Annotated in this window: 111 protein-coding genes and 1 rRNA gene (2 of these 112 cut by a window edge); 74 read left to right on the top strand and 38 right to left on the bottom strand. The window is 41.7% G+C overall.

The genetic code is table 11. The features are described from left to right. On the bottom strand, nt 1–958 hold the 5' portion of the coding sequence (gene mnmH / locus QUF73_12075; GenBank protein ID MDM5226944.1) for a tRNA 2-selenouridine(34) synthase MnmH. Its footprint begins 101 nt before the window's first position; only the first 958 of its 1,059 coding nucleotides appear in the window; the start codon lies at nt 956–958; its stop codon lies beyond the left edge, outside the window. A 225-nt stretch (nt 959–1,183) separates the two neighbouring features. Between mnmH and QUF73_12070 the strand changes: the two genes are divergently transcribed. From QUF73_12070 to QUF73_12055, 4 genes are all read left to right on the top strand, one after another. Then, complete coding sequence (locus tag QUF73_12070; GenBank protein MDM5226943.1) at nt 1,184–2,485, top strand: NAD(P)/FAD-dependent oxidoreductase; 1,302 nt, start codon at nt 1,184–1,186, stop codon at nt 2,483–2,485. Next, nucleotides 2,482–3,471, top strand: a complete 990-nt coding sequence (locus QUF73_12065; protein ID MDM5226942.1) for a class I SAM-dependent methyltransferase — start codon at nt 2,482–2,484, stop codon at nt 3,469–3,471. The genes QUF73_12070 and QUF73_12065 overlap by 4 nt, the downstream gene beginning before the upstream one ends. Nucleotides 3,472–3,531: 60 nt before the next feature. Next, nucleotides 3,532–4,260, top strand: coding sequence for a trehalose operon repressor (gene treR, locus QUF73_12060; protein ID MDM5226941.1), 729 nt, complete (start codon nt 3,532–3,534; stop codon nt 4,258–4,260). Between the two features lie 83 nt (nt 4,261–4,343). After that, nucleotides 4,344–4,862 (top strand): type 1 glutamine amidotransferase domain-containing protein, encoded by a 519-nt coding sequence (locus tag QUF73_12055; GenBank protein ID MDM5226940.1) that lies wholly within the window; start codon nt 4,344–4,346, stop codon nt 4,860–4,862. An 80-nt stretch (nt 4,863–4,942) separates the two neighbouring features. On the opposite strand, the gene QUF73_12050 is transcribed toward QUF73_12055, so the two are convergent. After that, on the bottom strand, nt 4,943–5,173 hold the full coding sequence (locus QUF73_12050) for a DUF1128 domain-containing protein (GenBank protein MDM5226939.1): 231 nt from the start codon (nt 5,171–5,173) through the stop codon (nt 4,943–4,945). Between the two features lie 248 nt (nt 5,174–5,421). On the opposite strand from QUF73_12050, the gene QUF73_12045 reads away from it, so the two are divergent. Further along, nucleotides 5,422–5,802, top strand: coding sequence for a YtxH domain-containing protein (locus tag QUF73_12045; protein MDM5226938.1), 381 nt, complete (start codon nt 5,422–5,424; stop codon nt 5,800–5,802). Between the two features lie 19 nt (nt 5,803–5,821). After that, nucleotides 5,822–6,646: a YihY/virulence factor BrkB family protein gene (locus tag QUF73_12040; protein MDM5226937.1), complete on the top strand. Its 825-nt coding sequence runs from the start codon at nt 5,822–5,824 to the stop codon at nt 6,644–6,646. A 408-nt stretch (nt 6,647–7,054) separates the two neighbouring features. Here QUF73_12040 and QUF73_12035 read toward each other — a convergent pair whose 3' ends face one another. Together QUF73_12035 and QUF73_12030 are read right to left on the bottom strand one after the other, a co-directional pair. Further along, complete coding sequence (locus QUF73_12035) at nt 7,055–8,977, bottom strand: heavy metal translocating P-type ATPase (protein ID MDM5226936.1); 1,923 nt, start codon at nt 8,975–8,977, stop codon at nt 7,055–7,057. 227 nt (nt 8,978–9,204) lie between these two features. Beyond that, nucleotides 9,205–10,383, bottom strand: a complete 1,179-nt coding sequence (locus QUF73_12030; GenBank protein ID MDM5226935.1) for an MFS transporter — start codon at nt 10,381–10,383, stop codon at nt 9,205–9,207. A gap of 161 nt (nt 10,384–10,544) precedes the next feature. Here QUF73_12030 and QUF73_12025 point away from each other — a divergent pair, with 161 nt between their 5' ends. The 4 genes from QUF73_12025 (at nt 10,545) to QUF73_12010 (ending at nt 15,430) form a co-directional block, all read left to right on the top strand. After that, entirely contained in the window at nt 10,545–10,928 is a 384-nt protein-coding gene (locus QUF73_12025; protein MDM5226934.1) for an OsmC family protein, read from the top strand. 144 nt (nt 10,929–11,072) lie between these two features. Next, nucleotides 11,073–12,215, top strand: a complete 1,143-nt coding sequence (locus QUF73_12020; protein MDM5226933.1) for an acyl-CoA dehydrogenase family protein — start codon at nt 11,073–11,075, stop codon at nt 12,213–12,215. A gap of 893 nt (nt 12,216–13,108) precedes the next feature. Beyond that, nucleotides 13,109–14,170, top strand: coding sequence for a calcium/proton exchanger (gene cax / locus QUF73_12015; protein ID MDM5226932.1), 1,062 nt, complete (start codon nt 13,109–13,111; stop codon nt 14,168–14,170). A 438-nt stretch (nt 14,171–14,608) separates the two neighbouring features. Continuing rightward, a complete protein-coding gene (locus QUF73_12010; protein ID MDM5226931.1) occupies nt 14,609–15,430 on the top strand; it encodes a YfkD family protein in 822 nt (273 codons plus the stop codon). 38 nt (nt 15,431–15,468) lie between these two features. Here QUF73_12010 and yfkAB read toward each other — a convergent pair whose 3' ends face one another. Next, entirely contained in the window at nt 15,469–16,590 is a 1,122-nt protein-coding gene (yfkAB, locus tag QUF73_12005) for a radical SAM/CxCxxxxC motif protein YfkAB (protein MDM5226930.1), read from the bottom strand. 163 nt (nt 16,591–16,753) lie between these two features. On the opposite strand from yfkAB, the gene QUF73_12000 reads away from it, so the two are divergent. From QUF73_12000 to QUF73_11940, 13 genes are all read left to right on the top strand, one after another. Further along, nucleotides 16,754–17,383 carry a hypothetical protein gene (locus QUF73_12000; protein ID MDM5226929.1) on the top strand — a complete coding sequence of 210 codons (630 nt, stop codon included), beginning with the start codon at nt 16,754–16,756 and terminating at the stop codon, nt 17,381–17,383. Between the two features lie 141 nt (nt 17,384–17,524). Beyond that, entirely contained in the window at nt 17,525–19,231 is a 1,707-nt protein-coding gene (gene ggt / locus QUF73_11995) for a gamma-glutamyltransferase (protein ID MDM5226928.1), read from the top strand. 140 nt (nt 19,232–19,371) lie between these two features. Further along, nucleotides 19,372–19,554 carry an SE1561 family protein gene (locus QUF73_11990; protein ID MDM5226927.1) on the top strand — a complete coding sequence of 61 codons (183 nt, stop codon included), beginning with the start codon at nt 19,372–19,374 and terminating at the stop codon, nt 19,552–19,554. Nucleotides 19,555–19,755: 201 nt separating this feature from the next. Further along, nucleotides 19,756–21,309, top strand: coding sequence for a fumarate hydratase (locus QUF73_11985; GenBank protein ID MDM5226926.1), 1,554 nt, complete (start codon nt 19,756–19,758; stop codon nt 21,307–21,309). A 122-nt stretch (nt 21,310–21,431) separates the two neighbouring features. Continuing rightward, complete coding sequence (pdaA, locus tag QUF73_11980) at nt 21,432–22,223, top strand: delta-lactam-biosynthetic de-N-acetylase (GenBank protein MDM5226925.1); 792 nt, start codon at nt 21,432–21,434, stop codon at nt 22,221–22,223. A 233-nt stretch (nt 22,224–22,456) separates the two neighbouring features. Beyond that, nucleotides 22,457–23,338 carry a DNA-3-methyladenine glycosylase gene (locus QUF73_11975; GenBank protein ID MDM5226924.1) on the top strand — a complete coding sequence of 294 codons (882 nt, stop codon included), beginning with the start codon at nt 22,457–22,459 and terminating at the stop codon, nt 23,336–23,338. Nucleotides 23,339–23,357: 19 nt separating this feature from the next. Next, complete coding sequence (rlmD, locus tag QUF73_11970) at nt 23,358–24,737, top strand: 23S rRNA (uracil(1939)-C(5))-methyltransferase RlmD (protein MDM5226923.1); 1,380 nt, start codon at nt 23,358–23,360, stop codon at nt 24,735–24,737. A 331-nt stretch (nt 24,738–25,068) separates the two neighbouring features. Next, nucleotides 25,069–25,737 carry a Type 1 glutamine amidotransferase-like domain-containing protein gene (locus QUF73_11965; GenBank protein ID MDM5226922.1) on the top strand — a complete coding sequence of 223 codons (669 nt, stop codon included), beginning with the start codon at nt 25,069–25,071 and terminating at the stop codon, nt 25,735–25,737. A 759-nt stretch (nt 25,738–26,496) separates the two neighbouring features. Further along, nucleotides 26,497–27,183: a conserved phage C-terminal domain-containing protein gene (locus tag QUF73_11960; protein ID MDM5226921.1), complete on the top strand. Its 687-nt coding sequence runs from the start codon at nt 26,497–26,499 to the stop codon at nt 27,181–27,183. A gap of 374 nt (nt 27,184–27,557) precedes the next feature. Beyond that, a complete protein-coding gene (locus QUF73_11955) occupies nt 27,558–28,538 on the top strand; it encodes a tRNA-dihydrouridine synthase (protein MDM5226920.1) in 981 nt (326 codons plus the stop codon). A gap of 190 nt (nt 28,539–28,728) precedes the next feature. Then, nucleotides 28,729–28,884, top strand: a complete 156-nt coding sequence (locus QUF73_11950) for a DUF1540 domain-containing protein (GenBank protein ID MDM5226919.1) — start codon at nt 28,729–28,731, stop codon at nt 28,882–28,884. Nucleotides 28,885–29,041: 157 nt separating this feature from the next. Next, entirely contained in the window at nt 29,042–30,508 is a 1,467-nt protein-coding gene (locus QUF73_11945; GenBank protein ID MDM5226918.1) for a YdiU family protein, read from the top strand. A gap of 68 nt (nt 30,509–30,576) precedes the next feature. Next, entirely contained in the window at nt 30,577–31,329 is a 753-nt protein-coding gene (locus QUF73_11940; GenBank protein MDM5226917.1) for an AAA family ATPase, read from the top strand. A 41-nt stretch (nt 31,330–31,370) separates the two neighbouring features. On the opposite strand, the gene QUF73_11935 is transcribed toward QUF73_11940, so the two are convergent. From QUF73_11935 to QUF73_11920, 4 genes are all read right to left on the bottom strand, one after another. Then, a complete protein-coding gene (locus QUF73_11935; protein ID MDM5226916.1) occupies nt 31,371–31,787 on the bottom strand; it encodes a VOC family protein in 417 nt (138 codons plus the stop codon). A 94-nt stretch (nt 31,788–31,881) separates the two neighbouring features. Continuing rightward, nucleotides 31,882–32,184 carry a DUF5634 family protein gene (locus QUF73_11930; protein ID MDM5226915.1) on the bottom strand — a complete coding sequence of 101 codons (303 nt, stop codon included), beginning with the start codon at nt 32,182–32,184 and terminating at the stop codon, nt 31,882–31,884. A gap of 86 nt (nt 32,185–32,270) precedes the next feature. Next, nucleotides 32,271–32,711 carry a MarR family transcriptional regulator gene (locus QUF73_11925; GenBank protein MDM5226914.1) on the bottom strand — a complete coding sequence of 147 codons (441 nt, stop codon included), beginning with the start codon at nt 32,709–32,711 and terminating at the stop codon, nt 32,271–32,273. Nucleotides 32,712–32,736: 25 nt separating this feature from the next. Then, complete coding sequence (locus QUF73_11920; GenBank protein ID MDM5226913.1) at nt 32,737–33,213, bottom strand: glutathione peroxidase; 477 nt, start codon at nt 33,211–33,213, stop codon at nt 32,737–32,739. 147 nt (nt 33,214–33,360) lie between these two features. Here QUF73_11920 and QUF73_11915 point away from each other — a divergent pair, with 147 nt between their 5' ends. The 3 genes from QUF73_11915 (at nt 33,361) to hemG (ending at nt 37,043) form a co-directional block, all read left to right on the top strand. After that, nucleotides 33,361–34,374, top strand: coding sequence for a DUF1835 domain-containing protein (locus tag QUF73_11915; protein ID MDM5226912.1), 1,014 nt, complete (start codon nt 33,361–33,363; stop codon nt 34,372–34,374). An 81-nt stretch (nt 34,375–34,455) separates the two neighbouring features. Further along, nucleotides 34,456–35,520, top strand: coding sequence for a C45 family autoproteolytic acyltransferase/hydrolase (locus QUF73_11910; GenBank protein MDM5226911.1), 1,065 nt, complete (start codon nt 34,456–34,458; stop codon nt 35,518–35,520). A gap of 137 nt (nt 35,521–35,657) precedes the next feature. Next, on the top strand, nt 35,658–37,043 hold the full coding sequence (gene hemG / locus QUF73_11905; protein MDM5226910.1) for a protoporphyrinogen oxidase: 1,386 nt from the start codon (nt 35,658–35,660) through the stop codon (nt 37,041–37,043). Nucleotides 37,044–37,082: 39 nt separating this feature from the next. Here the strand turns inward: hemG and QUF73_11900 are convergent, their stop codons facing one another. Continuing rightward, entirely contained in the window at nt 37,083–37,307 is a 225-nt protein-coding gene (locus tag QUF73_11900) for a hypothetical protein (protein ID MDM5226909.1), read from the bottom strand. A 116-nt stretch (nt 37,308–37,423) separates the two neighbouring features. On the opposite strand from QUF73_11900, the gene QUF73_11895 reads away from it, so the two are divergent. The 9 genes from QUF73_11895 (at nt 37,424) to QUF73_11855 (ending at nt 48,003) form a co-directional block, all read left to right on the top strand. Continuing rightward, nucleotides 37,424–37,789, top strand: coding sequence for a DUF488 family protein (locus tag QUF73_11895; GenBank protein MDM5226908.1), 366 nt, complete (start codon nt 37,424–37,426; stop codon nt 37,787–37,789). A gap of 142 nt (nt 37,790–37,931) precedes the next feature. Then, nucleotides 37,932–39,440, top strand: coding sequence for an amidohydrolase family protein (locus tag QUF73_11890; GenBank protein ID MDM5226907.1), 1,509 nt, complete (start codon nt 37,932–37,934; stop codon nt 39,438–39,440). Next, complete coding sequence (locus QUF73_11885) at nt 39,437–40,909, top strand: amidohydrolase family protein (protein ID MDM5226906.1); 1,473 nt, start codon at nt 39,437–39,439, stop codon at nt 40,907–40,909. The genes QUF73_11890 and QUF73_11885 overlap by 4 nt, the downstream gene beginning before the upstream one ends. A gap of 149 nt (nt 40,910–41,058) precedes the next feature. Beyond that, nucleotides 41,059–42,606 carry a glutathione ABC transporter substrate-binding protein gene (locus QUF73_11880; protein ID MDM5226905.1) on the top strand — a complete coding sequence of 516 codons (1,548 nt, stop codon included), beginning with the start codon at nt 41,059–41,061 and terminating at the stop codon, nt 42,604–42,606. Nucleotides 42,607–42,685: 79 nt separating this feature from the next. Continuing rightward, nucleotides 42,686–43,921: an amidohydrolase gene (locus QUF73_11875; protein ID MDM5226904.1), complete on the top strand. Its 1,236-nt coding sequence runs from the start codon at nt 42,686–42,688 to the stop codon at nt 43,919–43,921. A gap of 182 nt (nt 43,922–44,103) precedes the next feature. Beyond that, nucleotides 44,104–45,495: an allantoinase AllB gene (gene allB / locus QUF73_11870; protein ID MDM5226903.1), complete on the top strand. Its 1,392-nt coding sequence runs from the start codon at nt 44,104–44,106 to the stop codon at nt 45,493–45,495. Between the two features lie 56 nt (nt 45,496–45,551). Continuing rightward, nucleotides 45,552–46,814 (top strand): allantoate deiminase, encoded by a 1,263-nt coding sequence (gene allC / locus QUF73_11865; protein ID MDM5226902.1) that lies wholly within the window; start codon nt 45,552–45,554, stop codon nt 46,812–46,814. Nucleotides 46,815–46,839: 25 nt separating this feature from the next. Next, entirely contained in the window at nt 46,840–47,604 is a 765-nt protein-coding gene (gene allE / locus QUF73_11860; protein MDM5226901.1) for a (S)-ureidoglycine aminohydrolase, read from the top strand. A gap of 24 nt (nt 47,605–47,628) precedes the next feature. Next, the gene (locus QUF73_11855) at nt 47,629–48,003 is read left to right on the top strand and encodes a cupin domain-containing protein (protein ID MDM5226900.1); all 375 of its coding nucleotides are present in this window, start codon (nt 47,629–47,631) and stop codon (nt 48,001–48,003) included. Nucleotides 48,004–48,078: 75 nt separating this feature from the next. Here the strand turns inward: QUF73_11855 and QUF73_11850 are convergent, their stop codons facing one another. From QUF73_11850 to QUF73_11820, 7 genes are all read right to left on the bottom strand, one after another. Further along, nucleotides 48,079–49,392 carry a hypothetical protein gene (locus QUF73_11850; protein MDM5226899.1) on the bottom strand — a complete coding sequence of 438 codons (1,314 nt, stop codon included), beginning with the start codon at nt 49,390–49,392 and terminating at the stop codon, nt 48,079–48,081. Then, entirely contained in the window at nt 49,389–50,081 is a 693-nt protein-coding gene (locus QUF73_11845; GenBank protein ID MDM5226898.1) for a helix-turn-helix domain-containing protein, read from the bottom strand. The genes QUF73_11850 and QUF73_11845 overlap by 4 nt, the downstream gene beginning before the upstream one ends. Then, nucleotides 50,078–50,845 (bottom strand): histidine kinase, encoded by a 768-nt coding sequence (locus QUF73_11840; GenBank protein MDM5226897.1) that lies wholly within the window; start codon nt 50,843–50,845, stop codon nt 50,078–50,080. Before QUF73_11840 ends, QUF73_11845 begins: the two co-directional genes overlap by 4 nt. 93 nt (nt 50,846–50,938) lie before the next feature. Next, nucleotides 50,939–51,934, bottom strand: a complete 996-nt coding sequence (locus tag QUF73_11835; protein ID MDM5226896.1) for a dipeptide ABC transporter ATP-binding protein — start codon at nt 51,932–51,934, stop codon at nt 50,939–50,941. A gap of 1 nt (nt 51,935) precedes the next feature. After that, the gene (locus tag QUF73_11830) at nt 51,936–52,952 is read right to left on the bottom strand and encodes an ABC transporter ATP-binding protein (protein ID MDM5226895.1); all 1,017 of its coding nucleotides are present in this window, start codon (nt 52,950–52,952) and stop codon (nt 51,936–51,938) included. A gap of 18 nt (nt 52,953–52,970) precedes the next feature. Then, nucleotides 52,971–53,891: an ABC transporter permease gene (locus QUF73_11825; protein MDM5226894.1), complete on the bottom strand. Its 921-nt coding sequence runs from the start codon at nt 53,889–53,891 to the stop codon at nt 52,971–52,973. Between the two features lie 22 nt (nt 53,892–53,913). Beyond that, nucleotides 53,914–54,783, bottom strand: a complete 870-nt coding sequence (locus QUF73_11820) for an ABC transporter permease (GenBank protein MDM5226893.1) — start codon at nt 54,781–54,783, stop codon at nt 53,914–53,916. Nucleotides 54,784–55,101: 318 nt separating this feature from the next. Between QUF73_11820 and QUF73_11815 the strand changes: the two genes are divergently transcribed. From QUF73_11815 to QUF73_11790, 6 genes are all read left to right on the top strand, one after another. Further along, nucleotides 55,102–56,679, top strand: coding sequence for a glutathione ABC transporter substrate-binding protein (locus tag QUF73_11815; protein MDM5226892.1), 1,578 nt, complete (start codon nt 55,102–55,104; stop codon nt 56,677–56,679). 93 nt (nt 56,680–56,772) lie between these two features. Further along, a complete protein-coding gene (locus tag QUF73_11810; protein ID MDM5226891.1) occupies nt 56,773–57,996 on the top strand; it encodes an amidohydrolase family protein in 1,224 nt (407 codons plus the stop codon). Nucleotides 57,997–58,033: 37 nt separating this feature from the next. Beyond that, on the top strand, nt 58,034–59,257 hold the full coding sequence (locus tag QUF73_11805; protein MDM5226890.1) for an amidohydrolase: 1,224 nt from the start codon (nt 58,034–58,036) through the stop codon (nt 59,255–59,257). A gap of 58 nt (nt 59,258–59,315) precedes the next feature. Continuing rightward, entirely contained in the window at nt 59,316–59,924 is a 609-nt protein-coding gene (locus QUF73_11800; protein MDM5226889.1) for an ankyrin repeat domain-containing protein, read from the top strand. Nucleotides 59,925–60,262: 338 nt separating this feature from the next. Continuing rightward, a complete protein-coding gene (locus QUF73_11795; protein MDM5226888.1) occupies nt 60,263–60,544 on the top strand; it encodes a GNAT family N-acetyltransferase in 282 nt (93 codons plus the stop codon). 15 nt (nt 60,545–60,559) lie between these two features. Then, nucleotides 60,560–61,342 carry an alpha/beta fold hydrolase gene (locus QUF73_11790; GenBank protein ID MDM5226887.1) on the top strand — a complete coding sequence of 261 codons (783 nt, stop codon included), beginning with the start codon at nt 60,560–60,562 and terminating at the stop codon, nt 61,340–61,342. Nucleotides 61,343–61,495: 153 nt separating this feature from the next. Here QUF73_11790 and QUF73_11785 read toward each other — a convergent pair whose 3' ends face one another. The 4 genes from QUF73_11785 to QUF73_11770 all read right to left on the bottom strand — a co-directional run bounded on the left by QUF73_11785 (nt 61,496) and on the right by QUF73_11770 (nt 64,849). Next, on the bottom strand, nt 61,496–61,999 hold the full coding sequence (locus QUF73_11785) for a hypothetical protein (GenBank protein ID MDM5226886.1): 504 nt from the start codon (nt 61,997–61,999) through the stop codon (nt 61,496–61,498). Beyond that, nucleotides 61,996–62,373, bottom strand: coding sequence for a hypothetical protein (locus QUF73_11780; GenBank protein MDM5226885.1), 378 nt, complete (start codon nt 62,371–62,373; stop codon nt 61,996–61,998). The genes QUF73_11785 and QUF73_11780 overlap by 4 nt, the downstream gene beginning before the upstream one ends. A gap of 223 nt (nt 62,374–62,596) precedes the next feature. After that, entirely contained in the window at nt 62,597–64,204 is a 1,608-nt protein-coding gene (locus QUF73_11775; protein MDM5226884.1) for an FMN-binding glutamate synthase family protein, read from the bottom strand. A 15-nt stretch (nt 64,205–64,219) separates the two neighbouring features. Beyond that, nucleotides 64,220–64,849, bottom strand: a complete 630-nt coding sequence (locus tag QUF73_11770) for an NAD(P)H-binding protein (protein ID MDM5226883.1) — start codon at nt 64,847–64,849, stop codon at nt 64,220–64,222. Between the two features lie 442 nt (nt 64,850–65,291). Between QUF73_11770 and QUF73_11765 the strand changes: the two genes are divergently transcribed. Continuing rightward, nucleotides 65,292–65,477: a histidine kinase gene (locus QUF73_11765; protein ID MDM5226882.1), complete on the top strand. Its 186-nt coding sequence runs from the start codon at nt 65,292–65,294 to the stop codon at nt 65,475–65,477. Nucleotides 65,478–66,138: 661 nt separating this feature from the next. Here QUF73_11765 and QUF73_11760 read toward each other — a convergent pair. The 3 genes from QUF73_11760 to QUF73_11750 form a co-directional block, all read right to left on the bottom strand. Next, complete coding sequence (locus QUF73_11760) at nt 66,139–67,368, bottom strand: helix-turn-helix domain-containing protein (protein ID MDM5226881.1); 1,230 nt, start codon at nt 67,366–67,368, stop codon at nt 66,139–66,141. Nucleotides 67,369–67,490: 122 nt separating this feature from the next. Beyond that, nucleotides 67,491–68,954, bottom strand: a complete 1,464-nt coding sequence (putP, locus tag QUF73_11755; protein MDM5226880.1) for a sodium/proline symporter PutP — start codon at nt 68,952–68,954, stop codon at nt 67,491–67,493. A gap of 165 nt (nt 68,955–69,119) precedes the next feature. Next, nucleotides 69,120–70,037: a proline dehydrogenase gene (locus QUF73_11750; GenBank protein ID MDM5226879.1), complete on the bottom strand. Its 918-nt coding sequence runs from the start codon at nt 70,035–70,037 to the stop codon at nt 69,120–69,122. Nucleotides 70,038–70,336: 299 nt separating this feature from the next. Between QUF73_11750 and QUF73_11745 the strand changes: the two genes are divergently transcribed. From QUF73_11745 to QUF73_11710, 8 genes are all read left to right on the top strand, one after another. Then, the gene (locus tag QUF73_11745; protein ID MDM5226878.1) at nt 70,337–71,491 is read left to right on the top strand and encodes an ABC transporter substrate-binding protein; all 1,155 of its coding nucleotides are present in this window, start codon (nt 70,337–70,339) and stop codon (nt 71,489–71,491) included. 92 nt (nt 71,492–71,583) lie between these two features. Then, a complete protein-coding gene (locus tag QUF73_11740) occupies nt 71,584–72,459 on the top strand; it encodes a branched-chain amino acid ABC transporter permease (GenBank protein MDM5226877.1) in 876 nt (291 codons plus the stop codon). A 12-nt stretch (nt 72,460–72,471) separates the two neighbouring features. After that, complete coding sequence (locus QUF73_11735; protein MDM5226876.1) at nt 72,472–73,449, top strand: branched-chain amino acid ABC transporter permease; 978 nt, start codon at nt 72,472–72,474, stop codon at nt 73,447–73,449. Next, nucleotides 73,421–74,194, top strand: coding sequence for an ABC transporter ATP-binding protein (locus tag QUF73_11730; GenBank protein ID MDM5226875.1), 774 nt, complete (start codon nt 73,421–73,423; stop codon nt 74,192–74,194). The genes QUF73_11735 and QUF73_11730 overlap by 29 nt, the downstream gene beginning before the upstream one ends. Next, nucleotides 74,187–74,897, top strand: coding sequence for an ABC transporter ATP-binding protein (locus tag QUF73_11725; GenBank protein ID MDM5226874.1), 711 nt, complete (start codon nt 74,187–74,189; stop codon nt 74,895–74,897). Before QUF73_11730 ends, QUF73_11725 begins: the two co-directional genes overlap by 8 nt. A 104-nt stretch (nt 74,898–75,001) precedes the next feature. Beyond that, nucleotides 75,002–75,982, top strand: a complete 981-nt coding sequence (locus QUF73_11720) for a glycerophosphodiester phosphodiesterase family protein (GenBank protein ID MDM5226873.1) — start codon at nt 75,002–75,004, stop codon at nt 75,980–75,982. Nucleotides 75,983–76,146: 164 nt separating this feature from the next. Next, a complete protein-coding gene (locus tag QUF73_11715) occupies nt 76,147–77,877 on the top strand; it encodes an ABC transporter ATP-binding protein (GenBank protein ID MDM5226872.1) in 1,731 nt (576 codons plus the stop codon). Continuing rightward, nucleotides 77,870–79,699 (top strand): ABC transporter ATP-binding protein, encoded by a 1,830-nt coding sequence (locus QUF73_11710; GenBank protein MDM5226871.1) that lies wholly within the window; start codon nt 77,870–77,872, stop codon nt 79,697–79,699. The genes QUF73_11715 and QUF73_11710 overlap by 8 nt, the downstream gene beginning before the upstream one ends. 106 nt (nt 79,700–79,805) lie before the next feature. On the opposite strand, the gene QUF73_11705 is transcribed toward QUF73_11710, so the two are convergent. Together QUF73_11705 and QUF73_11700 are read right to left on the bottom strand one after the other, a co-directional pair. Then, nucleotides 79,806–80,471 carry a VWA domain-containing protein gene (locus tag QUF73_11705; protein MDM5226870.1) on the bottom strand — a complete coding sequence of 222 codons (666 nt, stop codon included), beginning with the start codon at nt 80,469–80,471 and terminating at the stop codon, nt 79,806–79,808. Nucleotides 80,472–80,545: 74 nt separating this feature from the next. After that, nucleotides 80,546–81,607, bottom strand: coding sequence for a M20/M25/M40 family metallo-hydrolase (locus tag QUF73_11700; GenBank protein ID MDM5226869.1), 1,062 nt, complete (start codon nt 81,605–81,607; stop codon nt 80,546–80,548). A 309-nt stretch (nt 81,608–81,916) separates the two neighbouring features. Here QUF73_11700 and QUF73_11695 point away from each other — a divergent pair, with 309 nt between their 5' ends. Then, entirely contained in the window at nt 81,917–82,420 is a 504-nt protein-coding gene (locus QUF73_11695; GenBank protein ID MDM5226868.1) for a DoxX family protein, read from the top strand. Nucleotides 82,421–82,474: 54 nt separating this feature from the next. On the opposite strand, the gene QUF73_11690 is transcribed toward QUF73_11695, so the two are convergent. The 3 genes from QUF73_11690 to QUF73_11680 form a co-directional block, all read right to left on the bottom strand. Next, nucleotides 82,475–82,663 (bottom strand): YfhD family protein, encoded by a 189-nt coding sequence (locus tag QUF73_11690; protein ID MDM5226867.1) that lies wholly within the window; start codon nt 82,661–82,663, stop codon nt 82,475–82,477. Between the two features lie 92 nt (nt 82,664–82,755). Further along, nucleotides 82,756–82,881 carry a YfhE family protein gene (locus tag QUF73_11685; GenBank protein MDM5226866.1) on the bottom strand — a complete coding sequence of 42 codons (126 nt, stop codon included), beginning with the start codon at nt 82,879–82,881 and terminating at the stop codon, nt 82,756–82,758. 73 nt (nt 82,882–82,954) lie between these two features. Beyond that, nucleotides 82,955–83,860, bottom strand: a complete 906-nt coding sequence (locus tag QUF73_11680) for a TIGR01777 family oxidoreductase (GenBank protein ID MDM5226865.1) — start codon at nt 83,858–83,860, stop codon at nt 82,955–82,957. A gap of 105 nt (nt 83,861–83,965) precedes the next feature. Here QUF73_11680 and recX point away from each other — a divergent pair, with 105 nt between their 5' ends. After that, nucleotides 83,966–84,772 (top strand): recombination regulator RecX, encoded by an 807-nt coding sequence (gene recX / locus QUF73_11675; GenBank protein MDM5226864.1) that lies wholly within the window; start codon nt 83,966–83,968, stop codon nt 84,770–84,772. Nucleotides 84,773–84,790: 18 nt separating this feature from the next. Here the strand turns inward: recX and QUF73_11670 are convergent, their stop codons facing one another. After that, a complete protein-coding gene (locus tag QUF73_11670) occupies nt 84,791–85,462 on the bottom strand; it encodes an SDR family oxidoreductase (protein MDM5226863.1) in 672 nt (223 codons plus the stop codon). A gap of 199 nt (nt 85,463–85,661) precedes the next feature. On the opposite strand from QUF73_11670, the gene QUF73_11665 reads away from it, so the two are divergent. Then, complete coding sequence (locus QUF73_11665) at nt 85,662–85,991, top strand: YfhH family protein (protein MDM5226862.1); 330 nt, start codon at nt 85,662–85,664, stop codon at nt 85,989–85,991. A gap of 22 nt (nt 85,992–86,013) precedes the next feature. On the opposite strand, the gene QUF73_11660 is transcribed toward QUF73_11665, so the two are convergent. Continuing rightward, a complete protein-coding gene (locus tag QUF73_11660; protein MDM5226861.1) occupies nt 86,014–86,172 on the bottom strand; it encodes a YpzG family protein in 159 nt (52 codons plus the stop codon). Nucleotides 86,173–86,190: 18 nt separating this feature from the next. Further along, complete coding sequence (locus tag QUF73_11655; GenBank protein ID MDM5226860.1) at nt 86,191–86,361, bottom strand: small, acid-soluble spore protein K; 171 nt, start codon at nt 86,359–86,361, stop codon at nt 86,191–86,193. A 131-nt stretch (nt 86,362–86,492) separates the two neighbouring features. On the opposite strand from QUF73_11655, the gene QUF73_11650 reads away from it, so the two are divergent. Then, a complete protein-coding gene (locus QUF73_11650) occupies nt 86,493–86,753 on the top strand; it encodes a YfhJ family protein (GenBank protein ID MDM5226859.1) in 261 nt (86 codons plus the stop codon). Between the two features lie 42 nt (nt 86,754–86,795). On the opposite strand, the gene QUF73_11645 is transcribed toward QUF73_11650, so the two are convergent. Continuing rightward, nucleotides 86,796–87,776 carry a metal-dependent hydrolase gene (locus QUF73_11645; GenBank protein ID MDM5226858.1) on the bottom strand — a complete coding sequence of 327 codons (981 nt, stop codon included), beginning with the start codon at nt 87,774–87,776 and terminating at the stop codon, nt 86,796–86,798. 242 nt (nt 87,777–88,018) lie between these two features. Here QUF73_11645 and mutY point away from each other — a divergent pair, with 242 nt between their 5' ends. Continuing rightward, nucleotides 88,019–89,119: an A/G-specific adenine glycosylase gene (mutY, locus tag QUF73_11640; GenBank protein ID MDM5226857.1), complete on the top strand. Its 1,101-nt coding sequence runs from the start codon at nt 88,019–88,021 to the stop codon at nt 89,117–89,119. A 32-nt stretch (nt 89,120–89,151) separates the two neighbouring features. On the opposite strand, the gene QUF73_11635 is transcribed toward mutY, so the two are convergent. After that, entirely contained in the window at nt 89,152–89,376 is a 225-nt protein-coding gene (locus tag QUF73_11635; protein MDM5226856.1) for a hypothetical protein, read from the bottom strand. 170 nt (nt 89,377–89,546) lie between these two features. Between QUF73_11635 and fabL the strand changes: the two genes are divergently transcribed. The 10 genes from fabL (at nt 89,547) to QUF73_11585 (ending at nt 99,935) form a co-directional block, all read left to right on the top strand. Then, nucleotides 89,547–90,296 carry an enoyl-[acyl-carrier-protein] reductase FabL gene (gene fabL / locus QUF73_11630; protein MDM5226855.1) on the top strand — a complete coding sequence of 250 codons (750 nt, stop codon included), beginning with the start codon at nt 89,547–89,549 and terminating at the stop codon, nt 90,294–90,296. An 86-nt stretch (nt 90,297–90,382) separates the two neighbouring features. Then, nucleotides 90,383–90,574: a gamma-type small acid-soluble spore protein gene (locus QUF73_11625; GenBank protein MDM5226854.1), complete on the top strand. Its 192-nt coding sequence runs from the start codon at nt 90,383–90,385 to the stop codon at nt 90,572–90,574. A 205-nt stretch (nt 90,575–90,779) separates the two neighbouring features. After that, nucleotides 90,780–91,031: a YgaB family protein gene (locus QUF73_11620; protein ID MDM5226853.1), complete on the top strand. Its 252-nt coding sequence runs from the start codon at nt 90,780–90,782 to the stop codon at nt 91,029–91,031. Nucleotides 91,032–91,323: 292 nt separating this feature from the next. Beyond that, nucleotides 91,324–91,854 carry a DUF402 domain-containing protein gene (locus QUF73_11615; protein ID MDM5226852.1) on the top strand — a complete coding sequence of 177 codons (531 nt, stop codon included), beginning with the start codon at nt 91,324–91,326 and terminating at the stop codon, nt 91,852–91,854. Nucleotides 91,855–92,029: 175 nt separating this feature from the next. Continuing rightward, nucleotides 92,030–93,778 carry an ABC transporter ATP-binding protein gene (locus tag QUF73_11610; GenBank protein ID MDM5226851.1) on the top strand — a complete coding sequence of 583 codons (1,749 nt, stop codon included), beginning with the start codon at nt 92,030–92,032 and terminating at the stop codon, nt 93,776–93,778. A 320-nt stretch (nt 93,779–94,098) separates the two neighbouring features. Next, nucleotides 94,099–95,115: an ABC transporter ATP-binding protein gene (locus QUF73_11605; protein MDM5226850.1), complete on the top strand. Its 1,017-nt coding sequence runs from the start codon at nt 94,099–94,101 to the stop codon at nt 95,113–95,115. After that, complete coding sequence (locus QUF73_11600) at nt 95,090–96,058, top strand: dipeptide ABC transporter ATP-binding protein (GenBank protein MDM5226849.1); 969 nt, start codon at nt 95,090–95,092, stop codon at nt 96,056–96,058. The genes QUF73_11605 and QUF73_11600 overlap by 26 nt, the downstream gene beginning before the upstream one ends. Before the next feature lie 78 nt (nt 96,059–96,136). Next, entirely contained in the window at nt 96,137–97,747 is a 1,611-nt protein-coding gene (locus tag QUF73_11595) for an ABC transporter substrate-binding protein (GenBank protein ID MDM5226848.1), read from the top strand. A gap of 268 nt (nt 97,748–98,015) precedes the next feature. Further along, complete coding sequence (locus tag QUF73_11590; protein MDM5226847.1) at nt 98,016–99,020, top strand: ABC transporter permease; 1,005 nt, start codon at nt 98,016–98,018, stop codon at nt 99,018–99,020. Between the two features lie 54 nt (nt 99,021–99,074). After that, nucleotides 99,075–99,935, top strand: coding sequence for an ABC transporter permease (locus QUF73_11585; GenBank protein MDM5226846.1), 861 nt, complete (start codon nt 99,075–99,077; stop codon nt 99,933–99,935). A 60-nt stretch (nt 99,936–99,995) separates the two neighbouring features. Here QUF73_11585 and QUF73_11580 read toward each other — a convergent pair whose 3' ends face one another. From QUF73_11580 to QUF73_11570, 3 genes are all read right to left on the bottom strand, one after another. Beyond that, nucleotides 99,996–101,075 (bottom strand): aromatic acid exporter family protein, encoded by a 1,080-nt coding sequence (locus QUF73_11580; protein ID MDM5226845.1) that lies wholly within the window; start codon nt 101,073–101,075, stop codon nt 99,996–99,998. Nucleotides 101,076–101,502: 427 nt separating this feature from the next. Then, nucleotides 101,503–105,975 (bottom strand): glutamate synthase-related protein, encoded by a 4,473-nt coding sequence (locus tag QUF73_11575; GenBank protein ID MDM5226844.1) that lies wholly within the window; start codon nt 105,973–105,975, stop codon nt 101,503–101,505. A gap of 413 nt (nt 105,976–106,388) precedes the next feature. Then, complete coding sequence (locus tag QUF73_11570) at nt 106,389–107,684, bottom strand: glutamate-1-semialdehyde 2,1-aminomutase (GenBank protein ID MDM5226843.1); 1,296 nt, start codon at nt 107,682–107,684, stop codon at nt 106,389–106,391. A gap of 193 nt (nt 107,685–107,877) precedes the next feature. Here QUF73_11570 and QUF73_11565 point away from each other — a divergent pair, with 193 nt between their 5' ends. The 7 genes from QUF73_11565 to perR all read left to right on the top strand — a co-directional run bounded on the left by QUF73_11565 (nt 107,878) and on the right by perR (nt 112,979). Beyond that, complete coding sequence (locus QUF73_11565) at nt 107,878–108,885, top strand: ATP-binding cassette domain-containing protein (GenBank protein MDM5226842.1); 1,008 nt, start codon at nt 107,878–107,880, stop codon at nt 108,883–108,885. A 33-nt stretch (nt 108,886–108,918) separates the two neighbouring features. Next, complete coding sequence (locus QUF73_11560; GenBank protein ID MDM5226841.1) at nt 108,919–109,710, top strand: ABC-2 family transporter protein; 792 nt, start codon at nt 108,919–108,921, stop codon at nt 109,708–109,710. Nucleotides 109,711–109,713: 3 nt separating this feature from the next. Then, on the top strand, nt 109,714–110,499 hold the full coding sequence (locus QUF73_11555; GenBank protein ID MDM5226840.1) for an ABC-2 family transporter protein: 786 nt from the start codon (nt 109,714–109,716) through the stop codon (nt 110,497–110,499). 139 nt (nt 110,500–110,638) lie between these two features. Then, entirely contained in the window at nt 110,639–111,052 is a 414-nt protein-coding gene (locus QUF73_11550; protein ID MDM5226839.1) for a potassium channel family protein, read from the top strand. 74 nt (nt 111,053–111,126) lie between these two features. Continuing rightward, nucleotides 111,127–111,597, top strand: a complete 471-nt coding sequence (bcp, locus tag QUF73_11545; GenBank protein ID MDM5226838.1) for a thioredoxin-dependent thiol peroxidase — start codon at nt 111,127–111,129, stop codon at nt 111,595–111,597. Nucleotides 111,598–111,875: 278 nt separating this feature from the next. After that, nucleotides 111,876–112,433: a cob(I)yrinic acid a,c-diamide adenosyltransferase gene (locus QUF73_11540; protein ID MDM5226837.1), complete on the top strand. Its 558-nt coding sequence runs from the start codon at nt 111,876–111,878 to the stop codon at nt 112,431–112,433. A 108-nt stretch (nt 112,434–112,541) separates the two neighbouring features. After that, nucleotides 112,542–112,979 carry a peroxide-responsive transcriptional repressor PerR gene (perR, locus tag QUF73_11535; GenBank protein ID MDM5226836.1) on the top strand — a complete coding sequence of 146 codons (438 nt, stop codon included), beginning with the start codon at nt 112,542–112,544 and terminating at the stop codon, nt 112,977–112,979. 112 nt (nt 112,980–113,091) lie between these two features. Here perR and QUF73_11530 read toward each other — a convergent pair whose 3' ends face one another. Next, nucleotides 113,092–113,448, bottom strand: coding sequence for a YgzB family protein (locus tag QUF73_11530; GenBank protein MDM5226835.1), 357 nt, complete (start codon nt 113,446–113,448; stop codon nt 113,092–113,094). Nucleotides 113,449–113,598: 150 nt separating this feature from the next. On the opposite strand from QUF73_11530, the gene QUF73_11525 reads away from it, so the two are divergent. Further along, on the top strand, nt 113,599–114,474 hold the full coding sequence (locus tag QUF73_11525) for a nucleotidyltransferase-like protein (protein MDM5226834.1): 876 nt from the start codon (nt 113,599–113,601) through the stop codon (nt 114,472–114,474). Nucleotides 114,475–114,750: 276 nt separating this feature from the next. Then, nucleotides 114,751–115,343, top strand: a 16S ribosomal RNA gene (locus QUF73_11520); it runs 957 nt beyond the window's last position.

Below are 115,343 nucleotides of genomic sequence, written 5' to 3'. Positions count from 1 at the left end.
CATGCTGTTTAAAGGCATAGCGCGGATCGTAATAGTGTTCTAATAAAAGTTTGATAAATAGCTCGTAGTTTCCTGCTTCAGCTGATTCATCAAGCTGCTCACGGATTTCAGTATCTTTCAGACGTTTTTTAATAAACACAACACTTTCATCAACTTTGGGCTTGAACCATTCTTCTTTATGATAAGGTTCAACATAGTCACGGAGGATGCGCTGCACACGGGACTCAATGCTTGAAAACATATCAATATGAATTCCGGTTTTTTTGGTATCAAGCAGCTCGTCCGGCTGAACAACCTTGCCTATTCGTTTGCTTTCGGCTTCCATAATAACATAAGGGGAACCTTTAACCTCAGAAAGGGCTTGATACAATAGTGCATCAAACGTTTTCTGTGTGCTGCCGTTTCCCATGCCAAAGGAGCCGAAGATCGATCCGCGGTGTCCTGCCATTTCTTCAAGGTCAATAACAGGATATCCTTTTTCGCTTAACACTTTCAGCACATCCGTTTTCCCGACGCCGGTCATTCCGTGCAGAACAACTGCTTTTTCAGGAATCAAGTCTGCTGTGTTTTCAAGTATATATTGACGGTACGCTCTATAGCCCCCAATTAAACGGGGGATCGAAACACCGGCATATGTGATAAAAGTAGTAACCGCTTTACTGCGCATGCCGCCGCGCCAGCAGTAAATGACAGGCTGTAAGCCATCATCTTTCAGGTCTCTGATTTTCTGCATCATGGACGGAATTTTAGGTGAAACGATTTCCATCGCTCTCCACTTAGCCGCATCAGAACCTTCTTTTTTATATAGGGTTCCGATTTCCACACGTTCTTCATTAGTGAAAAGCGGCACATTGACAGCACCGGGAATGCTGCACTCCTCAAATTCAATTGGAGACCTGACATCGACCGGAACTGCGTTGTCCATTTGGATATATTGTTCGACTGCTATTTCTCTCATCTTAATGCCTCCAAAAATATTGCTATATATCGCCCTATAAGGGACGTTAATTGATTTTACACTCTCTATTATACAGGATTTTGAAAATATAGGTTTCTCCCACAATCATACTCCTATTTTCAAAAGTTTGTTCTTATAATTTTTTCCAGACATTGTAATATCAGCTTATCCATTGGTTTTGCTTTTTAAAAAGGAGGTTAAATAAAAGACAAAGGTGGTGGAAACATGTCCTTGAATACAGAGGTTGCAATTGCAGGCGGAGGGATTGGCGGTTTGACGCTGGGATTGAAGCTGGCTCAAGCCAATATTGATGTTCTCGTTCTGGAAAAGCTGGATGCCCCATCTTCCGTTTATAAGGGAGAACTCCTGCAGCCAAAGAGTTTGAAAATTTTTAAGCGGCTGGACGCTTTGGATGTGATCCGCGAGAATGGCTTTTCATTTTCCCGAATTGCGTTTGAGGAAGGGGAGAAAGAGTTTGCCATGGATTATAGCATCCTGCCGGGAGATTATGATTACTCCCTCATGATCGAGCATGAAAAGCTGAAAGGAATCCTTCTGAAACGGGCGCTTCAATATCCAAACTTTCATTATTTGTCAGGGACCTTGGCAAAAGGCTATGACAATGGCGAATTAATGGTTGAGCGGAAGGATGTAAAGGAGCAGCTGACAGTGAGGGCTGACTTTTTTATAGGTGCCGAGGGAAGGAATTCCATAACAAGAAAAGTAATGAACAGCAAGATTAGAAAGATTGAGTATAATCATCAATTTTTAACTGTCACGTTCCCCCGGCCTCAATCATTGGAAGAAGGGAAGATCATTTCTAAGGATGAACGGTTCCTTGGATTATTTCCGCTGCCGGACGCGAAAGTACGGTCTGTCTATTTAATTCCGGAGGGCACTTATAAGGAACATCTCCAAAAAGGAATTCACTATTTCCATAAAAACTATTTAGAGCTTTTTCCGGAATTGGAGGGGTATGTGACCAGGCTGAAGAATTGGGAGGATATTCAGCTGATGATTCCGACAGCCTATTATGCTGATAAATATGTGGATGGAAGACTCGCTATTTTGGGGGATGCGGCCCATACGGTCCACCCGATGGCAGGTGAAGGAATGAATATGGCGATTCAGGATGCGGATGTGCTTGGTGAATTGCTTGCAGAGATGTATGCGAGCGGAAGAATTTCGCCGGACAAGCTTAAATGGTATGAAAAAGTCCGGAAGCCCCGGGCTGAAAATATGATCAGCCTCAGCCATTTATCCGCCATAGCCTATTCCTATTCCAACCGGGTTATTACTGGAATACGCCGTAAGGGCCTGAAGCAGATTGAAAGGGATAAAACCCTGCAATATAAGCAAATGCTGAATGTTTCAGGCCTCGGATATTGGTCAGAGAGCCTATGGGATCGATTAATTCAGGCAGGAATGCTGCCGGCAAGAAGAACAGAATTATCAGCTGCAGCTAAAAGCCATTATTTTTATACAGATAAAGATGACTATCCGTGGAAGAAGGTTGAACAGCCATGATAAATGAATATGTGAGATTACTAAAAGCACGAAATTGGATGAAAAAGAACCAGCCGTTTTTGTACAGCTGGCATGCGTATGTAGGCTTCGAGCTTGATCTTTTTTCCCAGTTCCGCAGCTGGAGAACAGTAAAAGAGGTAGCAGCAAGCAAAAATCTTCAGGAGGAGCTGCTTTTAAGGTGGGTGGAGGTGGGGCTTTCGATCCGCCATTTGAAAAAGAAAGGAAAGGATAAAATTAAGACAGCATCTAAATTCAGTCTTCCGTCCACACCCAAAAACCCCCGATCCACAGGAATCATCCTGAAGGAAATGATGGAATTGCATATCCCGACTTTACTCTCTTATCCAGAACTGCTCCGTTCCAATAAGAAAAACACTTTTGACCATGAAGAGCATGGATCAACCGTAGCGAGAACCTCGTCACTGCTTGAACAGCTTGCACTTCCGCGCCTGATGAAAACCATTAAGAAAAACAAAATGGAAAGGATCATCGACATAGGCTGCGGGGAAGGCGGCTATTTAAGCAGAATCAGCCAAAAGTTCCCGCAAGCAAAACTGGCAGGCATTGAAATTAATGAAGAGGTAGCAGATTCTGCCCGGACCAATTGCAAAGATATTCCCAACATTAAAATTGTCACCACGGATGTTCATGAATACTCACCTGAGCATCAGGCTGATTTAATTATGGTCAATAACTTACTGCACTACATCCAGCCGGAGGATCGCAAGCAGCTGCTATCCCGCTTGAAAAGCTGGCTTAGCCGGAAAGGATCCATTACCATTATCACGCCCATTCTTCATTCGAAAAAGGGCGAGGAGTTTTCAAGTGTTTTTAACAGCTTCTTTTCTGCATTTGAAAACCTATACCCAACACCGACTGAGGAGCATATCCATCTAATCGCTAAAGAGCTGAAGCTGAAAGTAAAAACCTTCAAGCCGGTCGTAACCGAAGGCGGATGGTATTTTATCCAGCTGTCCAACAGGTAAATGAAAGCTACTCAGATAAATGGTAGAATGGGGAAAACAAGACTGAAATGGTGATTGAAAATGAGAAATAATAAATACTTAGTGATTTATGAAGAGATTGCCCAGCAAATACAAGAAGGCAAGTATCCAGCCCGATCCATTCTGCCATCTGAGAATGAATTAACAGAGATGTATTCCACTTCAAGGGAAACCATCCGCAAAGCTTTGAATTTGCTTGCACAAAACGGTTTTATCCAAAAGATCCGCGGAAAAGGCTCGATGGTCCTTGATTTAAAAAAGCTGCAGTTCCCCATATCGGGTCTGGTCAGCTTTAAAGAGCTGGCCGGGAAAATGGGTCAGCGTGCTGAAACGATTGTGGACGAATTTTCACTTATCCAGCCTGACGCAGAAAAGATGAAGCATCTCCATATTGATAAAAGTGAAAAGATATGGAAAGTGTATCGTGTCCGGAAAATTGAAGATGAGCGGATTATTCTGGACAAGGATTTTTTAATTGAGAAATTTGTTCCGGGCTTAACCAGAGAAATATGCCAGAGCTCTATTTTTGCCTACATTGAGGACGAACTCGGAAAAAAAATCAGCTTTGCCAAAAAGGAATTTACTGTGGAAGAACCAACTGCTGAAGACCGAAAGCTCCTTGATATGGAAGGATTCCATGCTATTGTTGTGGTGAAAAACTATATCTACTTTGACGATGCCACCCTTTTTCAATACACGGAATCAAGGCACAGACCCGACAAATTCAGGTTTGTTGATTTTGCCAGAAGAATGGACAGTCAGGTATTTTAAAGGTGAATATGCCTTTTTACGTTTAAGATTGTCCATTCAGGGAAATCTCCTTATGTGAAGATTTTTCAAAGGAGATGTTATAAATGAGTAAAAAAATCGCATGCTTAATTACCGAGATGTTCGAAGATAGTGAATACACGGAACCTGCTCAAGCATTCAAAGAAGCAGGACATGAAGTTGTGACAATTGAAAAGGAACAAGGCAAATCCGTTAAAGGAAAACAAGGTGAAGCCACTGTTCAAATAGATCAAAGCATTGATAACGTGAATCCGCAGGACTTTGATGCACTATTCCTGCCAGGCGGCTTCTCACCGGACCAGCTTCGTGCCGATGACCGATTTGTTCAATTTACAAAATCCTTCATGGACGAAAAGAAACCAGTATTCGCTATCTGCCACGGACCACAGCTATTGCTGACAGCTAAAACACTGGAAGGCCGCGACGCAACGGGCTACAAATCCATCCAAGTGGACATGGAATACGCAGGCGCCAAATTCCAGGACTCAGAAGTCGTTGTCTGCCAAAACCAGTTAGTCACAAGCCGCCAGCCAGAAGATATACCGGCATTTACACGTGAATCGCTTAAATTGTTGGGAGAATAAATGGACAGCCCTCTGCCTGACTTGGCAGGGGGTTTTTATGATCTAACAAAAAAGCAGCCATCAATAGGCTGCTCCAATAATTATTTATTCTTCCTCAAATTCCCCAGCTCTTCAACAAGCGCCTGCATTTCATTCGGACTAAAAGAATTCTTCTTCATAACAAGATCATAAATATCCTTCAATTCCTCATACATTTCCTCATCAAAGTGGGAAGGCTTAATAGCACCTAGGTTTAATACCTTCAGCTTCTCTTTAATACCCTCAATCATAAACTCCACATTCTCAACCGATTTCTCCGATAAATTGTTCATTCCCGACATCCTCTCATCTTATGTATTCACGAGTCTTCGTATTCTTTTCATCTTTCCACGATATCAACAAATTGTCAACATGAATTAGACTTGCATGTACCATAGAATTTAGTAGAAAATAAAGGAGATGTTTGTACAAATTACAAAAGATAAGACAAGAAAAGGACTAGTCAGGTTTCGTCAATCGGAAAATAGGGAAAAATTGAATCAAATTTTCATATAATAATTTTGTTAAAGGAGAATAAAATATGGGGAAATCATTGTTTTGGAAAGGTGTACTATATGGAGCACTTGCAGGCGGTGCGCTAAGCCTTCTTGACAAATCCACAAGGGAAACCGTTTTTAATAATTGCCGGAAAACGTCCAGCAATGTCGGCTATTACATAAAACACCCAAGTGAAGCAGTGAATCAGGTGAAAGATGTTTCCAATAAGGTCAAAACAGCTATTGACCAGGTTAGTGAAGACGTCGCTTTTATTACTGGGACCGTTGAAGAAATAAGAGAAATGGCACCGGAAGTAACACAGATTGTCCAGAATACAAAGCAGGCATTTTCAGATATTAAGCAGAAGGGATCAAGTGAACTGCCGGAAAAATCTTCTGACGATTCAGTTCAGATTCCGCATTAAAAACAAGTGAGGTGTTGGAATGGGACGAACTTTTTCGGCTCTGATTCCAAACTTATGGAAGAGAGTAGAAGAAGATGATGTGTTTGGACTTGCTGCCCAATTGGCGTATTTCTTTCTTCTCTCTCTTTTTCCGCTGCTGATTTTCCTGGTCACACTCGTTCCTTATTTGCCGATCACACAGCAGGATATCTTAAATGTTGTCCGTGATTTTGCACCAGGAGAGACCATGAAGCTTATTGAAACCAATATCTATGAAATTACGCAAAGAAATGGAAAGCTGCTTTCCTTTGGGATCATCGCAACGCTCTGGTCAGCTTCAAATGGAATCAACGCTGTGGTGAAGGCTTTTAATAAGGCGTATGACGTAAAGGAAACCCGTCATTTTATTATTGCACGCGGGATGGCGATATTAATGACATTTGCGATGATTTTTGTGTTTGTGCTGGCGTTGCTGCTTCCTGTTTTCGGAAGACAGATTGGTTTGTTTATATCTTCGGAATTTGGTTTGTCAGGCCAATTTTTGGCGATATGGAATATGGTCCGCTGGTTAGTGAGTCCATTCATCCTTTTTGTGGTGTTTACAGGGTTATACTGGATTGCCCCCAATAAAAAGTTAACATGTATAAGCGCTGTGCCTGGTGCCATTTTTGCAACAGTTGGCTGGGTGCTGTCATCCCTTGCCTTTTCATACTATGTCAGCAGCTTCGGCAATTTTTCCGCGACATATGGGAGCATTGGGGCCATTATCGTGCTTATGATCTGGTTTTACATATCGGGCATCATCATCATTATTGGCGGGGAAATCAATGCCATCAATTCTAAGATCAATAAAGAGGATTGCTGATGAAAAAGTTTCCTTCTTAAAAAGGCTCTCTCCGTAACACAATAGTAATGGGGGAAAATGAATCTTTAGGAGGGAATCGATATGACAAAACACACGAAAAAAGACGGCGGCACAAAGCAAAAAGGCAAAAATAAACCTAAACAAAAAACATCCGGATCTGCTAACGGGCAGAACGGCTACCATTAAAAACAAAGGCGGAAGCGCCTTGCCCATATAGGAACGCAGACTAAGAACGCCACGTCCTGTGGCAACGTCTGCATGACCCCCATCCTGGGGGCCCCAAGCACAAGACGAGCCTCACAGAAAGGCGTCCTTTGCCTTTGTGGGAGGATTGGTTTGTGACCTCGAGGGGGTAGGCGCTAGAGCCAGACAAATAAAAGCCTGGGAAACTGAGTTCCCAGGCTTTCCTTATGATCTCAATAACCTCAGGCTGTTTAAGATAACTAAGATGGTGGACCCTTCATGGCCGATTACCCCATAAGGAAGGTCAAGTATCTGCAGGAAGTTGGATGCAATTAGAAACATAATGACCGTTATAGAGAAGATGACATTTTGTTTGATAATGCGATTCATGCGGTTTGAAAGTTCAATGGCTTCTGCAATTTTCGGCAGGTCATTTTTCATTAAGACAACATCAGCTGTTTCAAGCGCTACATCCGTTCCTTCGCCCATGGCGATTCCCACGTTCGCAGTTGCAAGGGCAGGGGCATCGTTTATTCCGTCACCGACCATGGCGACATTGCTGTATGTTTCCTTCAGCTTTTTTAAATGCTCCACCTTGTTTTCAGGCAGGCATTCAGCTATATGCTCATTAACATGGCTTTCGCTGGCAATTGCGGCTGCCGTTGTCTGGCTGTCTCCAGTAAGCATGATGGTGTAAATTCCTTGCTGCTTCAAAAGGTCAATTGCCTGTTTGGTTTCTTTACGGACAACATCCTTCAAGGAAATAAGGCCAATTACTTCTTCATTTTTCTGTACAAAGACAACAGTTTTTCCTTCACTTGCCATGCGATCGGCAGCAGCTTCTGCGAATGCCTTGGCCTCTGTTTTACCGACAAAAGAGGCTTTGCCGATTTTCCATTCATCTTGATCAACTTTGGCTTTGACTCCAAATCCGGTAACATCTTCAATGCTTTCCGGACGAATAAGGGATTCTGATAGTGTTTCTTTGGCATATTTGACTATGGCATTTGCAAGCGGGTGGTTTGAATGACTCTCAATGGAAGCTACCTTTAGAAGCAGATCTTCCCTGGAAAGACCATCCTTGACTACTACATCGGTTACTTCCGGTTTTCCTTTTGTCAGTGTGCCGGTTTTATCAAAGGCGATTGCTTTAAGATGGCTTAAGTTTTCGAGGTGCACGCCGCCTTTAAACAGAATTCCGTGTTTCGCACCATTTGAAATGGCTGATAAAGTCGCGGGCATGATCGATGCAACCAGGGCACAAGGTGAAGCGACGACAAGCAGAATCATTGCCCGGTAAAAGGTTTCTGTCCAGCTCCATCCCAAAAGAAAATGAGGAGCAAACATCATTAAAACGACAACAGCCAATACCACTTTGACATAGGTTCCTTCAAACTTTTCAATGAAAAGCTGTGAAGGAGATTTCTCACTTTGGGCTGATTGAACAAGCTCAATGATTTTTTGAAAAAGGGTTTCGTTATTTGGTTTTGTTATTTCAACTGTAATCGATCCGTTTAAATTCACAGTACCGGCAAATACCTGGTCATCTGCCCCTTTGGAAACTGGCAGTGATTCACCCGTGATGGCTGCCTCATCCAATGATGAATGGCCTTTTACGATCATTCCATCCGATGGAACCCGCTCACCTGGTTTCACCAGGATTAAATCCCCGATCTCCAGTTCAGACACATGCACACGTTCCTCAGACCCGTCTATGATCCTCAGTGCTTCTTCTGGCTGCAGTTCCATAAGGGAAGAGATTTCTTTATGGCTTTTGTTCATGGTGTATGTTTCTAATGCGCCGCTGACCGCGAAGATAAATATCAGGATTGCGCCTTCTGTCCAATAGCCGATAATGGCTGATCCGATCGCAGCAAATATCATCAGCATTTCAACATTCAGTTCTTTATTCTCAATGGTCTCTTCGATGCCTTCTTTTGCTTTCGCAAAGCCGCCGATAATAAAAGCCAGCAGGTAAGCGGCAATTGATGCAGCTTCCATTTGGCTTCGGTCTAATAGCCAGCCTGCCATAATCAATACACCGCTTAAGAGTGCGGCAATCAGTTCAGCATGTGGTTTGATTTTTTCTAAAAGGTTTTCTTCAGATACATTGCTGCTTTTAAGCAGAGCCTTTGCCTCCATACTCATCGTTTGTCCTCCTAAAAATGAATTTAAAGTTTTGTCAGTTGTCTTATTGAGAAGAATAATCACATTCAATACCCCTAAAAAACGACGAAAGCTGCCACCAGTTAGGTGACAGCGTTAAAATCCAGTCATATCAGGTAATGCAGCTAGCATTATGCAAATATTGTATTCTATTACACTTATTTTACTATATAGCCTATGAAAAGAAAAGTTAAACAGTTACATGAAAATTAAAACGACTGGCTTTTCTCCAATACCTCCTGTTTACTCCCAAACAATGTGACTGCGCCAAAAATAATCAAAAGCATGACACTGATAATATTGAAGAAGCTTATGGATTTGAATAATTCAATGAAAAGGCCGCCGAAATAGGGGCCAATCAGGCTGCCGATGCTAAATGCTACACCGCATAGCAGGTTGCCGGTTGGGAGCAGGTTTTTTGGCATTAAGTCTGCCATATAGGTGATGCCAAGTGAAAAGGTTGATCCGACGGCCATGCCGGCAATGAATAAGCAAACTGTCAGAGCAAAAACCAGTTCTTCGAGCATACTTGCGGCGACGAAGCTGATAAACCCGATAAAAAGAATACTCATTAACACATTGCGTCTTCCGAATTTATCACTCATGATCCCTAATGGAAGCTGAAATATGATTCCGCCGATTGCAAATGAAGTCAGCAGCAGGGAAACACTTGAAACTTCCAGCCCGATGCGCAGGCCGTAGATAGGGAAGCTGCCGTTCAAGGAGGCTTCAAGAAATCCATAGCCCAGCGCAGGCAAGAAGGCAACCCATCCATATTTTGTGGCTTTTGAAAAACGCTTCATTGTCTCCCTGAATGAGTTGATTTCAATGGACTGTTCAGGGAAGTCATTTTTCAAAGTAAATAAGAACAGCCAGGCAATCAGACAAAGTATGGAAGAAATGATAAATGGCACGGTTTCATTAATTTTTACAAGCGGTGCCATTAATGGCCCTACTGCAAATCCTACACCGAAGAAAAGTCCATATAATGAGATATTCCGGCCGCGTTTGTTTTCAGGTGAAAAGGATGTGATCCATGTTTGGGTTCCGAAATGCAGGGCATGGTCGCCAATTCCAATTAACAGCCGGAGAATGAACCAAAACCAAAAGGATTTCCAGAGAGGAAACAGGATGAGAGATACCACCACTAATAAACCTCCAAGGATAATAACCGGTTTATAGCCGTATTTTCGCAATGGATATTCCATAAAAGGAGAGATGAGCAGGATTCCAATGTATAAACCTGTTGCATTCAAACCATTCAAACTGGAGGAAATGCCGTCATTTTCAAAAATAATCGCAATTAAAGGAAGGAGCATTCCCTGGCTAAAACCTGAGATGGCAACAATGCTGATGAGAATCCAAAAACGCATTGTTTCTTTATTCATAAAAAAACCTCATTTTCTGACGTGAAATATAAATGTCTCCTAAATGATGGTATCGGGAATAGGGAATCTTGGCAAGAGAAAGTTGCTGGTCATAATATTTTTGTTTGTAGATAAAATAGTGTAATCTCTAATAAATGAAGATAAAAAAAGGGGCGAATACCATGGAATTTAAAATGAAGGAAGAAGCAGGCTTCTATACCGATTTGCCATTTGGACGCCTGGATGTTGCCGGGGATGAAGAGTATGGCTTCAGACCGTACCAGCTGCTTGTCGCTTCGCTGGCTGTGTGCAGCGGGGGTGTTTTGAGAAAAATCATGAAAAAAATGCGCATGGAATTTGAAGACATCGAAATAAAAACCAGTGTGGAAAGAAATCCTGAAGCCGCTGACCGTGTGGAGAAGGTACATATTCATTTCATCATAAAAGGAACGGACTTAAATGAGGCCAAACTTCACAAAGCAATGGAATTGACTAGAAAAAATTGTTCAATGGTGCGCTCAGTGGAAGGAAGCATCGAAATAGAAGAGACATTTGAACTTATTTAAAACGCAAACAAGGAAGAGGATGCCTCTTCCTTGTTTTTATAATGCAAGCTTTTCATCAGTATCTTTGTGAAGGGTATATGAAAAATAGTATAATAATTCCTATAAAAATAATAAGATTTAAAAATAGAAGTGAGGTGCCCCACAATGAAATTCCAAGACTTACATACAGCTGAAGAAAGAATCCAGCTCATGGAAAAACTCTCGGAAACGTTTTTATCAAGAGCTGGAAAAAATGATGAAGAGGGTCTTTTCCCCTTTGAAAATATAAAAGAACTCAAAGAATCAGGCTATACATCATTAACAGTCCCCAAACGATACGGAGGAAAGAAAATCTCCCTTTCTGAATTTCTATGCCTCCAGGAAAAGATTGCTGAAGGAGATGGATCCACAGCCTTATCCATTGGCTGGCATATGGGCATTATCAAAAGCCTTGGCGAGAAAAATAACTGGGAAGAATCCGTATTTAAGGATTTATGTGAAGAAGTGAAAAAGGGAGCATTAATGAATAACTGTGCAACAGAACCGCAGACGGGCAGCCCGACAAGGGGAGGAAAGCCGGTTACCACTGCCAGAAAAGAAGAAGGTTTCTGGATCATTAATGGCCGGAAGAGCTTTACGACTATGGCCCCTGTGCTTGATTACTTCAATGTGAGCGCCACGATTGAAGAAAGCGGAGAAATAGGAAATTTCTTAATTCCGAGAAGTTCCGAAGGCTTGGAGATAGAGGAAACATGGGACAGCATTGCCATGAGGGGAACGGGAAGCCATGACCTTCTTTTAAAAAATGTAAGGGTGAAGGAGGAAGCGCTTGTTGAGCTGTTTCAGCCTGGCAAAAAAGGAGCAGCCGGCTGGCTTCTCCATATACCGGCCTGTTATTTAGGCATTGCACAGGCTGCTCAAGATTATGCCATTACATTTGCTAAAAATTATTCCCCGAACAGCATTAGCGGTGCCATCATTGATTTGCCCAATGTTCAGCAAAAAATTGGCGAGATGGAGCTTGAACTCATGAGAGCACGCCATTTTCTCTATTCCGTTGCAAAGAAATGGGATGAAGCAAACGATGAAACCAGAAGCAGGATGCAGCCTGAATTGGGAGCAGTTAAGCTGGCTGTGACAAACGCTGCCATTATAGTAGTCGATTTGGCTATGCGGGTTGCAGGTGCTCGCAGTTTATCAGCAAAGAATCCTCTGCAGCGCTATTACAGGGATGTGCGTGCCGGACTGCATAATCCGCCAATGGATGATATAACGATTCAAGCTTTAGCAAAAAACGCTATAAACTAACCTGGAACGATGCTGTCTTAGCAGCCGCAGTTATTTGTGTAAAAAACTTTTATCATTGTTGCCCCATCGCCTGGTGATTGGGGTATTTTGTTGTCTTCAAGTCTATATTAGCTTTAAGTTCGGACAGTAAAAGTCGTGGTTTGTGTCTAAAGTCGCCCTGAATTCGGACAAGAGAAGAGGAAAAACCGTTGACTGTGTCCGAAGTCTCCCTATGTTCGGACACAAGAAGAGGGAAAAGCATGAATTCTGTCCGAAGTCTCCCCGTGTTCGGACAGGAGAAGAAGAAAAACCGTGGTTTGTGTCTAAAGTTGCCCCGTGTTCGGACGGGAAAAGAAGAAAAACCGCGGATTGTGTCCGAAGTCGTCCCGAGTTCGGACAGGAGAAGAGGAAATACCGTGGTTTGTGTCTAAAGTCGCCCTGAGTTCGGACAAGAGAAGAGGAAAAACCGTTGACTGTGTCCGAAGTCTCCCTATGTTCGGACAGAAAAAGAGGGAAAAGCATGAATTCTGTCCGAAGTCGCCCCGTGTTCGGACAGGAGAAGAAGAAAAACCGTGGTTTGTGTCTAAAGTTGCCCCGTGTTCGGACAGGAAAAGAAGAAAAACCGCGGATTGTGTCCGAAGTCGTCCCGAGTTCGGACAGCAAAAGCTAAATTTCTGTTCATTCAGTCCCAATCATTACCATATACCTTAGGAATTACAATGATTTTACTAAACCAGAGTTCTGGAATGGGGTTCCCTGTTATTTAAAAATGCCTAAATCCTGCTTCAAGTTTGAATTTTTTTGAAATCGGCTAAAGAGAAAGAACGTTTTACATAAACTCACTGCATATAATCACATAGGCAGGAATGAGAAGGCAATACTAAAAAATATTAAAAACGTAAGGAGAAGAAGATATGACAAATAAAGTTTTCATGATATTGGCGTTTGTAGGTGTGCCGGTGTCTGTAATCGGAACATTGATGCATTGGTCCAATATTTTGCTGTTTGTGATCTATTGCATCACCATTATCGCATTAGCCAGCTATATGGGAAGGGCGACAGAAAGCCTTGCCATAGTAGCCGGCCCCCGAATTGGAGGGTTGCTGAATGCCACCTTTGGAAATGCGGTTGAACTGATCATTTCGATTTTTGCTTTAAAGGCCGGCCTGGTTGGTGTTGTTCTTGCATCACTGACAGGATCCGTATTGGGGAATTTACTGTTAGTTGCAGGACTTTCATTTTTCGTTGGCGGAGTTAAATACAAGACCCAGTCCTTTAATGTCTATGATGCCCGTCATAACTCAGGACTTCTGATGTTTGCCGTCATTGTGGCTTTTGTGATTCCTGAAGTTTTTTCAATGACAATGGATGAAGCTGAAACGATTACTTTCAGCATAGGCATCTCTGTCATTTTAATAGCTCTTTATTTAGCGGCCTTGTTCTTCAAACTGGTCACTCATCGGGGCGTCTATCAGTCTAACGGGGAAGACGGAGGCTCTCATGAGGAGGAAACTCCGGAGTGGAGCAAAGGAAAAGCCATTGCTGTACTTGCCATTTCGACCATTGCCGTTGCTTATGTGTCAGAGAATCTGGTTCACACCTTTGAAGAAGTTGGAGAAGCGTTTGGCTGGACAGAACTGTTTATTGGGGTAGTTATTGTGGCAATCGTGGGAAATGCAGCTGAGCATGCTTCAGCCATCATTATGGCTTATAAAAATAAAATGGATATAGCTGTTGAAATTGCTGTTGGTTCCACGCTGCAGATTGCAATGTTCGTAGCACCGATCCTTGTACTGCTTTCATTAATGTTCCCGGCTGCAATGCCCCTTGTCTTTACAATGCCTGAGTTAATTGCCATGGTGACAGCGGTGCTGCTGATGATTGTCATTGGCAATGATGGAGAAACCAACTGGTTTGAAGGCGCCACTCTGCTGGCAGCTTACGTTATAATGGGAATCGGATTTTATCTTTTATAGTTATGACCAAACAGAAAACCGGCTCTGAATAAATCTCAGGGCCGGTTATTTATATTGGCATTTAAGTACTTTTTTAAAGGATTATGTTTTTCAGAGAATGGTTCTGTTCGCTTTCGTCATTGATCACCAACCTTTACGCTGATTTTTGACCATTAACCTGACTTGCAGATGACTTAACAAAAAAACGATTCTCCTCCTTTTACATAGTAGTGGGGTTGATTTCCACTGCCCTCCTTTTGTTTAGTAAGCCTATTATAAAACATTATTAGATATTTGTAAATATTCAGATTTTTACAAAATCATTACAAATGAAATATTTTTGCTATTGATTCTTCCTTAAATCGCTCCCTTATTTTTCACGGGAGGGATAATATCCACTTTCTCCGAAAAAACTATTATCAACCTAAAAAGATTGTGACTTGAAAGGAGAAAGACACCATGAAAAAATACGTAAGCATTCTTTTTTTAGGTCTTATATTAATGCTGTCATTCCATCCGGCCGCAGAAGCGCAGAAAGGGACTGAGAAACCGGCAAAACAGCCGCCGAAGGCTATTGCTGTCCCTAATTCGGTGCTGAATGTTACTAAGGAAAATACGTATCCGAATCCGGCGCAGGATATGCCGACACTCCAGCCGAGTGAATTAACCCAGCAGCTCATTGATTCATCCAAGGTTAAAATCGAAAATCCGGATCTCATTCGGATGCTGAATGAAACTTCTGTGAGCAGCACTCCGTTCGCACTCGGATACAGAGCCATCGTATATCTCGGTCAGTGGCCGCTTAATTATGAGTCTGCTGAAACCTCCCCTAATTGGGAATATCAGAGGATTAACACGAATTATTTCGACAACCGCGGCGGCAAGGCTCTTTACCAGATTCATTATGTGCAGGAAGCCCAAAAGGTTGTCCGTGGAGGTCTGACTGCCAAGGTTCCCAATGCCGAGGATGTAAAAAAGATGATGCTTCTCAAAGCTATGGAGAAATCCGGTCTGCCTCTTGCTTTTGAAACGATTGTTGGCGCAGGCACCAAAAAAGATCATATCTATAATATTCCGCCCAAAAGATTGGGGTATCTATACGGCTATGCTCCTGCAATCAACGAAAAGGGGAAAGTAACGTATGGAGAAGTGTATTTAATGCTAAAAGGCAGCAAGAAAATGATTGTCATTAAAAATGTCACTTCACAGGGAATAGGTGCCTGGATTCCGATTCAGGATCATGTGACGTTTGGGTTTGTTGTTTCCGAAAGGCCTAGATAATAAAAAAGCCAGCCTTACATTTAGGCTGGCTTAATCTATTATATATTCGAGCGTCTTGTTTTAAAATCTGTATCTTTATAGTAGCTGTTCTTTACAAGAACGTTAGGGCCTAGGCATCTAACCCCCGCACAATGACAGTTCAGAGAATCAGCGAGTTCAGTTCTGCTCCACTTTTGATAAATATCCTCAAGCTGATCAGTTTGGATATTTCCAAGAGGCGGTGTATCGCCAAAGTCAGTGACAATGACATCGCCGGTGAAAATATTTATATTCAGCCGTGATCTTCCGTCAGGGTCATTCCGGACGGTTACATTATTTGATGAATGCAGTCTTCTTAAAAGCTCCAGGTCTTCTTTATTGCTGCTGCAGGCATAAAAGGGAAGGGTGCCAAACAGCATCCATGTATTCTCATCCCGGATATCCAGCAGATGATGGATGGCTGATCTCATTTCTTCAAGAGTTAAAGTTTCTAATGACGAGGCGAAGTCTGATGGATACATCGGATGGACCTCATGACGCTGACAGTGCATTTCTTCTGTAATCTGTTTATGGATTTTTTCCAGATAAGGCAATGTCCGTTTGTTGAGCATTGTTTCAGCAGAAACCATCACCCCCGCTTTCACGAGCTCCCTGCTGTTTTCAATCATCCTGTTAAAAAGCCGCTGACGCTGCTCGATTGTCGGCTTTCGCTCCATCATCGCAAAGCCGCCCTCGATAAAATCCTTCTCAGTTCCCCAATTATGAGAAATATGAAGGACGTCCAAATAAGGAATGATTTCTTCATACCGGGCTAACTCCAATGTCAGATTAGAATTAATCTGAGTTCTGACCCCTCTTTCGTGTGCATAGCGAAGCAGCGGCGCAACATAATTTGCAACCGATTTTTTTGAAAGCATAGGCTCCCCGCCGGTAATGCTCAGTGAGCTTAAAAGAGGAATTTCATCCAGCCTCTTAAGCATCAAATCAATGGGCAGGGCATCGGGGTCCCTGGGCTGAAGTGTATAGCCGACAGCGCAGTGTTCACAGCGCATATTACATAATACAGTTGTTGTGAATTCAATATTTGAAAGCACCAATTTTCCGTGCTGATCGATATCGGAATAAGCTTCCCATGGATCATTTTCCGGTGTGATAGGTGAAAGTTGTGTTTTCATATGTATCTCCTTTTAAATCTAAGTCCTTTGTCATTATTTAATCTTTCGTATTCCTTGTCAATCGATAGTTTGGACTAAAAATAATATAAAAACGTTTAATTTCTCCTCCTGCGGGAATTAACTCAATAACAAACGAGAAACACTTTTTAACTTAAGAGGAGGATTTAACATGGAACAGAATAACACTTATAATACAGCAAACACAACAACTGCTTTGAGATCAGATTATGGACAGGATATGAATTATGACCATGATAACGGACAAAACAGCAAGCTGATGAAAGGGATTGTGATTGGCGGCATTATTGGCGGAGCCTTAGCTATGCTTGATGCCTCAACAAGAACGAAAGTGAAAACGAAAGCAATGGATCTTAAAGATTCTTCTGCAAACCTCATTTCAGAAGTGAGGGAAAATCCTGGTGATGTAAAGGAAAATATGATTAACCAGTTTAAGAGTGCTTCTAATACACTGAAAGAAGCCATTAAAGATGCCCAAAGTTTATATCAGCGTGTCAATGAAGATGTTTTCGGAAACATGGATATGGTAAAAGAAGTATCTAATGAAGCCATGTCAACAGCAAAGGAAGCGAAAAGCGAGCTGGCTGATATCGGGTCAAAAGTAAAGGAAGCAGGTTCAGAATTAATGGAAAGTCCTGTTGAGAACGGCGGAGCTTCCTCTGGATCAAACTATCAGGCAGCAAGCTCAGTGAGCAGTTCAGAAACTGCATTCCCGGTAGAGCGTGGGGAAAGTGCAGTCACTTATAGTCCTGAGACTCAAAAGAACAGCAATAACCTTTAATTAATAATATAAAATTTCCTCTGCTCGTATGAGTGGAGGATTTTTTTATTGGTTCTTCTTCCTAATGATGGTTGTTTTATATATACACGGAGGGGGTAACCCTTAACTATAGGTATAGGACATTTTTTGGAGGTTACATTTATGGGTTATAGACGAGGGAAATCATTATCAAAGGATATGGAAAAACAGTCTTACGAAAGAGAAACAGCAGTTGGAACTGCAGGGATGGTAGTCAGCCCTCATTCAGTTGCCACGGATATAGGTGAAAAAATACTGCGGGAGGGCGGCAATGCAGTAGATGCTGCAGCAGCCATCCAATTTGCTTTAAATGTAGTAGAGCCAATGATGACAGGCATTGGAGGAAGCGGATTTTTAATGGTTTATGACAATAAAAAGAAAGATGTAAAAATATATGATGGCCACACAAGGGCGCCAAAAGGCGTGCATCCGGAAATGTTCCTGAATGGCGATGGGGAAGTAATCGATTTTCGCAAACGCTCTACGCATGGAACAGCGGTAGGGATTCCGGGTATCTTAAAAGCTTTTGATACAGCTATTAAGGAACACGGTTCAAAGTCATTAGCCGATCTGATCCAGCCGGCAATCAAAGCTGCTGAGAGCGGTGTGGAAGTGAACTGGGTGATGGAGGAAGCTCTTCAAAACTTTCATTACAGGCTGGGTGATGAAGCGAAAGCCTTTTATTTTCCGGAAGGCAAATCTCTAAAAGAAGGTGACAGGCTAGTCAAAGATCATTTAGCCAGGACATTCAGGATCCTGCAAAAAGAAGGAATAGCCTCCTTTTATGAAGGAGAGATAGCAGAAGCCATCGTAGAAACTTTAAAAGAAGAAGGCGGCTTTATGACGCTTGAGGACCTAAAGAATTACCGGCTTACCATTGATGAACCGATATGGGGCGAGTATAAAGGCTATAAGATTGCTTCGTCAGCTCCTCCAAGTGCAGGCGGAGTAACAGTCATCCAAATACTAAAAATGCTGGAGAAGTTTGATTTAAGCCAGTATGACGCAAAGTCCTGGGAAAAGTATTATCTGATTACCGAAGCCATGCGTTTGGCATTTGCGGACAAAGTTGCCTATTCAGGTGATCCGGAATTTTCAGATCTCCCTATTGAAGGCCTGCTTCATGATGATTATATTGCTGAAAGGGTTAAAGCCATTAATTTTAAAAGAAGAAATGATGCGATTGATTTTGGCAACCCTTGGAAATATCAAGAAGGCGAACCAAAGCCGATTATCCGCCAGCCTGATGATTTAGAGAAAAGTGAAACAACTCATTTCACGGTTGTCGACCAATGGGGCAATATTGCCGCATGTACATCAACCGTTGAGCATCCATTTGGGTCAGGGATTATGGTAAAGGGCTACGGATTCTTATTAAACAATGAGCTTACAGACTTTGATGCCAACCCTGGCGGAATCAATGAACCAAATCCGGACAAAAGACCAGTCAGCTGCAAAAGCCCGACGATCTTATTTAAGGATGACCAGCCCGTTCTAACTCTTGGTTCTCCAGGCGGGCCGACCATTATTGGCTCGGTTTTTCAGACGATCGTGAATATCATTGATCATAAGATGAATTTAAAGGAAGCCATTGAAGAGCCTAGAATCTTTGCCACCACAGGCCCGCTCATTGAATGGGAGCCGGGAATAAGCATGGAATCCAAAGGCGAAATGGAATCAAGTGGATTTGAATTTGGAGATAAACCAAGCCGAATCGGGAATGTTCAGGCCATTCAGATCGACCGGGAGAAAGGCCGTCTATATGGTGCTGCTGACTCCAGCCGTGAAGGTAAGGCAGCCGGAATTACAGAGGAGCAAATCAAAAGCTGATGCCAACTTTGGCGTCAGCTTCATTTTTAAAGATGAGTATATTGAGCTGTGAAATACAGGGGCATAATAAATACAAATGTGCATTTGCCGAAAAGCCGCTTTTCATGTAGGATGTAATCGAGACGAAAGGAGAGAACGTTTTGGGCAGTCCGATTCAAGATAAGAATTCACAGGTTACTTTTCTAAAACAGCGCTTAAATATGTTCCTGGACGTACTGGAAGCTATTGAGCCGGAAGACACCGAACTTGAAGACATCGACCGTCTGATTGAAATGATCGATGACCTCGAATCCAAGTGCCGTGAATTTAATAACCGCGATTAATTAAGTAAGGGCCTAAGGGCTCTTTTTTTATGGAAATTGCTTCTTTCGTTTCACGAAAATTTCCTCTTTCATCCTGTAAACGATTGCAACCTTTGTCTTTAAATACGAGTCAGATAGGAGTATAATGATAGACGATTAATAATTGTAATTTTCATAATAGATATAAGCTATATAGGGAGCAAAGGGAAGGGGACTAAAGCAATGAATATCGACAAATTTCAGGAAAGCATGTATCAGCTGATTGTTGAGACATCCACTAATCTTCCGCGTGATGTGCGCCGTGCAATCAAATCAGCGAAAGAAAGAGAAAATGCTGGCACTAGAGCAGCTATGAGCTTAGATACCATTACGAATAATATTAAAATGGCTGATGATAATGTGTCGCCAATTTGCCAGGATACCGGATTGCCGACGTTCAAAATCAAGACGCCAGTCGGTGCTAACCAGCTGGTCATGAAGGAAGCGATCAAAAACGCAATCGCACAGGCAACTAAGGACGGAAAGCTTCGCCCGAACTCTGTTGATTCCTTAACTGGCGCCAACAGCGGGGACAACCTTGGCTTTGGGACGCCTGTCATTAAATTTGAACAATGGGAAAAAGATTATATTGACGCCCGGCTGATTCTTAAAGGCGGCGGCTGTGAAAATAAAAATATCCAATATAGCCTTCCTTGCGAACTTGAAGGCCTTGGCCGAGCTGGACGGGACCTTGATGGAATCCGTAAATGCATCATGCACTCTGTATACCAGGCGCAGGGACAGGGATGCAGCGCCGGTTTCATCGGTGTCGGCATCGGGGGAGACCGCTCTTCAGGCTATGATCTGGCGAAAGAGCAGCTGTTCCGTTCTGTAGATGATGTAAATCCTAATGAAGACCTCCGCAAACTCGAGGATTACGTGATGGAGAATGCAAATGAGTTAGGAATCGGAACAATGGGCTTCGGCGGCGAAACAACACTTTTAGGCTGTAAAGTTGGTGTTATGAACCGTATTCCTGCAAGCTTCTTCGTTTCTGTTGCCTATAATTGCTGGGCATTCCGCCGCCTTGGCATGGCAATCAGCATGGAAACAGGCGAAATTAATGAATGGATGTACCAGGAAGGCGAACACATCGACTTCGGCGCATCTGAAGCCGAACTTGAGACAGCGGCAGCAGCAGAAACAGCTGAACAAACAAATATCGTTACATTACAGGCGCCGATCACTGAAGAACAAATTCGCAATCTTAAGGTTGGTGATGTGGTACAAATTAACGGCATGATGTACACGGGCCGTGACGCCATCCACCACCATTTGATGGACAATGATGCACCAGTCGATCTTATTGGCCAGGTTATTTACCACTGCGGCCCGGTCATGATGAAAGATGATGAAGGCCAGTGGCATGTAAAAGCTGCTGGACCGACAACAAGTATTCGTGAGGAGCCTTATCAGGGCGATATCATGAAAAAGTTCGGCATCCGTGCTGTTATCGGTAAAGGCGGGATGGGGCCGAAAACATTGGCAGCACTCCAGGAGCATGGCGGCGTTTACTTAAACGCAATCGGCGGAGCAGCACAATATTATGCTGACTGCATCAAGTCAGTTGAAGGCGTGGACCTCATGGAATTCGGTATTCCGGAAGCTATGTGGCATCTGAAGGTTGAAGGCTTTACTGCAGTTGTGACGATGGATTCCCATGGAAACAGTCTTCATAGGGATGTAGATAAATCTTCGCTTGAGAAATTGGCTCAATTCAAAGAGCGTGTATTCTAATAAATGAACGAGAGAGAGGCTGTAAGCAGCCTCTCTTTTTTTGTGCATTTATTGCCAATAAGCCCTGCGAATGATTTTATTTCATTCACAAACACTAAGAAAAAATCATTGGAGGAGCTCAGATGAAAAAAATAAGTATCTTCCTGAGTGTTTTTATCCTGTTTTTCTCCGGAACAGCTTATGCGAATTATGGCAACTCGCCGGTTCACTGGGGATTCAAAAAAGCAAAAAATGAGGTGCCGGCCGAAGCAGGAAAGCCGCTCGACTCTCTGCTTGAAAGACATGGTTCTTATTACAAAGGCGATACAAGCAAAAAGGACATTTATTTAACCTTTGATAATGGATACGAAAACGGCTATACAGGACAAATTTTGGATGTTCTGAAGAAAGAAAATGTCCCTGCTGCCTTTTTTGTAACAGGACATTATTTAAAAAGCGCACCCGATCTTGTAAAGAGGATGGCCGCTGAAGGGCATATCATAGGCAATCACTCCTGGCACCACCCTGATATGACAAGAGTGAGCGATGAGAAATTTATTAAAGAGCTTGAGATGGTTCGTGCAGAAAACGAAAAGCTTACAGGTGTTAAGCAGATGGCTTATTTGCGGCCGCCTCGAGGCATTTTCAGTGAGCGTACTTTGGCTTTGGCTAAAAAGGAAGGCTACACTCACGTTTTTTGGTCACTGGCCTTTGTCGACTGGAACACAGACCGGCAGAAGGGCTGGCAGTATTCTTACGACAATATTATGCGCCAGATCCATCCAGGCTGTATCCTGCTTTTGCACACTGTTTCAAAGGACAATGCCGATGCTCTCGAGAAAGCCATTCAGGATCTAAAAAAACGCGGGTACACCTTTAAGAGCCTTGATGACTTGACATGGGAGCAGGCTATTGGGGAGCGGATGCTGTACTGATTTGTGTTTGGCTGATAAAAAATTCGGATGGGCACACCCAAGTACTCTTGGCCGGTAAATTATGTTCTTTGGCCGGTATTTTCTCAAAAATGGCCGGTAAATACCCAATTTTGGCCGGTAATACAGCAGAAATTCAATAATTGCATGAGATAGACCCGACTTTTCAGGGTCTATTTTTGCATAGTCGAACAATTTTAGTAAAATAACAGCAAAAAATGCTATAATCGGGGAAAATGATAAAGGACGGATTCTTCTTGGAAAAGATACAAGTAGAAGGACCTTATAATTTTGATCTGGTACTGGACAGGCTATCAAATGACCCTCTAAACCAGGTGGATATAGAGAACAGGTCTGTGAAAGTGCCGATGATGCTCGGTCAACATCCAGTTGTGGGCGATGTAAAAGCAACCGGAACGACTGATAAGCCGGAATTTTTAATTTCCGGAACGGATGGTCCCCTTAAAGAAATAGCAGCAGAGCGCTTATCGGAAATTTTTCAATGGAATTTGCCTCTTGAGAGGATTCACAAGCATTTTCAAAACACTGAATTACAGCCAATTTTCGATGCTCATTATGGAACTCCAATTGTTCTTGATTTTGATCCATATAGCTGTATATTAAAATGCATTATTCACCAGCAGCTTAATCTTGCTTTCGCACACACATTAACAGAACGGTTTGTAAAAGCATTTGGATTCGAAAAGGATGGTGTGTGGTTTTATCCGCTTCCGGAAAAAGTTGCAGAACTGAAAGTGGATGAATTAAGAGAGCTGCAGTTCAGCGGACGAAAAGCGGAATATGTCATTGGCATTGCAAAAGAAACGGCCGCGGGAAAATTAAACTTTGACGAGCTTAAACACCTTTCAGATGAAGAGATTTATGATAAACTAATCAAATTGCGTGGTGTCGGGCCCTGGACTGTTCAGAACTTCTTAATGTTCGGGCTTGGCCGGCCAAATCTTTTTCCAGCAGCAGACATTGGCATCCAGAATGCCTTAAAAAAACTATTTAAATTAGAAGCGAAACCGACTCTGAAGGAAATGGAGACATTCTCGAAGAGCTGGGATCCCTATTTGAGCTATGCTTCTCTTTATTTGTGGAGGAGCATCGAGTAATTTGGAGTGATGAAGCACCATGAAACAAGAACAAACAGCTAAATTAAAACTAAAGCAAACTTTCCCGCTGACAATCAAAAGGCTTGGCATCAATGGCGAAGGTGTCGGATATTTTAAAAGGCAGGTCGTATTTGTTCCGGGAGCACTGCCTGGCGAGGAAATTGTGGCAGAAGCAACAAAGGTAAATCCAAAGTTTTCTGAGGCCAAAATAAAGAAAATCCGTAAAAAATCGGAATTCCGTGTTCAGCCGCCATGCCCGGTATATCATGAGTGCGGCGGCTGTCAGCTGCAGCATCTCCGCTATGATCAGCAGCTGAAGGAGAAACGGGATATTATCATTCAAGCTTTAGAGCGCCATACAAAGCTGAATCCTGAGAAGCTGGATATCAAAGAAACCATTGGAATGGAAGAACCGTGGAGCTACAGAAATAAAAGCCAGTTCCAGGTTGGCCAAAAAGACGGGAAGGTGCTTGCCGGATTATATGGCATGAATTCGCACCGCCTGATTAATATTGAGCACTGTGCGGTACAGCATCCGAAAACAACAAGGGCGACTGAAACAGTGAAACGGATTCTTCAGGACTTGAGAATCCCAATCTATAATGAAAGAAGCCGAAAAGGCATCGTAAGAACAATCGTTGCCAGGGTAGGTATTCAGACAGGAGAACTTCAGGTTGTACTGATTACAACTCAAAAAGAGCTTCCAAAGAAAGAGGTCATTATAGAAAAAATCAAGACAGAGCTGCCTGAAGTAAAATCAATCATTCAAAATGTGAATGGTGAAAAAACCTCCCTTATTTTTGGACAGGAAACCATGAATCTGGACGGAAGCGACTTTATCCAGGAAACACTCGGAGATTTGCAGTTTGAATTATCGGCCCGGACATTTTTCCAGCTGAACCCTGAACAGACCGTCAAACTTTATAATGAAGTCAAGAGAGCAGCGGCTTTAACCGGCAAAGAAAAAGTAGCTGACGCATACTGCGGCGTCGGAACGATCGGACTATGGGTAGCAGATCAGGCAGCGGAAATCCGCGGGATGGATATCATAAGAGAATCCATTGAGGACGCAAAGAAAAATGCTGCCCGCCATGGAATTAAACATGCCCAATACGTTGTCGGAAAGGCAGAAGAATGGCTGCCGAAATGGACTAAAGAAGGCTGGAAGCCGGACGTCATCATCGTCGATCCGCCAAGAACAGGACTGGATCAGCAGCTGTTGAAGACGATTTTAAAAGTCCAGCCGAAGAAAGTAATTTATGTATCATGCAACCCGTCCACATTGGCAAAGGATATTTCAGTCCTGGGTTCAAAATATAAAGTAAATGGCATACAGCCGGTGGATATGTTTCCGCAGACGGCACACGTGGAAGCAGTCGCGTTGATAGAGCTAAAATAGCTTGGTATTAGTGGATTTAGCAGGTTTTAGTTGAATATTTAATTGTGTTTTATATTCCCTCGGACTAAAAAGTTTGGGGGATTTTTATTTAGGGGTCTAACTCATACGCAGAACTTGCCACTTGATGACTGTAACTTTGGAACAAATGATAGTTTATTAAAGAAATTGAATTTAATGAATTAGTAAATAATATTTAAAATCTACATAAAGAACCAGTTGAATCTATCGGAAAATTGTTATACTTAAAAGGGTCTAACTTTCGGAATATTAAGTAAAATAACACATGATAAGTGTAATCTGTCAATACCATACAACGACAAGGAGTGGAGTTATGAAACTTCTGCTTACATCTGCTGGCATCAATAACAAAAGCATACATGACGCGTTGGTTGACATGCTGGACAAGCCAATCGCCGACTCCAACGCCCTGTGTATCCCCACCGCGATGTACGGACACCCCTGGGTTGGCCCCGGGGTAAAAGCTTGGGAGTTCATCAGCGGGAAAGAAGATAATCCTATGGTCGACCTGGGCTGGAAATCCGTCGGCATACTGGAGCTCACGGCGCTGCCAAGTATTAGTGAAGACCGCTGGGTGCCGCTGGTACGGGAAACGGACGTCCTGCTGGTGGGGGGAGGCGACGCCCTCTACTTGGGTTACTGGATGAAGCAGTCCGGATTGGCGGACCTCTTGCCTTCGCTCAGCGCAGTCTATGTGGGAATGAGCGCCGGTAGCATGGTGATGGCACCAAGGATTGGGGACTTCTTCGTTAGCTGGACTCCGCCGAGCGGTGGGGATGAAACGTTGAGTATGGTCGATTTTGCAATGTTCCCGCATCTGGATCACGAGATGCTGCCGTATAATACAATGGCTGCTGCAGAGAGATGGGCCGCCGGAATGCAGAGGCTGGCGTATGCAATTGATGACCAAACCGCCATTAAAGTGATTGACGGAGAGGTCGAAGTTGTCACTGAAGGGAAATGGAAACTTTTCACACCATGATCTTGCTATGCTGCTATCTTCTTGGCTGCACCCGCAAATGCACCGAGTACTGTAGTTAAATGTTGAGGTATTCATCGGGAATCCGTGCAAGTACAATTGCGGTTAATAGAAGACTTCGATTTTGTTTATGCTTGCTGGATTTGTCCGGTGACAACCTGGCATTGATTTACACGGAGGTCATGTTCTTAAAATATTTGAAAACTTACCAGTACCCCATATGTTGCCACATACACTCCACACATGTGGAATCAGTTACACTGCTTCAACTCAAATAATACAGTTGTGTTGGATCAGCTGTTAATTGCAAATAAGTAAACAATGATATGCCTATAACAAGACAGAAAATATTTTATGGGCTTGTTTCAGACTCCATTCTGAAACAGGCCTGAATGAGGAGGGGTATGCTGTTAACCGCTCTTTTTTTGTTGGGTGTTATGCTGGGACGATGAACCTGTCCCTTTGACCCACCTTTAATGAGGTCAGGCTGCCCCATTTAAAGCATTCCAGCCTGAGCAAACCAATACCATAGATTACTACAAAGAATACATACAAAATGATATTTATAGTCTCTCTTTTTCGGTCAGCTGTTGAATGGTCCCATAGTGTCCTAACCAGACAATATAAAAATGAAAATTCACCCTGTCCTTTTTGTTGTTTGTTTGTATATAGGGGGTGAGGGAGCTGAAACAATGGATGGTGTCATTGATTATCATAATGAGGTTCGGGGACCATTTTTAAAGATATTCTGGAGGGATTGGAATGAGCAAGTTTTTGGTGGGGGAGCGGCCCATTATTGTGATACCGTCGCTCGCGGTGAAGCTGGGAATGAAGGAGGCGATCGTGCTTCAGCATGTCCATTATTGGCTTACAGTCAGCAGGAATGAGAAGGATGGCCGAAAATGGGTCTACAACACTTATGAAGAATGGAAGAAACAGTTGCCGTTCTGGTCGCTGAGTACAATTAAGCGAACTATTGCCATTCTCGAGGGAAAGGGCTATCTCCTATCGAATAATTTCAATGCGCTCAATTGGGATCAGACAAAATGGTATTCGATTGACTACGAAAAGATGAGGGAGATTGAGGGAGAATTAAAGGGGCCAATCCAAATAAAGGGCAAGGAATATTCGAAGTGGCAGGACAAGGGCATGGAAACGGAAGTTCCGTACGCTGCCATCATCCAATATCTCAATGAGAAAACGGATTCGGGCTATCGGGAGAGCTCCAGGAAATCGAGGAGTCTGATCAGGGCTTGGTGGGAACAAGGCTTCACCCTGGTGGATTTTCAAAAGGTTATTGATTTGAAGGCTGCTGAGTGGAAGCGAGACCCGCGATATTCCCGCTACCAAAGACCTGAAACACTATTTGGCTCAAAATTTGAAGCGTATTTAAATCAAAAGCCACAAGCAAAACAGCTGCAGGAAGAAGATTTCGAACTTGATGACTAAAATGGAGAAGCTTTCCCTGTTGCTGATCCAAAATCAATAGTGAACCATTCGAAACAAAAAGGGAATAATAAATGCAAAGCATAGCTCAAGCCAATGGGCGGGGAGCTGGAGGGAGAGAGGCGGATAGGTGCTTAAAAATCCTTTTCCGCCGAAGATTCCGGTTAAGAAGATGTGAACCCCGCGTATCATTCAGGAATGTGTGGGAACTAAGTGTCACATTACCAGTCAATGTATGAAATTTTAAACTTCTGCAGGCAGTTTGATAAAAAGTGCCTAAGCATGGTATAAGTGTAAAGGAGCAGAGACACGCTGCTTTTTAATTTTGGGATATGGGTTAGTATGGTATCCCTTAATGAGAGGATTGGAATAAAAAGATGAAAGAAAATTTTTGGCGTGAGTTACCACGGCCTTTTTTTATACTGGCACCAATGGAAGAGGTGACGGATGTTGTTTTTCGCCATGTGGTGAGTAAAGCAGCCAGACCTGATGTGTTTTTTACTGAGTTTACAAACTCAGATAGTTATTGTCACCCTGAGGGGATCAATAGTGTGCGTGGGCGTTTAACTTTTACAGAGGATGAACAGCCAATTGTAGCCCATATATGGGGGGATAAGCCTGAATACTTCCGGCAAATGAGTATTGGTATGGCAGAACTGGGCTTTAAGGGATTGGATATCAATATGGGCTGTCCTGTACCCAATGTGGCACAGCACGGAAAGGGAAGCGGCCTGATCCGCCGCCCGGAAGTTGCAGCTGAATTGATTCAGGCAGCCAAAGCAGGAGGTTTGCCGGTAAGTGTAAAGACAAGGCTTGGCTTCACGGAAGTAGACGAATGGAAGGTCTGGCTGAAACACATTTTGGAGCAGGACATTGCTAATCTTTCCATTCATCTGCGTACACGGGACGAAATGAGCAAAGTGCCTGCTCATTGGGAGCTGATCCCGGAGATTAAGAAACTTCGCGATCAGGTGGCACCGAATACCCTTTTGACGATCAATGGAGATATTCCTGACCGTCAGACGGGCTTGGAGCTGGCCCAGAAATACGGTATTGATGGAGTTATGATTGGGCGCGGCATATTCCATAATCCATTTGCCTTTGAAAAGGAGAAGAAAGATCATAGCAGTGAGGAATTGCTTGACCTCTTAAGATTGCATATGGACCTCCATGATCAATATTCGCATTTAGAGCTGCGGCCGTTCACGGCTCTTCATCGTTTTTTCAAGATCTATGTCAAAGGATTTCCAGGGGCAAGTGCACTAAGAAATCAATTGATGAACACAAGGTCTACAGATGAAGTGCGTGAATTGCTTGATGCCTTTGCGTCAATGAACCTCGATGGAAACAATAACTGAATTCTAAAGGGAGGATGGGAAAGCGGCCCATCCTCTTTTTTTACCTAACTTCTCCGGAAATGAAGAAAAATTAAGAAGACTGATTTTCTCCAGCCAAAGCCATTTTACCCATGAATGGAAGTAAATCCCATATGGTTAATCCACTTGGAAAAGGGGTATTGATCAGTAAACCAAAAGGAGGTGGCCAAGAATGGAAGTAGAAGTTTTATGTAATGTTGAGAACTGCAAGTATTGGGCTGAAGGTGATAAATGTGTAGCCGACTCTATTTATGTGATTGGCCAGAATGGCCGGGAAGCTGATGATGTTGAAGAAACAGCCTGTAAAACATTTGAGCATAGTGAATAAGAACGAGAAGGCCTGACTGCTGGAGAATTTAAAGATCCCGGCTGTCAGGTTTTTTTTACATACAAAAAGAGAAGATTATTAAACCCGCTAGGTTTCTCTGAAAAGGGTATAATAAATGAAAATGACAATAAATCCATGCAGACAGGAAGGAGATAGAATGACAACTAATAATGAAACCGGATGGAATTTTGATAATAGCTATGCACGGCTGCCACAGACATTTTTTTCAAAAGTAAAGCCAAACCCTGTACAATCCCATGAGCTGGTAATCCTTAACGAGCCACTGGCGAAATCTTTGGGATTAAACATTGATGCATTGACAAGCAAAACAGGCATTGAGGTGCTTGCAGGCAGTAAAGTGCCAGAAGAAGCTGAACCTCTCGCTCAAGCTTATGCAGGGCATCAGTTCGGACACTTTAATATGCTTGGAGATGGCCGGGCGATGATGATTGGCGAGCAGATTACCCCTGAGGATAAACGGGTTGATATTCAGCTGAAGGGCTCCGGCAGAACTCCGTTTTCACGCGGAGGAGATGGCCGTGCAGCTCTTGGCCCTATGCTCCGTGAGTTCATTATCAGTGAAGCCATGCATGCCCTTGGAATTCCCACTACCCGCAGTCTGGCAGTTGTAACAACAGGTGAAGCCATTATCCGGGAAACCGAGCTTCCAGGTGCTATCCTGACAAGAGTGGCTGATAGTCATATACGGGTGGGCACTTTTCAATATGCGGCAAATTGGAGGCCGGTTGAGGAGCTTAAAACCCTGGCAGATTACACGATTCAGCGCCACTATCCTGAAATTAGAGATGATGAAAATCCTTACCTGGCACTCTTGCAGAAAGTGATCCAGCGCCAGGCTGCACTCATTGCCAAATGGCAGTTAACAGGTTTTATCCATGGAGTTATGAACACCGACAACATGGCCATTAGCGGAGAAACCATTGATTATGGTCCGTGTGCCTTTATGGATAAGTATGATTTGGCAACCGTTTTCAGTTCCATAGACAGAGAAGGCCGCTATGCATATGAAAATCAGCCTTATATAGGCGGATGGAATCTGGCCAGATTCGCTGAGACCCTTTTGCCTCTGCTGCATGAAAATGAGGAGGAGGCTGTAAATATAGCCCAGGATGCAATTTCGGAATACAATAAAATTTATCAAAACCATTGGCTTGCAGGGATGAGGGCAAAGCTCGGAATTTTTCATGAAGAAGCAGAAGATGAAGTCCTTTTTACCGGCCTTCTAAAAATGATGCAGAAGTCTGGAGCAGATTATACAAACACCTTCCGTTCATTAACTTTGGGCAAGTTTGAGGAAACTTCAGTATTCGATGATCAGGAATATGCGGACTGGCATGGACAATGGCAGGCAAGGCTGAACAGGCAGAAGGAATCGAAAGAAGCAGTCAATGAATTAATGAGGAATAGCAACCCATCCGTCATCCCCCGAAATCACAGAGTGGAAGAAGCTCTTGAAGCAGCTGTTAACAATGGGGATTACAGCGTGATGAAAAAGCTTCTTGCAGCACTTCAGGATCCTTATGCCTATACAATAGAGCAGGAAGAATACTGCAAACTGCCAGAGCCATCCGGCATGCCTTATCGAACGTTTTGCGGAACTTAATATGAACGAATGGCTGGCTTCAGCCCTGATGGCAAATAGCTGACTATAAAATATATGAGGTATTTTGTATGGATTTGTTAAGTTCACAATATGTAAGAGGTATTAGCCTTAAAAGAGAAGAAATTCCATCCTTCAACCAGTATCCCTTCAGCCTTCCGAGCTTGAAAACGCTGGATGAGATGACTTTTCACCCGAAAGTAACCTTTCTGATAGGCGAGAATGGGATGGGAAAGTCGACCCTGCTTGAGGCAGTAGCGGTTGCACTGGGATTTAATGCAGAAGGCGGATCTTTCAATTTTAACTTTTCAACCTTCGATTCGCATTCTGTGCTGGGAGATTATCTCAAGGTGATAAAAGGAATAGATAGGCCATCTGATGGCTTTTTCCTAAGGGCAGAGAGTTTCTATAATGTAGCTTCCAATATTGAGGAAATGGACCGGGAAGGTAGCGCACCAAAAGTAATCGACTCCTTTGGGGGCCGTTCTTTACATGAGCAATCTCATGGAGAAGCGTTTTTCTCTACATTTCTTAACCGGTTCCGCGGCAATGGGATCTATATTCTGGATGAGCCTGAGGCGGCACTTTCTCCTTTGCGGCAAATGTCCATGCTGACTAGAATTCATGATTTGGTCAGGGAACAATCACAATTTATTATCGCCACACATTCTCCGATCATTATGGCCTATCCGGATGCAGCGATATATGAATTCAGCGAGGAAGGCATTTCAGAAAAGAAGCTGGAAGAAACAAATCATTACCGCATCATGAAACAATTCTTTGATGATAAGAAAAGAATGCTTCATCATTTGCTGAATGAATAATAAAAATGGAGGCCGCATGCCTCCATTTTTGTCTATGTATGTTATTCACTTTCGTGGCTGAACATCCAGTTTACACCGAATTTGTCTGTTAACTGGCCAAAGCTCTTGCTCCAGAATGTTTCCTGCAGCTCCATGGTTACTGTGCCGCCTTCCTGCAGGTTGTTAAAATACTTTCTCAGTTTATCCAGATCATTAATGACAACTGCGAGATTAATGTTATTTCCTACTGTAAAGGGCATACCGGGAAAAGTATCTGAAAACATTACATTACTGCCGCAAATGTTCAGGCTCGAATGCATGACCAAATTCTTTGCTTCATCCGGAAGAGGATATTCTGGATTAGGTGGTGAATCACCAAAGGTTGATATCTCAGGCATTTCTGTTTCAAAAGCCCTCGCATAGAATTCAATCGCTTCACGGGTATTTCCCTCAAAATTAAGATAGGCATTAACAGCCATACTTTTCACTCCTTTCTAATTCAATTCCATTATAGACAAAATATTCTAAATTTAATATAGTTCAAAAGTCAAAAATCGAAAATCAGAACAATCTTTATAATTCCTGAAGTGCTTGTTCTATATTATTGAAGCCTCTTCGGTCAATGCGATCAGGTTCATCCGATTCAATGGTCCACTCATTTTTTGCAGGAGACAATCCTCCATTATCATCTTTTATGAATGGACTATGCACGTGATAAGTTTTCCCTGCTTTTTTTACCGTGTATCCCATATAACAATGATGGTCCTGGCCTTCTTCCTCGAAAACCCCAATGTCATCTATTCCATATTTATCAATATATAAATGAAATGGTTCCTGCAGTTCTCTGATTACTTGCTCTCTTGGTAAAAACTCCATGAAGATTGCTCCCTTCCAATTATCTATCCTTAATATGGCTTTTTTTGGAGGGATTAAACATGGAACTGTGAAAAGAGTACCCCGAATCAGCGAGGTACTCTGCTCCTTAACTTAAATCTAAGTTTACCGAGAAGCTCCATAAGTTCGTCATATTCTTCCAGCTCAATGCTGCAAGCCTGAATGGCCTCTCCGACTTTCTGGGTGATATCCTGTTTTTTCTTGCGTGCTATTTCCTCAAGAAAAATATACACCTTGCGTTCATCTTCTTTGGAACGCTCTTTTCGAATCCAGCCATTAGAAATCATTCTTGAAACCATAGGAGTGAGTGTTCCGGTGCCAAGATTTAGTCTTTCTCCAAGCTCCTTTGCTGTCACGCCATCCTTTTCCCAAAGTGCCAGAAGAACCAGATACTGCGGATAGGTTAAGCCGAATGGCTGAAGGGCACTTGTATAGAGTTTTGTAAATTCGCCTGCTGTTTCATAAACAGCAAAGCATAGCTGTTTGTCCAGTGTAAAAAAGTCTTTCACATAATCACCTGATTCTAATCTGGCATCACAATAATTTCGTCAAATCTTCCTCGATTTTTCCTGGTTCAGTTGTAGGTGCATAGCGTTCTACAACCTGGCCATTGCGGTCAACGAGGAATTTTGTGAAGTTCCACTTAATGTTTTTAGATAGAATTCCTTTTTTCTGTTCTTTTAGGAAAGCAAATAATGGGTCAGTTTTGTCGCCATTTACATCAATTTTAGCGAAAATGGGGAAGGATACTCCATAATTAAGCTGGCAAAACTCAGTGGTTTCCTCAATATTATCGAACTCCTGGTTATTGAACTGATCACATGGAAACCCAAGAATTTCAAGCCCGCTGTCTTTATGCTTATCGTAAAGCTCCTGCAGTCCTTTGAATTGTGGCGTTAATCCGCATTTGCTTGCTGTATTTACAATAATCAGAGGTTTGCCTTCATATTCTTTCAGAGATTTCAATTCACCATTTGTTTTTTTGACTTCAAAATCATAAACTGTTGTCATTAGGATACCTCCCATTTTTAATCGTGTACGATTTAATCTTAAGCGATCTAAACTCCCTTTGCAAACAAATCGGCTTTTTATGAAACTAACATCAAGGTCATTCGTAGAAAAGGTAGATTTCCAATTCATTTACAAAGGGTGATCATGATGATGGACGAATTACGGGATGCAATTGAGAAACTTCCAGAGAGAGCAGCGAAAACCTTTTTATTCCACACATTGCTACGGGTCCAGACATTGAACAACAGCACTGATTCTCATGAAGAAATACTTGAACAGCTCAATGATATTCAAAAAAAAATACTCTTTTATTCCCAAGAGAGAAAATGGGAGCGGGAATATGAAACATACCACATTGTGTGCGGAGAATCACCGGCAGGCTCTTTAAAGGCAGGGCTTAGTAAAGAAAATAAGGTCATTGGCTATCCTGATTTTTTTAGTAATGGACCTCTCTGGAAGCTGCATGAAGAAGAGGGCAGAAAAAAGCGATTAGAATGGCTGATTGATCATATCAATATGCATGAAGATTACCTGGAAATCAGATATGAAAGAAAAATAGCCAAAGCTCTTGAAGAGATGGATACAATACCAGCGGGAAAACCGATCGTTATCTGGACAGCTGATAACGCTGATGAACAAACTGGATTGCGGTATTTCCTTAACTTATTTAGAAACAAAGAAAATAATGTGCATGTTATTAATACTGCTCAGTCATATAAGGAGCTTTTCCCTGCGAAAAAGCATCACTACATTTTAAGGCACACAGGTGAAGCAGCTCCAGAAAAGCTGAAGATAATATTAGATAAAAACATTGGAAGCCCTTTATCTGCAGAAGAAAGAAATAGTTTTGTATCGGATTGGCAGGCACTCTCCAAGACAAAGGAAGTATTGCGTATATGGAGAGATAATGAAATACATAGTGTACCAGAGAGTTATTTTGATGAGTATATCATCGAGTCAGCAAAAAAGCTCCATAAAAGCAATAAAGGTTTTATAAAATCAGCCAGATTAATTGGCGAAGTGATTGGGCACCTGGATGAGCCTATTGGTGATGGCTTTGCCGAGTATAGAGTAAGATCCTTAATTTATAACGGAATATTTGCCATAAAAGGAATTCCGAAAAGTATGAGGTTTTATAGCATTAAATTAAAAGAGATTTAGAATTCAAAAATCCCTCGGCTGGAATTTCATGCAGGCTTCATTTATTCTTAATAAAAGAAACGAATAGAAGAGGGATTTATCTTGAAAAAGATTTACAGTGATATTATTCAATTCCGCGGAACCCACTTTGATTTTGGCTTCATGCAGGGAGAACTTATAAAGGATTCTCTTTCTGTTATAAATCGGGAGGATCAATGGAAGGTAAGAAAGCCGCGTTTTTCAATAAGTGAAGCAGAAGTGAAAAAAGCGATTACGAGGTTTGCACCAGGAATTTGGGATGAGCTGCTTGGGATACAGGAAGCATTGCAATGGCCGATGGAGAGGGTTTTAAAGGAGTTTGGAGGGTATCGGCTCGATTATGTCCGTTCGGGCTGTTCCATTCTTACAGGGGATGACTACCTGATCCGCAATTATGATTACCACCCGAAAACCTATGAGGGGCGCTATACCTTTTATCAGCCGGCAGATCAGGGCTATGCAATGATTGGTCCCAGCCAGAGGGTGACGGGCAGGATGGATGGCATGAACGAAAAAGGACTTGTGATTGGCTATAACTTCATGAACCGGAAAAAGCCTGCTGATGGCTTTATCTGCTGTATGATCGGCCGCCTTATTTTGGAGGCATGTGCAAACGTGGAAGAAGCGGTTGAAATGCTAAAGGAAATACCGCACCGCCATTCCTTTACATATGTGGTGTATGACACAAGCGGAGAGACTTATGCAGTTGAAACATCTCCGAGAGGTGTACAGGTCCGTCAGACAACTGCCTGTACAAACCATTTTGAAATCTTGAAGGATGAAAATCGCAACCATCTAGCTGACAGCATGCGCAGGCTGGATGTCATGAAAAGCCATCAGGGTGAGCGATTAGATGCATATGATGCTTTCCGCCTCCTGAATGATAGCGATAAAGGTGTTTTTTCAGATCTTTATGGCAGCTGGGCAGGGACGATTCATACATCAGCCTATCTGCCAGGGGAGATGAAGGCCTGGTTTGCACTCGGCGGCGATAGAGATCCTATTATCTTTGACTTCGGGCATTGGCTCGATGGTCAGGATATTGAAATGAATAGAATCACTGGTGAAGTTGATACGGACATTCCTTTTTTGCATATGGATGAACATGCGAATTGGTTCAGGAAATGATGAAACGGAGAGGTGCGTTCTCCGTTTTTTTTTTGAATAAATATATTCATCATTTGGACAAACCATCACATTCTTTCACCACTTCATGTTATGGTACACTTTATATATGAATTGGATGTAAACTGAGGTGCATACGAGTGAAAACAGTATTGGTCATAGGCGGCGGTGTAACAGGGTTATCCGCTATGTATGAACTGAATAAGTGGAAAAAAGAAAATGATCAGGATATAAGGCTTGTGCTGGCAGAATCAGCAGAAAAGCTTGGCGGGAAAATCCGCACTGTCAGGGAAGGCGGATTTGTAATCGAAGCGGGAGCTGATTCAATTGTTGCCCGCAAAGCGAATACGATGAATTTTATCCAGGAGCTGGGGCTGGAAGAAGACGTTGTCTATAATGCTGTGGGGAGGTCTTATATATATAGTGATGGAGAGCTGAAGCTGATCCCGGCAGATTCTGTGTTTGGGATCCCGGCCAGCGTTGAATCTCTTGCCAAATCTGCTCTTGTTTCGGCAGAAGGAAAAGTTGAAGCCCTAAAAGATTTTTATACGAAAAATGATAGCTTCACAAAGAACGATTCCATTGGCGATTTTCTGGAGCATTTCTTCGGAAAAGAGCTGGTGGAAAAACAAATTGCGCCGGTTCTTTCGGGAGTATATTCCGGGAATCTCAGTGACTTAACTATTGCTTCGACTCTTCCGCAGGTGTTTGATTATAAAGAAAAATACGGCAGCATCATAAGAGGTTTTGAGGAAAATAAAAAGGTGTTCCAGAGCGATGGGGGAAAGAAGTTCCTTTCCTTTAAAAAAGGGCTGGATGCTTTAATAGATGCTTATGAGGGAGAATTAGATGGAACAGAAATTTTTAAAAAAACAGAGGCAGTTAAAATAGATAAAACGGATTGCGGGTTTTTAGTCGGTTTCTCGAATGGCGAAAGCCTGGTGGCCGACCATGTGATACTAAGCATTCCGCATAATGCGGCTGTAACGCTTTTCGATCATGAGGAGCTGAAAGCGGAATTCGATCTTTTGAAAAATAGTTCCCTAATCTCAATCTATCTTGCTTATGATATTCCAGACAGCGAGCTGCCTGAAGACGGAACAGGCTTCATCACAGCAAATACGGATGAATTAACCTGCAATGCCTGTACATGGACAAGCCGCAAGTGGGAGCATACCTCAGAAAGCGGTAATTTGCTTGTTAGATTATTTTATAAAAGCAGCCATCCAGCCTTTGCATCTCTAAAGGAAATGAATGAAGAAGATTTGCTGCAGACGGCTTTGGCTGATATTGAAAAAAGCCTTGGCATTACAGCTGTTCCCGCTGCCAGTGAAGTGACGAACTGGACCGAAAAAATGCCAAACTATCTGATATCCCATCCGCAGGCAGTGGCAGCAATTGAAAACAGGCTGGGCCAGGAATACCCGGGAATATGGCTTGCAGGCTGCTCCTATTATGGTGTAGGAATACCAGATTGCATCGAAAATGGGGCAGAAACTGCCAGAAAAATTATTGAACGTATATAAAACAAAATCCCCTTCTGTTTCAAGATGGGGATTTTTTGCTTATATGATTTTTGTATGATCCTTAGGACTTTCAATCCTCGTTAGCTCCAGTTCGAGCTTCATTTTTTCTGTTTCAAGCAGATAGTTTTCCTGCTTCAGCTTTTCCAGGGTGATTTCATCTTTTATCATATTGTGTTTAATCTTTGCAAGTCTTTGTGTATGAAAAGTCAGGATGGCGATGATGGGAATGGAGAAAGTCATAACAACGGCAATAGTACCTGTCAAATTCCTTGCACCTCACATTTGATTGAATTAGAAAATTTTGTATAATTTGTATTTGTATAAAATTATAGCAAATGACAAGTGAGATAGAAACGCAAAAATAATCTGGTGGTGAAGTAATGGCTGAAATTACTATAAAAAGAGTATACGATCCGTATGACGAGGCTGACGGATACCGAGTCTTAGTCGATCGGCTGTGGCCAAGGGGAATGAAAAAAGAAGCTGCACATTTATCAGCCTGGGAGAAAGAAGTTGCACCAAGCAGCGAGCTTAGAAAATCTTTTAATCATAAACCTGAACTTTTCGGTATGTTTCGGGAAAAGTATCTCATTGAGCTGCGCACACAGACAGACAAGATTCGCAAGATGGAAGAACTGTACGAGATATCTAAGAAGCAACAACTTACACTACTATACGCTGCAAAAGATACAGTAAATAACCATGCATTTATATTATTGGAAGAATTATTAAGGAAGGAGAAATAGAAAGCGGCCTCAATTTTAAAAGGCAGGGGAGTAAAAAAATTAAAAAACAGGTAGAAATACTTTAAATATAAGTAACAATTCTGAAAGTTTAGTGTTTTCTTTTTCCTTATACTTAAAGTTAAAAAGAAGTGAGGAGAGGAAAATGATTGATTTACTCCTGATTCATGGAACAGTCATTACTATGGATCAAAACAGGCGCATCATCACCGATGGAGCTGTTGCCATAAATGGAAGCAGAATCCTGGATGTAGATACGAGTGAAAAACTATTGGGAAAGTATGAGGCGAAAGAAGTAATAGATTGCAGCCATCATTGTATCCTGCCTGGATTAATAGATGTACATGGACATGGCGGCCATTCGATGTTTAAGACAATTGCAATGGAAAGCTTGGATTTTTGGATGCCTATTATGACGAATACGTATAAGCATTTTGTAACAGACGAATTCTGGTATTTTGAAGGGAAGCTTTCTGCACTTGAGCGGCTTAAGGCGGGTATAACAACTGGTGTATCTGTTCTTGGCTCAATGCCAAGGTCGGATGATCCGGTTTTTGCCATCAATCATGCAAAAGCCTATGCAGAAACTGGTGTCAGGGAGGTTGTTTGCACCGGTCCTTGCAATCCGCCATGGCCACATTCATTCAGCAGGTGGATAGACGGTCAAAGAATTACTAATGAAGTCACCTACGAGGAAGTGTTAAATGGTGCAGAAGCAGTGATTGAGGCCTTAAACCACGCCAATCAAGATCGGACACGAGCATTTATTACCCCTTTCGTAATTGTTACATCTGTTGAACCATCTGGCCCAACTTCACCTGCGAAAATTCATCATTTAACAGAGCATGATCTATACCAAGCAAAGAAAGTCAGAGAAATTGCCAGAAAATATAATACCAGAATCCACTCTGATGCTTTTGGTGGCATGATTCACTTAGCAGTAAAGGATTGGGAGAATGCTCTTTTAGGTCCTGATGTTCATCTTCAGCATTGCCGGGGGATATCCTTTGATGAAGCGAAAATATTAGCTGAAACCGGAACAAATGTCAGTGCCTCCCCTGGATTTTCTCAAATTCATGCCCGCACACCGATGATAGAATTGATCGAGCTGGGAACGACAGTTGCTATATCAACAGATGGCACTTCTCCCTCTACTAGCTTTGACATGTTTCAAGCGATGAGAAAAACACAATTTATACATCAGGCAGCACATAGAGATGAATATTGCTTGCCTCCTGGTAAGCTTCTGGAGATGGTTACCATTGATGCGGCAAAATGCATTGGATGGGATGATGAATTGGGCTCTCTTGAAGCAGGAAAGAAGGCAGATGTTATAACTGTCAACATGAATCAGCCGCACTTAACACCTGAATTTATGCATATTCATCGGCTTGTCCATCAAGCTACAGCAAATGATGTGTGGCATGTTATCGCAGATGGCAGGGTTCTTATGAAAGACAGAGTAGTCTGCACTGTTGATGAAAGGTCAGTTTTGGCAGAAGCAAATGAAGAAGCTAATTCAACAATTAAGCGTGCGGGTCTTGAAAAATATATGAAGCAAACGAAATATTTTTGGGGTCACACACGAACCTATGGGGATGGAACGGATCATAACGAAGAAGAAGCTGTTGGGGAGAAAGGGGACAATCAATGAAGACCAGGATAAAGGGGAAATATGTAATTGGATATGATGGAGAAGATCATGTCCTGATAGAAAATGCTGAAGTTGTATTTGAAAATGAAACCATCATTTATGTTGGAAAAAGCTATTCTGGCCAAGCTGATAAAGTAATAGATGCCGGCAACGCTTTAATCAGTCCTGGATTTATTGACTTGAATGCACTAGGCGATATTGATCATGATATTTTGCATTTGGAGGCCAGTTCAGCAAGACAGAAAAATCTGCTTTGGTCAGAGAGGTATGTTAAGCAAGGGCACCATGAAATTATGACGGCTGAAGAAGAGGCCTTTAAATCTTTATATGCCTATTCACAGCTGATCCTTCATGGAATTACAACAGCTATGCCAATCACTTCTGTGCATTATAAAAAATGGGCAGAAACATATGAGGAGCTTGCTTCGGCAGCAAGGCATGCTGCTGACCTGGGACTGCGGATATACCTGGGCCCAAGCTATCAATCGGGGATAAGAGTCGTTCAGGCTGATGGCAATATAAAGATTTATTGGGATGAAGAAGCTGGAAGGCAAGGATTGGAAAGAGCTGTGCGCTTTTTGGAAGAGTTTGATGGTTCATTTAATGGTTTGGTCAGGGGGATGCTTGCGCCTGAGCGGATTGAAAGTCAAACGGAAGAAAGTCTTCTCCGTACAAAGCAATATAGTGATCATTATAAAGTTCCGATCAAATTGCATGCAGCCCAAGGTGAATTTGAATATCATACAATGATTGAGAAATATGGCGTAACGCCAATTAGGCATTTATATAATCTTGGATTTTTAGGATCCAGAACGGCGATTCCTCATGCCCATTTTATTGCTGGATACAGTGGGGCAAAAACAGGTGGTGGAGATGATTTGTCACTGCTGAGGGAAACGGGTACAACTGTCATTCATTGCCCACTAATAATTGGAAGGCATGGGCAGGCAATGGAATCCTTTGCAAAATATAAGCAGTCAGGAATTAATTTAGCGTTAGGTACAGATACGTTTCCTCCGGATATGTTCCAGAATATCAGAACAGGGAGTATGCTTTCCAGGATCGTAAATAAAGAAGTTAAAGACTCAGCATACTCAGATCTTTACCGTGCTGCTACATTAGGTGCTGCAAAGTTTCTGGGAAGAGAAGATTTGGGCCGTCTTTGTGCTGGTGCAAAAGCAGATATTATTGCAATTGATTTAGACGGATTCCATATGGGGGTATTAGATGATCCTCTAAGAACAGTGATGGTAAGCGGAACTGGAAGAGATGTAAAGTTATCAATTATCAATGGGAAAGTAGTCATGAAAGACCGAAAATTACCCAACCTTGATTTAGAGGAATTAAAAGGAAAAGCGCAAGAATATTTTATGAAGATGAAAAAAGGCTATTTAAAAAGAGATTATCAGGAGCTTCCTGAGAATGAATTGCTGCCGCCTTCTTTCAGATTTGTTGATTCTATTGATTAGCAGCTACGTTTTTTATTTTGAATAAGTAGTAGAAAAAGTTTAAAAACATGTAAAGAAAGTAGAAAAAGATTAATCAGAATATTTTATATAATTAGACAAAGGCTTAAATGCTTAAAAAAGGGGGATTGAATTTGAAAGTAAAAAAAAGAATGGGATTAGTCATCTTAGCTCTGCTGATCGCAATCCTTATTTCAGGATGTTCGACGAAAAAGCAAGTTAACAACAGTCAGGACTCCAAGGGAACAGCATCCGAAAATGGAGGAACATTAGTTATAGCCCGTTTATCTGACGCAGAAAATTTAGATCATCATTTTATGTCGACGATCAATGCTGCCAGCGTTACACATAATAAAATTTATGAGGGTCTTGTTGGCCGGGATAAAAATGCCGAAATCAAGCCGCTGCTGGCTGAAAAGTGGGAACAGTTAGATGAAACAACTTGGGAGTTCAAGCTTAGAGAGAATGTAACATTCCATGACGGGACCCCATTTAATGCCGATGCAGTGAAAGCAACATTTGATCGGTTATTAGATCCTGAGGTTGCCTCGCCAAGAGCAGTTGTATTCAAAATGGTAGAAGAAGTAAGGGCAGTGGATGAATTTACTGTTCAATTTAAATTATCGGAACCGTTTTCGCCATTACTATCCATATTGGCCAATCATGAAGGCGGCATTATCTCACCAAAAACAATCGAGAAATACGGAAGTAAAGTGATTCAAGAACCTGTTGGGACAGGTCCATTTGTATTTGAGTCCTGGACACCAGGTAAAGAAATCGTTTTTAACAAAAATGAAACGTATTGGGGGACTCAATCTAAGCTGGATAAAGTTTTATTTAAGGTCGTCCCTGAAGAAACAACAAGGATATCCATGCTTGAAACTGGTGAAGCCCACATAGCCGAACCGCTCTCGGTGACTATGATGGAAACGGTTGAAAACTCCAAAAACGCAGAAATATACCGCAGTGAAGGATTCGGTACAGAATATATTGGCTTCAACGTTGAAAAGGAGCCATTTGATGATGCTCGAGTCCGAAAAGCGGTTGGACATGCAGTTGAAATGGATTCTATCCTCGAAGGGGTTTTTGAGAATGTCGGGAAAAAGTCCAACTCACTGCTGGGACCAAAGGTATTTGGATATCATGAAGGTTTGGAGGCCTATGAGTATAACCTCAATGAGGCAAAAAGACTTCTGGCAGAAGCAGGTTATCCAAATGGTTTTGAAACAACTTTGAAAACGATGGATAAGAAAGAATGGATCAATATGGCAGAAGTTCTTCAATCACAGCTGAAAGGTATTGGAATCAAACTGGATATTCAGGTATATGAATATGGGACTTTTGTTGAACAAGTAAACCGCGGTGACTCGGAAATGTTTATTTTAAGCTGGAGAAATGCCACGGGAGATGCTGATTATAATCAATATAACCTTTTCCATAGCAGTTCACATGGAGCTGCTGGCAATACCTTCTTTTACAGCAATGAGGAAGTGGACAGCTTAATAGATGCTGCACGTGCTGAGGAAGATTTGGATAAGCGGATAGAATACTATGCAGAAGCACAGGAAATCGAAATGGAAGAGTCTGTGTATATACCAGTTCGTGTAATTGAGAATATGGCTGCTGTTTCTAAAGATGTAAAAGGCTTCACTATAAGTCCTTCAGGATATTTGGAGATCAATGATATTTCAATTAAATAAAGTTCTAAGTTAAGGGGGATATCCATTCTGGGTACCCTTTTATCTTGTCCGGGGCCGGTTTAAAGAAAGGTGAATGAAAATGAATAATAACTATTGGCTAAAGAATGTGCGTTTGGAATGCGGATACAAAAATGAGAATAATAGAGTGTCAGGTACTATAACGGGTCAATTTCATTTATTAATAGAGGACGGCTGCATTGCAAAGATCACGAAGGACTTAGAGGCTTTCAATGATGATCTTCCAATAAAAGATGCAATGGGACTGCTGTTATTGCCATCCTTTGTCGAAAAGCATGTCCATCTTGATAAAACGTATTTGGGGGATAAGTGGAGGGCCTGCAGCCCTGCATCAAGTGTCATTGAACGGTGTGAAATTGAAAAAAACGCATTGTTGTCTATGCCTACAAGTACCTATCAGCGATCAAAAGCATTGCTTAAGCAGTTAATATCATATGGATCAACTCACATTAGAACTCATGTGGATATTTACCCTGAAGTCCAATTACAGAATTTATTTGAGGTTCAGCAGACATTGGAGGAATTTTCAAGCTATGCGAGCTCCGAGATTGTTGCCTTTGCCCAGCATGGCTTGCTGCGCTCAGGGACGGCCAAGCTAATTAGAGAAGCTATTCGGAATGGTGCTGGAATTATAGGTGCGGTCGATCCTGCTACTGTTGATAACAATATTGAAGCCTCGCTTGTTCAATTGATGGATTTAGCAGTAGAAGGCAATGCAGATATTGATTTACATTTACATGATCCTGGTCACCTTGGAACTTTTACGATGAAAAGACTGGCCTTTCTAACAAAGGAAGCAGGCTGGGAAGGAAGAGTTGCGATTAGCCATGCATTTGGCCTCGGTGATGTTTCAAGGGAAGAAGCCTATGAAATGGCAGAGATTTTAAAAGACGCACGAATTTCGATCGTTACTAGCCTCCCAACTGGCCGAGCAATACCACCTGTTAATCTGCTAAGTGAGTGTGGAGTTGAGGTTGCTGTTGGAAACGATAATATTTTTGATTCTTGGTGGCCAACAGGCAATGGCGATATCCTGGAGAGAGCAGGCCGCTTAATTGAACGATATCGCTGGACGGATGAAAAGTCTCTTTCCCAAACATTTAGATATATTACGGGGGGGAAAACGCCACTGGACCAAGAGGGAAATCAAATCTGGCCAATCGCTGGAGATGAAGCGAGCATGATTCTTGTCGATGCAAGCTGTTCAGCAGAGGCCATGGCAAGAAGGGCGGAACGCCGTTCAGTGTTCTACAAGGGAAAAATAGTTTTCGATAAAACAGGCATGACTCCAGAGTGATTTGATCCATCTCAGAATAAAATCTGCTTAAAATTTTCTAAATAATTGAATAAGTAAAGAAAACTAAAAAAATGGTAAAGGAATCAGAAAATAATAGTTAGATTATTTTATACAATTCATTCATAGAGAATTTTGTTTCGCAAATCAGTTATGAGGTTTCTAAAAGAAAAGGGAGAAATGCGATGATATATGATTTGATAATAAAAGGCGGCAAAGTGGTTCTTAAAAACGAGGTAATTAAGAAAGATATTGCCATTATAGATGGAAAAATTGCAGCGATTGCGGAATCAATTGACCATGATGCTGAGCAGATCATCGATGCATCTGAACAATATGTCATGCCTGGAATGATCGATGCTCATGTGCATATTTGTGAGCCTGGCCGAACAGAGTGGGAAGGGTTTATAACGGGAACTGAAGCACTTGCAGCAGGAGGGACTACGTGTTATGTGGATATGCCCTTGAATGCCCTTCCGGCTACGATAGACAAGAACACTCTGCAAATAAAGGCAGAAGCAGCCAAGGGAAAGAATTATATCGATTATGCATTTTATGGCGGACTTGTTCCAGGCAATCTTGAAAGGCTTGAAGAGCTTTCAGATGAAGGAGTTATCGCTTTTAAATGCTTTATGTCCACTTGTGGGACGGATACACCAAATGATTTTTCTAATGTGGATGATTATACCCTTTATGCAGGGATGAAAAAGATTGCTGAACTTGGCCGCATCTTATTGATCCATGCGGAAAATGCCCAAATTACTGATCGGTTAGGCGAAGAATTTATGGCACAGGGCAGGTCAGCTGCCGCAGATTATGTCCTTTCCCGGCCTGCTTTTACTGAGGTTGAAGCAGTGAAACGCGCCCTTTATTTTGGAAAAGAAACGAATTGCCCTATCCATTTTGTGCACATCAGCACCGCGGAAGCAGTAGAAGAAATTACTAATGCCCGGAGCCAGGGACAGGACGTGTCCCTCGAATCCTGTCCCCATTATTTTACGATTACATCTGAACAGCTTGAGAAAATTGGTCCGGCTGCCAAATGTTCTCCTCCTCTGCGAAGTATAGAGGAACAAGAAAGGCTTTGGGAAAAGTTAATAGAAGGCAAGATTGATATGTTAACGTCTGATCACTCACCATGTCCGCCTGAATTGAAGTATAGCTCATCAAATAATTTTTTCGAAGTTTGGGGAGGAATCACTGGGTGTCAAAATAACGTTGATTTAATGTTTGATGAAGCGGTTTTGAAAAGAAAGCTGCCGGTCACTCATTTTGCAAGGATGATTTCTTCTAATCCCGCTGAGCGTTTTAATATTCCAAATAAAGGAGAAATAGCAGTATCAATGGATGCAGACATCATCTTAATTGATGCCAATCGCTCCTATGTTGTTGAGGCGGAAGGACTATATTATCGGCATAAGCATAGCCCATACATTGGGAGGATGATTAATTGCCGGGTAACCAAAACCCTTGTTCGCGGCAAGGTTGTATATGATTTGGATCAGGGGATTGTTGGGAAACCTCTCGGAAAACCCCTTAAGTTAAAAAATGGAAGGTCAACTTTGAATTTGATCTGAAATCAAAAAGAAGAATTCATTTGTCCGCAGAAAGTTTATAGATAGGGGAATTCGGGATGACAGACTTAATCAATTTGCAGGGGAAACTTGAAGATGAAAATTTAGCAAAAAATATTGTGAAAAGGCTTGAATGGCTGGGTTCATTTGCGGAGGATCCAGAAGGAGGAATTACCCGTCTTCTTTATTCCCAGCAATGGAAGGATACTCAGCAAGCTTTGAAGTGCTGGATGGAAACTGAGGGCTTGGAAGTAAAGTTTGATGAAGTGGGAAATCTTAGCGGAATACTGAAGGGAGTAAATCAGACAGAAACCGTATTAACAGGATCCCATATAGATACTGTGAAAAATGGCGGGTTGTATGACGGACAATATGGCATTGTAGCTGGGATACTGGCATTAATTTATTTGAAAGAACATTATGGGACTCCAAAATGTAATCTAGAGGTTGTTTCACTGGCGGAGGAAGAAGGAAGCAGATTTCCTTATTGCTTTTGGGGTTCAAAGAATATGACAGGAAGTGCATATAAAAAAGATGTTGAAAATCTTGCAGATTCAAATGGAGCAATTTTTTCTGAAGCCATGAGTGAGGCGGGATTCAGCTTTAGGAATGAAACAAAATCTCCGCGGCAGGATTTGAAGGTATTCGTTGAAGTTCACGTGGAACAAGGAAATGTACTGGAAACGGAGAAAAAATCTATTGGCATTGTGAAAAGCATCGTTGGACAAAGGCGCTTTACAATCGAAGTTAAAGGTGAAGCAAATCATGCTGGAACGACGCCAATGAGGTATCGCAAAGATGCTGTGTACGCTGCCAGCCATATGATATATGAAACACTTAATATGGCAAAGCAATATGGTGATCCGCTGGTAGCAACAGCTGGGAGGATTGATATTTCACCCAACATTGCGAATGTGGTACCGGAAAAAGCTGCTTTCACTTTAGACCTGCGTCATAACGATAAAAATACAATTTCCCATTTTACTGAAAGATTTACAGAAAAAATAAAAGGTATTTCACGAGAGCATGGGGTTGAAACGACCATTGAAAAATGGCTGGATACGGACCCGGTCCCAATGGATCCGCAAGTTACAGGATTGATAGAAAAGAAGTGCAGGGAAAAAAACTTAAACTATAAATTAATGCATAGCGGTGCAGGCCATGATGCACAAATTTTTGCATCCTTCATTCCGACGGCTATGTTATTCGTACCAAGTGAGAAGGGCATTAGCCATAACCCCGCTGAATACACTGCACCGGATGATTTAGCCGGGGGAGTTAAAGCACTGATCGGCACTTTATATGAACTGGCTTATAAATAATAGCAATGAAAAGGGGAGTTTATGAATGGGCTATCCAAAAGATTTATTATCAAGCAGATCTGTAATTGAACATGGGAAGTATGCCTTAATTGCACCTGAAGGATTAGTGAACAATGTAATTCCCGGATTTCATAATTGCATTATTTCTATCTTAGGTTCTCCTAAGCTTGGGGCAAGCTTTGTCGACTATTATGTGACAATGAAAAAAGGAGGCGGAAATAAAGAGGGGTTTGGCGGACAGGAGGAAATACAGACATTTGTTTACATATTGGAGGGGAAAATAAAAGCTTCTGCAGATGAAGAAGAATTTATCCTGGAGGAAAGCGGATACCTCTATTGTCCGCCGGGAGTGAATATGCGTCTGGAGAATATAGGAGATAGGGATTCTAAGCTCTTTTTATACAAGCAGAAATATCGCCCCCTTGAAGGGCGAAAGCCGTGGGTTATATCAGGACATGCAAATAGAATTGAATACAGGAACTACGATGATATGCACAATGTAAACATTAAAGATCTATTGCCTGCTGATTTGGATTTTGATATGAATTTTCATATCCTTTCATTCGATCCTGCTGCGAGCCACCCGTTTATTGAAACACATGTTCAAGAACACGGAGCATATATCCTTTCCGGGGAAGGAATGTATAATCTCGATAATAAGTGGATTCCAGTCAAAAAAGGAGATTATATTTTCATGGGCCCATATGTTCATCAGGCAGCGTATGCAGTGGGAAGAGAAAATTTAACATACGTCTACTCAAAAGATTGCAATCGGGATGCGGAACTATAGAAAAAAATTTTAAGGAGAGGGGAAATGGCTGTGCCAAACATTCAGCAGATTATGGAAGAGAGAGTCTTTGAAATCGATAAAATAGCAAAGTTTGATCCTGATAAACCGCAAAAGAACTATTTTTATGAAACAGATAAAACGGTAGGAGCCGTTTGGTGTCTGGAACCAGGGCAGGAGGTATACTTGCATTCTCACTCAAATGTAGATGATATATGGGTTTGTATTGAAGGAACAGGAACCTACTTTCCTGACTTGGAGAATGAAGTTCAAATAGGTAAAGGCATGGTGATCCTTGCTAAGCCTAATCAGATTCATGGAATGCGCAATACGGGGAAGGATAGGTTTTTATTTGTTGGATTTGCTGCCGGTTCTTTGCCAATGGATATCACCAGATATTAATTTGAAGGCTGCAGACTTATAAAAAACATATCGCTCTCAGTCAGATTTCAGGAGGAGAGCGATATGTAAAAATGACTAAACTTTCACAGTCAACTTTGTTCTTAACAGATTGTAAATGAAATGACCTAAGCAAATTAAGCCTGATAGGCAAAAGCTGATCCAAATCGCAAGAAGATTTTCCATAATAGGCAATGCTGCGAAGCCACCGGCTGTTCCTATAATAGATGCAAGTGGAATTAGAGAAGGCAAAGTTTTACTGCCGAGTATAATATACAGCATGGGAACGATCATGGAAGCATAAATATTACCGAAAAAAAACAGCAATTCAATAGGGGATGGAGGCAACATACTAACGATAATAAGTAATGTTAAACATATAGCTCCGGAAAGAAGATATGTGAATCTCCATTTTTCTTTATTGCTGAGGGGGCGAAGCATACCGACGATATTTTTTATTATTAAAGTGACAATAGCGTGCAATTCAGCACAAATTGCAGATGAAAGGGCACTGAAGCAAAACAAGACAAATAAGACAATAAGCAAAGTTGAATTGATTTTTCCTATTAGCTCAAATAACAAAGAATATATGGAATCATAGCTTCTTCCAAAAATAATAATCATAATCAAAGATGATAATGCAAGAGGAATAGTTGCCCATATTAAACCCGCTAATGTAAAAGTAATACGCAGCTTTTCTGTTTTTATAATAAAAACTCTTTGCCATGTGGCGCGATCAATGATCACTTGTCCAAATCCAATTAAAATAGCTGTAAAAATAAACAAAACTGCTTCCGTGTTTTTAACATAAAGTATGTATGGATGATATAATTTAATGCCTTCATAAACAGGATATACACCTTCCTGGATATAAAAGTAAACCGGGATAATGATGACTGCACTGAATATGAGCACGACATTGATGCCTGCGAGCTGATGGATTCTTTGCATGCCCCCTGCTCCCCCAATAAAAAAACAAAATAATAAAAAGAAAACCATTCCAGAAAAAACAGGCAGAGGAAAAATCATGTGCAGAAGGATTCCTGCCCCCATTGCCTGAACAAAAATAGAATGGATACTAATCACAAGAAGAATAGTGATCATGAACCAGTAACCGCGGGGAGTCAATCTTTCCCGCAAGACATCACCAATCGTTTGCTGGTCATGAAACCGATCTCGAATCTTTTTTGCTAATATTCCAAATAAAATTAGTGCAAGAGCCCCCATAAGGGAGTAGCCGATACCTCCGGTTAGCCCATACTTTATTAATGTTTCGGGCGATGAGAGAATTGTATTGCCTGTAACCCATCTGGACAAAAGGCTAACAACACCAAAACCGATTCCCAGCTGAAAAGCTCCGCCAATATAGTATTGAAAATCGGTTTTCTTCATTGTGAAGTCTCCTTCAGGCGGTAATCCCTTGGAGATTGGCCTGTCATCTTCCGAAAGATTTGGCTAAAGTAGTGCTGGCTGTTAAAGCCGCACTTCTCCGAAATGCTGCTAATGCTTAATTCTGGACTTTCAATCAGCATTTTTTGTGCCTGTTTTAACCGAAAGTCATTCAAGTATTCGGAAAAGCCCATTCCTACTTCCTCGTGAAATTTTCTGCTCAAATAGGCTGAATTGATATGAATTTTTGATGCTAAATAATTTAAAGTAAGCTTTTCATTGAATTCCTTTTGTATAATTTGCAAAGCCTTAACAATTTGCTCAGAATAACTGCTAATTCGTTCATATCTTCCCAAAACGCTCATTAACTCATCTTCAATGACAGGCTTTGTAATGTAATCAACCACTCCAAGCCTGAGTGATTTTTGAATATAATCAAAGTTTTGATACGCTGTAACCATGATTATGTCAATATCACCGGCAGAGGAAAGCTCCATAGCTAAATCTAATCCTGATTTGCCGGGGAGCTGAATATCAAGGAAAGCGAGAAAGATGTCGTGCTTCTTAATAATTTGAATAGCTTGTGAGGCATCCTGAGCCTTAAAAAGAATCCAATTAGGGAATTTCTTTTTAATGAGGTATTCTAATTGTTCCAATTCTATAAGTTCATCATCTACAAGCAAAATATTCATTGCGTACTTTCTCCTTCCAATTTTTCTGACATAATATGGGGGAATATAGCCAAAACAGCTGTTCCATCCTCCTGATCAGTTAATTGAACAGAAGTTTCATCATCGGGGAATAATAGCTCAAGTCTTTTCTTTATATTCTCAAGCCCTACTCCGCCATCTCGTGGACTTGATTCATGGCTCTCTAAAGAATTGTTCCAAACTGTAACCTGTATGGCTGATTCGATCTTTAAAATTTTTATTTTTAATAATGCTTCGCCAATATGTCTTTCAAAGGCATGCTTAAAAGCATTTTCCACTAGAGTTTGTATTAAAAAGGGGATAATAATGGCTTTATTCACATGGCTGTCCAAATGGATTTCGTAATGGAGACGATCTCTAAATCTGATTTTCTGTATCTCCAAATAATAATTAACATAAGTAAGCTCTTCTTCAATCGATATAAAGTTATTTATAGTACGATATTTAAATTTGAGAAGTTTTGAAAGGGTTTCAATGGAGCGCAATAATTCGGTTTTGCGGTCCAGCCTTGCTAGAGCCAGGATTGAATTTAAGGTATTAAAAAAGAAATGCGGCTGGATTTCCTGGTTTAATTGATTGTATAAAGCTGTTTGAAGTTCCCTTTCTAATGCTATTTCCCGTTTTTGCTTCTCAAGTAAATCTATTCTTTTTTCAAAAACAAATAAAAATAACAGGGTAAATGCTCCCGCCAGCGGAACCAGCACACAAAACATAATATAAATGGAGAATGATTCAATAGGCAGCATAGGATTCGTTTCTCCTTATGTATTAAAAAAGGGAGGTATAAGAACCTATCCCTTTTTTAATATAACATTTTATACAAAATAGAGGTATTTGTATTAAACTGGCAGTGTTTCAGCAAAATGGCAGCTGACGAAATGATTATTAACCAGCTCCCTTAGTGGAGGTTCCTCTTGCTTGCATTTTTCTGCAGCAAAAGGACAGCGTGTATGGAATCTGCAGCCTCCAGGAGGATCAATCGGTGATGGAACATCTCCTTTTAATATGACACGGTCTCTTTTTAAAGTTGGATCCGGCACTGGAATAGAAGTTAGCAGCGCTTTTGTATACGGGTGGAGAGGAGAATCGAACATTTCTTTTTTCTCTGCAATCTCAACCACTTTTCCCAGATACATCACCATAACCCGATCTGAAATATGCCTGACGACACTAAGGTCATGAGAGATAAAAAGAAAGGTCAGCTTAAACTGTTTTTGCAGCTTCTTTAATAGATTGAGAATTTGCGCCTGGATTGATACATCAAGGGCAGATACTGCTTCATCACATATAATTAATTTTGGATTTACCGCTAATGCTCTGGCAATCCCAATACGCTGGCGCTGGCCTCCGCTAAATTCGTGCGGATATCTGTCAAGTGCTTCTGGAGGAAGTCCAACATAGCCCAGCAGCTCCAGCATCCTGTCCTTTCGTTTAGGTTTCTCAACCACATTCTGAATGGCCATCGCTTCATTCAAAATTTGCTTCACCGTTTGGCGGGGGTTAAGAGAAGCAAAAGGATCTTGAAATATAACCTGCAAATCACCTCTAAGTTTTCTCATTTCCTTTTTGTTTAATGTTAAAATATCTTTCCCCATATAAAGAACTTCTCCATCAGTAGGTTCATCAAGCCTTAAAATTGCACGTCCGGTTGTTGATTTCCCGCATCCTGACTCCCCAACTATACTTAAAGTCTCCCCTTCAAAAAGCTCAAATGAAATGTCGTCTACCGCTTTTACATATGCCTTTGGCTTGAAGATAGAGTCATTTTTAACCGGAAAATATTGTTTTAAACGGTCCACTTGTAAGATAATATTTTTTTCTGCTGTCGTATCCATGTTAGACAACCCCTTCTTTATCTCTTTTGCCAGTCCACTCGTCTGTATATTTCCAGCATCTTACCTTAACTTCGTCAGAATAATGAATAAGGTCAGGCTGATGTGTGGCGCATATATCCTCAGCGTAAGGGCATCTGGAGGCGAACCGGCATCCAGCAGGCATATTGTAAGGGCTGGGGACACTTCCATCTATCGTAATCAATTCGTCCTGATCTTCATGAATTTTAGGCAATGAATTCAAAAGCCCTTGGGTATAAGGGTGCTTGGGATCAGCAAATATTTGCTCAGTAGATGCATACTCAACTATATTGCCGGCATACATAACGGCTACCTTATCACATGTTTCAGCTACAACTCCTAAATCATGGGTAATCATGATAACACCCATTCCTATCTTTGTTTGCAGATCTTTAATCAGTGCCAATATTTGTGCTTGAATCGTAACATCCAATGCGGTCGTTGGCTCATCTGCAATTAATATCTCAGGTGTACAGGCTAGAGCCATAGCAATCATGACACGCTGGCGCATCCCGCCGCTTAACTGGAATGGCTCTTGCTTAGCTCTTTTTTCAGGAGACGGGATTCCTACCAGCTTCAGCATTTCAACTGATTTATCCCATGCAGCTTTTTTCCCCATCTTTTGGTGCAGCCTCAATGCTTCTGCAATTTGTTCCCCAACAGGAATTACGGGATTCAAGGAAGTCATAGGCTCCTGAAAAATCATCGATATTTCATTCCCGCGAATTTTCCTCATTTCACCCTCTGACATTGTCACTAAATCTTTTCCTTTAAAGTAAACGGAACCCCCGGCAATTTTTCCCGGAGGAGAAGGAATTAGGCGCAGAATGGAGAGGGAAGTCATACTTTTCCCGCATCCGGATTCCCCTACAATTCCCAGCGTTTCTCCTTTATGCAAAGTAAAATCGATGCCATCTACCGCTTTGCTGACTCCCCGCTTTGTTGTGAAATGTGTTTTTAACCCTTTTACTTCCAGAATAGGCTTATTTCTTTCCTTCACAGCCAGTCACCACCTAACTTAATTTAGCTCAATGCGTTTATTGAAGAACCGATAAAAGACGTCTACGAATAAATTAACCACTACGAAAATGAGTGAGGCAAACAATACTCCTCCCTGGACCATTGGCAGATCACGCATTCGAATGGCATCGACAATCATTCTTCCCAGGCCATTAATAGCAAAGATCGATTCCACCAATACGGTACCGCCAAGGAGTGCGCCAAACTGCAGGCCCACAACCGTAATTACCGGGATCAGTGCATTTCTTAGTGCATGTTTAGAAATAATGATTCGTTCGCGAAGCCCTTTTGCACGTGCTGTACGAATATAATCCTGGCGAATAACCTCGAGCATGCTGGATCTGGTCATCCTTGCGACAATTGCTGCTCCGCCTGCTCCAAGGGTAATAGCCGGCAAGATGACATGGAGCAGACTGTCCCATCCTGCAACAGGCAAAATTTGCAGTTTAACAGAGAAGAAATACATAAGCATGAGGCCAAACCAGAAACTTGGAAGTGAAATCCCTAAAAGAGCCACAAGCATGACACTGACATCGGTCAATGAATAAGGTTTGACAGCTGAAATTATTCCTGCCGCCATCCCCAGCACGACTGTAATAATGATGCTAAAGAAGGCAAGTTCAATGGTAATTGGCAGTCTTACTAATATTTCATCAAGAACAGGCTGGCTGTTTTTTAAGGAAACACCTAAATCACCCCTAAATACATTCGTTAAATATTCAAAGTATTGGATATATAAAGGCTGGTTTAATCCAAGCTGCTCACGGATAGCTTCAATGGTTTCTTTTGAGGCGCCTTCACCTGCAAGAAGTACTGCAGGATCCCCTGGAACCAGCTGCATAATGAAGAAGACAACAAAAGTAACTCCAATAATAACCGGGATGGTTTGTAAAATCCGGCGTAATATAAACATCAGCATAGGTGTAACCTCCTCAAAGCTTTTATTTTTTCATCCTAGGGTCAAAAGCATCACGTAAACCATCACCAAAAATATTAAACCCAAGAACGAGAATGGAAATAGCGAGACCAGGAAATAGGGCAATATACGGTGCTGAGAATAAGAAATCTCTTCCGCTGCTGAGCATGGTTCCCCACTCAGGTGAAGGCGGCTGTGCACCAAGGCCGAGGAATGATAATCCTGCAGCTGATAGAATGGCAGTAGCCAATCGCAAAGTCCCCTGAACAATAATGGGTGAAAGAATGTTCGGAAAAATATGCTTGAAAATAATGACAAAATCAGTGGCTCCAAGCGATCGGATTGCATCAATATACTCAAGACGCTTTACTTCTAATGTAGATCCGCGGACGATTCTAGCAAATAAAGGTACAGAGAAAGCTCCTACTGCTATGGTCACATTAATAAGGCTTGGGCCAAGTGCTGCAATAATAGCAAGGGCAAGCAGGATTCCTGGGAATGCAAGCATAACATCCATCATTCTCATGATAATGGTGTCAACCCATTTGCCGTAATATCCAGCAACAAGTCCAAAAATAATCCCAAAAAATGCTCCGAATAAAACAGCAGCAAATCCTACACCCATTGAAAGTCTGGAACCATATAGAATCCTGCTTAAAATATCCCTTCCTTTATCATCTGTTCCCATCCAATGTTCCGCAGATGGAGGAGTCAGCTTATTTTCCAAATCAATTTCATATGGGCTATATGGAGCCAGCAGCGGTGCAAATACAGCCATTAATAGATAAACAATAATAATGATGGCACCAACTAAAGCAGCTTTATTTTGTATTAATATAGAAAGAAAATCTCTTATTCTAGATTCCTTTGGGCCGATCAATGTCTTTACAGCCATTTTAGGCTGCTCCGTTTTTACTTGAACTGTCATCTTGTTTCCCCCCTAAATGTTTTGTACTTGTGCCTGAAATTAAAAATCAGTTTTCCTCCTTTCAAAAGAAGAATGGTATAAAACGAGAGATGTTTAGTTAAAATTATCAAAATTACCTGTAAAGTAAATATTTTTTAAAACAGTTGTCAAAATATTTAAAAATCAAGTAAATATTCTGTAAATATCTAAATGCATCATCTTCTATAATGCAGATAAGCATTTACGGAGGGACGGTGAACATTGACTTATTTTCAGAATTATTTTTTAAAAAAAGGGGAGAGAAAAATGGAGAAAGATAGAAAGCACTTTCAGAAGGGATTACTGATGATTTTCCTGAGCTTAATGATGCTATTTGCATCAGCATGTTCTACACAAACAAAAACAGAAAAGGATGCTGGTAATGAATCCGAAGGGAAAAAGGCTGGGGGCACATTGACTGTTGTCCGTCTATCAGATGCAACAAAATTAGACCCTCACTTTATTACAGATATTCCTTCGGCAAATATCATTTATCAAAAAGTATATGAAACATTAGTAGAGCCAGATAAAGACATGAACATTCAGCCGCTCTTGTCAACAGAATGGAATGTCATTGATGATACGACCTGGGAGTTTAAGCTGAAAGAAGGCGTAAAATTTCATGACGGCACACCGTTTAATGCAGAAGCAGTGAAGTCCACCTTTGACCGTTTGCTGGATCCAAATACAGGTTCGCCTCAGCGTGAGAAATTCGCAATGATAAATGAAGTTAAAGTGATTGATGAACACACAGTACAATTATTGCTTGACTATCCTTATGCTCCACTGCTTTCAATACTTGCAAGCAGTGAAGGGAGCATTATAAGTCCAAAGGCTTTAGCAGAAAATCCGGACCAACTAACTGAGCATCCGGTTGGGACCGGTCCATTTGTATTTGAAGACTGGAAGACAGGCCAGGAGATTTCATTGAAAAAAAATGAAAACTATTGGGGAAAACAGCCTAATATTGACGGGGTAGTGTTTAAAGTAGTTCCTGAGGATGCAACACGTCTGGCTATGATTGAAACGGGAGAGGCACATATTAATGATCAGGTGCCTGTAACGGAGATTGAACGTATTGAAGCTTCTGATTCAATGGGGCTATTCCGAGCAGAGGGACTTGCGGTTGAATATATCGGATTTAATACCAAAAAGAAACCTTTGGACGATGTAAAAGTCCGTAAAGCAATCAGCCATGCCATCGAGAGAGAAGCAATCATAAAAGGGGTTTATAACAATGTAGGGACACTTGCTAATGCTGCCATGAGCCCTAAAGTTTTTGGCCACAGTGAAAATGTGAAGCCATATGACTATGATTTAAACGAAGCAAAAAAATTGTTAAAAGAAGCAGGATATGAAGAAGGACTAAAGCTAAAATTGCTGACAAGCGATAGAAAAGAACGTATAAATATGGCTGAAGTAATTCAGTCCCAACTAAAGGGAATCGGTGTTGAGGTAGACATTCAAGTAATGGAATATGGTGCATATATCGATACGATTGATAAATCTGAACATGATCTATTTATTGGAGGATGGGGAAATGCCACTGGGGACGGGGATTATAACCAGTATAACCTCTTCCATACTGCCTCACAGGGACCTCCTGGAAACCATTTCTATTACAGCAATCCAGAGGTCGACAAAATCATTGAGTCAGCACGCAGAGAAACGGAAGAAGCAAAGCGCAAAGAACTTTATGAGCAAGCGATGCAAATGGAATTGGAGGATGCTGTATATGTTCCAATCCGAAACTACGAACATATGGCTGCCCACAGTAAAAATGTAAGCGGCTTTTGGCTGAATGCTGCCAACTATCTTATGATTGATGATGCAGTAATCAAGTAATTAGAAGTCAAAAAAATTAACATGGTAACACAGGAAAAGTACTTTTGAATCAAAAGTACTTTTCCTTCATTTTTAATTTTAGGAGGAAACAGAATGACATCTCTATGGATTACAAATGTTCGGCTAGAAAAAGGATTTATCTTGGAAAATGAACAAATTACAGGCACCAGCACTGAAATTAGCCACTTGAAAATCGCTGATGGGAAAATTGCGGAAATCACACAAATTGCTCCACATTCCAATGAAAACCAATTCGATGCAAAACAGAAGCTGGTACTTCCTTCTTTAAGAGATATGCACATTCATATTGACAAAACCTACTACGGCGGCCCATGGAAAGCCTGCACACCAATCACAAAGGGGATTTTCACCAGATTAGAAGAGGAAAAAGAACTTTTGCCAAAGCTTCTCCCAACGGCACAAGAACGCGCTGAAAAAATGATAGAGCTGTATTTAAAAAATGGCCATACTCATATACGTACTCATTGTAATGTCGACCCGGTAATTGGACTGAAAAACTTAGAAGCTACCGTCAATGCACTAAAAAAATATGAAGATGTCCTTACTTATGACATTGTTGCGTTTCCGCAGCATGGACTTCTGAGAAGTGATTCTGTCCAGTTAATTCGGGATGCTATGAAGAATGGTGCCACCTTAGTTGGCGGTGTGGATCCAGCTACAGTGGACAGGAACATTGAAAAGTCATTAAATACAATTTTTGAAATTGCAGCAGAACATAATAAAGGAGTGGATATCCATCTTCATGATCCTAACTCCTTGGGAGCTTTTACATTCGAGAGAATGGCAGATTATACAAGGGAAGCTGGTTTGGCAGGAAGAGCAACGATCAGCCATGGAATTGCATTAGCCGACCTAGATGGAGAAGCCCTGGCAGAAATGGCAGCAATATTGAAAGAGCAAGAAATAGATGTAACCACTACTATTCCGATAAATCGCACAACTATTCCAGTTCCCGCACTTGATCGTTATGGTATTCCTGTTTCAGTAGGGCACGACAGTCTCACAGATCATTGGTCTCCATTTGGTACGGGGAACACCATTCAGAAGTTAGGAACACTTGCGGAAAGATTCCGAATGATTGATGAATATTCTTTATCATCTGCCTTAAAGTATGCAACTGGCGGGATTACTCCCTTAAATCAAGCTGGTGAACAGGTTTGGCCAAAAGTCGGCGATGATGCCTCAATGATGCTGGTTGATGCTGCATGTTCGGCAGAAGCAATTGCGAGAAGAGCAACAGTCGAGTCATTATTTTTTAAAGGCAGGAAGGTTGAAAGCAAAAGAGCTGAAATTTAATCAATTCATAGCTTTAGAGCAAAAAGGAGGATATATAATGTCAACTTCTCATTGGTTAACAAATATTAAGATTGAAACAGGATATCTTCAGGATGACAATGGAGCTTATACGACAAAAACAGAACTCTTTCACTTAAAAATTGATGATGGAAAAATAATAGAAAAGCAGAGCAGCAGTTATGAAATTTCCAAGAATGAAAGTACAGTGGATGGAAGAGGTTTTTTGGCTCTGCCAACTTTTAAAGAGATGCACAACCATCTTGATAAAACCTACCTTTCTCTTGATTGGAAGGCTTGCAGGCCGGTCAAAAATTTAGAAGAACGTTTAAGGTATGAAGCATTGGAGCTTGAGGAATTGGCGCCTACGGCCAAACAGCGGGCAACTAAAATGATTGAGCTTCTCCTATCTAAGGGGTCAACTCATATTCGTACCCATGTAAATATTGATCCCTACATAGGCTTGAAGAATCTGGAGGGTGTAAGAGAAGCTTTAGAAGACTACTCCGACAAACTGACATTCGAAATTGTAGCTTTTCCTCAGCATGGTCTTTTAAGGGGAAATGTAATTCCTCTCATGAAAGAAGCGATGAGATCTGGAGCCAGCATTGTAGGTGGTCTTGATCCTGCAGGGATTGACCGTAATATCGAGAAGTCACTTTATGAAGTTTTAAATCTGAGTACAGAGTTTAATGCAGATATAGACATCCATTTACATGATGGCGGACATGTAGGGCTATATACGATTGATAAATTTGCAGAAATGGTAGAAGAAGCAAAGTGGCACAATCGTGCCGCTGTAAGCCATGCATTTTGTTTAGGGGAAGTACCAGTTCCGCAAGCAGAAGAAATGGCGGAAAGATTGAGTAAGCTTGGAATGTCGATCATGTCCACTATTCCTATAACAAAATCTCTTCCTCCAATTGAACTCTTAGACCGGAAAGGTGTAAATGTTTATCTGGGCTGCGATGGATTCTATGATTCCTGGGGTCCTTTCGGGAATGGAGATCTGCTGGAAAAAGTAACAAGATATGGTGAGCTTTATCGTAAGAGCGATGAAATTTCTCTGGCACAATCATTAAAATGGGCCACTGGGGGTCCTGTTCCATTAAACAAAGAAGGTGAGGCGAGTTGGCCGCTTGAGGGAGAAGAGGCAAATATGGTACTAGTCAATGCATCATGTTCGGCAGAAGCAGTGGCGAGAACACCTAAAAGAGAGGCGGTAATTTTTAGAGGGAAAGTTGTCGCAGGACAGTTAACATAAAAGTGTAAAAGGGTTTCCTGAATTAAATGATATATCTAAAGACGATATGGAGGATCAGATGCTGAAAATTGATGATGGCCTAATGTTCTTTGAAGCAGCTGGAAAAGGTGACCTTGAATGTTTGAAAGCATGTGTAGAGAGCGGCATTAATATTAATCTGCAGGATAAGAAAAAACAAACTGCCATTTTGATTGCTTCGATAAATAAGCATTATGATATGGTTCATTATCTGGCGGAGTCAGGGGCAGACATTAATCTTCAAGATCAAACCAGCTTAAACCCATTTCTATATGGATGCATTCATGGAGATTTGAAGTTAGTAAAAATGATGATTAGCGCTGGGGCTGATATTGCTCTCTTAACGAGATTTGGCGGAGTGGGTATTACTCCAGCCTGTGAAAAGGGACATATAGAAGTAGTTCGGGAGCTTTTAACATCTACAGATATAAACGTGAACCATACCAATTATTGCGGATGGACACCTTTGATTGAAGCAATTGTTTTGAATGATGGAGGAGAAACCCAGCAGGCCATCATAAGGCTATTGCTTGAACACGGGGCCGATACAAGCCTTACAGACCAATATGGTGTGAAGCCGATTGAGCTTGCCGGAAGAAAAGGATACAGAGAAATAGAGGATATTTTATTAATGGCTGGTATAGAGTAATTGAACCAAAGGGTTTGCAGCTCCTTATATTACAATTCATTTTTATTAAAGTCTGATAAGATTTATGGCTAAAAGAAAAAATCCCTTTCTGCTGGACAGCAGAAGGGGATTTCTTTTGATTCATAAAAGTGTCCTTCTAAATACATATATTGATCTCCCCAGCACAAATAGCGGCCAATGTAAAAGCATTTCAAGTGACCGCAAGAAAATTAAAGTTTAAAAGTTTTATCAAGCAGGGAAGAGGTAAGAATAGGATATTCAGATAATTTTGAAGATGGTATGTTAACATCAAGAAGAAGGACATATTAGAGTTAATCTTAAACAAAGGAGGAAATGACATGAATGCAGATATTCAAAAAGAAGAAAACCGTTTTTTTATAAATGATGAGAAAGGGGACATGATTGCTGAAATCACCTATATTCCAAGCGGCGATTCGGTCATAACCATAGACCATACATATGTAAGCGAATCCCTGCGCGGTCAGGGAGTTGCAGGAAAACTGCTGGAAAGTGTCGTTCACGAGGCACGCAGCAAAGGATATAAGATTGTGCCTGCCTGCTCATATGCCAAAGCTGTTTTTGACCGAAAGAGCGAATATCAGGATTTAATCGCGAAATAAAGGAGGTTTTTCTGAATGGACGCAAAAATAAAAAATGTAAATGGAACAGCCATCTCATATTATGATGAAGGCACTGGTGAGCCGCTGGTATTGCTGCATGGTTTTTGCGGCAGCAAAGATTACTGGGCAGGGATGATTTCAGTTTTGGCGGAGAACTTTCGCGTCATTGCGGTGGATCTTCCAGGACATGGGGGTTCAGGTTTGCCAGCCGGTGACCCATCAATTGAGAAGATGGCTGAAGTAATCAAAGGGGCTATAGAGGAGATGGAGCTGGATAAAATATCTCTTTTCGGCCACTCATTGGGCGGCTATGTAACTCTTGCATTTGCTGAAGCATACGAAGACAAGCTGAAATCCTTTTCTCTTGTCCATTCAACAGCCAGCCCTGATTCAGAAGAAGGAAAGAAAGGAAGAGACGCAGCTTCCGGCAAAATTGATAAAGAGGGAATTGAATCCTTTATTGATGGACTTGTGCCCAAGCTCTTTGCACCCGGTGAGAAACATCCAGAAGAAATTCAAGTGGCGAAAGAGATTGGCTATCGTACAAGACCTGAAGGTGCAAAGGCTGCCTTGAAAGCGATGAAACTGCGTGAGGACCGCAGCCATGTCTTGAAGAGCACTGAGCTGCCGGTATTACTTGTCGCTGGAGAAAAAGACCAGATTGTTCCTCCTGAAAAGTCATTTGCAGTTGAAGGACCTAATATTAAGCAAATGACCATTAAAGCTGCCGGACATATGAGCATGTACGAAGCTCCACAGGAACTCGCCGAAATTATTCAAAGGTTTTTGAAAGAGTAAGCAGTCTCTGTTTTTGAGCGCACATAAATTTGTGTTATGCGCACATAAATTGGCGTTATCCGCACATAAAGGTCCCTGTGACACCAAATTAATCATTTTTGCGATTGAAATATAGAAAAAAAAAGCTCCTTTTCACCCGAAAAGGAGCTTTTCTTACTTAAATATAACTGAAATGATCTCGTCTGTCGTCATTCCGCTTTCTATTTCAAACGTGCCGGGACGCAAATCGTTTTCTAGACCCCGTTTTTCTACATCTTTATAGAATTGGATTCCGCTTTCAATGATATGGGCTTTTTCAAGCGCGTTCCCAACGTCAATGCTGGTCATTCCCATTGATACGGTTAAAATAGTCCGGTAAACAATTTTTTCGCCAGTTTTGTCCTCAGTTTTCTCTTCTGCTTTTTCTTCTTTTTTCTCACTGGACTTGGCTGCGGCAGCGAGCTGCTTGCTCCATTCAGCTTCAGTGTTGACGACGTAGCCTTTAGATGCGAGCAATTCAATCATTTCTTTATCTGACAGCTTTTCTGCTTTCTCTGTCTTATCAGAAGGCTTTTCTGTACTCTTTGCTTCAGAAGGTCCAAAAAGGTAGACGCTTCCTGTCAAGATGGCCGCCGCTAAAAGGCCTGCTGCAAAACTGCGCAAGGTATTTGGTGTCATTGGGCAACCATGCTCCTTTCACCTTTGTTCGCTGAATAAGGCAGGAGCATCAGGTCGACCTCGTTAGGTGTAAGCTGTTTTTTTAATGCAATGCTTTCATTAGAATATCCGCGTTTATGCATATCCAATACTTCGCGAAGCAATAGTCTTTCTTCAGAAGGACCGCTCATTGCCCCGGATTGCTTTGCTGTAATCTCAGCATCCAATTCAATATTTCTGATTTGCTGCTGCAGCTCATGAATTTCATTCTTTAATGTAAAAGTAACCTGATCGATTTGCTGCTCAATATTTGATTTGGATTGCGCCGTTTTTAAAAACGATAAAATGAGCAGCACGACTGCTGAACCAAATAATATGGCGATTACCCATCCCATCCTAAAATCCTCCCTTATGTAAACACATTTTTTCTAGGTATCTATTTTTTTTCCAAACTAAATTATACCTTTATTGCGTGGGGATTTCGAATGATAACCTCAAAATAACACGATAGTCCCGTTTTTATGTAAGAAAAAGGAGTGTGTGGTAAATCTTATTGCTTATTAACAAAGAAATAAGAGGATAAAAAACCCGGTCCATACAGGACCAGGCATCAGTTTGTCAGCTTTCTTTCTGCAGCTGGGCGCGTTTGGCTGCATGCAGTATATCTTCGATAGGAGAGACTCTGCCGAATTTATCTTTATGGACAATATGTTTTCTTTCAAATTGGGTGGGATTATCGATTCCTGCAGCTGCCGCAAGATTAAATAATCCTTCTCTTAGAGAGATGACATAGTTGCAGACCCGGTAATGCTTTTCATCAACAATCAATCCATCCTGCAGCTTCTTGTCGGTTGTCGCAACCCCTGCAGGACAGTGATTGGTATGGCAGACTTGGGCCATGATGCAGCCGACGCTGATCATAAAGCCCCTGGCAATATTGACAAGATCCGCTCCCATCGCAAGAGCAATGGCGATTTTATCAGGAGTGATTAATTTACCGGAAGCGATAATTTTTACACGGTCTCTGACTCCGTACTCTCTCAGCATTTCATCCACAACTGTCAGGGCGGATTGGATGGGGAGCCCCACACTGTCTGCAAGCTCCTGATAAGTAGCGCCTGTTCCGCCTTCACCGCCATCAACTGTAATAAAATCAGGGCCTTTGCCGCTCTCCTTCATATAGGAAATCATGTTCTCAAGTGCATCAAGATCGCCTACCACTATTTTCATTCCGACAGGCTTTCCGCCTACACTCCGGAGCTCCTCAATAAAGTCGAACATAGAAGGGGCGTCATCAAATTCATAAAAACGGTTTGGACTGTTTATCGTTTTGCCAACCTCTACAAGCCGGATACTGGCAATTTCTTCGGTTACTTTTTCACCTTCAACGTGGCCGCCGCGGGTTTTCGCACCCTGCGCAAGCTTTAGTTCAAAGGCTTTTACCTCAGGCAGTTCACTTTTCTTTTTAAATTCTTCCCATGAAAATTCCCCGTTTGCCTTTCGGACGCCGAACATATCAGGGCCAATTTGCATAATGATGTCGGGGCTTCCAGCCAAATGATACTGAGACAAGCCGCCTTCACCAGTATTCATCCAGGTGCCGCCGGCAAGGCCAAGGCCTTTAGAAAGTGCAGTGATTGCTTTTTCGCCAAGAGAGCCATAGCTCATGGCCGATTGTCCTACAAGTCCCTTGACTCTGAATGGCTGCCGGCAGGTTTTATCTCCAAGAACCACCGCATCTTCATCCCGCAGATAGTAAGGATCGGCCAATTTTTCTTCGCTGTGTTCCTTTCTTGAAAACAGATTGTCTCCATCCACTTTATATACACGTGTTTTTACTTTCTGTGTATTATCCACCTTCATCTCATCAACGAGTTTAGGGAACAGGGTATTGCGTATATAGAAGCCTTCTTCATCAAAATCTCTTATAGATCCGAATCCTATTAGTCTTTCTTTGTATTTGCCGGCTTTGACAACATCCTGGTATTCTTTTCTCGAAAAAGGTTTGCCTTCTGTATCATTATTGAATAGGTATTGTCTTAACTCTGGACCTACTTTTTCTGTGATGTATCGCACCTTCCCAATTACCGGGAAGTTTCTGAGTATGGAGTGCTGTTTCTGCCTGTCATCTTTTACATACCAATAAATAAATAGAATGACTGGTACAAAAATAACTAATGAAATGAATATAAATAATGCAATGACAAGGTAATCTGTTAAACTCATTTTATCCTCCTTCTATTAAAACTGGCTTAAGGCTTCTCGTATAGCGGTGTCGCCTGAGGCTGCCTCTATGGTTGAATTAAAAATAGCTTCTTTATCAATAGACTCTACTAGAACTTCGGCTGCGTCCTCACGCGGAATCTCAGCATCCCGGTCATGTATTTTATCTGACAGGGTAATCCTTCCGCTGCCGGGATTGTCCGTTAATCGGCCAATCCGAATAACCGTGTAGACCAAATTGGCCGCTTTAAGCATATCCTCTGGAAGATCCTTCGCCGCAATCTTGCGGGAAGGATCCGTTTCACTTTCCTCCGCTTTGACTGCACTCATCATCACAAATCGTCTGACACCGGATTTTTGTGCCAATTGAATGATATCTGAAATAGATTGGTGATCGACCATGACAGTTTTGCTCGTATGTTTTTTAGGATTGACGCCGGTTAAATAAATCACTGCATCTGATGTCTCAAGATAGGGGATCAGCTTTTGCTCGTCATAAACAATTGCATGGGCTGCACCCAGTTTTACAAGATCTTCAATTTGGTTTTCATTTGCGGCAACGGCAAGAGCTTCAAGCTTCCTCTCTGCGAGCTTCCTGATTACATGCTCACCCACATCTCCATTGGCACCGATTACAATCACTTTCATGCTAACGCCTCCTTTTATACCCTTTTTCCACATAGGGTTTATTTAAAACCAAATTGGGCAAACAAAAAAGCTGCCCATTAGGACCGCGCTAAGTATAGGATAAATCCGTTTTTGCACCAGGAATGATTTTATTGCTCTTTATGTCCAAAGCAGAACTTGCCGCATATAAAATAAATGCTCCATCTTTTGCGGATGAAGCTGTACCATTTATGACAGCCGTTTAAAATTTTGGCCAAGAATTTCATTCATCGTATGAACAGTGATAAATCTTGCGGGCCGAACAGAACGGCGGAAGACAGGGCGATCAATCCGCAAAAAGCACTCCTCTGCCATAATTATGAAAATTGGAAGGGTTTTCAAAAGGGGATGTTATTATCTATTTTTGTTTAATTCTTATATAATAAGTTATGATTAGCACGACGTGAAAGGATGTAAAAAAATCTTGAAAAATAGAAAGTTTATTGTCATCCCCATTATGATTTTTGTAGCTGCAACGGCAATGTGGATGCTTAATAAAGATTATCAGCAAATAGATATGCTGATCCGATTGATGATAGCAGCTGGTGCAGCACTATTATCAGGAGTCATCTCATATTTTTTATTCAAGCCGGAAAAAGAAGAACAATAAAGATGCCTGCTCCCTGGAAAGGGGACAGGCATTTTTTTTGGAACTTTTACCATGCGGTTTCGTAAATAAGCTGAGGGAGTTGAATCATGTTAAGGAATGCCAAAGATGCAAAGGTACGGAATTTGCGGAAGGCACCGACTTCATGCCTGTTAACCATTAAATAAAAAGCTCTCAGCAGGATCTTTAAAAATCTATCGTTTTTGTTTAAGCTGCGGAGAAGTTGTTTCTATTAGAGTTGAGAATCCAGGTAAGCTTAGAAGCAGGTGATGGAAGAGAATGCTTCATGAAGCCGAAAATCAGGAAGCAAAGAGAAAATGGTCGCCATGAGCGCTTCATGAAGCCGAAAATCAGGAAGCAAAGAGAAAGATGGTCGCCATGAGCACTTCATGAAGCCGAAAATCAGGAAGCAAAGAGAAAAATGGTCGCCATGAGCACTTTATGAAGCCGAAAATCAGGAAGCAAAGAGAAAAATGGTCGCCATGAGCGCTTCATGAAGCCGAAAATCAGGAAGCAAAGAGAAAAATGGTCGCCATGAGCGCTTCATGAAGCCGAAAATCAGGAAGCAAAAAGAAAAATAGCCGCCATGAGCGCTTCTTGATGCCGCAAATCAGGAAGCAAACATGAAAAAGTCGTCATGAATCGCTTCCGCCAGCCGGCACTTTTATTTCTTCCGCTTGAGCAGCTGTAAATCAATGTACAGCTGGCATCTTGTGTTAAAGTCATCAAAGTCGATGGATGTTAAATCAGTAATTTGTTTCATTCGGTATTTTAATGTATTTGTATGGATGAAAAGCTGTTCCGCTGTCGGCTTAAGGCGGCAGTTGTTCAATAAATACACTTCAAGCGTCTTCAGCAGGCTGGTCTGACTTTCCAGGTCTTTTTTCTGCAGCTTAATAAGGTCTTCATTTACATATTTAGTCAGGCTGTTATGCAGAGCAATAGGTTCTAAATAACGGAATACCCATAGCTTTTTATATTCATACGGCAATTCTTCAGGTGATCCAATGAATTTGGCGGCTTTGATGACCTCCAGAGCCTCTGCATAGCTTTTGCGCAGTTTTAAGATGGAGGAATATTCTCCTCCGATCCCTGCATACACAGTCTGTGATCTGAATTGGCTAAGAACGGTATTGGTTAATTCATGTGCGTCTTCTGATAGGCTGCCAGGTGCAGGGGAACTGCTGCCGATCATGACGATAATTTCATGCTGGTTTGTAAATATGTGAGCTGGATGGCTGAGGGCATTTGCAAACAGCCGAACGGTTTCATTCAATTCCGCAAATATCTCTTCATCTGCCTGCACGACAGAAAATACGTTGATGATAAAGGCCTCAGGGAGGATGATTTTAACATTGGCCGCCTCCCATTTGATCTGATCTTCCGTCTGATAGGTACGATCAATAATCTTTTGATAAAATTGATGTTTTTCTTCTTCTTTGCGCAGTTTTTTCAGGTTTTTCTGATATAATAGCTTTCCAATATGGAAGGAAACATCATGCAGAAAGTTCATTTCACTTTCAGATAGAGAGCCTTCTAATTCCTGAACCCATATAAAACCCAGTATCTGCTCTTTATATTTTGCACTTACAACCACGCGCTGGTTAAGGCCGATTTCTTCCATTTTCTTAATTCTAAAAGGCTCAGGAATTGTCTTTAACTGATCAACAATGCCTTCATCCATGAATTTCTCCAAAATGGGAATGGGCCATCTCTTCGAAAATATAGTCTGCTGATTTGCCATATCAAAATGTTCAATATAATACGAGCTATAGGCCAGCAGCGAGAATTGTTCATCCTCGATGACAACGGGTTTCTTTAAAAAAGTGCTGACCATTTCTGTGATCTCATCAATATCTGTCATATTAAGGATTTTCTCCAGCGGCTGGCTCATTAAGGATCCCTCCTAAACATTGCTGTTCTTATTATAGTGAAAAACAATGGGAGGCACCACTCGAATTCTGCTGAAAGAAAAAGGACCGGGCAGTATTTTAGCCCAGTCCTAATAATTTTGTGTTATTTTAATGTTTTTTCAAAATCATCAAATTGTTTTTCAATTTCTGCAGAAGGCTTTGCAGTAAGTAGGCTTACCACTATGATGGCAATTAAGCTGGCAGCAAAGCCTGGAATCATTTCATAAAGTACATCAGATAATCCGGCTTGAGACCAAATTATGACAGTGCTTGCCCCAACAATCATTCCTGCTAATGCTCCCCATCTTGTCATGCGCTTCCAATAAAGACTAAGGATAATAAGCGGGCCGAAGGAAGAGCCAAAGCCTGCCCATGCATAACCTACCAGGCTTAAAATCGTTTCGTTCTTCTCCCATGAAATAATCAAAGCGATAACAGAAACGAGCAATACAGATAATCTGCCAATAGTAACTAACTCTTTATCCGAGGCAGAACGGCGGAAGAAGGTTTTGTATAAATCTTCCGTTAAAGAGCTGGATGTGACAAGCAGCTGTGATGATATTGTACTCATGATAGCTGCTAAAATCGCCGAGATTAAAAACCCGGTAATAATCGGATGGAATAAAACTTCCCCGAGCAGGATAAAAATCGTTTCAGGATCCTCGATTGCAGTACCTGTATCAGAGATATAGGCAATTCCAATAAAGCCTGTTAACATTGCGCCAATGACTGAAAAGATCATCCATCCCATTCCGATGCGAGTTGCTTTTTTGATCTCTTTGACGGAAGTGATAGCCATAAAGCGGACAATAATATGAGGCTGTCCAAAATAGCCAAGGCCCCATGCGAATAGAGAGATAATTCCCAGCAAGCTTGTCCCTGTAAAAATATTAAGCAATGAAGGATCGATGCTTCTGGCTGTATCAATGGCCGGTCCAAATCCGCCAACATGCATTAGGGTAACCAAAGGGACTAGTATTAGTGCAATAAACATAATCAGACCTTGAACAAAATCTGTCCAGCTAACCGCCAGGAATCCTCCAAAAAGTGTATACGCTACAACAACACCAGTAATAATCCATAAGCCAGTATGGTAGTCAAGGCCAAATGTACTTTGGAATAATACTCCTCCTGAAACCATCCCTGATGAAACATAGAAGGTAAAGAAAATTAAAATAACTAATCCTGAAATCAGACGAAGGATTTTGGAAGAGTCACCGAAGCGGTTTTCTAAATATCCTGGAATCGTGATAGAATCATTGGCTACCTCTGTATAAGAGCGAAGCCTTGGTGCAACGTAAAGCCAATTTGCCCAAGCTCCCAGAGTTAAACCAATTGCAATCCAGGAAGCGCTTAGTCCAGTGGCATACATGGCGCCTGGAAGCCCCATCAGCAGCCATCCGCTCATATCGGATGCTCCAGCACTTAAAGCTGTAACTGCAGGACCAAGTGTTCTTCCGCCCAGCATGTAATCATTTAGATTAGATGTACGCTTATAGGCGTAATAGCCAATCAAAAGCATGCCGATCATATACACAGTAATGGAAATAATTAATGCATAATCCATCCGTAAACCTCCTTTTGTAAAGTACAGTCTGTAATATTAAAAATTTTTAGATAAAGTAAGCTGTGATGAAGCGAATATTCTGCTTCATCATTACAAACAAATCCTAATGGTTTGTTTTTATTATAGCTATCTTTTAATATTTTGGAAGTGAAATAATTTTACAGTTTATTTTTTGAAAATGCCTTTAAAAGCAAAAGCAATATTAGCCGGGCGTTCAGCGAGCCTTCTCATGAAATATCCATACCAGTCCATTCCGTAAGGTACATAGACACGCATCTTATAGCCTTGCTTTGCCAGTTCCAGCTGTGTTTTATTCCTCATACCATAGAGCATTTGGAATTCAAAGCGATCGTTTGGAATGTTATGCTTCTTTGCCAATTCTTTTGTGTACTCGATGATCTGATCATCGTGGGAAGCTATTGCTGTATAATTTCCGTTTAACAGACTTTGCTCAATTAATTTCTTATAGTTTTCATCTACATCTGTCTTTTCAGGAAAAGCATGCTCTGGTGATTCTTTATAAGCACCTTTTACCATTCTTAAAAAAGGCTGATATTTCCCCAGATCCTCGAGGTCCTTTTCAGTCCGATACAGGTAAGCCTGCAGAACTGTGCTCACACAGCTGTACTTCTCTTTAAACTGTTTAAACAAATCGATAGTGGCCTGGCAGCGAGGTACATCCTCCATATCGATTGTCACCATTATCTTATGCTTCTCGGCAGTATCAAGAATTCTGGTCATGTTTTTCACAACAAGATCATGATCGATATCCAGACCAAGGGAAGTCATTTTTAGGGATACCTGTGAATCAAGTCCTTCTTTGCTGATCATTTCAATGGTTGAAATACATTCCTCTGTACGTTCATTCGCCACTTCAACAGAATCAACAAATTCTCCCAAATGGTCCACTGTTACAGAAAGTCCTTGATTATTCAGATCTCTGATAAAACGGACGCTGCTTTTGAAATCAACCCCGCCAATTAATTTACCTGCGGCAAAACTTCCGCCTCTGTTCTGGGCAATTTTATTCAGCAAGCTATTTTTTGATAAATATAGAAAAAAGTCTCTTGTAATCGCTTCCATTTATACCAGCACCTCCAATGGTTATATCTTTAGATTAATCTTACAATTCTGTGACAAGTTACGACAATGTTCATAAAAAACAAAGATTCTATAATTCTATTGTTGACAGAAGACAATGAAAGGCTGCATTTTCCAGACTATGAAACATCTGCTTCAGTTCCAGGCCACTTCCATTTTCTGTTGTCAATTAATATGTAAGAAAAGTTTCCATATTATTGTTTACATTGACAAGCATTTGTATTTAAATAGTAATATAGTTTTGAATATTAACTTATTTCTGAAAACGGGGGTTAGAGAAAATGAGAAAGCAGTTAAAGAAATTTGCGCAATTTACAGCATTGTCCAGTTTGCTTGTCCTCTCTGCATGCGGCGGCAATCAGGCTGCAGGGGATGAGGAAGGGGAGAGCAGCGGAGGAGCTGTTAAAGCGGATATTGGAGTTATTTCTTATATCAGCGGGCCAGGTGCAGCTTATGGCGAAGCTATTACAAATGGCTTAAAGCTCGCGCAGGAAGAAATCAATGACAAGGGTGAAGTCGAGATAAAACTTGTTATAGAAGATTCCGCCGGCAAGCAGGATCAGGCATTAACAGCAGCTCAAAAGCTTATGAACTCAGAGAATGTAACAGGCATTATCGGGCCTACATTAAGTACAGAAATGAATGTTGTTGGTCCAGAAGCCGATCTGAACGGGGTACCGATTATGGGGACTTCAACAACTGCAGAAGGGATTCCGCAAATTGGGGACTATGTCTTCCGCAACTCACTGCCTGAAGCATTGGCGATTCCGGCTTCAATAGATAAAGCCATTGAGAAATATGATGCTAAAAAAGTAGCAATTCTATATGGAAATGATGATGTTTTTACAAAATCAGGCTTTGACACGATGAAAAAAGCAGCAGAAGAGAAGGGCCTTGAAATCTTAACGATTGAAACGTTCCAAAAAGGACAATCAGACTATAATGCACAATTGACGAAAATTAAAGGTTTAAAGCCAGACCTTATTCTGGCGTCGGCTCTATACAATGAAGGTGCAGTCATAATGGATCAGGCAAGGAAAATGGGCATTGATGTCCCGTTTGTTGGAGGAAACGGCTTCAATTCTCCTGAGGTAATCAATATCGCAGGGGATGCAGCAAATGGCCTGATTGTGGCAACTCCTTGGTATGGTGAAAAAGAGGATGATAAGGTCAAGGAATTTGTCGGTAAATATGAGGAAGAATACGGTAAAAAGCCTGACCAATTTGCAGCCCAGGCTTACGATGCACTGTACATTATGGCTGAAGCATTAAAAAATGCGGGTGAAGCTGACCGTGATGCACTTCGTGACGCTTTGGCCGAAATCAAAGGCTTTAACGGAATCCTTGGAGAGTTCTCTTTTGATGAAGAAGGGGATGTCGTAATGGATCCGACAGTTTTGGTTATCGAAGGCGGGGCATTTAAGGAATTTAATTAAGAAACCTGCAAAAGTGAAGCTCTGGCGCTTTCAGTGCCAGAGCTTACTTTTAAGAAAATGATTCATATAAATAAAGTTAGTAGGTGAATACCGTGTTAATTGAACAATTAATAAACGGAATTACCCTTGGCAGCATTTATGCCATCGTTGCACTTGGGTTTACATTGGTTTTCGGGGTGCTTGGCATTATCAATATGGCACACGGAGAAATTTTTATGTTCGGAGCCTTCATTGGTGTTGTTGTCACTTCCACATTTAAAGGGCCGCTTTGGCTGGCCTTTATGGCAGCGATTTTGGTAACTGCCGCAATGGGATATCTGCTTGAGCGATTTGCCCTGAGACCGCTCAGGAATAAACAGGGGGTATCCCATCTGGCGCCATTGATCAGTACCATTGGCGTTTCGATACTGCTGGAAAATCTGTCCCACCACATTTTTGGTCCAGGCAACCATCCTTTCCGTGCTTCTTTTGCGGAAATAAGTTTCCAGATTGGTTCGATAACCGTATATCTTGTGCAGATTGTTATCTTTGTCATTTCTGTCCTTCTCATGTACGCCCTTTCTTTTTGGCTAGGCAAAACAAAGGCAGGAAAAGCCTTAAGGGCAACTGCTGAAAACCTGGAAACTGCAAGCCTTCTTGGTGTCGATGTGAAAAGAACGATTACAATGACTGTTATCATCGCATCTGCGATGGGCGGGATTGCCGGGATCCTGGTCGGAATGGCATTTAACTCTGTTACGCCTCAGATGGGATTATCCATTGGCCTAAAAGGACTTGCTATCATCATTCTTGGAGGCATGGGGAATGTCAAGGGAGCAATGGCCGGGGGCCTTATCCTTGGTCTGGCGGAAACCTTTGTCGTTGTTTACGGCAATTCGGGATACAAGGATGCAATAGCTTTTGCGGCTATTATCGTCATACTTCTCATCAGGCCGCAGGGATTGTTTGGCCAAAAAATTTCAGCGTAAGAAGGTGAACACATGCTTGCAGAATTAATAAATCCATATTATTTACAGGTTGCTTCTTTTATATTAATAAACATTATTTTAGGGGTAAGTATATATATTACTCTATCAACTGGTCAGCTCTCGCTTGCCAATGCAGGATTTATGGGGATCGGTGCCTATACATCGGCCCTTCTGACGCTGAATTTTGACCTTCCGATTATTGTGGGGATACTAGCGGGCACTTTATTGGCGGGTTTATTCGGAATCCTTATCGGGATACCGACATTAAGGCTTCAGGGTGTTTACCTCGCCATTGTTACCCTCGGGTTTGGAGAGGTTATCCGGGTTATTTTTGTAAACTGGGAGTCTATGACAAAGGGAGCTGTAGGTTTATCAGGTATTCCGCATATGGGCCGTGAACTGCTGAATACTCTAAAAGACTTTGGCTTTGATCCGAAAATACTTGGACTCCAAAATAACCAGTTTGTATTTCTAGCTATTTTCCTTATTTTATTAGGGGTTACAATCAGCATAATCACGTTTTTCAGAAGGCAGAATCGTTCCAGAGTGGGACGGGCTTTCGCAGCGATTAAGCTGGATGAAAAAGCAGCAGAGTCAATGGGCATCAATATTACTTATTATAAGGTCCTGGCATTTGCTCAAGGGGCACTGGTAGCCGGATTTGCAGGCGCATTATTTGCACATGTTCTTGCGTACATAAGTCCTGCCGATTTTGCCTATCACCGTGCGGTTGAGATACTGATTTTCGCAGTTTTCGGGGGAAGCGAAGTAATTTGGGGACCGGTGTTTGGAGCGTTCTTTTTAACTGTAATGCCCGAAGTGCTCAGGTTTATCAGCGAATACCGATACATGATTTACGGTCTGATCATTATTATCATGATGGCTGTCCGGCCGCAGGGATTAATTGATGTAAATATTTTAAATTGGCTCAAGCTTAAAACATCAAAAAGGAGGCAAAAGCATGGTACTTCAAGTCAAAAAAGCATGTAAAAACTTTGGCGGGCTGAGTGCCCTGTCTGATGTCTCGTTCTCTATTAACCAGGGTGAGATCTTTGGGCTGATTGGTCCGAATGGAGCCGGGAAGACAACGATGTTCAATCTGATTACATCGATGTTTACTCCTACTTCAGGCGAGATTATCTTTAATGACGACAATATCAATGGCTTAAAGCCGCACCTGATCACGAAAAAAGGCATCTGCAGAACATTCCAGAATATTCGCCTGTTTCCGCAGATGACAGCAGAAGAAAATGTGATGGTTGGGGAGCACTGCCGAAGTAAATCCGGGGTATTCAGCAGTGTATTCAGGACAAAATCACAGCGGAAAGAAGAAGAAAAAATCCGCAGCAAAGCGAATGAACTATTAGAGTTTGTTGGGCTGGGAGGTTTTGCAGAGGTTGTTTCTGACAGCCTGGCATATGGCCAGCAAAGAAGGCTGGAAATTGCCAGGGCACTGGCCAGTTCTCCTCAGCTGCTGCTGCTGGATGAACCGGCAGCTGGAATGAATGAAACAGAAACAAGCGAATTATTTCATCTCATCAAAAAAATACAGGAACAGGGCATCACTGTCCTGCTGATCGAGCACGATATGCCGCTTGTCATGAAATTATGCGACCGTATTGCCGTGCTAAACTTCGGCAAGAAAATTGCTGAAGGCACACCTGCTGAAATCCAAAATAATTCGGATGTCATCGAAGCCTATCTCGGCAGTGAGGAGGAGGATTTGTATGCTTAAGGTAAACGGGATTAATGCCTTTTATGGAAAAATCCAGGTTCTAAAAAGCATCAGCCTCGAAGTGGAAGAGGGCAGTATTGTTACGATACTTGGAGCAAACGGAGCAGGAAAGACAACGACTATGAAGACCATTTCCGGCTTGCTTAAGCCTCAAGCCGGCAGTATTCAATTTCAGGGGCAGGATGTAACGGGACTGCGGCCGGACCAGCTGCTGCGCAAAGGGATTGCTCTTGTTCCAGAAGGCCGCCAAATTCTTTCAGGAATGACAGTGCTTGAAAATCTTGAGATGGGAGCGTACCATCGAAAGGATATTGAAATTGCCCAGGATATTAAGAAAGTAATGGAACGTTTCCCAATCCTTGAAGAAAGGCAGAAACAGCTTGGCGGAACATTATCCGGCGGTCAGCAGCAGATGCTGGCCATTGCGAGAGCAATCCTCAGCAAACCAAAGCTGCTTCTTCTTGACGAACCGTCAATGGGGCTGGCCCCTCTAATAGTGGCTGATATCTTTAAAATTATTAAAGAAATTAACGAAGCGGGCACTACTGTTCTTCTAGTGGAGCAGAATGCAAGGCAGGCGTTAAAAATATCCGATTATGGATATGTCCTGGAAACAGGAAAAATGGTTGCTGAGGGAAGTTCACAGAAGCTCCTGAATGATCCTAGAATCATGGAAGCTTACCTGGGGCGGAAATCAAGCTAAATATAAAAGGCCGAATCTTTAGATTTGGCCTTTTATATTTTTACCTATTGCATTATAGTAAAATCGGTTGATAAAGGAATTATTTGTGCAAAAACGGAGGACAAATGAAAAAGAGAAAGAAGATCTTAAAACGGCTGATCATCATTTTTTTAATTCTCGGCGTATTTGTGTTTTTAAACAACAGCTCCCTGTTTACAAAAGAAAGAAATGCTAAGCCGCTGCTTCTCGCCCATAGAGGAATGGCACAGACCTTTCAAATGGAAGGGATAACGGGGGAGACGTGTACGGCTGAAAGAATTTACGAGCCTGAGCATTCCTTTCTTGAAAATACGATTCCTTCCATGGAAGCAGCTTTTGAGGCAGGTGCAGATGTAGTTGAATTGGATATTCAGCTTACTAAGGATGGACAGTTTGCGGTGTTCCATGATTGGACGCTGGAATGCCGGACAAATGCAAAGGGAAATACCAGAGATTATACAATGAAGGAATTAATAAAGTTGGACATTGGATACGGATATACAGCGGATAATGGAAAAAACTATCCGTTTCGCGGTAAAGGAATCGGGATGATGCCAAGCCTTGATGAAGTCATGAACAAGTTTCCGGAAGGCGATTTCTTAATCCATATTAAAAGCAATGACCCCCAAGAAGGAGAAAAGCTTGCTGAATACCTGTCCATGTTTTCAGAAGACAGATTGGAGAAAATATCTGTTTATGGAGGAGACGAACCTATTGCTGCACTGAAGGAAGAAATGCCTGCAATGAGGGTGATGTCCAAGGCAACATTGAAAGATTGCCTTCTGCCGTATATAGGGGCAGGATGGACAGGGTATGTTCCAAACTCCTGCAAAAACACACAGCTTCATATTCCTGAATCATATACGAAGCTGATGTGGGGCTGGCCGAATAAATTTTTAAATCGAATGGACGATGCAGGCACAAGAGTTATTGTGGTTGCAGGGGACGGAAGCTGGTCGGAAGGATTTGACAGATCTAAAGACTTGGAACGGCTGCCTGATGATTATTCAGGAGGCATCTGGACAAACAGGATTGACCTGATTGCCCCAATTTATAAGAAAGAATAGGCGCTTGGTTTGATCCAGGCGTTTTTTAATTTTTTGATGGAATTATTTAAAAATTTTGTAAAAAGGATTATGATATTGAAAAGGATTATTTAGTTTGCCGAAGGATTTTAGGTGTCTTATTATACATATATTATAAATTGCAATAACAGCTTGGGGGACTATAAATGGGAAAAGTTTTAGCATTTCTTAAGCCTTACCGGATAGCGGTGGCAATCGCATTATTATTAATGCTGACTGAGCTTGCTGTTGAGCTTATTCAGCCATTATTAATGGCAAAAATCATAGATGAAGGCATCCTGCAGAATGACCTGCAGGAGGTCGTGAAGTGGGGAGGGATTATGCTGGCTGCTTCTTTTGCCGCTTTTGCGGCTGGAGTCATTAATTCCTTTTATGCTGCCCATGCCAGCCAAAGCTTTGGTTTTGATGTAAGGAAAAGCTTATATGACAAAGTGCAGTCCTTCTCCTTTGCCAACTTTAATCTTTTCCCGACATCTTCATTAATTACCCGGATGACTAATGATATTACGCAGCTTCAAAATACCGTTTTTATGAGTCTTCGAATCATGATGAGAGCTCCTTTATTAATAATTGGCGGCCTTATAATGGCTTTTGTGGTAAATGTGAAGCTTGCTCTTATCTTGTCAGCTGTGGCCCCATTCCTTTTTCTATTTTTGTTCTGGGTAATGGGAAAAGGCGGCGCGCTGTTTAAAGCAGTCCAGGAAAAGCTGGACTCTGTAAACAGCGTCATGCAGGAGAATCTGACGGGGATTCGGCTAATTAAAGCGTTTGTCCGCAGAAACCATGAAGTGAAACGATTTACGCGCACGAATGAGGATCTTAGAGATGGAACGGTTAAAGCATTGCGTCTGATGGAAGTGACCATGCCTGTTTTGCTTTTAATTATGAATCTAAGTATTCTTGGAGTGCTTTGGTTTGGCAGCATACAGGTAAATGCAGGGGATGTAAAGGTAGGAGAGATTGTTGCAATTGTTAACTATGCAACCAGAATAACAGCCGCTTTCTCCATTTTCTCCTGGATTATCATGGCATTCTCAAGGGCGCGTGCCTCTGCAAATCGTGTTGCAGAGGTACTGGAGACTGATGTGGATTTGACAGACAGCTCAGAATCCAAGAATGCCCTAACAGTAAGTCAGGGCAAAATTCTATTTAAAAATGTATCTTTTAATTACCCAGGTACTTCAGAGAAGGTGCTGGATGGCATCAGCTTTACAATAAATCCTGGGGAAACAGTAGCGATATTAGGTGCAACAGGCTCAGGAAAGACCTCTTTATTCCAGCTCATCCCCCGGCTTTATGATGTGACTGGAGGAAAGATTGAAATTGATGGGCATGATGTCCGGGAAATGAAAATGGAGAATCTCCGCAGGAAAATTGGCTTTGTGCCTCAGGAAGCACTGCTTTTTACAGGCAGTGTGAAAGAGAACATTTCATGGGGCAAGGAAGATGCCGTTATGGAGGAAATAACTGAAGCAGCTGTCAATGCACAAATACATGAAACGATTATGAAGCTGTCTCAAGGTTATGAAACAAAAGTGGGACAAAAGGGTGTTAATTTATCGGGCGGGCAAAAACAGCGTCTATCCATTGCCCGGGCGCTAGTAAGAATGCCGAAAATCCTTCTCCTTGATGACAGCACAAGTGCATTGGATATGAAAACAGAGGCGAAACTTTTGAGCTCTTTAAAAAAATATACTTGTACAACACTGATTATCACACAGAAAATCAGTACAGCAATAGAAGCAGACAGAATCTTATTGCTTGAGGATGGAAGGCTTCTGGCTGAGGGAGACCACGAGAATCTTCTTAAAACATCGGGATTGTATAAGCGGATTTTTCAATCCCAATCTGGAGAGGAGAACAGTAATTATGCTTAAACAGCTCAAAGAACCTTTCCAATATAAAAAGATTCCTCTTGAATTAAATGATGAATTTACTAAAGGGAAAAAGCCGAAATCTGAGAACATTAATTTCAAATTAAAAAGAATCTGGTCATATTTAGCCTGCAATAAAGGATTGTTATCTCTCGTTCTATTTATGGTTGTTATCAGCTCGGCAATGGGGCTGCTTGGTCCATATTTAGTCGGGATGGCTATTGACGAGTATATTGTTACAAAGAACAGCGATGGATTTATAGCTTTACTGATTTGGCTCGGAGTCATTTATGTGATGAACTCGCTTGCACTTTGGTTTCAGAATTATTGGATGATCGGCATCGCACAGGAAACTGTTTTTACAATGAGAACGAAGCTTTTTGGACATTTGCATAAGCTCCCAATCCCCTTCTTTGACAAGCGGCAGCAGGGTGAACTGATGAGCAGGGTAACAAACGATATTGAAAATGTCAGCTCGACTCTGAACAGCTCAGTGATCCAGGTCTTTTCCAGCCTGCTGACTTTAATTGGCACTGTATCCGTTATGCTTTGGCTCAGTCCTTTGCTGACGCTCATTACACTGATCATTGTGCCGCTGATGTTTTTTGGAATGAAATGGATTACTGCACGGACAGGAAGGTTATTTAAAGAGCAGCAAAAGAATCTTGGAGAGCTGAACGGCTTTATTGAAGAGACCATATCAGGACAGAGGATCATCAAGACCTTTTCACAGGAAAAGAAAGTTATGGCCGAGTTCCGGAAAAAAGGGGAAAAACTTAGGGGGGCAGGGTTCTGGGCCCAGACATATTCGGGGTTTATCCCGAAGCTGATGAATATTCTGAACAACTTGAGCTTTGCCATTATTGCGGGGGTTGGAGGCATTTTTGCCCTGAACGGAATGATTTCAATCGGTGTCATTGTCATATTCACGGAATATTCCCGGCAATTCACACGTCCGCTTAATGACCTGGCAAACCAATTTAACACACTTTTATCAGCGATTGCAGGAGCTGAGCGGGTATTTGACATAATGGATGAAGATGAAGAATTCAGAGATGAAGGGCATCTAAAAGAACTTACCGATGTGAAAGGCGAGGTTGAATTCATTAATGTTTCTTTTTCATATGAAGAAGATGGAAATACGGTAAGGGATGTAAACCTTCATGTGAAATCAGGACAGACTGCTGCTCTAGTTGGTCCAACAGGTGCAGGAAAGACAACAATGATCAATTTGCTCTCCCGATTTTATGAACGGGACTCAGGCCGTATATTAATTGACGGTGAAGATATAGCCAATGTGAAAAAAGAAAGCCTGAGGAAGCATATGGGATTTGTGCTGCAGGACTCCTTTCTGTTCCGCGGCACTGTGCGCGAAAATATCCGCTACGGCAGGCTGGAAGCCTCAGATGATGAAGTGGTGGAAGCGGCTAAGCTTGCCAATGCCCATTCTTTTATCATGAAACTTCCTCAGCAGTATGAGACACTGCTGAGTCAGGACGGAAATGGCATTAGTCAGGGGCAGAAGCAGCTTCTTTCCATTGCACGTGCATTTCTGGCCAACCCGGGCATTTTAATTCTGGATGAAGCAACAAGCAGCATTGATACGATTACCGAGCTTAAAATTCAGGATGCCCTCCAGGAATTGATGAAAGGCAGGACCAGTTTTGTCATTGCCCACCGTCTGAATACGATTCAAAAAGCGGATAAAATCTTTGTTCTTGAAGAGGGCAGGATTATTGAGGAAGGTACACATGAATCTCTGCTTGAAAAGGAAGGCTTTTATTATCGGCTTCATGGTAAATCGGCTGTGGGGGCAAATGCCTGAAATGGCAGTCTGATGCAAAAAAGGTTTTTGCCCTTCAGCGATACGTTGGATTTTACAAACAAGAGGCGGACTTGATTAAAATCAAATCCGCCTTTTTGCTTATCTATTAAATGACATTCTTTTCTTTAGCTTCTTTTAGCCAGTCCGGGAATTCATTCAGTAAGAGGTCATAAAGTTCGTTATCAGAAATGGTCTCGATATCTTTAATGTGGAAAAAGTTTGCGTTATCGATATACCGGCCATCCATTTCATCCAATTTTTCCAGTACCTCAAAGTTTGAATTGCCTATGCCGACAAACTGCCAAAATAATGGTTTATCGGATGATGCTGTAACCGGTTTCCTGATTGTTCTTTTACAGCCTCCATCATTAATGAAAACAATAAAGGCAGGGTCACTGCTCGGATCTTCTGTGGTATATTTCTGAATGACATCCTCCATTACCGGTGGTTCATCATTTCTTCCGAATTTATGAATAAGATCATTATTTAAGATATATTGATCCACATAGCCTTCAAAGTCATGTTCTGTTACCGGCTTCAACCTGGAAAATTCATTATCATAGACCCAAATATCAAGGGCACCGTCATCATCAAATTGGCTGGCAACTGCTAAGATTCTCTCCACTACCCTTTGTACAGTACCGTTTTTATATAACTTGCGCATGGAGCCGGAAATGTCCAGAACAAGTCCTACTCTGGCAGTAACATTGGTCAGATTCTTTTTCTCCAGGACAAGTCCTGCCGATTTTTTTAATAAACTAATAGAGCTCATTACTGTGAATCCCCCTTTTATCATATATCCAAAAATTTACCATACTGGGAGTCTATTAGCATTAAAAAAGCAATTTAATTTGAAAATTTCATAGCAAAGTCGATAAGCATTTTTTCATATAAATGAATGGAATGCGGAAGGACATATTCATCATCACCGTGCCAGTTCATGCCGGTTGGACCAAACTCGATTGCCGGTATCCCATAATTGGCAAAGAACACAGTATCAGCTGAACCATGCTGTCCAAAGAAAACAGCTTTATCTTCGGTGTGTTTTTCAACAATAGGTTCAAGCATCAATATGAAAGGATTTTCTCTGTCTGTCACAAGGGGCTTGCTGAACATATTCATGATAATTTCCCCATCTGTGATAGTTTCGATTTGTTTGATGATCTCTTCATGATCCTGTTCAGGCAAGTATCGAATATCATACGACATTATACATTTTTCAGGCACCTTATTATAAACATCTCCTCCAGTAATTTTTGCCAGATTAATCGAGGGCTGTGGAAAGAATTCGGATGCTTCTTTTGCAAAAGGCAATTTTAATAGTTTTTGATGTACTTCAAAAGCCTTTTCAATGGCATTGATTCCTTCCCATGGACGGCTGCCGTGGGCCGGATCTCCGTCTATCTGGATGTCCAGCCTGATAACACCTTTTGCTTCCAGCGCAATTCCGAGCTGCGTCGGTTCAGAACAAATGACAAAATCCCCGCGATACCCCTGTTCTGCTAAATAACCGGAGCAATTAAAACCGCCAATTTCTTCATCTGATACAATTTGAAGCTGTATTTTTACACCAATTGGCTTATTGCGGAGTTCTTTTACTGCACACATCATGGCAGCCACCCCGGCTTTCATATCTGCTGCCCCGCGTCCATATATCTTATCGCGGAGTTCTACAGGAATGAACTGTTCATCCTTTCCCGAGACAACATCCACATGTCCATTAAAAATAACGGTCTGATCACCGCTTCCAATTTCACATACTGCCATTTTATAGCCATTATTTTCAATTATTCTAGAAGGAAGGTCGTGGCCCGACAGCCATTGATGGCAATATTCGATAGCCTGGTTTGCTCCTTCCTTAGAAGAGCTTTTAATAGAAATGAGATCTTTCAGTAAGCTTTCAAGCATGTGTCAAAGGTCCTCCTTTATTGCATCAATAATTTTACACAGTACTTATCCTATTCCCGCTTTGGCAGGATGAAAACAGCCTGATCAATGATAGCCCGATATTTGTGAAGAATTAGTGAAGTATATTGCGAAAAGGGAAGGGAAGGAGTATATTATAAGTGAGGAAAGTTAGTGAAGTACTTCACAAATAACTTCACTTCAGCAATCTTTCTTCTCAAGAGCTGGCCGGCTTTTAAATCCCCTGATAGGGAATAATTTTTTAAGTGTTTATGTGAAATTAATCACAATAATAACATGGAGATGATTATCATGAAATGGTGGAAAACTCCTAAGGCAGCAGTCCTGTGGACAATATTAAGGGTTTGGCTTGGTATACAATGGCTGGAAGCAGGATGGCATAAGGTAGCAGACGGATTTAATGCAGGAGAATTCATGCAGGGGGCAATAGCCCAAGCCGCTGGCGACCATCCGGCAGTGCAGGGCTGGTATGCGGGCTTCCTGGAAAATGTAGCATTGCCAAACGCAGATTTATTCAGCACTTTAGTTGCATGGGGCGAAGTTCTTGTTGGAATTGGACTAATACTTGGAGCAGCAACCATTCCGGCATTAATTGCAGGCGCATTCATGAATCTAAACTTCTTATTAGCAGGAACAACAAGCACTAACCCAATACTATATACAGCAGCAATCATCCTTCTATTTACAGGTGCAGGTGCTTACTACTGGGGAGTTGACAGATTTGCCATCCCATATTTTAAGACAATGATGAAAGGCGGTCACGGAATAGGCAAAAAAGAAGCACACAATCACTGAATTGGAAGAAGCAGGGGCTGAATGTCCCTGCTTCTTTTTTGTGTTAATTGAACCTTAGCGTTTTTGACTGTTTTTAACCCGCTGATTGGCTGCATTGGAACGTGCCATTGCCTCGAGATCTTCTTGATCGGCAAGCTCGCGGTTGAACTCTACGTCGATGCCGTCAGATTTCATATTCTTTGGTACTTGTGGAAGTGATGCTTTGTTTTTATCACGAGTTTTATGTCCATGTGCACGGCCCATTGTAAATAACCCCTTTCAGCAATAAAGGTGCGGAAACTGAATGTTTCCGTACCTTTATCATGTGCCATTAATAGGGCTGGTATGGGTGGAAATTAATGTTTTGACTGTCTGCCTGCAAATCCGCCTGCTTTGTCAGCTCTTTTGAATTCTCTTGAATAAGTTACTTCCTGCATGCTTGATAAAGTGCTTTTGGATTTGTCTTTCTTCTTTTTGTCCACTTCGCAACATCCTTTCAGAATAAGGTTCACACTTCCCTTATTTTTCCCTTATTTGAAAAAAATGATACAAATTTCATTGATAAATATCGCCAAGAGCTGCCTTTAAATCTGGATATAAAAAATCAAAACCGAATGACTGCAATTTTTCAGGAAGCACTTTTTGCCCCTCTAATACCAGTGTACTCATCTCCCCAAGAGCTATTTTTAAAGCAAAGCCCGGAGCAGGCATCCAGTGAGGGCGATTAAGGACTTCTCCAAGTATTTGTCCAAATTCCTTCATTGTCACAGGATATGGTGATGTAAAATTTACGGGACCTTGGAGCTGTTCTTGATCAATGCAAAAAAGGATTCCGTTTACGGCATCATCTAAATGAATCCATGAAACCCATTGGCTCCCTGTTCCGACAGTTCCCCCGGCAAATATTTTATAAGGAAGGGCCATTCGTGGAAGAGCACCATCGTTTTTTTCAAGAATGATTCCAAACCTGCAGAAAACTGCCCGGACTTCAAATTCTTCTGCTTTAGATGCCTCCTCCTCCCAGCGTCTTACTGTATCAGCCAAAAAATCAGTACCGCTTTTCCTGGAAGCCTCGGTGAAGGTTTCAGTCTGGGAAGTGCCATAGTAACCAACGGCGCTGGCATTGATTAGTGTATACGGCTTTTCTTCAAGGCGGCTAATAATCCGGAGAACTTCCTTAGTGGCTGTAATGCGGCTGTTTAATATCCGTTTTTTGCGTTCTTCCGTCCATCTTCCACTGTTAATGGACTCACCAGCCAGGCTGATAAACACGTCAATGCTTTCCAGAACATCTTCCGGTGAATCATCATCATTCAGCCATTGTACATAATTCAGATTTTTAGAATGCTGCTTATCAAATATATTTCTTGTTAGAATAAATATTTCATGTTTTTTCTCCAGTAATTTTTTCACCAAGGCGTTTCCAACAAAGCCAGTTCCGCCTGCGATGGCTATTCTCATGGGAGATTCCCCTTTCAAGTGGCAAATACTTTGTTACAATTTACGACGTTTTCTTTCAAATTCCTTTTTTGGATATGTTACATTTAAAAAAAGAGGTGGAGAAAAATGCCGATCATTACGAAAATCACATTTCAGAAAAAAAACACAGACCGCTACAATATATATATGGATTATGGGAAAGGTGAAGAATATGCATTTAGTGTGGATGAAGATGTATTAATTAAACATCAGCTCAAAAAAGGAATGGAGCTGGATGAATTTTCACTAAATGAAATTGGCTATCAGGATGATATCCGGAAATCCTATAACATGGCTATTCAGTATTTATCCAGAAGGATGCGCTCAGAAACCGAAGTCCGAAAACATTTAGCTGACAAAGAAGTTGAAGAACCGGTTATTCAGGAAGTTGTCCACAAATTGTATGATTACAATTTTTTGAATGATGAAGAATATGCCATAGCTTTTGTGCGTACACAAATGAAGACATCAGATAAAGGGAAAGGATTAATCCGGACTGAACTAAAGGAGAAAGGGATATCCCCTAAATTAATTGATGAGGCGCTCGAGGTGTATCCAAGGGAAGCTGAATTAAGTACAGCAATAAAGCTATGTGAAAAGCATGCACAGAAAAATGCCCGTGATTCATCAAAGATCCTCAGGCAAAAACTGGAGCAGATGTTAATGCGAAAAGGTTTTAATTTTGACATCATTCAAGAAGCAGTATCTGAAACGGAGACTGAAAAAGAAGAAGATGAAGAATTGGCAGCCCTAAAGTACCAGGCGGAAAAAGCCAAGAGGAAATATGCTAACCTTCCCGAATTCGAATTCAGGCAAAAAATGAAACAAGCCTTATTTAGAAAGGGCTTTTCGTTCGAATTAATTGATCAATATTTAAATGATGGAGAAGAATAACACATGGAAACCCATGTGTTATTTTTTAGATTCAATGACAATAGATTCTTCATCAAAATTATCCAGAATCATTACTGCCACTTCTTCAGGAGAACGAAGCCTGGATTTGTTTTTGATATGGTCGCTTTCATCCCAGAAAGGGGTATCCATTCCACCCATATAAACGGCTTTAACCTTAATATCCGTGTTTTCGAGTTCTTTCTGAAGGCTCTCTGTAAATCCTCTAACAGCAAACTTGCTTGCAGCATACACTGATTCATTTACTTTTCCTTTTAAGCCAGCTGTCGAAATGATATTCATCAGCAAGCCGCCGTTTTTTTCTTTAAAAGATGGCAGAACAGCCTGAGTCATATAAATAGTGCCCAGCACGTTTGTTTGAAGCATATCCTGTATTTCCTGCTCTCCAAGATGGTCTAATGGCCCGAAATGTCCAACTCCAGCATTGTTAATTAAGCCGTAAAGATCATGGCTTTGGATTTGAGTCATCAAGCTGCTGATCTCCTGGAGTATTGTAATATCTAATGAAAAGGATTGAGCGCTTCCGCCAGCTTCATGAATCTCCTTTTCCACGCTTTGCAGTTTGTCTAAGGTCCTTCCTGTTAAAATAGTATGGAAGCCTTGTTTAGCAAATAATAAAGCAAGCTCTTTACCTAATCCGGACCCCGCGCCGGTAATGATGACAGACTTCATATGTTTCGCTCCTTTGAAGGTCTTATAAACACCATATTAACAAAAAAGTCGAGTACTTGCGAAAGGGTATAAAAAACAAAAAGCTGGAGCCTTTTCTAAACAGACGTTTTCTCATATACTTAGCAATGTGGAGTGGAATTGAAGTAAATGTGTATATAAATTAGCTTAACCAACTATATGAAGAAAGTAAGGGATTTTTATGCAGGAGAAAAGGTACAGTACAATGACTACGTATGAGCTTCAGCAAGAAATTGCCAGCTTAAATGAAAAAGCCAGGAAAGCGGAACAGATGGGTATGGTAAATGAGTTTGCCGTGCTTGAGCGCAAAGTAATAATGGCAAAAGCATATCTGCTCAATCCTGATGATTTTAAACCAGGCGAAATTTATCAAATTGAGGGTGATCCGGGAGCATATTTTAAAATTGAATATATGAATGGAATTTTTGCCTGGGGTTTTCGTTTGAATGGCAGCAAGGGCGAAGAGGCTTTGCCGATTTCCATGCTTAAAAAGCTAGAAGAAAGAGGATGAATGAACACCCTCTTTCAATGAATTAGGATCTCTTTCTGGTTTGTGCTTCTAAAATGATGAGGTCTTGAGTTTGCTGGGTTTCTCCATTTACTTGTGAATGGGCTTTTTTAGGCCGGAAGTTTGGAGATGTAAACGGACTGGAATACGGATTATCGCCAAAAAACTTTTTGCTGTTTCCCATAACCAAGCCTCCTCGATATTAAAATTCTGGTGTATCGCTTTTGCGGTTTGATGAAGCTCTCATCCGTTCCTGAGGGTGTGTATTAATTGTGCCATCAGCCCGGCGTGAAGCGTACTCAGCTTTAGCCCTGGGCTCACCCTCCAGTTTATTGTTATTTTGATTTGGGAAATTTCTTGCTTTATTGCGCATAATAAGCTGCCTCCTAAACCGGAATAAGAGCGTGACCGGCATAAATGCCAACCACGTAATACTATTATTTGTTTTTTTCGGGAGGCTATGAAGGATCCAGGATATTAATAAATGGTAATGAGGTGATTATTATGAATGTGTACCAGCAAAAGCTTTATGAGCTCTTACTGGAAAAAAATCAAAAGCTTTCAGCAAGCCAGGCCCAGACATGGATTGAGCTGCTATGGGAAGATTTTGAAGCAACTTATGCCAAGGCTGGCAGAGAATATAAAGGTGCGGAAATGACAGAAAGAATCGTAAGGCAATGGGTAGAAAACCATGGAAGCAGGCTCCATGAATTTGCTGCTAATAATCCCAAATACAAGCATTTCCTTGAACAGGACAAAAATTAGCTAAATTAAAAACAGGCTGCCTATATTAGCAGCCTGTTTTCATTAGCCGGGGAGAATATCCAGTTTTTTTCGAAGTTTTTCCTCACTGAAAATCCAGCCTGTATAGGATGATTGGATGTTAAACTCACGATCGAGCTGGACCACTGCTACAAATGGATAATGTCCATTGCTCCGGTAGCGAAGGTCGATGAATCGAACTTCATAATAATCATCATATTCATCCACTTCCCACCGGTAAACTGGTGAGAAGGATAGGAATGCAGATAAATTTTTATCTTTCTTCGCGGCTTCAATTACTGGTGTCTCAGGGACAGGAATACGATTAAATTGATCGAGAATCCTCACATGGTTTTTAACAGCACGACCAACAAAAAATTGCTGCCTGCTCATCACCGCAACACGCCATTGATTGAACCTCATGGTTGGGGCAATGATGATATCTGTGGCATCCGGAATGATTACTTTTACAGCCCTCAGTACACTTCTCTGAGCTGCAAATCGAAGAAGATAATACACGACAATAATGCCATAGATAATTAAAAACGTATATCCAGGATGAGCCCCGAAGGCCCATATAAATAATCCAGCGACATGGATCCCGAAAATGAATGGGTCGAATGTGTTGATGATTCCCAATGCTACCCATTTCGATGAAAAGGGCCGAAGTGCCTGTGTTCCATAAGCATTAAATATATCGACAAAAACATGCAGGAAAACAGCCAAAAAAGTCCACAGCCATAAGTGAAGCAAATTTGCCGATGGAAAAAATGGGTAAACAACTGCAAGTATGGCAAGAGGCCAAAGAAGCACTGCCGGTATGGAGTGGGTAATTCCCCTGTGATTGCGAATATAAACGGCATTATTTCTTAGTTTTAAGACAGTATCTATATCCGGTATTTGTGAACCGACTATGGCTCCAATCATGACACTTGTTGCTGTAGCAGAACTCTCCGCAACAACGGGGTCAAGAGTGGCAATGCCGCCAATCGCCAGCCCCATAACTACATGTGTGCCGGTATCCAAGAGGAAAATACCTCCTTCCTTGGGACATGATCTAGTGTTTGCTTTAATATATAGCGGACTTAAATGCCGCTTTCTAAGTGTACCAGCAAATTTCTTGTATTAACAGCTGAATATGGGTACCTTTAAAGGAGTTGCTGAAATTGAAACGAAATGTTCAATCACCTAGAACTAAGGATTAAAGAAGCGACTGTACTAATATATTCCCATATTTTCCGATTGTTTAACATCAGGAGGATTAAAAATTGAAAGAAGTTAGTCAAAATACGATTGAATCAGTTGATATAAAAGGTTTTCAAGATAATTTACTCAGGTGGTTTGAAGCCGAGCAAAGGGATTTACCCTGGAGAAAGGACCAGGATCCTTACAAGGTCTGGGTTTCTGAGATTATGCTTCAGCAGACGCGGGTGGATACGGTAATTCCTTACTTTCATCACTTTATTGAACAGTTTCCGACTATAAAAGATCTTTCTGAAGCAGATGAAGAAAAGGTATTAAAAGCCTGGGAGGGTTTGGGCTATTATTCAAGAGCAAGAAACCTTCAGGCGGCCGTCCGGGAAGTCCATGAAAAATATGGCGGAAAAGTTCCAGATACACCAAAAGTAATTTCTTCATTAAAAGGAGTAGGGCCTTATACAGCAGGGGCAATTCTCAGTATTGCATACGGAATACCGGAACCAGCTGTGGATGGCAATGTAATGCGCGTCCTTTCGCGTATACTCTCCATCTGGGATGATATCGCCAAGCCTTCTTCCAGGAAAACCTTTGAGTCTTCCGTCCGAAAATTAATTTCACATGAGAACCCGTCCCATTTCAATCAGGCCCTGATGGAGCTGGGTGCATTAATTTGTACCCCAACGTCACCTTCATGTCTATTATGCCCGGTGAGAGAACATTGTACTGCTTTTTATGAGGGGACGCAGCATGAGCTGCCTGTAAAAACTAAAACAAAAAAGCAAAGAAATGTTCAATTAGCATCTGCTGTCCTCATAGATGATCACGAGAGAATTTTGATACACAAAAGACCTGGAAAAGGCCTTCTTGCTAACCTCTGGGAATTTCCGATGGCAGAAATCAATATTGCTTATGTAAGCGACAAAGAGCAGATGAAAGATGTGTTCAGCACACAATTTGGCGCAAAAGTGGAAATACAAGAAATGACTGGTCAGATTGAACACGTTTTTTCCCATCTAACTTGGAACATAAATGTGTATAAAGGAAAAATATTAAAACTCAAAGAGGAAAAAAACGATTTGAAATTAGTCAGCCTTGAAGAAATTAAGGAATTTCCTTTTCCGGTTTCCCATCAGAAAATATGGAAGCAATATTTGGAAAGCAGAACATAGAAAAAGGGGGCATGCCCCCTTTTTCTATAAGATTAATCGTAGCTTACCCGGGTTCCATGCGTATAATCAGCTTCCTGCCTTTTCAAGCCGCCGCGGTTTTCTATTTCTTCAATGATCTCCCTATGGATGGTTTGGCCTTCAGCATTTAAATAAGGCATGATCTGCTGAAACGAATGATGGTAAAAAGCAAGCTCACTGTCCTTCCAGTCTGATTTTGACATCATAGAAAGCTCTGTCATATCACGTCCGACAAACATTTGCCATCTTCCTTTCCTCATTTGGATTACAGATAGTGTTTTAATTCGAATTGCCATATATACATGGAAAAAGCTAAAATGAAATCGGTAAGGGGTTTATTTTTAAATTCCCGGTATAACAATCCCTAAACAGTAGGAACAGGAATACATAACAGAAAGGAAACTGAATCATGACACAAAAAGTAGCATTGATAACAGGAAGCAGCAGAGGAATTGGAAAGGCAACGGCCATCAGGCTTGCCAAAGAAGGCTATGACATTGTCATCAATTACGCACGCAGCAAATCGGCTGCAAATGAAACAGCCGCCGAAATTGAGGCACTGGGAAGAAAAGTTCTGGTTGTAAAAGCAAACGTGGGTGATGTAGAAAAAATTAAAGGGCTTTTCCAGGAGATTGACCGTGAATTTGGAAGATTGGATGTGTTTGTAAACAATGCAGCTTCCGGCGTTCTGCGTCCGGCAATGGAACTGGAAGAATCTCATTGGGATTGGACGATGAATATTAACAGCAAAGCCCTGCTTTTCTGCGGCCAGGAAGCTGCAAAGCTAATGGAGAAAAATGGCGGCGGAAAAATTGTAAGCATCAGCTCGCTGGGTTCGATCCGCTATCTGGAAAACTATACGACTGTAGGGGTTTCCAAAGCGGCATTAGAAGCACTGACACGCTACTTGGCTATTGAACTGGCTCCCAAAAATATCGTCGTAAACGCTGTTTCAGGCGGTGCAGTTGATACTGAAGCTTTAAAACATTTCCCTAACCGTGCAGAGCTTCTCGAAGAAGCAAAGACCAAAACTCCTGCAGGACGTATGGTGGAAATTGAAGATATGGTTGATACCGTTATGTTTTTGATAAGTGAGGAATCCAGCATGATCCGCGGCCAAACGATTATTGTGGATGGAGGCATTTCTCTGCTTGTTTAATGAAAAAATGGATATCTTTGGTTTTTAAAAAAGTTGGATAGTTTCCTCCGCTCTCGGATAAATTAATGAGCGTGGAGGTGATTATAATGGCTAAACAACCAAACCAATCTCAAGCTGGAACTAACGTTCAAGAAGTAAGACAACAAAACGCTCAATCTGCTGGCCAAGGACAATTCGGTACTGAATTTGCCAGCGAAACAAACGCTGCTGAAGTAAGACAGCAAAACCAGCAAGCTGAAGCTAGCAAAGGTCAAAATGCCGGCAAACAAAGCCGCTAATAGCATTTTAAGAAAGAAGCCGCCTTTTAATTGGAAAGGGCGGTTTCTTTTTTTGCGGATTAGACATAAAGTTCCCAGTCAATTTTTTATCTCTGGCCATCTCTTCGACAAAACTTCTATAAAGTCAACATAACTAGTCAAAGGGTTAAAAAAAGGTGCAGCGAAATATAGAGATAGGAAAAATAATGGGGACGGTGAAACAAACATGGAGAACTTTAACAGTTTAGTTTCAGAACAGATGAAAACGATGGAAAAGCTTCTTTATCTTCAAAGTGAATTGGAGCGCTGCCAAGAGATTGAAGAAGAATTGAAGGCCATTCAGCAGGAAACGGAGCTGGAAAGTGTACAGTATGAGATTGCAAGGATGAAAGAAGAACTAAAAGAAATTCATCGTATATTTGAGGAACAGACCGAAGAGGTCATCCGCTCCTATCAGGAAGTAAATGTAACTGTTTAAAAATAGCATTCCTTCCCTAAATCTATCTGGTTTACAATACTTATAAAATCAGCTATTATATCCGTTTTTTAAAGCCGTTGATACATTTCAATGGCTCTTTGTTTTAAAAATTTCCTTTTACCGTTATAATAGTAGAAAACAGGAATCGTACTTTGTTGCCTTTTTCTTTTGGATATTATTGAGTCATGCTGTGCAGTAAACGCTGGCATGAAGGGGAGGACGCCTATTAAATGGCGCCAAAAAAAGTATTTTCAGGTTGCAAAGCTTCCGGAATGGAAAGTAGGGGAAAAAAATGGCGGTACCCATCGAAGGCGAACCAATGCAAATACACAGCTATAAACATAATGGGCATATCCACCGCGTCTGGGAGGAAACAACCGTATTAAAAGGGACACAAAATTTAGTGATTGGCGGAAATGACCGGACAATCGTAACAGAATCTGACGGAAGAACCTGGGTGACAAGAGAGCCAGCCATTTGTTATTTCCATTCACAGCACTGGTTTAATGTGATTGGAATGATTCGGGAAGATGGTGTTTATTATTACTGCAATATAAGTTCACCATTTATTTTTGACGGAGAAGCGTTAAAGTATATTGATTATGATCTGGATATTAAAGTATATCCGGACATGACTTTCAATCTGCTTGACGAAGATGAGTATGAACGGCACCGTCAGGAGATGAATTATCCCGATGTAATTGACAGCATCCTTAAATCGAATGTTGACAATCTCATCCATTGGATCCGTCAGAGAAAAGGTCCTTTTGCACCCGACTTTATTGATATATGGTATGAACGTTATCTTACTTACAGACGCTAAAAAATGGCTGAATGCCGAAAAAACGCCTGTTGGACCTTGAGTCAGCAGGTTTTTATTTTTGCCTAGACCTGCATGATTACAAGGGTTAGGGGTAAGTTTAAGAAAATAACTGGAAATTTTGGGTGATAGACAAATATATAAAACCTGCATGATGCAGAGAGGGGGAGCGAACCGGTTGGACAGTATAAAGAGATATTTGAAATTCGTAAAGCCGTATCGGCTTCAGATTATCGGAACCATTATAATAGGCATCATTAAATTTGCCATTCCGCTTTTGATTCCGCTTCTGATTAAGTATGTAATAGATGATATTATTGGCAATGAGGCAGTGAGCCAAAGCGATAAGACCAGCACACTTTTAATGGTTATGGCTGTGATGATTGCTTTATTTGTCATCGCACGTCCGCCAATTGAATATTACCGCCAATACTTTGCCCAATGGGTGGCAAGCAAAATTCTATATGATATCCGGGATAAGCTTTTTACCCACATTCAAAAGTTAAGCTTCCGATTCTATGCAAATACAAGAACAGGGGAAGTCATCTCCAGGGTCATAAATGATGTTGAGCAAACCAAAACATTCGTAGTAACCGGTTTAATGAATTTATGGCTTGATGTGGCAACCATTTTAATTGCAGTTGTCATAATGCTGAATATGGATGTTACGTTGACGATTGTGTCTCTGCTTCTATTTCCGTTTTATGCTTTTTCAGTCAAATACTTTTTTGGGAACCTCAGAAAGCTGACAAGGGCACGTTCACAGGCTCTTGCAGAAGTACAGGGCTATCTGCATGAACGTGTTCAGGGGATGGCAGTTGTTAAAAGCTTTGCAATTGAAGATTATGAGCAAACCCAATTTGATGCGCAAAATAAAAATTTCCTGACAAAAGCGATCGACCATACGAAGTGGAACGCAAAGGCATTTGCAGTTGTTAACACCATTACAGATATTTCACCGCTTTTAGTAATTGGCTATTCAGGATATCAGGTTATCCAGGGGGATATTTCTCTCGGTGTCATGATGGCATTTGTAGCTTATATAGATAGATTGTACGGCCCGCTTAGAAGGCTTGTTAACTCATCCACAACCTTAACTCAATCGATAGCATCCATGGATCGTGTATTTGAGTTAATTGATGAGAAATACGATATTGACGATTCCCCTGATGCAATCCAATGCCAGAATGTTAAAGGGCATATCCAATTTGAAGAAGTGAGCTTTTCCTATAATGAGAATGAGCCTCCAGTATTAAAGAAAATAAACCTTGATGTATCAGCAGGGGAGACAATTGCCCTTGTTGGAATGAGCGGTGGAGGGAAGTCCTCTTTAGTAGGGCTGATTCCGCGTTTTTATGATGTCAATGAAGGCAGAATCCTGCTTGATGGCACTGATATCCGTTCGTTTAAAGTAAGGAGCCTTCGCGATAAAATTGGCATGGTGCTTCAGGATAATATTCTGTTCAGTGAGTCGGTTAGTACAAATATTCTTCTCGGCAAGCCCGATGCCACGGAGGTGGAAGTAATAGAAGCTGCCAAGGCTGCCAATGCCCACGAATTTATTATGAATTTGCCTGAAGGATATGATACCAAGGTTGGCGAGCGTGGTGTGAAACTATCGGGGGGGCAAAAGCAGCGGATCGCCATTGCAAGAATTTTTTTGAAAAACCCGCCGATTCTTGTGCTGGATGAAGCCACTTCAGCACTTGATTTAGAGAGTGAACATCTGATACAGGAAGCATTGGAAAAATTGGCTAAAGACCGCACGACTTTTATCGTGGCTCATCGCCTTTCCACCATCACTCACGCGGATAGAATTATCCTGATAGAGCATGGTGAAATTTCTGAAGCGGGAAGCCATGAAGAATTAATGAAAAAACAGGGTAATTATTATAAGCTTTTTCAGGTTCAGCAGCTTGAAAATTAGGTTTAAAAGCCGGCTCTATTACAGGGCCGGCTTTATTGTGCGCTTTTTTATAGCAATGCGTTAAATTACTATAGTGTTAAAATAGCTTCCGGCAAATAACGGTCATTAATCTCCATCTTTTACATAAATATTAGTAGGATATTACTTACATAATCATATCTAAAAATATATAATGTTTACTATATTTAAATAATTTAGAAAAATGAGTAGACTTAACCAATCTTTTTTTATAGAATGAAAAAAAGATAGTGACCTATGGTCCAAAATTGTTAAAAATGTCCCATTTCATAGAAACGGACGATTAAGAAAGGAGTATCCGTGTGACTCAAGCTCCAGTTTTAGATGTAAAGCAGCTGAGGACTTCCTTTTTTTCTTCAGATGGAGAAGTTCCCGCCGTGGACGATATCAGCTTCTCGGTTAACAAGGGTGAAATTCTTGGAATTGTAGGTGAATCGGGCTGCGGAAAGAGTGTTACATCTCTCTCCATTATGAAGCTGATTCCACAGCCCCCGGGAAAAATTACGGGCGGCGAAATCCTCTTGAATGGAGAAGATCTTGTTAATGCATCAGAAAAAAGAATGCGCGAACTAAGAGGCAATGAAGTGGCTATGATTTTCCAGGAGCCGATGACTTCATTAAATCCGTTATTTACAATTGGAGATCAGCTGGTAGAAGGAATCAAATTACATAAAAAATTAAAAAAGAAGGCCGCGGGCCAGCAGGCAGTTGAAATGCTGAAGCTTGTTGGACTGCCAAGGGCAGAGCAGATTATGAAGGAATACCCCCATCAGCTGTCAGGGGGAATGAGGCAAAGGGTAATGATTGCCATGGCTCTGTCCTGCCATCCGCGCCTTTTGATTGCGGATGAGCCAACGACCGCTTTGGACGTGACAATCCAGGCCCAGATTCTATCTCTAATGAAAGATCTAAATGAAAAACTGGATACAGCCATTATTATGATCACTCATGATTTAGGGGTAGTAGCTGAAGTCTGTGAACGGGTAATTGTTATGTATGCCGGGAAAATAGTGGAAGAGGCTCCGGTAGAAGAGATATTCAAAAACCCAAAGCACCCTTATACCCAGGGACTTCTTCAATCCGTGCCTGATGTAAGAGAAAAGAAGGAGCGTCTATATTCCATACCGGGAAATGTCCCAAAACCGGGTTCCATCAAGACTGGATGCCGTTTTGCAGCGCGCTGTGAATTTGTCCATGACCGATGCATAACGGAAAGTCCTCCGCTTTACAATGTCGAAAAAACGGAACAGCATACGGTGCGCTGTTTCCTGCATGAGTCTGGGGGTGTCATTAATGACCGAAGTGCTGTTGGAAGTTAACCAGTTAAAAAAGTATTTTCCAGTAACCGGCGGTCTGTTTGGAAGAAAACAAGGCGATGTGAAAGCGGTTGACGATATCAGTTTCTTCGTCAATAAAGGGGAAACGCTTGGATTGGTCGGTGAATCAGGATGCGGCAAATCAACCACAGGCAGAATGCTGATGCGCCTGATAGAACCAACAGAGGGAAAAGTAGTTTTTGAAGGCAAGGATCTGACTGCCCTCAACTCTGCAGAAATGCGCAAAATGAGAAAGGAAATGCAGATGGTATTCCAGGATCCTTTTGCTTCCTTAAATCCGCGCCATACAGTTGAGCAGATTCTGGAGGAGCCTCTCATTGTCCATGGCATCGGTAATAAAGAAGAGCGTAAACAGAGGGTAAGGGAGATGCTTGAGGTTGTCGGCCTCAGCAGCTACCATGCCAAACGCTATCCGCATCAATTCAGCGGCGGTCAAAGGCAGAGAATTGGAATTGCAAGAGCATTGATGACCAAGCCTAAGCTGATCATTGCAGATGAGCCTGTTTCAGCTCTTGATGTATCCATTCAATCACAGGTGCTCAACCTGCTGGAAGATCTGCAAAAGGAATTTCAGCTGACGTATATATTCATTGCCCATGATCTCGGGGTAGTTAAACATATCAGTGATAGAGTTGGTGTTATGTATCTTGGAAGATTAGTTGAGATCACAACATCTGACCAGCTCTACGATAAACCGCTGCATCCGTATACCAGGGCTTTGCTTGGTGCAGTTCCCATCCCTGATCCAACTTTAAAGAAAGACAGGGAGCTATTAACAGGGGACATTCCAAGTCCGCAGAATCCGCCAGCTGGATGTGCATTCCATACAAGATGCAAAGAATGCATGGAGATCTGCAAAACAGAGAGGCCACAGCTGAAGGAAATAGAACCAGGTCACTTTGCAGCCTGCCATCTTTATAGCTGAGCTATAAAAAGGGCAGAACTGCATGGATGATAAATAGGTAAATAGCCGATACCGGCAAAAGAAAAAAGGGGGAAAACAATGAAAAAGCGCAATGGCATTTGGTTCCTTGTTGCAGCTTTGCTTCTGTCACTGGCTCTTGCCGGATGCAGCAGCAGCTCAAGCAGCGGAACGAAAGACGAAAAGGATAATGAGAAAGGTACAGATACAGAAGAAGCGTCTTCAGGCGGCACATTAGTATTTGGCCGCGGCGGTGACTCTACTTCGCTTGATCCCGCTATCACAACAGAAGGTGAGTCTTTTAAAGTTACAAAAAACATCTATGAAACTCTGATTGAATTCGGTGAGCAGGATACAGAAATTCAGGCTGGCCTTGCGACTGAATGGGAAACAAGCGAAGATGGCCTGAAGCATACATTAAAGCTTCAAGAAGGCGTTAAGTTCCACGATGGTACTGATTTCAATGCTGAAGCAGTTGTCTTCAACTTTGAAAGATGGAAAGCTGGAAACGCTGAGCAATTCTATTACTATAACTCTCAATTTGGAGACAAAATCTCTGAAGTGAAAGCTGTAGATGATTACACTGTTGAATTTACTTTAAACAAGCCGATAGCACCATTCTTAAAGAACCTTGCGATGTCTCCATTTGGAATTGCAAGCCCGGCTGCTATTGAAAAGCACGGTGAAAAATTCCTTCACAACCCGGTTGGGACAGGACCATTTGTATTTAAGGAATACAAAGCAAACGATCGCATCACTCTTGTGAAAAATGAAGATTACTGGCAGGAAGGCCTTCCGAAGCTTGATGAGGTTATCTTCCGTGTCATTCCAGAAAACTCTGCGCGTCTAAATGCATTGGCTACAGGTGAAGTAGACTTAATCGATGGTGTTAACTTCAGTGATATTGGCCAAATTGAAGGAAATCCGGATCTTCAAACTTTTGAACGTCCATCCTTAAACGTAGCTTATCTCGGGTTAACAAGTACGCGCGGACCATTAAAAGATAAAAAAGTCCGCCAGGCTTTAAACTATGCAGTTGATAAGCAAGCTCTGATTGATGCCTTCTATGCTGGTGCAGCTGAGCCTGCGAAAAACCCAATGCCTCCGGTAGTAGCAGGTTACAACGATGATGTTGCAGATTATGAATTCGATCCTGAAAAGGCTAAGGAACTTTTAAAAGAAGCAGGATATGAAAATGGATTTGAAATGGAACTTTGGGCAATGCCGGTTCCTAGACCATATATGCCGGATGGACAAAAAGTGGCTGAAGCACTTCAAGCCAACTTTGATGCAATCGGCGTAAAGGCAAAAATCGTTACTTATGAGTGGGGTACTTACCTGGATAAAGCCAAAAATGGTGAAGCTGATACATTCCTATTAGGCTGGACTGGCGACAATGGGGATCCTGATAACTTCCTATATGTACTTCTTGATCAGGACAGCATCGGCTCCAACAACTACACTTACTATGAAAACCCTGAGGTGCATGAATTACTTGTAAAAGCTCAGGCTAGTGCAGACCAGGCAGAGCGTGAAGAGCTTTACAAACAGGCTCAGGTTCTGATCAAAGAAGATGCACCATGGATTCCGCTTGTCCACTCAAGGCCAATCCTTGCGGGAAAGGCTGATATCACAGGCTTCAAGCCGCATCCAACAGGTTCTGATCTACTGGCAACTGTAGAATTTAAATAAGGTGCTTCGAGTGAGATAAGTATACTTCTTATATTCAAGGAAAAGGGAGTACAGTTCTGTAGCTCCCTTTTCTATATAGAAATAATATAGATTAAGAAACTTTGAATTTCAATAACTGTCTAGCTCCAGCGCCTACCCCCTCGAGGTCACAAGCCAATCCTCTCAAAAAGGCAAAGAACGCCTTTCCGAGAGGCTCGTCTTGTGCTTGTCGGGGGTGAGCAAGGCGCTTGCGCTTTTCTTAATAACCTTCAAGAGAGGTGAAATGGCAATGCTGTCCTATACATTAAAACGTTTGCTTTCCCTTATTCCAGTTCTGCTGGGGCTTTCCCTGATCGTCTTTTTTATGATTCGGGCAATTCCTGGTAATCCGGCACAGATTATTTTGGGACAATTGGCAACAAAAGAAGCAGTAGAGGAATTAACGAAGCAGCTGGGGCTTGATCAGCCTTGGTACCTTCAATATTTTACATATCTTGGCGGGCTTTTTACGGGGGACCTTGGAGAATCACTCCGAACGAAAACAGAAATTAGCCAGGAAATTTGGCCGTATCTGGCTGCAACAATTGAACTTACATTCGTTGCCATGTTAATTGCTGTTTTTATCGGTGTGAATGCCGGAATCATCAGTGCATGGTATCAGAATTCATGGTTTGATTATGTGGCAATGGTGCTTGCACTTATTGGTGTTTCCATGCCAATCTTCTGGCTTGGCTTAATGGAGCAGTGGGCATTTGCCATAAAGCTGGACTGGCTCCCTACATCGGGAAGGGAAGAAGTAAGGAATCCGATTACGGCTATTACGAACATATATATGATTGATACCCTACTGCAGGGAAGGGTGGATCAATTCTGGGATGTTATCAGACACTTGATTCTGCCTGCATTTGCCCTGGCAACAATACCAATGGCGATCATTGCGAGAATAACACGTTCTACGATGCTTGAAGTAATGAGATCTGATTTTGTCAGGACGGCGAGGGCAAAAGGCTTAAGAATGTTCTGGGTCGTTTATAAGCACTCATTAAAGAATGCCATCATTCCAGTTCTGACGATTATCGGTCTTCAAATGGGATTATTGCTTGGAGGAGCGATTTTAACAGAAACGATTTTCAGCTGGCCGGGAATCGGGCGTTATATTTATGAGGCTATCAATTATCGTGACTATCCTGTTATCCAGTCAGGCATACTTGTCATTGCATTTATCTTTGTCATGATTAATCTAGTGGTGGACTTGCTGTATGCAGCAATCGATCCGCGCATTAAATATAATTAAGGAGGGGGAACAGACTTGGAACTTTCAACTCAAAAAGACCTTCAGCCGCCTATAATGCCAGCTGAAGAAAAAGCAGTTTCCCCCTGGGTGGAAGCATGGAGAAGCTTTAGAAAAAATAAACTGGCTTTAATCGGCACCATTATTGTATTATTTTTCATTCTTCTGGCAGTATTTGCACCGCTTATTGCGCCGCAGGGAATTAATGAACAAATGCTGTCAAAAAGGCTTCAGGCGCCATCAGGCGAGCATTGGTTTGGAACAGATGACTTCGGCAGGGATATCTTCTCAAGGGTTGTTTATGGGGCAAGGATCTCCTTATGGGTTGGGTTTCTGGCCGTAATCGGATCTATTGTAGTTGGCTGCCTTTTAGGTGTGGTGGCAGGATATTATGGCAAATGGGTTGATACGATTATCTCCCGCATTTTTGATATCATGCTTGCTTTCCCAAGCATCTTGCTGGCCATTGCGATTGTGGCAGTGCTTGGCCCATCATTGAGAAATGCCCTGATTGCCATTGCGGTAATCAATATTCCTAACTTTGGCAGACTGATCCGTTCAAGGGTGCTGAGTGTAAAACAGGAGGAATATATAATGGCCGCAAAAGCGATCGGAATGAGCAACAGCCGGATTCTCTTCAGGCATGTGCTGCCAAATAGTATGGCTCCGATTATTGTACAGGGAACACTTGCCATCGCAACAGCAATCATTGAATGTGCTGCCCTTGGATTCCTTGGCCTCGGTGCAGAGGCGCCAAATCCTGAATGGGGAAAAATGCTTTCTGATGCTAAGGCATATCTAATACAAGCTCCATGGACGATGATTTTCCCTGGGCTTGCGATTATGCTTACGGTTCTAGGTTTTAACTTAATGGGTGATGGATTAAGGGATGCACTTGATCCAAGAATGAAGAACTAACAAAAAAAGCAGCTGAAATCAGCTGCTTTTTCCTATGAATCTTAGTTGATGTACTCCGGTCTATTCGGCGTTCTCCGGTATTGAAACCTCATTTTCCTCTTTATGATATGCCTGAAAACTGGATATAAGTTTATCAAGGTGTTCCACATGTTCATCGTAATCAACAATAGCTGATACAACTTGCATGATATGCGGGATAATGGACTCTTCATCATGTTCATACTCTTTTTGCTGAGCCAGGAAAAGGTTCACCAGTTCCTTTCTGCTCAGGCTGAAGTCGCCTTCCTCAAACACTACATTCGGCCGAACTTTCCCAATAAATTTAAGCATGACGTGTTCATGATAATGTATAAGAATATCAAGCTGCTGCTGAACTGCATGCTGAAATTCTTCTGGCATTTGCTGCAGATCATTTTCATAGCGGTGAAGCTTTTTTAACGTTTCCAGCGAGCGTTTAACAGTCGAGATCATTTGCCTATATATAACGAGTTTTCTGGATTTAACCAGATCATTTCGTTTAAAATAATTTCTTTCCTCTTTATACATTAAGTACAGCTGATCAAGCTTCACATTGCTTTCTTTCATTTTATCAATATCGTTTTTCAGCAGCTTGTGTTCAGACGCATGCCGTATATTCAGCCTGATCCATTTAGTAATTTCCTCTGTGTTATTGGATATTTTAAAGTAAAGCTTATTTTCATATTTAGGAGGCAAAAATACAAGGTTAACGATAAAAGCTGATAATACACCAAGCATAATGGTTGAAAAACGAATAAGTGCAAACTGCAAAAAAGTATCGCCTGGTGTTTCCATGATGGCAATCAGGGTTACAAGTGACAGGCCAATCGTGTTTTCGATTTTAAGCTTTAGATTGATCGTGATAACAATGATAGCTGCCAGACCTATGATGAAGACATCGTTGCCGAATAAAAGAACGAATATTACGGCAATTAAGGCACCGATCGCATTCCCCTGAATCTGTTCAACAATAGATAGATAAGATCTGTAAATAGTCGGCTGAACGGCAAAAATAGCTGCAATTCCAGCAAAGATAGGAGCAGGCAGATGAAAAAGTTCCGATAATAAAAGAGCTAGAATGATTGCGATTCCCGTCTTAAGTATGCGGGCGCCAAGTTTCATACAATAAATGTCCTTTCTTTCTTTAAGATTTTTTATCTTATGGTTCATTAAAAAGCAAGTTGAATTAAACCGTAATTACAGCAATTATACATACTTTAAACGGTTTTGCTCATTATTAAACAATAATGTACTATACAGGGATATGGAAAGAAGTTCAAGGGGCATTTTCATGAAATTTTTATTAAAAGTTATTAAAAAAAGTTAAGGGTGCCTAAATGATGTGAAAAGTTCAAGTGAACGGATAATGGTGCCGCTGGGGGGCAGCATGGAAACAGCGAATGGAATACAAGTGGCGGAATAGTGCCGCTGGGTGAGCACAGAATCAGTGAAAGGAATTAAAGAGTTGCGCCAAAACAGAATACAGAAGCCAAACTAAGATAAAAAGCCCCATCCGCAGAAACGGATGGGGTTTGATTGGTGCAGATAATCACTCTGTGGAAACAGAAGGATCTGCTTGCTCTTTGACCGGAATGACTTGAACGAAGTGGTCTTCCGGATGATTAAGTAGGGAAGCAAGCTTTGAAGCTTCTTCTGTCTGGCCTTGATCTTTAAGCAGTGCAACGTATTGGCCAAGCAGGTCTTTTACATCTTCCTTTCCTTTATCAGAAAGAGAAGTAACAGAGACTTTTGCACCCTTGGCAATTCTGCGCTGGATGGCTTCTTTTGTTAAGCCCATTTCCGGCTGGTGTCTTAAGTAAACAACACCGCCTGTCATTCCTGCGCAGATCCATGGACCAGCATCGCCAAGGACCAGGCCTCGGCCATTAGTCATATACTCAAAGGCAAATCCTTTAATATTGGCATTTGAACCGATATTTCCGTATTCCTTTTCAGGCAGCGGCTTTTGCAGCTGGCCGCCGATAATCATATCTGCTCCGGATAATCTGATTCCGGCACGGGCATCAGCGTTTCCTTGAGCCACAAGCAAACCTTGCTGAGCTCCATAACCAAAGCCTTTACCAACAGAGCCATTATAAAATTTGCCATTCTTGCCTTTTGCTTTAAAGATTTTAATTTGTCCTCCGAAGGAAGTTTTTCCGATGCCATCCTGTGCGCCTCCAGCAACTTCGATGTTGATGCCGAAGCTGTTGTAAGCTCCAAGGCCATTGCCCGGGATGGATCCGCCTTTGTATTTCAAATCAACTTGCGGAAGATTTTTATAAGAACCGTCAAGTCTGTCTCTTACACGGTGGCAGGAAACTCGGCTTCCCAGTACCCGCTGCTCGGAAGTGATGCTATGGAATTCACGTGACTGATGCAATTCTTCCACACTTGCGTCCAGATATTCTGCTCCAACAGCTACCTGCAGCTGGGCTTCCTGCAGGGCTTCAGGTGTTTCCTGAACAGAGAATTGGCCGATTTCAAGTGTTTTCAGAAGGTGAGTCAGATCAAGCTGATCCTGGCCCTTAATCTGTACAAGCAGGTCAGAACGGCCTACTGCATCCTGCAGGTTTTTTACACCAATTGAAGCTGCCAATGCTTTCAGTTCGTCGCCAAAAGCAGTAAACAGGTTCATAATGCCTTGGACAGCAAGGTCAAATTGACGTGGAACAAATCTTCTTAAACCATGCTCTTTCGCCTGTGCTTCAGAATCAATCTGGGTTGCAATACCAACATGGCAAGTATCAAGATGGCAGCCGCGGCATGTCGTACAGCCGATAGCAAGCATGGAAAGTGTACCAAAGCCTACACGGTTAGCCCCTAGCAGCATAACCTTCAATACGTCTGCAGCACTCTTGATTCCGCCATCAGCCCAAAGTTCTACATTCTCTCGGATACCTGCTTCCAGCAGGGCATTGTGGGCTGCTTTAACACCAATTTCAACTGGAAGGCCAACATGCTGCAGGGCATGAATTCTCGCTGCTCCAGTACCACCGTCAAAACCGCTCAGTGTGATAATATCGGCACCAGCTTTTGCAATCCCGACTGCGATGGTTCCAATATTTGGCACAACTGGTACCTTTACAGCAACTTTAGCTTTGTCATTGGCTGTCTTAAGCTCGTGAATCATCTGTGCCAAATCTTCAATTGAGTAGATGTCATGATTATTGGAAGGTGAAATCAAATCCGATCCAATCGTAGCATTACGTGCTTCGGCAATTTTCGCAGTTACCTTGGATCCAGGAAGGTGGCCTCCTTCACCAGGCTTTGCACCCTGCCCTATTTTTATTTCCAGCAAGTTGGATGAATTAAGGAGCTCGGCATTAACACCGAAGCGTCCCGATGCTACCTGCTGTCCGCGGGTTCTCGGATATTTTCCAAGCATATCCTTGATTTCTCCGCCTTCTCCGTTCAGGCTGACCATGTTCAAGCGGTCAGCACCTTCAGCATAGGCTCTAAAGGCTGTTTCATTCTGAGAACCAAAGGACATGGAGGAGATGACAAATGGCAGGTCATGCTCGCCAACATGCAAGCTGATATCCTCAGGCTTTAGATGAGAAGCAGTTTCCTTAAATCCGGTTAAATGACGGATTGTCGTTGGATTCTGATCTTCCTGTTCTGTGATCTTTTCCTTATATGCATTGTAGTCACCAGTTGAGGCAACTTCCCCGATCGCTTTCCAGATGCGGGGGAAAAGACTGAATGTTTTTCCGATCCGTTCTTTTTCATTCTGGTAATCTTCTGCTCTTGCAAAAGCGTCTTCCTTTAAAGCGCTAAAGCTAAATGAAAGTTCCTTAGATCCGAAGAAATTTACTATATTCAGGTATTCGGCTAATTCTTCCTGAAGACCAATAGCGGAGAATAAACGTCCATAGCCTCTTAATTCATGAATGCCGATTGTTGAAATGACTTTTTCAAGTCCTTTAGTCAGAGCTGAGTATAAATTCTTCAGCGGTGTTTCTGATTCGCCAAGAACTGTCATAAACATATAGTAAGGACTTATAAGATCAGCGCCTAAACCGAATGCTGTTATGATATCATGAAGTGATCTGATTGAAGCTGAGCGCAGCAATAGGGAACATTCACGGCGTATAGCTTCTTTTACTAGAGCTTGATCGATCGCAGAGACGGCCAGGTGCGGATCAATCCAGTAAGCGTCCTCCTGATGAGCATTAGCATCGTCGAGTACAAGCAGTGTTTTGCCATTCTTTACAGCATCAACTGCTTCTGCTGATAAACGGTCTAAAGCTTCTTTTACCGTTTCATCTTTCGTAAATGTGGTAGACAAATAAGATATCAGCTTTTGTTCCTGATAGAAGAAGGTTACCTGATCGTAGCTCGGCTGATTAAGTTCATCGGAACATTCAAAGCCTGCTTTGCCTTCTATTAGAATAGGAGTCTGCAATTCTATAACTGCTCCTGGCTCCTGTTTTTCAAATAAAGAAGGACGCTGGCCGATAATCGTGCGGGTTGAGAAATGCTCAGTTTCCCGGTCACGGTCAATGGCAGGGTTTGTAACGACAGCAACACTTTCTTTAATAAAATCTGCAATGTTTTTTCTCTGTGGATTCAGAGCAGCCAATGGCGAATCGTGTCCAAGTGAACGGATTGGCTCCGCTCCTTTTTCTGCCATTTGCTCGACAAGCTGGACATGGTCTCTCTCCCAGCCGAACGCTTTATACTGCCCGTTGTGAATCTTATCCGGGTAGTTTACAGAAATGGTTTTCTCCAGTTTAGGAGACTGCAGGCGAATCCGGAAGTTTTCAGCGTTCACTCTCTTTGAAAATCTTTCAAAAACTTCAGCCTGATAGTGGCTATGTTCGTAAACAGCCAGAGTGTCTCCGTCCCATTTCAGCCCTACCTTTTCTCCCGGTGATAGCGGCTTAGGTTCATTAACATATTCGCTGGACGGGATGATTCCCGGCTCAGATGAGAACAGGTAAGAACTTTCGGTTTCCAGCATCCACAGCGGGCGAAGGCCCAGTGCATCTACACTGAACACTGCCTCATCGGCAAAACGGGAAATAATTCCTGCTGGCCCTTGAGCAAAATGTCCCCATGCTTCCCGGATATAGGAGTACATATCCTGAAGGTGATCAGGGTATGACTTGATTTCATTCACGATAGGCGGGAACATGACATCCATTGCTTCAAAGAGGGTGTATCCATCCCTGCAGATAAACGTTTCAAGTGTTCTGCTCAGATCCTGAGAGTCACTGCCGTCTTTTACAAGCGGAACGCCAACCATTTTGGCTTCATCCCTGAGCTTGGCAATCGTGTTGATTTCTCCGTTATGCCCTAACACGCTAAAAGGCTGGACCCGGAAAAAGCTTGATAATGTATTAGTGGAATAGCGATTATGCCCCAGTGTCATTGTCGAGGCAACAAGCGGGCTTGCCAAGTCATGGTAATATTTTGGAAGAATGTCCCCGGCTCCCATTACTTTGTACACGGCATGATGCTGGCTAAGGGAGGCGACATGGACATGCTCGTCTTCTTCAAAATCAACAATTATGTCAAACAGTTTCCTGGAAATCTCTCCTCCAGCTGTTTCTGCTAAACAGGCAAACTGCCAGAATACAGGATTCTCCTGGATGGCAATTGGACCTAAAGCTGAGGACTCGGTTACTTCGTCAGATGCATAAATAACCATTAGATTTGCGTCAGCAAGCTTTTGCAGCAAAATGGCTTTTAGTGATTCAGTATCCTGCTTTCTGGACATAAACACATGTCCAACGACAAATCCTTCTTTTTCTGCTGCGTTAGGATCTGCTCCTGCTGCCTTTAGCTTTTCTTTCCATAGCTCTCTTGGGATATCAATATGAATCCCTACACCGTCGCCTTCTCCATTAATAAAGCCGGCACGGTGATTCATCGTAACAAGTGCATTGATACAGCTGAAAATGTTTTCACGGGTAGGGACTTTCTTTTTCTCCATTGCAGAAACGATGCCGCATGCATCGTGTTCCTGGCGGTGAAACTCTTTAAAAAGTGAAGGACTCCATTGCTGTAATGTCATAAAATTCGGCTGAAAATAAGGCTGTGCCTTAAAGCCGTTCACCTCCTGAAAAATAGTAATCTATAAAAATTTAATGTTTACGGGTTTAAAATGAGGCTGCTGCACAGTTAATCTTGTTTTGAAAGGATAAATGCATGATGCATTTATTAAAATGAATAGTTTGATTATTCGGGACAGTCTATAGGACTATTAAATTCTTTTTGTCAGCGTAATCCGCTCTTACAGAAAAGATTTCTCCCATCATATCATATGAATTTTCAGAAATCAATTATTTATACAAAAAGTTGGATATGATTTTGAGGGGGACATTGGTTTTTGTATAAAAAATAGCCTTGTTTGTAAACGTTTTCATTATTGTGATTAAAGAAAACGGAAGCATTTCTGCTCCCGTTAATGTATAGAAATATGAATATTTATTCGTCTTTTAATTGCTGAAATGCATTTTGTACCGCGTGAATCGTTGCATGAATATCTTCCTCGGTATGAGCGATTGTCATAAACCATGCTTCATATTTGGAAGGAGCCAGGTTTATTCCCTGGTTGAGCATAAGCTTGAAGAACTTTGCAAACATTTCTCCATCTGTATTTTCTGCCTGCTCATAATTCACAACTTTTTCTTCCGTAAAGTAGATGGTCAGTGCACCTTTTAATCGGTTAATTGTAATTGGTATGTTATGTTCTTCAGCTGCCTCGCTAATGCCTTTTTCAAGCATTTCGCCAAGTCGGTCCAGATATTCATAGACACCCGGCTGTTTTAATACTTCGAGACATGCAATTCCAGACAGAATCGAAGCGGGATTACCAGCCATTGTACCAGCTTGATATGCCGGACCTAAAGGAGCTACCGTTTCCATGATTTCCTTCTTTCCGCCATACGCGCCGATTGGAAGGCCGCCTCCTATGATTTTTCCCATAGCGGTCAAGTCCGGTTTTACGCCAAGCAGGTCCTGAGCGCCGCCGTACATAAAACGGAAAGCTGTGATGACTTCATCATAAATGACTAGTGCACCAGCTGCATGTGTTAATTCGTTAACCTGTTCCAAGAACCCTGGTTTGGGTTCAACAATTCCAAAGTTGCCGACAATCGGTTCAACCAGGACGGCAGCGATCTGGTCGCCCCATTTTTCCAGCGCTTCCTTATATGGTTCGATTTCATTGAAAGGAACCGTGATCACTTCCTGGGCAATACTCTTTGGAACACCGGCAGAGTCTGGAGTTCCAAGTGTTGATGGCCCTGAACCTGCAGCAACCAGTACAAGATCGGAATGACCGTGATAGCAGCCTGCAAATTTGATGATTTTGTCCCTTCCCGTATAGGCTCTTGCAACACGGATCGTTGTCATAACCGCTTCAGTTCCTGAGTTCACAAACCGGACTTTATCCAAATTAGGCATTGCTTCCTTCAGCATTTCGGCGAACTTCACTTCATGAGGTGTTGGAGTTCCATATAAAACACCGCGCTCAGCTGCTGTTTTTATTGCTTCTGTAATATGGGGGTGGGCATGCCCGGTAATGATAGGGCCGTATGCAGCCAGATAATCGATATATTGATTGCCGTCCACATCCCAGAAATAAGCGCCCTGTGCACGTTCCATTGCAACCGGCGAGCCGCCGCCAACTGCTTTATAGGAGCGGGAAGGACTGTTCACCCCGCCGACAATATGTTCTAATGCTTGTTTATGCAGCCGTTCAGAATTAGTAAATTGCATGTTAATCCTCCTGATAGAATCCAATTATACGTTCATCATTATTTTAACATGTTTGGATGGGGCTTCGTCCATTCTAATGGGAAGGCGGATTATTCTGTATTTTAAGAAGCGGGAATGGAGCAATCTAGTTGTGAAGAAAGCGCTGTTTGTCTAAACTATTTCATTAGGGCATTAATTGGCAGGAGGAATTTTGATGAATGATGCAATAACAGTACGGAACTTAAAGAAGGAGTTTAAAGCTTATTCAAGCCGCTCAGGCTTAAAAGGCGCTTTCCGTGACTTGCTTACAAGGAATTATAAGATTGTGCCGGCGGTTAACAATATCAGTTTTAATGTAAAGCAAGGGGAGATGGTTGGGTATATTGGTGAAAATGGAGCGGGGAAATCAACTACCATAAAAATGCTGACAGGAATTCTAACCCCAACGAGCGGCGAAGTGATCGTAAATGGAATGAACCCTCATAAAGACCGCGAAAAATTCGTCAGCACGATTGGAGTGGTTTTCGGCCAGAGATCACAGCTTTGGTGGGATATTGCTGTACAGGAATCTTTCAGGCTGCTAAAGAAGGTGTACAAAGTTTCTGATGAGCAGTACGACAGCCATATGGCGCATGTTATCAAAACCTTAGACATTGAACCTTTGCTCGACAAGCCGGTCCGGAAGCTTTCACTCGGACAGAGAATGCGGTGTGAACTGGCAGCAGCACTTATTCATAATCCGCCGCTGCTGTTCTTGGACGAGCCGACTATTGGGCTTGATGTGCTTGTTAAATTAAGAATCAGGGAGTTTTTAAAAGAAATTAATGAAAAGTATAATACAACCATTCTGCTGACTACTCATGATCTGTCGGATATTGAGGCGCTATGCGAACGCGTGGTTATGCTGGATGACGGGAAAATCATTTATGATGGTGCATTAAAAAGCCTGAAGGAAAAATGGGGAGAAGGGAAGGAAATAGAATTTCAATTTCTTGAAGAAGTGGACCTTAGCGACTTAAACAAGATTACGGCTTCATCGGAAGTAAAATGGGAAAAGGATGATAAAGAAGCGATCTTTACGGCCTTTGCAGAGGATAATGATGAACTGATTTCCCTGCTGATCGCAAAAGTAGTGGCGGATTTGAAAGTGAAAGATATCAATATTAAAGAAACTTCAACGGAAGAAATTATAAGAAATATTTATGACCGGGGGATATCTTAATGGAAGGACTTATTTTAATCCGGGGGTGTTTCTGTGGATAAGTATATAGAAATGATTCGGATCCGCTTTTTGATGATGCTTGCCTACAGAACGAATTACTATACAGGCATTCTGATATACAGCATAAATATTGGTGCTTACTATTTCCTGTGGAGCGCCATTTATGGAGAAAAAGATGCGATCGAGGGAATGTCTGTGATCCAGATGTCGACATATGTGGCTGTAGCCTGGATGGCAAGGGCATTTTACTTTAATAATATAGACCGGGAAATGGCTGCTGAAATTAAAGAAGGAAAAGTAGCGGTGGAACTGATCCGCCCATATAATTATTTGGGCATGAAAACGATGCAGGGATTGGGAGAAGGGATATTCCGTCTCTTCTTTTTCTCTGTGCCGGGAATGATAATTGTCTCGTTCATTTTCCCGCTCCAATTTTCTGCGGATTGGACTACCTGGATTTTCTTTGCTTTATCGATTTTATTAAGTTTTCTTATTAATACGCAAATTAATTTGCTGACAGGCATTACCACTTTCTTCTTATTTAATAATACTGGGCTTATCCGGGCGAAAAGAGTTGTAATTGATCTATTTTCCGGACTTCTGATTCCTATCAGCTTTTTTCCGTTATGGGCACAGGATATATTAAGATTTCTTCCCTTTCAGGGGATCAGCTATGTGCCGAGTATGATTTTTACTAATAGTTTTTCAAATAATGAAGCTATCCAGGCTATCATTATGCAGGGGGTCTGGGTTCTTATTCTGATAATGCCAATTCAGGTTCTGTGGATCATAGCGAAAAAACAGCTCATTATTCAAGGAGGGTGACAGATGTTTTATATAACTATTTTCTTTCAATATGTCGCCCAATATCTGAAAACAAGAATGCAGTACCGCGCAGATTTATTTGTAGAGATCTTTTCAGATCTATTATTTCAGGCAGTCAATTTAATTTTTATCTTAGTTGTATTTGGCCATACAAATCTGCTTGGAGGCTGGACCAGGGATGAAATTATATTTATTTACGGCTTTTTCCTTGTGCCTTATGCGCTGTTTTCATCTTTCTTTAATATTTGGGATTTCAATGAGAGGTATATTGTAAAGGGCGAACTCGATAGGATTTTGACCCGGCCTATCCATAGTCTGTTTCAAATCGTTTTAGAACGGATGGAACTTGAATCTCTTTTTGGGGCTTTTACAGGCATTGCGGTTATGATTTACGCCGGAAACAGTCTTGGGTTAGAGATATCCTGGACAGATCCATTCTTATTTTTCTTATTTGTGATAGGTGGAATGCTTGTGTACGGAGGCATCTTTGTCATGATTGCCTGCATCAGCTTTTGGGCGGATGCCAGAACATCAATCATGCCGATGATGTACAACATCGGGAATTATGGAAGGTATCCGGTTGATATTTATAACAGTGTGATACGCTTCGTCCTTACCTGGGTGCTTCCGTTTGCCTTTGTTGGTGTATATCCAGCTTCATACTTTTTGGGGAAAGAGGAATGGTTTTTGTATTCCTTTTTAACGCCTGTAATCGGTATAGTATTTTTCGGTATTTCAATCCTGACTTGGAATTCGGGGGTTAAGCGTTATCGAGGTGCGGGCAATTAATGCCGGGTTAAAGCCTGGCTTTTTTTTATGGTGGACCTTTCTGACTATAAGCAGAAAAACGTTTCATAGACATGCTGTCATACGGGAAAGACCATAAGCGTATAAATGAATTGATAAGCATTTCGAAATGAGGTGCAGTATGGCATTTTATTTATCGCTGATTTTAATCGTGCTGTGCATGATCATGAGTCTGCAGACTCTTTTTTCATCCGCCAAGATAAAAGGAAGATGGGTTTCTGTGGAGAATTTCCTATATCTAATAAGTTTGTATGCAACGATTTTGATTGGGTTTGGCCTGATATATATTTGGCTTGATTTACATGGGCTGGTGGTTTTGATGGAAGGCACTGACTATATGGAAACCGGTTTCCTCGAGAGGCTGGAGACGGGTTTTTATTTTAGTGCGGTAACCCTGTTTTCGGTTGGGTATGGAGATATCAGTCCTATTGGAATAGGCAGGCTGATTGCGGTACTTGAGGCTTTGATTGGCTACGTGATACCTGCAGCATTTGTAGCCAGGGTGGTATTTGATGCAGGTGACCGTGCTCCATAATCCCAGGAGTTGTTTTTGAACACAAAGTTGGATAGGCTTAGAGTAAGAAACTGATCCAACAGGAGGAATAAAAGATGGTAATTTCAATTGGAGAATTGGCACCGGATTTTGAATTGGCGGCCAGCAATGGTGAAAAAGTAAAGCTATCAGATTACCGCGGGAAAAATATTGTTCTTTATTTTTACCCAAAAGATATGACGCCTGGCTGCACAACTCAGGCATGTGATTTCAAGGACCGGCATGAGAATTTTGAAGATTTGAACGCAGTCGTTTTAGGCGTAAGCCCTGATCCCCTGAGCAGGCATGAGAAGTTTATTGAAAAGCATGGATTGCCTTTCCTGCTGCTTGCGGATGAGGACCATAAAGCCGCAGAGGCGTACGGTGTTTGGAAACTGAAAAAGAACTTCGGAAAAGAATATATGGGCATTGAACGTTCCACTTTTATTATTGACCAGGAAGGCAAACTGGTTAAAGAGTGGCGCAAGGTGAAGGTGAAAGGGCATGTCGAGGAGGCCCTGGAATATATTAAGGAGAATATGGCCTAGCCGTAAATGGGTTGCCTATTTTTTAACGGAACAAGGCTTTTGTCCATTCCGAAGAACAAGTTTTGCATATCATTTTATTAGGGCATACCTCCTCAGATACTTTTTCGAAACGGACCTGAAAAGGTTCGTTTTTTTTATAGCCTTTACACCCCATCTATCAAGCATTACAAAAAATTATTTACCCAGATCTTTTGAAATTTTTAAGCATAACCTTTATACATATATATAAAATAACAAAGATTATATTAATGCGATCGATTTTGAAAGAGGGTATTAAGATGAGGATTTATACAAAAACGGGAGATAAGGGGACGACGTCATTAATATACGGACAGAGAGTCAGCAAAAATGACATTCGCGTAGAGGCATACGGCTCATGTGATGAGGCGAATTCAATGATTGGAATGGCCTTAAGCCATTTAAGAAGTGAGTATTTCAGCGGCAAAGAAAAAGCGGAACAGGTGTTTCATAAAGTGCAGACCGACCTGTTTCATGCAGGAGCAGAGCTGGCAACGCCTGCTGGGAAAGAAGTTAAATGGACGATAATGGAAGAGGATATCACATTCATGGAAAATCAAATTGATGAGTGGGAAGCTGACCTTGCAGCACTTCATAACTTTATATTACCCGGCGGTCATCCATCAGGAGCTGCATTTCATGTGGCGAGAACGGTTGTGAGAAGAGCAGAGCGATGTGTAGTGTCGCTCGGCGAAGAAGTGAATCCGCTTGTTTTAGTCTATCTGAACCGATTGTCTGATCTGCTGTTTGTTGCTGCGCGATTTATCAATCATCATTTAGGCTCCGGTGAGCAATCGCTGCACGCTGAAAAGAGTTGATTCCCTCTATTAAGGAGTTTGTAATATTGACAAATGTGGTAAAAAATTAGTACACTATTTATAAAGATTATAAAGTAAGAATATTTGTTGGAAAAGAGGTGCATGGCGGTGGCGCATATGGAATTAAAAGAAGCGCTGGATACTTTAAAAGACACTGGAGTCCGTATCACTCCGCAGCGTCATGCGATACTTGAATATTTAATAAACTCCATGTCACACCCTACTGCTGACGATATATACAAAGCATTAGAGGGGAAATTTCCAAATATGAGTGTGGCAACAGTTTACAATAATTTACGAGTATTCCGTGAGGTTGGCCTGGTAAAGGAACTGACATATGGTGACGCATCTAGCCGCTTCGATTTTGTAACCACTCATCATTATCATGTCATTTGTGAAAGCTGCGGCAAGATTGTAGACTTCCACTATCCTGGTCTTGATGAAGTAGAGCACCTTGCTTCACATGTTACAGGTTTTAAAATCAGCCATCATAGAATGGAGATTTACGGAACATGTCCAGAATGTGCAAGTAAAGAAGCTCACTAATAAATTATTTAAAGCTGCCGGCTGTGTGCTGTCAGCTTTTTATTTTTCCATAAAAAAACCGGCTGTCTGATAGCCGGTCATTCTCGAACTTGAATATGAAGCAAGAGATAAATCAGCTCTGCTTCGTATTTTTTTTGTTGTATTTTTCATCAAATTCAACGCCCTCAAGTTTTGGATCAAGCGTTAAAGGTTCATTACAGTACATGCACATATCAACGCGGCCAAGCATCTTTGTATGTTTTCCGCAATTTGGGCAAACCACCTGCACGGTTTTTGTTGAAAGCATGCCGATCCAAAAATATACACCGGTGCTAGCAAGAATGCAAAGCATTCCAAGAAGCATAAATATTGTCATGAGAAGAGCGGAATTCCTAAAGAATATTCCGAGATACATAACGATAAATCCGATAAAAATTAAACTAAGGGCAAATGTACGAATCTTATTGATTTTATTTGAGTACTTAGCCATTCTGCTCCCTCCTAAAAACTAACTATACCATACTCCTTTTGCTTAAATAAATATTAATATAGAATGGTGTCGAAAAATGTCTCACATTTAGGAAGGATTTCATTTATAATTGTCGAAGATATACGCTATCAATAAAATGGAGGAATTATGATGGAAGATATTCTCCGTCCTATATATCAAGAACGGGCAAGCCAGACAAACACTCTTGGCGTGATTATGACCGAAAAACTGCAAAAAGCAATTCCTGCTACTGATACATTTGATGCTGTACTGCTGATCGTTGTAGAGGAAGCAGATGAACCTGTGTTTGTTAAACATTACACATATAAAGATAAAAAAGCTGCTCTTCATATCGTGACAGATAAACAGCTTCGCGAATGGATACTGCTGGGGTCGAACCGAAAAATCTTTGATTGGCTTTATAATGGGAAAGTCTTATTCGATCGAAATGAATATATTCATAACCTGAAGGTGGAATTAAGAGAATTTCCGTTCTATGGGCGAAAATTAAAAATGGGTCTTGAGTTTGCCAAGCTGATCAGGAGATATATGGATGGCAAAGCCTTTTTTGAAAATCGCCATTATTTTGATGCCTATAACCATATTGTACATTCCCTTCATCACCTGGCCAGGCTGGCTGTTATCGAAAATGGATTCCATCCAGAGGTAACTGTCTGGAATCAGGTAAAGCAAATTGAACCTGAAATAATGAAGCTATATGAAGAATTGGTGAATAGCCAGGAGCCTCTTGAAAAAAGACTGGAGCTTCTATTTCTTGCAAGTGAATTTTTAATTCATTCAAGAACTAAGCAAGGTATCAGCCATCTTGCAGATGTCCTTGCTGAGAAAGAAGAATGGTCCATCCATGATATTATGAACCATGAGGAACTTTATCTATATGCAGTTGACTTAAGCATGCTTCTTGAGTATTTGATTGATAAGCATTTTATCGATGTAGTAAATGTGGAAACAAAAGGTCAAGGGATTTATCACAGGTATTACAAACTCAAAAAAAAATTATCGTAAAAAAACTTTAAAAGTTATTGACCTTTATTTAAATCCTTGTTATATTTATATCCGTCGCTGCGATATGAACGAAAAACATTTTCACAGACGACGGATAGCTTATAAAAAAAGTGTTGACAACTAAATTCAACACATGTTATATTTATAAAGTCGCTTCTGAGCGATTAGGCAAAATATAACAAAGAGAAATTGATCTTTGAAAACTGAACGAACAAAAACGTCAACGTTAATTTTTTAGTCTTTTTTAAAAGACAATTTATGAGCTTAATCAACTCTTATATGGAGAGTTTGATCCTGGCTCAGGACGAACGCTGGCGGCGTGCCTAATACATGCAAGTCGAGCGGACTGATGGGAGCTTGCTCCCTGAAGTCAGCGGCGGACGGGTGAGTAACACGTGGGCAACCTGCCTGTAAGACTGGGATAACTCCGGGAAACCGGGGCTAATACCGGATAATTCTTTTCCTCACATGAGGGAAAGCTGAAAGATGGTTTCGGCTATCACTTACAGATGGGCCCGCGGCGCATTAGCTAGTTGGTGAGGTAACGGCTCACCAAGGCGACGATGCGTAGCCGACCTGAGAGGGTGATCGGCCACACTGGGACTGAGACACGGCCCAGACTCCTACGGGAGGCAGCAGTAGGGAATCTTCCGCAATGGACGAAAGTCTGACGGAGCAACGCCGCGTGAGTGATGAAGGTTTTCGGATCGTAAAACTCTGTTGTTAGGGAAGAACAAGTACCGGAGTAACTGCCGGTACCTTGACGGTACCTAACCAGAAAGCCACGGCTAACTACGTGCCAGCAGCCGCGGTAATACGTAGGTGGCAAGCGTTGTCCGGAATTATTGGGCGTAAAGCGCGCGCAGGCG

Origin of the sequence: Cytobacillus sp. NJ13, assembly GCA_030348385.1 — a bacterium.
Lineage (GTDB): Bacteria > Bacillota > Bacilli > Bacillales > Cytobacillaceae > Cytobacillus.
Note: the sequence above shows the minus strand (reverse complement) of the source record. Positions and strands in the feature narration are given on the sequence as shown.

Bases quoted from the DNA above. Each gene is read 5' to 3' on its own strand.
- QUF73_12070 (MDM5226943.1), top strand. From the start codon at position 1,184: ATGTCCTTGAATACAGAGGTTGCAATTGCAGGCGGAGGGATTGGCGGT.
- QUF73_12065 (MDM5226942.1), top strand. From the start codon at position 2,482: ATGATAAATGAATATGTGAGATTACTAAAAGCACGAAATTGGATGAAA.
- treR (MDM5226941.1), top strand. From the start codon at position 3,532: ATGAGAAATAATAAATACTTAGTGATTTATGAAGAGATTGCCCAGCAA.
- QUF73_12055 (MDM5226940.1), top strand. From the start codon at position 4,344: ATGAGTAAAAAAATCGCATGCTTAATTACCGAGATGTTCGAAGATAGT.
- QUF73_12050 (MDM5226939.1), bottom strand. From the start codon at position 5,173: ATGAACAATTTATCGGAGAAATCGGTTGAGAATGTGGAGTTTATGATT.
- QUF73_12045 (MDM5226938.1), top strand. From the start codon at position 5,422: ATGGGGAAATCATTGTTTTGGAAAGGTGTACTATATGGAGCACTTGCA.
- QUF73_12040 (MDM5226937.1), top strand. From the start codon at position 5,822: ATGGGACGAACTTTTTCGGCTCTGATTCCAAACTTATGGAAGAGAGTA.
- QUF73_12035 (MDM5226936.1), bottom strand. From the start codon at position 8,977: ATGAGTATGGAGGCAAAGGCTCTGCTTAAAAGCAGCAATGTATCTGAA.
- QUF73_12030 (MDM5226935.1), bottom strand. From the start codon at position 10,383: ATGAATAAAGAAACAATGCGTTTTTGGATTCTCATCAGCATTGTTGCC.
- QUF73_12025 (MDM5226934.1), top strand. From the start codon at position 10,545: ATGGAATTTAAAATGAAGGAAGAAGCAGGCTTCTATACCGATTTGCCA.
- QUF73_12020 (MDM5226933.1), top strand. From the start codon at position 11,073: ATGAAATTCCAAGACTTACATACAGCTGAAGAAAGAATCCAGCTCATG.
- cax (MDM5226932.1), top strand. From the start codon at position 13,109: ATGACAAATAAAGTTTTCATGATATTGGCGTTTGTAGGTGTGCCGGTG.
- QUF73_12010 (MDM5226931.1), top strand. From the start codon at position 14,609: ATGAAAAAATACGTAAGCATTCTTTTTTTAGGTCTTATATTAATGCTG.
- QUF73_12000 (MDM5226929.1), top strand. From the start codon at position 16,754: ATGGAACAGAATAACACTTATAATACAGCAAACACAACAACTGCTTTG.
- ggt (MDM5226928.1), top strand. From the start codon at position 17,525: ATGGGTTATAGACGAGGGAAATCATTATCAAAGGATATGGAAAAACAG.
- QUF73_11985 (MDM5226926.1), top strand. From the start codon at position 19,756: ATGAATATCGACAAATTTCAGGAAAGCATGTATCAGCTGATTGTTGAG.
- pdaA (MDM5226925.1), top strand. From the start codon at position 21,432: ATGAAAAAAATAAGTATCTTCCTGAGTGTTTTTATCCTGTTTTTCTCC.
- QUF73_11975 (MDM5226924.1), top strand. From the start codon at position 22,457: ATGATAAAGGACGGATTCTTCTTGGAAAAGATACAAGTAGAAGGACCT.
- rlmD (MDM5226923.1), top strand. From the start codon at position 23,358: ATGAAACAAGAACAAACAGCTAAATTAAAACTAAAGCAAACTTTCCCG.
- QUF73_11965 (MDM5226922.1), top strand. From the start codon at position 25,069: ATGAAACTTCTGCTTACATCTGCTGGCATCAATAACAAAAGCATACAT.
- QUF73_11960 (MDM5226921.1), top strand. From the start codon at position 26,497: ATGAGCAAGTTTTTGGTGGGGGAGCGGCCCATTATTGTGATACCGTCG.
- QUF73_11955 (MDM5226920.1), top strand. From the start codon at position 27,558: ATGAAAGAAAATTTTTGGCGTGAGTTACCACGGCCTTTTTTTATACTG.
- QUF73_11950 (MDM5226919.1), top strand. From the start codon at position 28,729: ATGGAAGTAGAAGTTTTATGTAATGTTGAGAACTGCAAGTATTGGGCT.
- QUF73_11945 (MDM5226918.1), top strand. From the start codon at position 29,042: ATGACAACTAATAATGAAACCGGATGGAATTTTGATAATAGCTATGCA.
- QUF73_11940 (MDM5226917.1), top strand. From the start codon at position 30,577: ATGGATTTGTTAAGTTCACAATATGTAAGAGGTATTAGCCTTAAAAGA.
- QUF73_11935 (MDM5226916.1), bottom strand. From the start codon at position 31,787: ATGGCTGTTAATGCCTATCTTAATTTTGAGGGAAATACCCGTGAAGCG.
- QUF73_11930 (MDM5226915.1), bottom strand. From the start codon at position 32,184: ATGGAGTTTTTACCAAGAGAGCAAGTAATCAGAGAACTGCAGGAACCA.
- QUF73_11920 (MDM5226913.1), bottom strand. From the start codon at position 33,213: ATGACAACAGTTTATGATTTTGAAGTCAAAAAAACAAATGGTGAATTG.
- QUF73_11915 (MDM5226912.1), top strand. From the start codon at position 33,361: ATGATGGACGAATTACGGGATGCAATTGAGAAACTTCCAGAGAGAGCA.
- QUF73_11895 (MDM5226908.1), top strand. From the start codon at position 37,424: ATGGCTGAAATTACTATAAAAAGAGTATACGATCCGTATGACGAGGCT.
- QUF73_11890 (MDM5226907.1), top strand. From the start codon at position 37,932: ATGATTGATTTACTCCTGATTCATGGAACAGTCATTACTATGGATCAA.
- QUF73_11885 (MDM5226906.1), top strand. From the start codon at position 39,437: ATGAAGACCAGGATAAAGGGGAAATATGTAATTGGATATGATGGAGAA.
- QUF73_11880 (MDM5226905.1), top strand. From the start codon at position 41,059: ATGGGATTAGTCATCTTAGCTCTGCTGATCGCAATCCTTATTTCAGGA.
- QUF73_11875 (MDM5226904.1), top strand. From the start codon at position 42,686: ATGAATAATAACTATTGGCTAAAGAATGTGCGTTTGGAATGCGGATAC.
- allB (MDM5226903.1), top strand. From the start codon at position 44,104: ATGATATATGATTTGATAATAAAAGGCGGCAAAGTGGTTCTTAAAAAC.
- allC (MDM5226902.1), top strand. From the start codon at position 45,552: ATGACAGACTTAATCAATTTGCAGGGGAAACTTGAAGATGAAAATTTA.
- allE (MDM5226901.1), top strand. From the start codon at position 46,840: ATGGGCTATCCAAAAGATTTATTATCAAGCAGATCTGTAATTGAACAT.
- QUF73_11855 (MDM5226900.1), top strand. From the start codon at position 47,629: ATGGCTGTGCCAAACATTCAGCAGATTATGGAAGAGAGAGTCTTTGAA.
- QUF73_11850 (MDM5226899.1), bottom strand. From the start codon at position 49,392: ATGAAGAAAACCGATTTTCAATACTATATTGGCGGAGCTTTTCAGCTG.
- QUF73_11845 (MDM5226898.1), bottom strand. From the start codon at position 50,081: ATGAATATTTTGCTTGTAGATGATGAACTTATAGAATTGGAACAATTA.
- QUF73_11840 (MDM5226897.1), bottom strand. From the start codon at position 50,845: ATGCTGCCTATTGAATCATTCTCCATTTATATTATGTTTTGTGTGCTG.
- QUF73_11835 (MDM5226896.1), bottom strand. From the start codon at position 51,934: ATGGATACGACAGCAGAAAAAAATATTATCTTACAAGTGGACCGTTTA.
- QUF73_11825 (MDM5226894.1), bottom strand. From the start codon at position 53,891: ATGCTGATGTTTATATTACGCCGGATTTTACAAACCATCCCGGTTATT.
- QUF73_11820 (MDM5226893.1), bottom strand. From the start codon at position 54,783: ATGGCTGTAAAGACATTGATCGGCCCAAAGGAATCTAGAATAAGAGAT.
- QUF73_11815 (MDM5226892.1), top strand. From the start codon at position 55,102: ATGGAGAAAGATAGAAAGCACTTTCAGAAGGGATTACTGATGATTTTC.
- QUF73_11810 (MDM5226891.1), top strand. From the start codon at position 56,773: ATGACATCTCTATGGATTACAAATGTTCGGCTAGAAAAAGGATTTATC.
- QUF73_11805 (MDM5226890.1), top strand. From the start codon at position 58,034: ATGTCAACTTCTCATTGGTTAACAAATATTAAGATTGAAACAGGATAT.
- QUF73_11800 (MDM5226889.1), top strand. From the start codon at position 59,316: ATGCTGAAAATTGATGATGGCCTAATGTTCTTTGAAGCAGCTGGAAAA.
- QUF73_11795 (MDM5226888.1), top strand. From the start codon at position 60,263: ATGAATGCAGATATTCAAAAAGAAGAAAACCGTTTTTTTATAAATGAT.
- QUF73_11790 (MDM5226887.1), top strand. From the start codon at position 60,560: ATGGACGCAAAAATAAAAAATGTAAATGGAACAGCCATCTCATATTAT.
- QUF73_11785 (MDM5226886.1), bottom strand. From the start codon at position 61,999: ATGACACCAAATACCTTGCGCAGTTTTGCAGCAGGCCTTTTAGCGGCG.
- QUF73_11780 (MDM5226885.1), bottom strand. From the start codon at position 62,373: ATGGGATGGGTAATCGCCATATTATTTGGTTCAGCAGTCGTGCTGCTC.
- QUF73_11775 (MDM5226884.1), bottom strand. From the start codon at position 64,204: ATGAGTTTAACAGATTACCTTGTCATTGCATTATTTATATTCATTTCA.
- QUF73_11770 (MDM5226883.1), bottom strand. From the start codon at position 64,849: ATGAAAGTGATTGTAATCGGTGCCAATGGAGATGTGGGTGAGCATGTA.
- QUF73_11760 (MDM5226881.1), bottom strand. From the start codon at position 67,368: ATGAGCCAGCCGCTGGAGAAAATCCTTAATATGACAGATATTGATGAG.
- putP (MDM5226880.1), bottom strand. From the start codon at position 68,954: ATGGATTATGCATTAATTATTTCCATTACTGTGTATATGATCGGCATG.
- QUF73_11750 (MDM5226879.1), bottom strand. From the start codon at position 70,037: ATGGAAGCGATTACAAGAGACTTTTTTCTATATTTATCAAAAAATAGC.
- QUF73_11745 (MDM5226878.1), top strand. From the start codon at position 70,337: ATGAGAAAGCAGTTAAAGAAATTTGCGCAATTTACAGCATTGTCCAGT.
- QUF73_11735 (MDM5226876.1), top strand. From the start codon at position 72,472: ATGCTTGCAGAATTAATAAATCCATATTATTTACAGGTTGCTTCTTTT.
- QUF73_11730 (MDM5226875.1), top strand. From the start codon at position 73,421: ATGGTACTTCAAGTCAAAAAAGCATGTAAAAACTTTGGCGGGCTGAGT.
- QUF73_11725 (MDM5226874.1), top strand. From the start codon at position 74,187: ATGCTTAAGGTAAACGGGATTAATGCCTTTTATGGAAAAATCCAGGTT.
- QUF73_11720 (MDM5226873.1), top strand. From the start codon at position 75,002: ATGAAAAAGAGAAAGAAGATCTTAAAACGGCTGATCATCATTTTTTTA.
- QUF73_11715 (MDM5226872.1), top strand. From the start codon at position 76,147: ATGGGAAAAGTTTTAGCATTTCTTAAGCCTTACCGGATAGCGGTGGCA.
- QUF73_11710 (MDM5226871.1), top strand. From the start codon at position 77,870: ATGCTTAAACAGCTCAAAGAACCTTTCCAATATAAAAAGATTCCTCTT.
- QUF73_11705 (MDM5226870.1), bottom strand. From the start codon at position 80,471: ATGAGCTCTATTAGTTTATTAAAAAAATCGGCAGGACTTGTCCTGGAG.
- QUF73_11700 (MDM5226869.1), bottom strand. From the start codon at position 81,607: ATGCTTGAAAGCTTACTGAAAGATCTCATTTCTATTAAAAGCTCTTCT.
- QUF73_11695 (MDM5226868.1), top strand. From the start codon at position 81,917: ATGAAATGGTGGAAAACTCCTAAGGCAGCAGTCCTGTGGACAATATTA.
- QUF73_11690 (MDM5226867.1), bottom strand. From the start codon at position 82,663: ATGGGCCGTGCACATGGACATAAAACTCGTGATAAAAACAAAGCATCA.
- QUF73_11680 (MDM5226865.1), bottom strand. From the start codon at position 83,860: ATGAGAATAGCCATCGCAGGCGGAACTGGCTTTGTTGGAAACGCCTTG.
- recX (MDM5226864.1), top strand. From the start codon at position 83,966: ATGCCGATCATTACGAAAATCACATTTCAGAAAAAAAACACAGACCGC.
- QUF73_11670 (MDM5226863.1), bottom strand. From the start codon at position 85,462: ATGAAGTCTGTCATCATTACCGGCGCGGGGTCCGGATTAGGTAAAGAG.
- QUF73_11665 (MDM5226862.1), top strand. From the start codon at position 85,662: ATGCAGGAGAAAAGGTACAGTACAATGACTACGTATGAGCTTCAGCAA.
- QUF73_11660 (MDM5226861.1), bottom strand. From the start codon at position 86,172: ATGGGAAACAGCAAAAAGTTTTTTGGCGATAATCCGTATTCCAGTCCG.
- QUF73_11655 (MDM5226860.1), bottom strand. From the start codon at position 86,361: ATGCGCAATAAAGCAAGAAATTTCCCAAATCAAAATAACAATAAACTG.
- QUF73_11650 (MDM5226859.1), top strand. From the start codon at position 86,493: ATGAATGTGTACCAGCAAAAGCTTTATGAGCTCTTACTGGAAAAAAAT.
- QUF73_11635 (MDM5226856.1), bottom strand. From the start codon at position 89,376: ATGTTTGTCGGACGTGATATGACAGAGCTTTCTATGATGTCAAAATCA.
- fabL (MDM5226855.1), top strand. From the start codon at position 89,547: ATGACACAAAAAGTAGCATTGATAACAGGAAGCAGCAGAGGAATTGGA.
- QUF73_11625 (MDM5226854.1), top strand. From the start codon at position 90,383: ATGGCTAAACAACCAAACCAATCTCAAGCTGGAACTAACGTTCAAGAA.
- QUF73_11620 (MDM5226853.1), top strand. From the start codon at position 90,780: ATGGAGAACTTTAACAGTTTAGTTTCAGAACAGATGAAAACGATGGAA.
- QUF73_11615 (MDM5226852.1), top strand. From the start codon at position 91,324: ATGGCGGTACCCATCGAAGGCGAACCAATGCAAATACACAGCTATAAA.
- QUF73_11600 (MDM5226849.1), top strand. From the start codon at position 95,090: ATGACCGAAGTGCTGTTGGAAGTTAACCAGTTAAAAAAGTATTTTCCA.
- QUF73_11595 (MDM5226848.1), top strand. From the start codon at position 96,137: ATGAAAAAGCGCAATGGCATTTGGTTCCTTGTTGCAGCTTTGCTTCTG.
- QUF73_11590 (MDM5226847.1), top strand. From the start codon at position 98,016: ATGCTGTCCTATACATTAAAACGTTTGCTTTCCCTTATTCCAGTTCTG.
- QUF73_11585 (MDM5226846.1), top strand. From the start codon at position 99,075: ATGCCAGCTGAAGAAAAAGCAGTTTCCCCCTGGGTGGAAGCATGGAGA.
- QUF73_11580 (MDM5226845.1), bottom strand. From the start codon at position 101,075: ATGAAACTTGGCGCCCGCATACTTAAGACGGGAATCGCAATCATTCTA.
- QUF73_11575 (MDM5226844.1), bottom strand. From the start codon at position 105,975: ATGACATTACAGCAATGGAGTCCTTCACTTTTTAAAGAGTTTCACCGC.
- QUF73_11570 (MDM5226843.1), bottom strand. From the start codon at position 107,684: ATGCAATTTACTAATTCTGAACGGCTGCATAAACAAGCATTAGAACAT.
- QUF73_11565 (MDM5226842.1), top strand. From the start codon at position 107,878: ATGAATGATGCAATAACAGTACGGAACTTAAAGAAGGAGTTTAAAGCT.
- QUF73_11555 (MDM5226840.1), top strand. From the start codon at position 109,714: ATGTTTTATATAACTATTTTCTTTCAATATGTCGCCCAATATCTGAAA.
- QUF73_11550 (MDM5226839.1), top strand. From the start codon at position 110,639: ATGGCATTTTATTTATCGCTGATTTTAATCGTGCTGTGCATGATCATG.
- bcp (MDM5226838.1), top strand. From the start codon at position 111,127: ATGGTAATTTCAATTGGAGAATTGGCACCGGATTTTGAATTGGCGGCC.
- QUF73_11540 (MDM5226837.1), top strand. From the start codon at position 111,876: ATGAGGATTTATACAAAAACGGGAGATAAGGGGACGACGTCATTAATA.
- QUF73_11530 (MDM5226835.1), bottom strand. From the start codon at position 113,448: ATGGCTAAGTACTCAAATAAAATCAATAAGATTCGTACATTTGCCCTT.
- QUF73_11525 (MDM5226834.1), top strand. From the start codon at position 113,599: ATGGAAGATATTCTCCGTCCTATATATCAAGAACGGGCAAGCCAGACA.